The following is a 110,573-nucleotide window of genomic DNA, read 5'->3' as shown; positions in this document are numbered from 1 at the left end:
AGGCGGTCGGGGGTGAGCATCGACGATGACTCGGGAGCGCCTGTCCCCGGGCCGCCGTGCTCGGCGCGGAGGCGGTCGCGGCGGGTCTCGCCCCGGGCTGTCTCCGCCTCGGAGGGCTCGGGCTCGCGACTCTCGCCGCGGCCGCGCGGACGCTCGCCCGTGTCCTCGGGGAGGACCGAGACGTCGTCGCGCGACGGGTACCCGGCCGAGACGGGCCGGATCGCTCCCGGCACGTCCGCCGGAGCCGGCGCATCGACCGGAGCCGGGACGACGTCGACCGAGCGAGTCGTCGGGATGCCCAGCGTGCCGACGTCGATCGACTCGTCCTCGACGGGCGGGGGCGCACTCGAGCGGCGCATCGGCGGCGGATCGAGGCGGATACCGTCCGGGATGCGCGTCGGAGCCGTGTCGCTCGCCCGCGGCACGTACTGCGCCGACTCCCGAGCCGCGTCGAGCGCGGTGCGGGGCGTGGGGCCGGTGTCGGGCTGTTCGTCGTTGCGCTCATCCATGCGAACGAGCCTCCTTCCGCTTGCGGTCAGTCTACCGAGGGCCTCGTGGCGGCCCCCTGGGCTGGAGCCCGGTCGAGAAGTCCTGCTAGGACGGGTCCACGACGACGAGCAGGTCGCCCGCGTCGACCTGCTGCGTGGCGGGGACGGCCAGGCGCCGCACGACTCCGCCGACGGAGGAGGTGATCGCCGCCTCCATCTTCATCGCCTCGATCGTGGCGACCGCCGAGCCCGCCTCGATCCGGTCGCCCACCGCGACCTTGAGGGTCACGACTCCGGCGAACGGCGCCGCGACCTGCCCCGGATCGGAGCGGTCGGCCCGCTCGGCGCTGACGGTGTCGACGGTGATCGTCGCGTCCCGCACGAAGACGGGGCGGAGCTGACCGTTCAGCGTGGTCATCACGGTCCGCATGCCCCGGTCGTCGGCATCGCCGATCGCCTCCAGGCCCACGAACAGCCGCACGCCCCTGGCGATCTCGACGACGTGCTCCTCGCCCTGGCGGAGCCCGTAGAGGTAGTCGGCGGTGTCGAGCGCCGACACGTCGCCGTAGGTCTCGCGCACCTGCTCGAACTGCTTCGCCGGGCCGGGGAAGAGCAGCCGGTTGAGCGTCGCGCGACGGGCGGCGGAGTCGTCTCCGGCGAGCACGGCGGCGTCCTCGGCCGACACCTCTGTCACGCCGATCCGGATGTCGCGACCCTCGAGCACGCGCGAGCGGAACGGCTCGGGCCAGCCGCCGGGCAGCTCGCCCAGCTCGCCCGCCATGAAGCCGACGACGGAGTCGGGGATGTCGTAGTTCTGCGGGTTCTCGGCGAAGTCGGCCGGGTCGGCGTCGACCGCCGCGAGGTGCAGCGCCAGGTCGCCGACGACCTTCGACGACGGAGTGACCTTCGGCACACGACCCAGGATGCGGTCGGCCGCCGCGTAGAGGTCCTCGACGACCTCGAAGCGGTCGGCGAGCCCCAGCGCGATGGCCTGCTGGCGCAGGTTCGAGAGCTGGCCGCCGGGGATCTCGTGCCGGTACACGCGGCCGGTCGGCCCGGGCAGCCCGGACTCGAACGGCCGGTACAGCGCCCGGACGGCCTCCCAGTAGGGCTCGAGGTCGGAGACGGCGGCGAGGCTCAGCCCGGTGTCGCGCGGGGTGTGCGCGAGGGCGGCGACGAGGGCCGACAGCGACGGCTGGCTGGTGGTGCCCGCCATCGGAGCGGAGGCGGCGTCGACCGCGTCGGCGCCGGCCTCGGCCGCGGCGAGGAGCGTCGCCAGCTGACCGCCGGGGGTGTCGTGCGTGTGCACGTGCACCGGGAGGTCGAAGCGCTCGCGCAGCGCCGAGACCAGCCTCGACGCGGCGTACGGCCGCAGCAGCCCCGCCATGTCCTTGACGGCGAGGACGTGCGCTCCCGCCTCGACGATCTGCTCGGCGAGCCGCAGGTAGTAGTCGAGGGTGTACAGGTCCTCGGCGGGATCGAGAAGGTCGCCCGTGTAGCAGACGGCGACCTCGGCGACGGTGCTGCCGGTCGCCAGGACGGCGTCGATGGCCGGCCGCATCTGCGACACGTCGTTGAGCGCGTCGAAGATCCGGAAGACGTCGACACCGGTCGCGTCGGCCTCGCGGACGAAGGCGTCGGTCACCTCCGTCGGGTACGGCGTGTACCCGACCGTGTTGCGGCCGCGCAGCAGCATCTGGATCGCGACGTTCGGCAGCGCCTCGCGCAGGGAGGCCAGCCGCGCCCACGGGTCCTCGCCGAGGAAGCGCAGGGCGACGTCGTAGGTCGCGCCGCCCCAGGCTTCGACCGAGAGCAGCTCCGGAGTCAGGCGCGCGACCGCGGGCGCCACGGCGAGCAGGTCGCGCGAGCGCACCCGCGTCGCGAGCAGCGACTGGTGCGCGTCGCGGAACGTGGTGTCGGTCACCGCCAGAGCGGTCTGGGCGCGCAGCGCCGCGGCGAACCCGACCGGGCCGAGCTCGAGGAGGCGCTGGCGCGACCCCTCCGGAGCCGGCGCCGCCGTGTCGACGCGCGGCAGCTTCTCGACCGGCGGGAGACCGTCTGGCCTCGGGCCGTTCGGCTGGTTGACCGTCACCTCGGCGAGCCAGGTGAGCAGCTTCGTCCCGCGGTCGCGCGACTCCCTGCCCGCGAGGAGCTGGGGGCGCTCGTCGATGAACGAGGTGCTCAGGTCGCCGACGGCGAACGCGGGATCATCGAGCACGGCCTGCAGGAACGGGATGTTGGTCGAGACGCCGCGGATCCGGAACTCGGCCAGTGCGCGCTTGGCACGGCCGACGGCGGCCGGGAAGTCGCGTCCGCGGCAGGTCAGCTTGGCCAGCATCGAGTCGAAGTGCGGGCTGATCTGCGCGCCCGGATTGATCGTGCCGCCGTCGAGGCGGATGCCGCCGCCGCCGGGCGAGCGGTAGGTGGTGATCTTGCCGGTGTCGGGCCGGAAGCCCGCCGACGGGTCCTCGGTGGTGATGCGGCACTGCAGCGCCGCCCCGTGCAGACGCAGCTCGCCCTGCGTCAGCCCGAGCTCGACGAGGGTCTGACCCGAGGCGATGCGCATCTGGCTCGCGACGAGATCGACGTCGGTGACCTCCTCCGTCACGGTGTGCTCGACCTGGATGCGCGGGTTCATCTCGATGAAGACGTGCTCGCCCGCCCGCTCCCCCGCGGTGTCCAGGAGGAACTCCACCGTCCCCGCGTTCTCGTAGCCGATCGAGCGGGCGAAGGCGATGGCGTCGCGGTGCATCGCCTGGCGCGTGGCCTCGTCGAGGTTCGGCGCCGGAGCGATCTCGACCACCTTCTGGTGCCGCCGCTGCACCGAGCAGTCGCGCTCGAAGAGGTGCACGGTCTCGCCGGTCGCATCGGCGAGGATCTGCACCTCGATGTGGCGGGGCCGGACCACGGCCTGCTCGAGGAACATCGTCGGGTCGCCGAAGGCGCTGTCGGCCTCGCGCATGGCCGCCTCGAGCGCGGGACGCAGCTCCTCGGCCGTCGCGACCCTCCGCATGCCGCGACCGCCGCCGCCCGCGACCGCCTTGGCGAAGATCGGGAAGCCGATCGCCTCGGCGCCGGCGATCAGCTCGTCGACGTCGCGCGAGGCGGGGGTGGAGCGGAGGACGGGGACGCCGGCCGCGGTCGCATGCTCCTTCGCGGTGACCTTGTTGCCCGCCATCTCGAGCACCCGAGCGGGCGGACCGATGAAGGCGATGCCGGCCTCGGCGGCGGCGCGCGCGAGCTCGGGGTTCTCGGAGAGGAAGCCGTAGCCCGGGTAGATCGCGTCGGCGCCGCTCTCGCGGGCGACCCGGACGATCTCGGCCACATCGAGGTAGGCGCGCACCGGGTGGCCCCGCTCGCCGATCTGGTACGCCTCGTCGGCCTTCAGCCGGTGCATCGAGTTGCGGTCCTCGTAGGGGTACACCGCCACCGTGCGGGCGCCGAGCTCGTACGCCGCGCGGAACGCCCGGATCGCGATCTCGCCGCGGTTGGCCACAAGGATCTTCGAGAACATGGCAGTCCTTCGGGTGGGTCCTCCGCGAGCGACGAGGGAGCCGGAGTCGCGACCGTGCGATTCCCGCCTCCGCATCCCGGGCCGGGCAGGCGCGCAGGGAACGGTTAGGTTCTCCACCCTAGTGAACGTAAAGTAGTCAGCCATGCATGTACTCAGCGTGAGCTCCCTCAAGGGCGGCGTCGGCAAGACGACGGTGACCCTCGGCCTCGCCTCCGCGGCGTTCTCGAAGGGTCTGCGAACGCTGGTCGTCGACCTCGATCCGCAGTCCGACGTCTCGACCGGCATGGACATCAACGTCGCCGGTCATCTGAACATCGCGGACGTCCTGACGTCGCCCAAGGAGAAGATCGTCCGCTCGGCGATCGCCCCCTCCGGCTGGACGAAGGAGCACCACGGCACGATCGACGTCCTGATCGGCAGCCCCTCGGCGATCAACTTCGACGGCCCGCACCCCAGCATCCGCGACATCTGGAAGCTCGAGGAGGCGCTGGCGAGCGTCGAGGCCGACTACGACCTGGTGCTCATCGACTGCGCCCCGTCGCTCAACGCGCTCACCCGCACGGCCTGGGCCGCCAGCGACCGCGTCGCCGTCGTCACCGAGCCGGGACTCTTCTCGGTCGCCGCCGCCGACCGCGCGCTCCGCGCGATCGAGGAGATCCGCCGCGGACTCAGCCCGCGCCTCCAGCCGCTCGGCATCATCGTCAACCGCGCTCGCGTGCAGTCGCTCGAGCACCAGTTCCGGATCAAGGAGCTGCGCGACATGTTCGGGCCGCTCGTGCTGAGCCCGCAGCTGCCGGAGCGCACCTCGCTGCAGCAGGCGCAGGGCGCTGCGAAGCCGGTGCACGTGTGGCCGGGTGAGAGCGCGCAGGAGATGGCGCACAACTTCGACCTCCTGCTCGACCGCGTCATCCGCACCGGCCGCATCGGCGAGCAGGTCCCGGCGGCGAAGTAGCCGCGGGACGGACCGAGGGAACCGCGGACCGTCGAGGCCGCCCGCAAGGGCTGGATCCCTCGACGGGCCGGGGTTCCCTCGTTGCCCATGAGGGGCTTGTGGGTGCCCGGAGTTCGTAGGGAGACGGGTCTCGATACGCCGCCTGCGGCGGCTACTCGACCAGCATGCTCGGCACGCTCGGGCCCCGCTGCAGAGGGGCTGGAGCATGCTCGGCATGCTCGAGTCCGCTGCAGAGGGGCAGGAGCATGCTCGGGCGCCGCTGCAGAGGGGCGGACGGTGCAGGCCGGACGGGCGGGTCAGCCGACCTTGCGGGAGGCGCGGCGCTGGGCCAGCTCGTCCAGGGGGTCGAGGGTCTGGGGGTCGAGGTCGACGAGGCTGGACTCGACCTCGCGGAGGACCTTGCCGACGGCGATGCCGAAGACGCCCTGGCCGCGGCTGAGGAGGTCGATGACCTCGTCGTTGGAGGTGCAGAGGTAGACGCTCGCTCCGTCGCTCATCAGCGTGGTCTGGGCGAGATCGTCGACGCCGGACTCGCGGAGCTGGTTGACCGCCGTGCGGATCTGCTGGAGCGAGATGCCGGTGTCGAGCAGGCGCTTGACCAGCTTGAGCACGAGGATGTCGCGGAAGCCGTAGAGGCGCTGCGTCCCCGAGCCCGAGGCACCGCGCACGGTCGGAGCGACGAGCTCGGTGCGGGCCCAGTAGTCGAGCTGGCGGTAGGTGATCCCGGCGGCCCGGGCGGCGACGGCGCCGCGGTAGCCGGCGTGCGCATCGAGATCGGGCAGCCCGTCGGTGAACAGGACGAGGTCGCGCTGGCCGCGTGAGTCGCGGCTGACTTCTCTCATTCTGTCGCCTCTCGGTTCCGATCGCCGGATCCTCCGAACGCGCTCCCTACGGTACCGACCGGGGGCTGCCGAGTAAACGACATCCGGCCGAGGGCGCAGGCGTGTCGCGTCCTTCGCGCGCATTCGCCGCTGGGCGACGGCCCGGCGCACGTCACGAGCGCGAGAGTCGACCGAGGGCGCTGCGCACCATGGCGCCGCGGATCGTGCCGAGCTGCGAGGCGAGCGCCATCGCGTTCTCGGCGGCACCGACCGCTCCCGACGCGTCCTGGCGTCGAGCGCTCGAGGCCACGACGCTCTCGATGAGGGACATCTCGCGCTCCACCGCGACACGCAGGGGTCGGAGGTGCCGCGGCTCGATCCCCGAGCGGCCGAGCTCGACGAGCGCCTTGAGCGTCGTCACCGCCTCGTCGCCGAAGAACTCGCCGCCGCGCACGAGACCGACCGCGATCGCCTCCTGCACGAGGGCGCCGCTCGCACCCGACTCGGCCGCCAGCCGGTCGCGGGTGAGACGGGTGGCAGGGGCGAGCAGCGACGCGGGACCACCGCCGACACCGGCGGGCAGAGACGGCTCGCGACCGGCGTCGACGTCGTCGAGATAGCCGCGGATCACCTTGAGCGGCAGGTAGTGGTCGCGCTGCAGCGCGAGGATCATCCGCAGACGCTCGACGTCGGCCGAGGAGAACTTGCGGTAGCCGGAGTCGGTGCGCGCCGGGGAGACGAGGCCCTGCTCCTCGAGGAAGCGGAGCTTGGACGGCGTGACGTCGGGGAACTCGGACGTCAGCCGGGCCAGGACCTGACCGATGCCCAGCAGGGCGGTCGAGCCCGGCGGGACGGCCCGCGCGGTGGAACGACCCACGGTCTACGCGTCCGGAGCGGCGACGAGGTCGGCGCGGGACGCGTAGAAGGTGAGGCGGAACTTGCCGACCTGGACCTCGGAGCCGTCGGTGAGGAGTGCGGACTCGATCCGCACTCCGTCGAAGTAGGTCCCGTTGAGCGAGCCGAGATCGCGGACCTCGAAGGACGTGCCGCGGCGGACGAACTCCGCGTGGCGGCGGGAGACGGTGACGTCGTCGAGGAAGATGCCCGCATCGGGGTGGCGGCCGACGGTCGTGGAGTCGGTGTCGAGAAGGAACCGCGCACCCGTGTTGGGACCGCGGCGGACGACCAGGAGCGCCGATCCCGAGGGCAGGGCGCCCACCGCCTCGGCCTCCTCGCGGGACGCGCGGTTGTCGAGCGCAGCGAGCTGCGCGCCGATGTCGTCGGTGAACGTGAGCGTCGTGTCGGTCGAGAGCTCGACGGACTCGGACTTCAGCGGTTCTGCGGATGACTCTCCGCGCACGGGCTCGACCAAGACGTACCTCCTACCTGTCCAGCGTATCCGAATCGGAGGGGGCGCCGGACGCCGGAATCGCTCGTCCCGCGCCGCGGACCAGATCCCGCGTCTGCACCGCGTAGACGATTCCCGCCCACCAGTAGAGGAACGCTCCCCACAGCGCGAACGCCCAGGCGATCGGCGCCGACGCGGACGCGATGGCGGGGAACGCCTGGCCGAGCATGATCAGCGGGAGGGCGTAGAAGAGGCAGAAGGTCGCGAACTTGCCCAGGTGGTGCACCGGCAGCGGTCCGTAGCCGTGGTTCGCGAGGATCACGGCGAGCACGACGAGCAGGAGGTCGCGCGCCACGAGGACCGCGACGAGCCACCAGGGCACGAGCTCGCGGAACGCCAGGCCGATGACGGTGGCGAAGATGTAGAGCCGATCGGCGGCGGGGTCGAGGATGCGGCCGAGGCGCGTCATCTGGTCGAAGCGGCGCGCGATCCAGCCGTCGAGGTAGTCGGTGAGGCTCGAGACGACGAGCGTCACCAGCGCCAGGGCGTCCTCGCCCTGCACGACGAGCACGAGGAACACCGGCACCAGTGCGAGACGCACCATGCTGAGGATGTTCGGGACCGTCCAGATGCGGTCCTCGCCCGTGCGCACCACGCCGCCTGCCCCGATCAGCGCTTGTCGCGCCAGACTCGCTCGAACGGGAGTCGCCAGGCGTGCGGGGCGATCAGCTGGTGGATGGCGTTCGGGCCCCAGGATCCGGGGGCGTAGAGGCGGACGGGCGGCGGATCCTGCAGCAGCGGCGCCGACACCTCCCAGAGGCGCTCGATGCCCTCGGCGGTGGTGAACAGCGTGTGGTCGCCGCGCATCGCATCGAGGATGAGACGCTCGTACGCCTCGAGCGCGTCGCCGGCCCGATCCGTCTCCTGCAGCGCGAACTGCATGCTCAGCTTGTCGAGGCGCATACCCGGGCCCGGGCGCTTGCCGTAGAACGAGAGCGAGACCTTCGAGGCGTCGGCCAGGTCGAACGTGAGATGGTCGGGGCCGTGGGCGCCGACTCCGGAGCCCTGCGGGAACATGCTCTTCGGCGGCTCGCGGAACGCGATCGAGATGATGCGCTGCCCCTCCGCCATGCGCTTGCCCGTGCGGAGGTAGAACGGCACGCCGGCCCAGCGCCAGTTGTCGATCTCGCACTTGAGCGCGACGAAGGTGTCGGTCTCGGAGTCGGGGGCGACCCCCGGCTCCTCGCGGTAGCCGATGTACTGCCCGCGCACCACGTTCTCGGGGTTGAGCAGCCGCATCGAGCGGAAGACCTTGTTCTTCTCCTCGCTGATCGCCTTGGGCTCGAGGGCCGTCGGCGGCTCCATCGCCATGAAGGCGAGCACCTGGAAGAGGTGGGTGACGACCATGTCCTTGTAGGCGCCGGTCGACTCGTAGAACTCGGCACGGCGGTCGAGGGTGAGCTTCTCGGGGATGTCGATCTGCACGTGGTCGATGAAGTTGCGGTTCCAGATCGGCTCGAAGAGGCCGTTGGCGAAGCGGAAGGCGAGGATGTTCTGCGCCGGCTCCTTGCCGAGGAAGTGGTCGATCCGGAAGATCTGCTGCTCGTCGAAGGTCTCGTGCAGCTCGGCGTTGAGGATCACCGCGCTCTCGAGGTCGACGCCGAAGGGCTTCTCCATGATGATCCGAGAGCGCTCGACCAGGCCGGCCTCGGCGAGCATCCGCACCACGGAGAGCGCGGCCTTGGGCGGGACGCTGAGGTAGTGCAGCCGGCTGACGTCCGGGCCGAGCACCTTCTCGGCCTCGGTGACCGCCTCGGCCAGCGCCGCGGGGCCGGCCGACTGGGGCACGTAGCGCAGCTTCGAGGCGAACTCGTCCCACTGGGCCGGGGTCAGCGAGCGGCTGCCGAACTCGTCGTAGGCGAGCTTGGCGAACGCCCGGAACGACTCGTCGTCGTGCTCCTCGAGCGAGGTGCCGACGATCTGGAGGTCGGGCGCCAGGGACGAGAGCGCCAGATGCGCCATCCCCGGGATGAGCTTGCGCCGGGACAGATCGCCGACCGCGCCGAACAGGACGACCACGTGGGGGGCGGCCTGCTCGGTCTGGACGGTGGGTGCGGGAGGTGCAGGAGTCGCGGTCACCCCTCGATCATTCCAGGTCCGGTCTCGCGGGTGGGCGCTTCGCGGGACGGGGCTGATCATGACGCCCCCGTCATCCGCCCGATACACGGGATCGCTAAAGTCTGTCGGGTGCCTCCGATCTCCGACGCGCCAGACGCGACCGCAGCACCCGCCCCCTCCGCCGACGGAACCGTCGCGCCTGCGATGGACGACCGCATCCGCGGCGACGTCCACCTGCTGGGCGAGCTGCTCGGCCAGGTCCTCCGCGAGTCGGGTGACGCGACGCTCTACGACGACGTCGAGCACCTGCGCGCCCTGACGATCGGCGCGTACGACAGCGCGGCGCCCGAGGACATGGCGACGGCCGAGGAGTTCGTCGCCTCGCTCTCGCTCGAGCGCGCCGAGGAGGTGGCCCGCGCCTTCACCTGCTACTTCCACCTCGTGAACGTGGCCGAGGAGTTCCACCGCGTGCGGGTCCTCCGCCGCCGCGAGGCCGATGCGGGCGCCCAGTCGCCCGAGGACTCGATCACCGCCTCGATGGCGCGGCTCACCGAGGAGCTCGGCGAGGAGGAGGCGTTCGAGCGCCTCTCGCGCCTCGAGTTCCGCCCCGTCCTCACCGCGCACCCCACCGAGGCCCGCCGCCGCGCGGTCGCCTCGACGATCCGGCGCATCAGCGCCCTGCTCGAGCAGCGCGACGACCCGCGGACGGGAGGCGTGGTGCTCGTCGAGAACCGCCGCCGGCTCCTCGCCGAGGTCGACACGCTCTGGCGCACCGCGCCGCTGCGCGAGTCGAAGCCGTCGCCGCTGGACGAGGTGCGCACGGCGATGAGCGTGTTCGACGAGTCGCTCTTCTCGGTGCTGCCGCGGGTCTACCGCCGGCTCGACGACGCCCTGCTGGGCGACGCCTCCGGGACGCGCACGCCGATCGCCCCGGCGTTCGTGCGGCTGGGCACCTGGATCGGCGGCGACCGCGACGGCAACCCCTTCGTGACCGCCGCGACCACGCTCGAGGCCGTCGACATCGCCTCCGAGCACGTGCTGATCGGCCTCGAGCGCGTCGCCCGCCGAGTGGGCCGCGCGCTGACGCTGGACGCCTCGACCACTCCCCCCTCCGCCGACGCCCTGGCGCTGTGGGACGCGTGCACCGCGCTCGACGCCCGGCTCGCCTCCGTCATCGCGGAGCGCTCGCCGAGCGAGACCCACCGGCGCGTGCTGCTCTTCGCCGCCGACCGCCTCGCGGCGACCCGCTCGGGCGGCCCGCTCGCCTACGGATCGGCCGCCGAGCTGCTGGCCGATCTGCGCACGCTGCAGGAGTCGCTGGTCGCGGCGGGCGACGCGCGATCGGCGTTCGGCGATCTGCAGAACTTCATCTGGCAGGTCGAGACCTTCGGCTTCCACCTCGCCGAGATCGAGGTGCGCCAGCACTCGCAGGTGCACCGCGAGACGATCGCGGCCGTGCGAGCCGGGGGCGAGCTCGACGAGCGCAGCATCGAGGTGCTCTCGGTGTACCGCGCGATCGCGACGGTGCAGGAGCGCTTCGGCACGGACGCGGCACGGCGCTACATCGTCTCGTTCACGCAGTCGGCCGACGATCTGCGCACGGTGTTCGAGCTGGCGGAGGCGGCCACGGACGGTCACCCGCCGATCATCGACGCGATCCCGCTCTTCGAGACGTTCGCCGACCTCGACGCCTCGGTCGACATCCTCTCCGAGATGATCCGCCTCCCCCAGGTGCGGGCGCGGCTGGAGGCGACCGGCAACCGCCTCGAGGTGATGCTCGGCTACTCCGACTCGTCGAAGGACGTCGGCCCGGTGTCGGCGACGCTGGCCCTCTACGACGCGCAGGCGCGCATCGCGAAGTGGGCCGATGACGAGGGCATCGTGCTGACGCTCTTCCACGGACGCGGCGGCGCGCTCGGCCGCGGCGGCGGACCGGCGAACCGCGCCGTGCTCGCTCAGCCGCCCGGATCGGTCGACGGCCGCTTCAAGCTCACCGAGCAGGGCGAGGTCATCTTCGCCCGCTACGGCAACCCCGACATCGCGACACGGCACATCGAGCAGGTCGCGGGGGCCACCCTGCTGGCGTCCTCGCCGTCGGTGGGCGAGCGGAACGCCTCGGCCGCCGACCGCTTCAGCGAGGTCGCGGTCACGATGGACCGGGAGTCGCGCCGCCGCTTCTTCGAGCTCGTCAAGGCGCCCGGCTTCGCACCGTGGTTCGCCCGCGTGACGCCGCAGGAGGAGGTGGGCCTGCTCGCGCTGGGCTCCCGTCCCGCCCGCCGCGGCCTCTCGGTCGAGTCGCTCGAGGATCTCCGGGCGATCCCGTGGGTCTTCGCGTGGACGCAGGCCCGGGTCAACCTGACGGGCTGGTTCGGTCTCGGCAGTGCGCTGGACGCCGTCGGCGACCTGGAGGTGCTGCGCGACGCGTACGCCTCGTGGCCGCTGTTCACGACGATGATCGACAACGTCGAGATGTCGCTCGCGAAGACCGACGAGGGCATCGCGCGCCGCTACCTCGCCCTCGACGAGCGTCGCGATCTCGCCGATCTCGTGCTGCAGGAGATGGAGCTCACCCGCCGCTGGGTGCTCTCGATCACCGGCGAGGAGAGCCTGCTGACCGGGCACCGCGTGCTCGGCCGGGCCGTGCGCCTCCGGACTCCGTACGTCAACGCGCTCTCGCTGCTGCAGCTGCGCGCCCTCCGCGCGCTGCGCACCGACCCGGGCGGATCGGGCACCGAGCAGAACCAGCGGCTGCTGCTGCTCGCCGTCAACGGCGTCGCGGCGGGGCTGCAGAACACGGGCTGATCGACGCCCCTCGAACGACGGAACCCCCGGCGGCCACTGCGGCTGCCGGGGGTTCGCTCGTTCGCGGGGCGGTGCGTCAGATCTGGGCGCCGTGGTCGAACGTCTGGGGCTCGCCCGCCTCCTGGGCGGCCTTCGCCTCGTCGTACTGCTTGCGGACCTCGACCATGTCGAGGCCGCGGACCTGCTCGATGAGGCTGTCGAGGGCCGGAGCGGGGAGCGCGCCGGGCTGCGCCATCAGCGGGATGCCGTCGCGGTAGACCACGAGGGTCGGGATCGACGAGATGCCGTAGCTCGCGGCGAGCTGCTGCTGATCCTCCGTGTCGACCTTGGCGAAGGTGACGTCGGCGTTCTTGTCGCTCGACGCCTCGAAGACGGGGGCGAACTGACGACACGGACCGCACCAGGCGGCCCAGAAGTCGATCAGGACGATGCCGTCGGAGACGGTCTGGTCGTGGGTGTCGAGAGTCATCGTGGTCGTGGCCATGGAGGATGCAACCGAGCCGCGACGCGGGCTATTCCCCGCGGTCGAGCAGGTCGAGCAGGGTGCGGGGGCCGATCGCCGAGGCGCCGAGCGCCTCGATCCGCGCGATGAGGCCGCGGTCGGCGGTGACCACCCGGCAGACGGAGCCGAGAGCGGCGACCGCGGCGACGATCGCGTCGTCGCCCGATCCCTCCGCCTGCTCTACGACGAGTCGGGATCGCGGTGCGGACGCCAGCGCCCGGCCGGCGTCGGCCGCGCGGGCCTCGCCCTCGAGGACCACGACGATGCGGGGCCAGGCGGTGTCGGCGCCGAGGCCCACCGCGTCGCCGGGGAGACCCAGGGCGGCGAGGCGGCCGAGGCTCTCGAGGAGGCGCTGCGCGGCTCCGGCACGATCGCGCCACCAGCCGTCGGGCCGGGAGCCGACGACGTTCGCCGCGTCGACGACGAGCACCGGCATCTCGGAGTCGAGGTCGCGGAGCCCGGACCAGGAGGCGCCGAAGCCCGGGTGCAGCGGCAGGGAGTCGACCTCGTCGGGCGCGACCCAGCGCAGCTCGTTGCTCTCGAGGTCCATGATCCGCGGCTCGAAGTGCTCGACGGCCGAGGCGACGACGGTGGTGTAGCTCCACGGGCCGACGGTGACGACGCTGGCCAGGACGGGCAGGACCAGTTCGGGTGGGACGCCGGCCTCCTCCGCCGACTCGCGCAGGGCGGCCTCGAAGGCGGTCTCGTCGGGGTGCCTGGCGCCGCCCGGGAGACCCCAGGTATCGCCGAAGTGGCTCCAGCTGACACGGTGCTGGAGGAGGATCCGGCCGTCGGGATCGCGCAGCAGCAGTCCCGCCGCGCCGAAGCGGCCCCAGAAGCGCCGCCCGTCGCCGATCTCGACCCAGCCGTCGCCGAGGGCGGGGTCGAAGTGCGGGCGCGGAGGCACGGCGTCGCCGCCGATGTCGTCGCCCGTCATGCCCTCCAGCCTCCCACACCGGGCGGCGCGCGCCCGACGGGAGAGGACCGTCCGGATGGCACAATCGGACGATGCGCCGCTCGAGAGTCCTCCCCCTCGCGACGCTCGCCTGGCTCGGCGTCATCGCGCTGATCACGCTGACTCCGAACCCGCGGCCGCCGGGCGAGTCCTCCGATCTGGTCCGCGCGATCATCGCGTTCCTCGGGTCCACTCCGCTGACGGCGTGGTTCGACTACGACGTCGCCGAATTCACGGCGAACGTGCTGATGTTCGTGCCGCTCGGAGCCCTGCTCGCCGCGCAGCTGCCTCCGCGCCGCCGCCTCCTCGCCGCGCTGATCGGCCTCGCCGTCTCGGTGCTGGTCGAGACGGCCCAGCTGCTGTGGCTGCCCTCGCGGGTCGCCGACGTCCGCGACCTCGTCTCGAACGGCACCGGATCGCTCCTCGGGTCACTGCTGATCGTGGTCCTGCTCCCCCGCCGCCCCCTCCGGAAGGACCGCACCGCCCATGCCCGCTGAGACCCTCGTCCGCCTCGCTCGTCCCTCCCTCGAGACCGGCGACGCACGCACCGGTGCCACCCTCGACCCGAGTGGGACCGGTGGCATCGACGCGACCGACCTCGGCTTCACCCGCGGCGACGGGGTCTTCGAGACGATCAACCTCGTCGACGGCCGCCTGCAGGCGCTCGATGCGCACCTCGACCGGTTCGCGCGATCGGCGCGGATGCTGGACCTGCCGACTCCGGACCGCGACGCCTGGCTCGAGGCGATCGCGCTCGCGGTGGCCGAGCACCCGCGGGTCCCGGAGGCGATGGTCAAGACGATCCTCACCCACGGGATCGAGGGCGAGGGGCGGCCGACAGGCCTGGTCTTCGTGCAGACGAGTCCCGACTTCGGGCCTGCTCGCCGCGACGGAGTGCGAGTCGTGCTGCTCGACCGGGGGCTGCGCTCGGACGTGCAGGAGACGTCGCCGTGGCTGCTCGCGGGAGCGAAGACGCTCTCGTACGCGGTCAACCGGGCGGCCTCGCGGGAGGCGGTGCGGCGCAGGGCGGACGACGCGCTCTTCGTCTCGAGCGACGGGCTCCTTCTCGAGGGGCCGACCTCGAACCTGGTGGTTCTGACTGCGGGGACACTGGTGACGCCCCCGCCGACCCTCGGACTGCTGCCCGGCACGACGCAGGCCGACCTGTTCGGCCTCGCCGGCGGCCTCGGGCTCGAGACGGCCTACCGGGCCCTCCGGGCCGAGGACCTCGAGGGCGCCGACGCCGCCTGGCTGGTCTCGAGCGCGCGCAACGCCGCTCCGATCCGTGCCGTCGACGGGAGGGAGCTCCGCATCGACGCGGAGCTCTCCTCCCGGATCAACGCCGCGCTGCTCGCCCGCTGAGAGCGCTGCCGGTCAGGAGAGGCCGTCGACGTCGGCCGGGCCGCGACCGATCAGACCGCCGCGGACGTGCTCGACGGTGGGGTCGAGCTGCACGGGATCGCGCTGATCTGCGGCCTCGTCGTTGATGACGGCCGCGACGATTCCCCGCCAGTCCGTCCCCTCGGCGACGGCGTCGTCGGAGCCGACGCGACGGGTGACGAACACCGCCTCCGACTCCTCGCCCGCGTGCGAGATGACGGCGAGGAGCCCGACGGTGCGTCCGTCGGGGTGCCGGATCTGCCACTCCTCGTGCCCGGACGGCACGAGCGCGTACTCGCGGCCCGAGTGCTCGAAGGCGGTGTCGTGCATCTCGGCCGGGATGCCGCTGTGGGCGGGGGCACCGCGAGTGGGGACTCCGGGGGTGCCGTCGTCGCTCGTGCCGCTGGCGACGCTCATGCCGACGTCACCGCGGGTGCCGCCCGCGGTGCTGCCGGTGCCGTTCGCCGCGAGCATGCGGTCGTCGTCGTCGGCGCCCGTGTAGGAGCTGCCGCTGGTGATGTGGTCGTCGTTCATGGTGGACCTCCGTGCTGGGCGGCCCGGGTCGGACCGCGTGGTGGGCTTCTCGGGACCATGTCGGCGCCGGGAAGGGATTCGTAGACTGAGCGGATGCAGATTCCGGTGACCGGCTCCGTGCGAGTGGACGCGTGGCTGTGGGCGATCCGGATCTACAAGACCCGGTCGGCGGCGACCGCGGCCGCCCGGGCCGGTCACATCCGCGTGAACGGGGAGCGGGCGAAGGCCGCGCAGACCGTCCGGGTCGGTGACGAGGTGCGAGCCCGCATCGGCGGCTTCGACCGCGAGCTGGTGGTCCGCGGACTGGTCGTGAAGCGGGTCGGCGCCCCGGTGGCCGTGGAGTGCTTCGAGGACCGCACACCGCCGCCCCCGCCGCGCGAGGCCGCCCCCGCGGTCATCGTGCGCGACCGCGGGGCCGGCCGGCCGACCAAGCGCGACCGGCGCGACATCGAGCGGCTGCGCGGGTTCTGAGGCCAGGTCAGGGAGCGAGCGCGCGGACCCGCGAGAGCAGATCCTCCGCCACCTCGTCGAGGAAGCGCTGCTGGAGCGCGTCGCCGACCTGCACCAGGGCGATGTCGGTGAACCCCGCCTCGACGAAGGGCAGGACGCTCTCGGCGAGCTCGTCGAGATCGGGGCCGCACGCGATCGAGTCGGCGACGTCCTCCGGCCGGACGAACTGGCTGGCGCCGGCGAACCCGGCGGTGGTCGGGAGATCGGCGTTGACCGACCAGCCGCCGGCGAACCAGCGGAACTGCTCGTGCGCGAGGGCGACGGCCTGCTCCTTGTCGGGAGCCCAGCAGATCGGGATCTGGCCGATCGAGCGCGAGGGGGCGGCACCGGGGCCGCGTGCGTCACTCCACTGCGTGATCAGCTCGGCCTCGGGCTCGGTGGTGATCAGGTGGTCGCCCAGGGGTGCGAAACGCTCGACGGACTTCGCGCCCGAGACGGCGAGGCCGATCTCGAGCGGCTTCCCGGGGAGATCCCAGAGGCGGGCGGAGTCGACGCGGAAGTACGCGCCCTCCCAGGTGACCAGCTCACCGGTGTGCAGTGCGCGGATGATGTGCACCGCCTCCTCGAGCATGTCCTGCCGCACCGAGACGGCCGGCCAGCCCTCGCCGACGGTGTGCTCGTTGAGGTTCTCGCCCGAGCCGAGGCCGAGGACGAAGCGGTCGTCGGACAGGATCGCCAGCGTCGCCGCCTTCTGCGCCACGACGGCGGGGTGATAGCGGATGGTCGGTGCCGTCACGTAGGTCATCAGGTCGATGGTCGAGGTGGCCTGCGCGACCGCTCCGAGCAGCGTCCAGGCGTAGGAGGCGTGACCCTGCTCGGTCAGCCAGGGCGAGTAGTGATCGCTCGAGACGGCGAAGTCGAAGCCGAGCCTCTCGGCGTCGACCGCGTAGCCCACCAGCTGCTTGGGTCCGCTCTGCTCGGTCATCAGGGTGTAGCCGAATCGCACCATGGTCCGTCCTCTGTTCCGCTCGTCGTTGGGGTACGTGCTCCATCGTGAGCTGAGTCCCGGCGGGCGGGTAGCCCCTTGCTCGGTGTGCGGGGGCGGGGTAACGCGGACGTTCCGGGGTCCGAGGCAGGGCGGGAGAGGGCCCGCAGACGTTCGAAATGAGATGGGTCTCTCAGGAGAAGTGACTTCCTGCGTGCGGTCCCCTCCTCGCTGATCGAGCCCGCAGCCCGCGCAGCGGGCGTATCGAGCGGAGGGGCGCCTTCGGCACCAGCGCAGGACGTGGAGGAGACCGCCGTTCGTAGGGAGATGGGTCTCGATACGCCCCTGCGGGGCTACTCGACCAGCATGCTTGCGGATGTCTCTTCCCACTAGATTCACCAGCATCAGAAGTACAGGTCAGAAGCACGATCTGCTGACGCTGGCGGGTCTCGATACGCCCCTGCGGGGCTACTCGACCAGCATGGAGGGGCCGGACGCCGATTTCTCCCTCCCCAGCGAGACGCGAAGCGGCGTCGCCGCTCCCCTCCTCGCTGATCGAGTAGACCGCGCAGCGGGCGTATCGAGATCCACCAGCGTCAGAGTGCACATCAGAAGCCCGACCTGCTGACGCCGGCGGGTCTCGATACGCCCCTCCGGGGCTACTCGACCAGCATGCCGGGGCGACGGGCGCCCTCTTTCCCCCACCACGGAGACGCGAAGCGGCGTCGCCGTCCATCCGCCGCCTGCGGGCTCGACCAGCAGGCCTTGGGGCGGCTGCGCGCCGTGGGTCAGACGAAGCGGACGCGGTTCTGGACGCGGGTGCGGACCTCGAAGGACTCGCCGTAGCCGCCGAGGCGGGGGTCGTCGGTGCCGGAGCGCAGCAGCTGCGGCAGGAGGGAGCGCCGGATGACGACCGCACCCTGGTGGCGGCCCCGCTCGACCTGCTCGAAGGGCTGCTCCAGGGCGTCGTCGGGCACCACGACGACGCTCGCCGAGAAGCGGACGCCGAGCTCGCGGCCGAGACGGCGGGCCGCCTTGGTGAGCGAGGCGAAGGGCTTCTCGTCCTCGGCGATGCCGGCGCCCTCGAGCTCACCCTTGCGCAGGCGGACCGGGTCGCCCCAGTCGGCCGAGGTCAGCGCGAGCAGGCCGGAGGGGCCGAGGACGAGGTGGTCGACCTTAAGCCCGCCGTCGCCCACGGCGACGTCGTTCCAGATCGTGTAGGCGATGCCGAGGGCTCCGACGAGAGAGGCGGTGGCCTCCTCGGCCTGCGCCTTCGCCAGCCACGAGCGCACCTCGCGGGGGGCCGAGCGCACGAGCGCGGGGTCGAACGGGTCGTCGATCTCGACGCCGCGACCCACCCACTCGCGGACGAGCCGCAGGTAGTGCTCGCGGGCGGCGCCTCCGGGGTGCCCGTACGACCTCGCGCGGACGGCGGAGGCGCTCTGCGGGCGCGGCGAGCCGGTGTAGGGCTGCTGGGGCGACGCGTGACCCGTCGCGGGCGCGCCCCGGTCGTAGTCGCTGCGCGCGGAGGCGCTCCCGATGCGCTCCCACGCGAGCTGGACGGCGTGGAACGAGGAGGCGTCGCCTCCGGTGTCGGGATGCGTCTCGCGCAGGAGTCGCCGGTAGGCCCGGCGGAGCTCGTCGTCGGAGGCGGAGGGGGCGACGCCCAGCACCTCGTAGGGGGTGCGGGCGGCGTGGCTGTCGGGCATGGTCTCTCGGAGTGTCGGGGGCGGTGCGGACACCGGGTCCTCGAGCATATCGGCGCCCGCCGAGCGCCCGGTGGGAGCGCGCACGACGAACACTCGGAACGAGCAGGGAGCCGCGACCCGCAGGCCGCGACTCCCGAGCGGCTCAGCGAGCGGCGAGCAGCTCCCGCACGCGCGGGACGACCTGCGTGCCGTACAGCTCGAGGTTGTGCATGATCGCGGAGTGCGGCAGGGTTCCGGCGCTGTACTTCAGGTCGATGCGCTCGAGGCCGAGAGCGTCGACGGTCTTCGCGATCTTCTGCGCGACCGTCTCGGGAGAGCCGAGGTGCAGCGCGCCGTCGGGCGCCACCTCCTCCTCGAAGCGGTCCCGCGTCATCGGCGACCAGCCGCGCTCGCGGCCGATCGCGTCCATCATCGCCTTGTGGTGCGGGAAGAAGAGATCGCGAGCCTCCTCGTCGGTGTCGGCGATGAAGCCCGGCACGTGCACGGCGACGGGCAGGCGGGGCTGCTCGAGCTGGTCGAGGGCGCGGCCGAAGAGATCGACGTAGGGGCGGAAGCGCGAGGGCGAGCCCCCGAGGATCGCCAGGACCAGGGGGAAGCCGAAGCGGGCGGCGCGGACGACGGACTCGGGGCTGCCTCCGACTCCGATCCAGGTGCGCAGCGGGCCGTTCTCGACCGTGGGGAAGACGCTCTGCTGGTTCAGGGCCGGGCGGGTCTTGCCCTGCCATGTCACCGGACCGCCCTGGACGAGGGCGTGGAAGAGCTCGAGCTTCTCCTCGAACAGCAGCTCGTACTGCGTGAGGTCGTAGCCGAAGAGGGGGAACGACTCCGTGAAGGAGCCGCGGCCGAGGATGACCTCGGCGCGACCGCCCGAGATGCCGTCGAGAGTGGCGAAGCGCTGGTAGACGCGCACCGGGTCGTCGGAGGAGAGGACGGTCACGGCAGAGCCGACATGGATGCGCTCGGTGCGCGCGGCGATGGCGGCCAGCACGACGTCGGGGGCGCTCACGGCGAAGTCGGCGCGGTGGTGCTCGCCGACGCCGAAGAAGTCGAGGCCGACCTGGTCGGCGAAGACCCCCTCCTCGACCACGTCGCGCAGGACCTGGCCGTGGGAGAGCGGAGTGCCGTCGGGCCCCGCCGTCACATCTCCGAAGGTGTCGACACCGAACTTGACTTCATGCGTACTCATGGAATTCTGCAACCTCTCGCCTGCGCGGACTATTCCTGGGGCACGAGTCCGGCGGCGACGGCCGGCTCGCGGTAGGCCCGACCGAGCGACTCCACGGTGTCGTGGGCGTTGAGTCCGCTGGGGTTGGGGAGCACCCAGAGCGGGACGCCGGCGATCAGCTCCTCCTGGCGCCCCTGCCTGGCCTTGGCCCGGCCGAAGGCGGCGCGGTAGGCGGTGATGCCGACCATCGCGACGGCGCGGGGGTGGACGCGCTCGACGGTGCGGACCAGGCGGTCGGCACCCGCCCGCAACTCCTCCGGCGTCAGCTCGTCGGCTCGCGCGGTCGCCCGAGCGGCCAGGTTGGTGATGCCGACGCCGCGGTCGACCAGGGTGCGGCGGTCGTCGTCGCTCATCCCCTCGGAGACGCGCATCGGGTGCTCGAGGATGCCCGCGGCGAGGAGGGCCGGGTAGAAGCGGTTGCCCGGGTGCGCGAAGTGCGCGCCGGTCGCCGCCGTCCACAGGCCGGGGTTGATGCCCACGAAGAGGAGGCGGACGTCGTCGCCCAGGAGGTCCTCGACGGTGCGGTCGCGGTACGAGGCGAGCTCGGCGCGGGTGAACGGCATGGCTCCATCCTGCCCGCAAGGTCTCTCGGGCGTGCGGCGCGGGTGTCAGCATGGAGTCATGACGAACGCATCCCAGGACCACCCGATCCAGCACGGCAGCGACGACGCGGTGCTCGACGAGAAGCTGCGCGGCGTGCTGCTGCAGGTCGCCGGCGACTCGCAGCTGCGTCCGGAGGAGGACGTCGAGGCGCTGCTGCGGCAGCGGCTGCGCGACACGCGGATCGAGATCCCGGAGGCGAGCATCCCGGGTCTCGCGAAGCGGATCCCCGGACTGACGCAGCGCGGCGGCGGGGATCTGAGCCCCGGAGCGCACTGAGCCGGGGCGCCGCGGGCGGAGCGACCCGAGGAGGGACCTTCGCCTCTGTCCGGTCGAGGAGGGGTGCCGGAGTCTGGCCCTGAGGCCGCACTCCGTGGTCTCGAACCGAGAGGCTCTCCGATGACCGCACCCACCGACCTCGATCAGCGCCCGAGCACTCTGCGCGGCTCAGAACCACTCGCCACCGGCACCCCGGTCTCCAGCAGCCTCGGGCGACGCGTCCTCGCCGTGCTCCGCCTGGCGACCGGCTTCATCTTCCTCTGGGCTTTCCTCGACAAGACGTTCGGCCTCGGCTTCTCGACGCCCGCCGAGCGCGCGTGGGTCGCCGGCGGCACGCCGAGTCAGGGCTTCCTCCTCGGCGACGGCGTCGTCGGGCCGCTGAAGCCGTTCTTCACGGCGATCGCGAGCCCCGCGACCGACGTGCTCTTCCAGCTGGGCATGCTCGGCGTCGGAGTCGCGGTGATGCTCGGCATCGGCCTGCGCGTCAGCGCCGTGGTCGGAAGCTACATGATGATGCTGATGTACCTCGCGGAGTGGCCGTTCGGCGCGAACGCCGCGTCGACGAATCCGCTGGTCGACTACCACATCGTCTACGCGCTGGCCCTGATCGCGGTCGCTGTGCTCTCGGCCGGCGACACCTGGGGCCTCGGGGACCGCTGGAAGAAGCTGCCCCTCGTCCAGCGCCTCCCCTGGCTCGTCTGATGGCCTCGCTCTCGCTCGCACCCCCTGCCTGGGAGACCGCGGCCCACGCCCGGACCGCCGAGGAGGTGCTGACCGAGCTGGGTGCGAGCGAGGGCGGCCTGAGTGCGACCGACGCCGCGCAGCGGCTGACCGAGCACGGCCCGAACGCGCTGCCCGCCCAGCGCCGCCCGAACGCGGTCCTGACGTTCCTGCGGCAGTTCCACGACATCCTGATCTACGTCCTGCTCGCCTCGGCGATCGTCACCTTCGTCGTCGGCGACGGGATCGACGCGATCGTGATCCTCTCGGTGACGGTGATCAACGCGATCGTCGGAGTCGTTCAGGACGGGCGCACGCAACGGGCGCTCGACGGGATCCGGGCGATGCTCTCGCTCTCGGCGAAGGCGAAACGCCAGGGTGCGTGGGTCAACATCGACGCGGCCGACCTCGTCACCGGTGATGTCGTCCGGGTCGAACCGGGCGACAGGATCCCCGCCGACGCCCGACTGCTGGGTGCGAGCACCCTCCGCGTCGACGAGTCCGCCCTCACCGGGGAATCGCTGCCGACCGAGAAGAGCACCGCGCCCGTCCCAGCGGCCAGCGGGATCGGCGACCGCACCGACATGGTCTTCTCGGGCACCCACGTCACGGCGGGCGACGGCACCGCCGTCATCACCGCCACAGGTCTGGACACCGAGATCGGGCGCATCCACGCCCTCGTCACCGGCACGAAGAGCACCACCACCCCCCTGACCCGCCAGCTCGACTCCTTCAGCAGGCGGATCTCGCTGCTGATCATCGCCGTCGCCGGCGTGATGCTGCTCGTCGGCCGGCTCCTGCACGACCGCGAACTCGCCGAGCTTGTCCCGGCGACCATCGGCTTCGCCGTCGCCGCGATCCCCGAGGGGCTCCCCGCGCTCATCACGATCACCCTCGCGCTGGGCGTGCGGCAGATGGCCTCGCACCACGCGATAGTCCGCAAGCTGACGGCCGTGGAGACCCTCGGCTCCGTGACCACGATCTGCACCGACAAGACCGGCACCCTGACCCGCAACGAGATGACGGTACGCACGGTCGTCACCGGCTCCGGCAGCCACCACGTCGCCGGCACGGGCTACGCGCCCGAGGGCGCGATCACGCCCGCGGGCGAGAGCGAGCTGGACGCCCTGATCGAGGCGTTCGCCCTCTGCAACGACGCGCACCTCGTCGACGGCGAGGGCGGCTGGCAGATCGTCGGCGACCCGACCGAGGGGGCGCTGCGCACCCTCGCCCGCAAGGGCGGATTCGACGACGACGGCGCCGAGCGCCTCGCCGTCGTCCCGTTCGCGGCCGAGACGAAGTACATGGCCACCCGGACACGGGTCGCGGAGGGGACGACCCGCATCCTCCTCAAGGGCGCTCCCGGAGTCGTCCTCGAGCACTGCAGTCACGAGCTGCGGGCCGACGGCGGCACCGCACCGCTCGACCGGGCCCGCTGGGCGCGGATCGTCGACGAGCTCGGCGCCCGGGGCCTGCGCGTCCTCGCCGCCGCCCGCTCGCACGCGACCGCCGAGCCGACCACGCTCGGCGAGTCGGAGTTCGACTCCGGCCTGGTGTTCCTCGGGGTCGCCGGGATCCTCGACCCGCCGCGCCCCGAGGCCGTCGCAGCGATCGCACGCATGCACGCCGCGGGCATCCGCGTGAAGATGATCACCGGCGACCACGCCGGCACCGCGCTCGCCATCGCGCGCGAGATGGGGATCGCCGAGGCCGACTCCGCCGTGCTCACCGGGGACGCCGTCGAGGCGATGACCGACGAGCAGCTCGCCGAGGCGGCACCGATCGTCGACGTGTACGCCCGCACGAGCCCCGAGCACAAGCTGCGCATCGTCGCCGCGCTGCAGTCGCGCGGCGAGGTCGTGGCGATGACCGGCGACGGGGTCAACGACGCACCCGCCCTCCGCCGGGCCGACATCGGCGTCGCGATGGGGATCAAGGGGACCGAGACGACGAAGGAGGCGGCCGACATCGTCCTCGCGGACGACGACTTCGCGACCATCGGGCACGCGGTGAAGGAGGGGCGCCGCATCCGCGACAACCTGCAGAAGTCGATCCTCTTCCTGCTGCCGACGACCTCCGCGCAGGCGCTCGTCCTGCTGCTCGCGGTCCTGATCGGGTTCACCCTGCCGCTCCAGGCGACGCAGATCCTCTGGGTCAACCTGATCACCGCGATCACCCTGTCGCTGGCCCTCGCGACCGAGCCGGCCGAGCCCGGGATCATGCGGCGGCCGCCCACGCGACCCGGTCGCGGGATCCTCGACCGCAGCTACGTCGGACGGATCGTCTGGGTGACCGCGCTGATCACCGCGGCGACCATCGGCGTCTTCTTCTTCGAGATCGGCGCCGGGGCGAGCAGCGCCCAGGCGCAGACCACGGCCGTCACGATGCTCACCCTCGGCCAGCTCGCGTTCCTGTTCAGCTGCCGGTTCCTGCGGGCGTCGAGCCTCCGGCTCGCGGTGCTGCGCGGCAACCGGGCGGTCTGGATCTCGGGTGCGACCCTCCTGCTGCTGCAGCTGGTGTTCGTGTACGCGCCGTTCATGCACCCGTGGTTCCATTCGGCGCCGCTGGGCGTGCGCGAGTGGGCGTACACCGCGGTGATCGCCGCGGCGATCCTCCTCTTGACCGAGGCGGGGAAGGCTGTCGAGCGCGGGCTGCTGGCGCGGCGAGCGGTCGGCCCCGCCTGACGGGAGCCGGCCGTTCGGCGTGCAGAACCGAGGGTGAGAGCGAGGATCCCTGCCTCACGGCGGGGATCGGTCGTCTCACCCTCGGTTGCGAACGACTCGTGTCGCTACTCCGCGGTGCGCAGGCTGGTCGGGCTCGGGCGGCGGGCGCGCATGGTGCGCAGGGCCCGGCGTAGCCGGTACACGGGCCAGCGGTAGAACGACCGGCCGGTGATGGACTCGACGTCGATGCGGACGAAGTTGTTCTTGTCGTCGTCGTGGAACGCCTCGAGCTGCTGGATGCCGGCGTTCTCGATGTCGATGTCGGAGTGCAGACGGTGGGCGTCGCCGTGGACGATGACGCTCCAGTGACGGCGGCCCCGGTGCCCGTCGAACTCGAACGCGACCCTCGGGTGCTGGGTGAGATCGATCATCTTGCTGCCCGACCCGCTGCGGAAGAAGAGCGCTCCGTCGTGCACGAGGAAGTTGACGGGCACGATCGCGGCGCTCGGGCCACGCGTGGAGGGGCGGTGATCGATGACGGCGAGGCGGCCGATGTCGGTGGTGCGCGCCAGCCGCCAGCACTCCTCGGTGGTGATCTCGCGGAGGGTCGTGTTGCCAGCGGTGGGCATGAGGTCCTTCTGACGTGATCGGGTGGGGGCCATCAGGCGGCGGCGGGGACGGGGACGACGATCACGGGGCGGAGGCGCCGCGGAGGGTGTCGGGGGCGACGGAGCCGAGGAGCAGTGTGGGCGGTGCTGATGCTGGTGATCATGAGGTCTCCTGACCGTCCGACGTCGCTCGTATCTCGACCGCCGCGACAGCTACGCTGCCCGACCTGGTGATCCGAATCGAGTGCCGAAGGTCCCGACTACCCGCCTCCGTGCGGAAGCGTCCCCTCCGCTGCCGAACGAATCGATGCCCGCGCAGACGAGTGCGACTGCGATGAAGCCGATGACGGACCGCCGGCTTCCCGTCGAGTTGCGGAGGACGTCGGCAGCGCGTTCTCCGGGTGTGGCTCCGTCGGCCTGCGGGGCGAGCGATGGTCGTCGTCAGAAGAGGTCGAACCCGCTGTCGAAGACGCGCGCGTTCTCCGCGTCCAGCCTCGACTCCTCCGCCGTGGCGGCGAGCACGTTCGGGGGTGAGTTCCGGGCGTCTGTCCGGTGATCGAGGTCCTGCCCGGTCTCGCCGTGCTCGGAGCTGTCGGCGGTGCGTCGGGCGGTCCGGACCGACAGCGGGACCCCAGAGCCCACGACGAGGATCACCTGAGACCTGGGCGCAGGGGTCGCCGCGTCATCGAGCGTGACGGTTCCCATCTCGTGGTGCTGCGCCAGAGTCATCGAGTACCGCACCACGGCGGAAGCGGTCGCGTCCTCGAGCTGGAGCGAGCCGCCGGTGTAAGACAGGGTCATCATGAAGTCGTCCTTCGGTCAGGGCCCCACGAACGTCGTTCAGGGCACCGGGGACCGGAATGCGATCCGTCGACCCTACGTCGCGCTCCTGCACGACCTGCCAGCCGAACGGGATACCACCCGGGCTGAGCAGTCGTCCGTGACGGGCGCCCCTCGTCGAGTGCTCCGAGAGGGGATCTTCCGACCCGCGAGCGAACGAGTCGTACGACGGAGGTGACGCTGCCCTCTGCGCGCCGTTCCCAGCACTCAGAGGACTGCCGGGGGGAAGAGCCGCGGACGGAGCAGGTCGAACCCGTCCGCTCGCGGGAGCATCCACGTGGGCAGGCGTCGGCGCCTGGCGTCAGCGACCGCTGCCTCCGCCGAGCGGAGAAGCTCCGCAGACTCCGCGACGACGTGCGCAGCATGGCCGGGATGGACGTCACCCGGTGGCGAGAGAGCGGCGATCAGATCGCGAAGCACTCGGATGACGTCCTGCTGACTCTGATCCTGGGGGGACATGACGGCTCGACTCGATAGGAGGAGGCCCTCTCGGCCAGCGGTGACAGTCGATCTTGAACGAGAAGGTTCGTGCACCTCCGCGAAGCGGCCGGCGGCAGCCACGGTACGCGCACGCCTCACCTCATGGGGATTCAGCAGCGAACTCCATCCGGACCAGGGAATCAGCGTGTGGTCGCTGCGCTCTCCCCCTGCTGCCCGTCGGACCTTCACGATGCCCGAGACGGCACGACGTCGTCGGAGCAGAGGCTAGTCTCAGAGCCCCATCCGAACCCTTCGCGTGGCGAACAGCACCCTTCTCGGGTGCAGGCATCGGCGGGACGCCCCATGGGCAAGCTGCACTACAACTCCGGCACCAGCGCTGAGTTCAACGACCGTCTGCTCGCGCACCTTCAGCTGGTGATCGGCACCAAGCTCAGCAAGGGCGAGTCCTTCTACCTCTCGTGGAAGAACGGGATCGAGGGAGGAAGCGGACGATGCGCCATATGGCTGCACCCCGCGATTCCCCTGGAGTTCCCCTTCGCGGGCAACCGGTCGCCCAGCATCAACCCCGCATGGATCCATCAGCTCGTGCAGGACTCCTACACCGTCAACGGGCTCCGTGTCAGCCCGGAACCCGAGAACCGCACCGCCGGGCTCGCGACCGCACCGGCACCGACGACACCCCTCCGCTAGCCGCGCCCACCCTGACGACCGCTGCGGGACCGCAGCACCTCTTCGGCGGGTCGGATCAGCCGGCGATCGGAAGCAGGGGAAGAAGTTCCCTGCGAACGCGCCGCGCGTGCGTCGGTCAGACGGCGCCGGAGGTCCCCACCAACGATCCGATGGCGAACGTCGCCGCGAGAGCGAGCGCGCCCCCGACGACCACCCGCACCGTGGGACGCAGCGGCGGGCTGCCGCCGATGCGGGCACTGACGTACCCCGTGAGCGCGAGGGCGAGAAGCACGACGGCGAAGGTGGCGGGGACCCGCCACTCTGCAGGCGGCAGCAGGATCGCGAGGAGCGGGAGCAGTGCGCCGATCGTGAAGGCGAGTGCTGACGCGCCGGCTGCTTGGAGCGGGCTCGCGACGGTCTCCTCGGAGAGCCCGAGCTCGGTCTCGAGATGCGCAGCAAGACCATCGTGCTCGGTCAGCTCCGACGCGACCTGTCGTGCCGTCGTCGCGCTGAGACCCTCGGCTTCGTAGAGCCCGGCGAGTTCCACCAGTTCTGCGACAGGATCCTCCGCGAGCTCGCGGCGCTCCTTCGCGATCAGGGCGCGCTGGCTGTCGCGCTGACTGCTCACGGAGACGTACTCTCCTAGGCCCATGGAGATCGCGCCACCGACGACTCCGGCGACTCTGGCCGTCAGAAGAACAGAGGTCTGCGTGGTCGCTCCGGCGACTCCGACGACGAGCGATGCGACAGACACGATGCCGTCGTTCGCGCCGAGAACGCCGGCGCGCAGCCGGTTCAGCCGCGCCTGGATCGCCCCGCCGTGAGGTTCGTCGCGATGCGCGCCGGGAGTCGGATCCGTGGTGGAGGTCATCCTGGATCCTCTCGACGATTTCAGACCGCTGACGAGACGGCGGGGTCGGGGACGACGATCACGGGACGGGAGGCGCCGCGGAGGATGTCGTGGGCGACGGAGCCGAGGAGCAGGCGCTGGAGGCCGTGACGCGAGGTGGCGCCGACGACGATCTCGAGGGCGTCCTTCCCGAGGCGGGTGAGGACGGTCGCGGGGTCGCCTGTCTCGGAGGTGCTGCGCACCGTGAGCTCGGGGAACTGCTCGCGAGCGGCCGCGACTTCGAGAGCGAGCATGTCGAGGCTGGCGGTGCGGAGCAGGTCGTAGAAGCCCTGGTCCGGCACGAAGCCGGGGACCCACGCCTGCAGCGGTGTCCAGACGTTCACCACAGTGAGCGGCTCGTCGAGCTCCGCTGCGTCGCGGGCGGCGAAGAGGACAGCGGCGTGCGCGGCCGGCGACCCGTCGATGCCGACGAGGACGCCGCCGTGATGACCGGACTCGGGGAGCGGGACGACTGCGACAGGGGCAGTGGAGCGGGCGGCGAGATCCACGGCGGGCGAGTGCCGGGTGCTCGTCTCGGATCCGTCGCGGTGGTCGTGGGTGCCGACGACGATCATCCGGGCACCGCGGGCGTCCTCGGTCAGCACGTCGACCGGGCGGCCGCGTCGGAGGGCGGTGGTGACGGCGATGTCGGGCGCCTTCGACGCGGAGCCGAACGCGTCGCGGGCGAGGACGACCTCGCCGTGCGCGGCCTGGATCGTGGCCGCGCCGGGGTGGCCGGCGGCGGCGTCCGTGTCGGACACGAACACGGCGAGGACGGGGGTGCCGGAGAGCTTCGCGCGGTGCAGCGCCCAGTCGAGGGCGGCGCGGCTGTGGGAGGAGTCGGAGAGCCCGACGACGATGGGCGCGTTCATGACGCTCGATTCCGCCCCGGTGCCGCGCGGTGCGGCGATGGAGCTCCGCGACCGAGTCTGCGCGGGCGGTGGTGCCGGAGGTAGAGGCGAACGTCCCGGGACCTTCGGCCCTGGGACCGCTCCGGCGGGATGCCTAGCGTCGGAGGCAGGAGCGGCGGCACGAGCGCATCGCACGATCGTGAGCCGTCTCCGCGATGCCCGATCGCGGGCGGAGAAGAACCCGACCGCCATGACTTCCGAAGCCCCCGCACGCACCGACCAGATGATCCAGATCGCCGTCCAGGATGAGCTGAACTGGACCTCCGGTGTCCACGCCGCGCAGATCGGCGTCGCCGTGGAGCACGGAGCCGTGACTCTCTCCGGCGAGGTCAGGACCTACGTCGAACGGCTCTCCGCCTGCCGCGCCGCGTTGCGCGTGCACGGCGTCCGCACCCTGGTGGACGAGCTGGCGGTGCGCTCCGAGCGGTCCCTCACGATCAACGAGACCGACTTCGCCGAGAGCGTCCAGGGCGCTCTGACGAGTGAGGTGTTCGTCCCCGAGACGGTGAAGGCCGAGATCCACGGCCGCTCCGTGGTCCTGATGGGTGAGGTGCACTGGGACTACGAACGCGAGAGCGCACGCAAGGCCGTCGCCCGGGTGAACGGCGTCGAGGACGTCACCTCGGTGATCACGCTGCGCGCACGGCCGTCCGCGACCGACGCCCTGCAGCGCATCAGCGAGGCTCTCGTGCGCGACGCGACGGTCGACGCCGGGCGGATCGAAGCCCGTCTCGACGGCACCCGCCTCACCCTCAGCGGGACCGTGAGCAGCTGGCCCGAGCGCCGCGCCGCCGAGCGCGCGGCCTGGTCCTCCCCCAGCATCACCCACCTCCAGAACGACCTCGTCGTCACCTCCTACTGAGCCCGCCTCCACCCCCACGAACCGAATCGAGAACCCCATGAGAGCCGCACGCTTCCACGGCCCGCACGACATCCGCATCGACGACATCGCCGAGCCCGCTCTGCGCCCCGGAGCGGTCGCCATCGACGTCGCCTGGTGCGGCATCTGCGGCACCGACCTGCACGAGTACCTCGAGGGCCCGATCTTCATCCCGCCCGCCGGACACCCCCACCCGCTGACGCACGAGCAGGTGCCTGTTGTGATGGGACACGAGTTCAGCGGCACGATCACCGCGCTCGGCGAGGGCGTCACCGATCTCGAGGTGGGCGCGAACGTCGTGGTCGAGCCGTACTTCGTCTGCGGGCACTGCGCGCCGTGCCTGGCCGGGCACTACAACCTCTGCACGAACATGGGCTTCATCGGGCTCGCAGGAGGCGGCGGCGGACTCAGCGAGAAGGTCGTCGTCGACCGGCGCTGGGTGCACCCGATCGGCGACATCCCCCTCGACCAGGCCGCACTGATCGAGCCGCTCGCCGTCGGGCACCACGCGTTCACCCGCAGCGGCGCCCAGCGCGGCGACACGGCTCTCATCGGAGGAGCGGGGCCGATCGGGCTCCTGCTCGCCGCGGTGCTCACGGCCGAAGGTGTCCGGGTGATCATGTCCGAGCCCGGCGCCGCCCGCCAGGCGAAAGCGCGCGAGACCGGAGTCGCCGACGTCGTCATCGACCCGATGACCGAGGACCTCCTCGCCCGGGTGCACGAGCTGACCGACGGCAACGGCGTCGACGTCGCCTTCGAGTGCTCGAGCATCAACGCCGTCCTCGACCAGCTCATCGACGCCGTCAAGCCGGCGGGCGTGATCGTCAACGTGTCGATCTGGGGCACCAGGGCGAGCATCGACATGCAGAAGCTGGTGCTCAAGGAGATCGACCTGCGGGGCACGATCGCCTACGTGGACGACCACCCCGCGACGATCGCCCTCGTGCAGTCCGGGAAAGTCGACCTCGAGCCCTCCATCACCGCGCGCATCCCGCTCGACCGACTCATCGCCGGAGGCTTCGACACCCTGATCAAGCACAAGGAGACCGCGGTGAAGATCCTCGTGCGGCCGCAGATCGGCGACGCGTCCTGACGGCGGCGTCACTCTCCCGTGGGACGAGACCGATCCGTCACCAACGGTCGATGCATCCGCTTCAGGACGAACTGTTCGTGGCGGATCGATCGCGGCGGGGACGCTCGGACGAGCCGGACGAGGGAGGCCGCAGCTCCGTCTGCAGCACCGCCGCCTGGGTGCGCCGCTCGAGGCCGAGCTTGCTCAGGACGCTCGAGACGTAGTTCTTGATGGTCTTCTCGGCGAGGGAGAGCTCGACTCCGATCTGCCGGTTGGTCAGGCCGTCGGCGATCAGCGCGAGGATCTGCCGCTCGCGCTCGCTGAGGCCCGCGAGGCGCGGGTCGACGGCGTGCTCTCCGCGCAGGCGTGCCGTGACGGCGGCGACGACCGCCGGTTCGAGGAGGATGTCGCCTACGGCGGCGGAACGGACGGCGTCGATGAGCCCCTTGCCGCGGATGTCCTTGAGCACGTAGCCGGAGGCGCCGGCGATGACGGCGGCGTAGAGCGCCTTGTCGTCGTCGTACGCGGTGAGGATCAGGCAGCGGATGCGCGGGTCGCGCGAGCGCACGTCGCGGCACACGTCGATCCCGCTGCCGTCGGGCAGCCGGACGTCGAGCACGGCGACATCGGGCCGCAGCGCGAGGATCTCGCGGAGCCCCGAGGCAGCGGTACCGGTCTGGCCGACGATCTCGAGGTCGGGCTCGGAGCCGAGGAGCTCCGCCAGACCTCGGCGCACGATCTCGTGGTCGTCGAGGAGGAAGACGCGGGTCATGGGGTCTCCGATGAGGGTGTCGGGGGGAAGGGGACGCTCCAGCGCACGCGGGTGTCGCCGGGGACGCTGGTGATCGTGAAGGTGCCTCCGCGCGCCTCCGCTCGCTGCTGGAGGTTGGCGAGGCCACTGCGCCGACCGGTGCCGCCGGTGAACCCGCGACCGTCGTCGCTGATCTCGAGGACGATCACGCCGTCGGCGGCGGTGAGGTGCAGCGTGACGATGTTGGCCTCGGCGTGCCGCGCGATGTTGGTGAGCGCCTCGCGGCCGACGGCGACCACGTCGTCCGCGAGCTCGTCCACGACGAGCAGGTCGACCGCGCCCGCGAAGCTGATGTTCGGGGTGCGCACGAGGACGGAGGAGAGCTCGTTGGCCAGGTCGAGGATCCGGTGCCGGACCGTCGAGGTGTCGTCGCTGCTCGCGTTCAGGGCGAAGATGACCGTGCGGATGTGGGAGATGCTCTCGTCGAGGCTCTCGACGGCGCGCTCGATCCTCGACGCCGCGCGTCCCGGCGGCAGCGCTCCGGCGGCCTGGTGGAGATCGAGGCCGGTGGCGAAGAGCTCCTGGATGACGTGATCGTGCAGGTCGCGGGCGATGCGGCCGCGGTCCTCGAGGAGCGCCATCCGCTGCTGATCGGCGCGCGCCGACGAGAGCTCCATCGCGACGCTGATGTAGGAGGCGAAGTCGGACACCATCTCGAGATCGGCCGTCGTGAAGACGGGACGGCCCGTGCGCCGGGTGACGACGAGCACGCCGAGCGATCGGGAGGCGGCGATCAGGGGCACGGCGAGCACAGGACCGCCGGAGGTCGGCATCCCTCCGCTCGTGGACGTCGACAGGTGGTCGAGCACGCGCGGCTGTCCGCCCGTGAAGACGCTGCCCGAGACGGAGGAGCGTGCCGGGATCAGCCGGCCCTGGAACGCCTCGGCCCCGTCGCCGCGGGCGACGCCGACGCGCAGCTGCTCGGGATCCTCGGTCGGGAAGACGACGCCGACGAGATCGGCGTCGGCGAGGTCGAGGATGCGGGCGGCGACCAGGCCGATGACGTCGTCACCGTCCGAGGCGAGGACCGCCGCGGTCATCTCGGCGGCGGCCTGCGCCCAGCGCTGCCGCATCCGGGTCTCGGCGAAGAGGCGGGCGTTGTCGATCGCGACTCCGGCCGTCGCGGCGAGCGCGATGACGAGGTGCTCGTCGTTCGAGGTGAATGCGCCGGCGCGGGCGTCGGTGAGGTAGAGGTTGCCGAACACCTGGTCACGCACGCGGATCGGCACCCCGAGGAAGGACCGCATCGGGGGGTGCGCCGCCGGGAATCCGTGAGCGCGGGCGTCGGCGCCGAGATCGGCGACCCGGATCGGGTGCGGATCGCTGATGACCGCGCCGAGGAGGCCGTGGCCCTCGGGCAGATGCCCGATCGCCTCCACCCGCTCGGGATCCATGCCGACGTGGATGAACTCGTCCAGGGATCCGTCACTCCCGATGACGCCGATCGCTCCGTAGCGGGCGTCGACGAGCTCGACGGCGGCGTCGACGATGCGGCGCAGGACCGCGGGGAGATCGATGTCCTCGACGACAGCGCGGTTGGCGCGGAGGAGGGCGCGGAGTCGGCCGGAGGTCCCGTCGGCCCACGGGATCCCGTCCTGTCCGGGGAGGGACGAGGGGTCGAGATGGGGCATGACTGCTCCGCTCCGCCTTCGGTCGGCTGACCTGACTCCTCCCCACCCTCCTCGCATCAGGCGCGATCCACTAATGGAAGTGGCACATCGACGGCTGACCGACATCTGGGCGGGACGTTCGGCACTGGGCAGAGCCGCGCGCTCCGTCCAGGCTCGAGGCAGGAGGTGACGCGATGTCACAGACGGTTCTCGTCGGGGTCGACGGGTCTGGGCCGAGCGATGCGGCGACGCACTGGGCGATCGAGCGCGCCGCGCGTCTCGGCCTGCGGATGGAGCTCCTGCACGTGTCGAAGAGTGGCGATGCGTCCCGCGGCGCCTTCCTCCTCGACCGTGCGGTGATGACCGCCCGATCCCACCCCGGCGTCGCGGCGGTGCGCGGGCTCGGGGTCGACGGTGACGCGATGGAGGAGCTGATCACCGCCTCCGCCGGCGCCGCGATCGTCGTCGTCGGCAGCCACAAGACCGGATTCCTCCGCGGGCGCGTGTTCGGGTCGCAGAGCCTGTGCCTCGTCGCCGGTGCGCTCTGCCCGGTCGCCATCATCCCGGAGTCGTCGGGCCGGGCGCGGCACGGCGTGACGGTCGGGGTCGGCGCAGCGCCCTCGAGCGACCGGGCGGTCCGGTTCGCCGCGGCGGAGGCCGAGGCGCTCGATGAGGAGTTGATCCTCGTGCACGGGGACGAGAGCGCGGCGGTGTCCGGCCTCGATGTCGACGCGGCGAATCGCTCGGACCTCCTCCTCTCCGCCGCTCGGGATCTCGCGATCGCGACGGCACCGGGCCTGAGCGTCCGCCTGCGCTCGGTGCGGCTGCCGGCCGCCGTAGCGCTCGCCGACGCCTCCCCCACGAGTGCTCTCGTGGTCCTCGCCGCGTCGAGCGGGCAGGGCGCCGACGGGGCGGTCGGACGGACGACGCACGACGTTCTGATGAACCTCGCCGGGCCGACTGTCGTCGTCCCCGCCTAGGGCCGCGACGGTCGGCGGTCGGGACCTCGTTCCGGGTGCGGGCGCCCGGGCATCACCGGCGATCAGTCACGGGGCCCCGAGGCTCCTCCACAGGCGCTGATCGCGGGCGGGTCGTCCGGTTCCGGCCGTGAGGGCGGTTCCGTGTCGGAGGTCCCTGGTTCAATACTCGTATGAATGACGAAGACAAGAGCTCGCCGGAGGTGGCGGAGCGGCTCGGTGCGATCGAGTCGCTCACCGAGCTCGCAGCACGTGCGGGGTTCACGTCCGCGCAGATGCTGTACGCGCGGGCGGCGGCGCTGCACCTCGCCTACGGTGTGGCGTCGGAGATCCCGGAGGCGTTCGCCCGGGGCGGCTGCCTGTCGCGCAACGAGTCGCACGAGCTGTTCGAGCGGTCGATCCGCGCCGAGCTAGCGGTCGGCCAGGGGATGACGGAGCGCGCCGTGACGCGCACCCTCGAGCTCGCGCAGCTGCTGTTCGAGGACCTGCCCCGCACGCGGGCGGCGCTCGCCGAGGGCCGGCTGCTGTGGGAGGCGGTCGAGGTGATCTGCGACGCCGCGGCCTCTCTTCCGGCCGCATCCCGCGGCGCGCTGGACGAGCGTGCGGTCGAGATGGCGCTCACGAGGACTCCGACCCAGCTGCGCCGCGCGGTGGCGCGGATGAGGGACGCCCTTCACGACGAGCCTCTCGCCGTGCGGCACGTCCGCGCCCGGCAGGATCGAGCGGTGTGGGTAAGCCCGGAGATCGACGGGATGGCGACGCTCTGCGCACTGCTGCCCGCGCCTGAAGCGATGGGCGCGTACAACCGCCTCGACCGGATCGCCCGGTCGCTCCGCGACGGCGAGAGCTCGGGCGATGACCGCACGCTCGCCCAGCTGCGCGCCGACGCGCTCGCCGACCTGCTCTGCGACGGCGACATCGCCGGCACCACCCCGAACGCCGACGGGCCGACGGCCTCGCCGACGTTCGTACCGGGCGTGCGGGCCGAGGTGCGGCTCACGCTCGCCGCGAGCACCGCCTCCGGAGCCGATGACGCCCCGGCCGACCTCGACGGGTACGGCCTCGTTCCCGCAGGCATCGCCCGAGAGCTGGTCGGCGTCGGCGCCTCCTTCACCCGGATCCTGACCGACCCGGACACCGGCACCGTGGCCTCCGTGGGACGGACGCACCGCGTCCCACCGCCGCGGATGCGCCTCCACCTGCAGCTGCGGGACCGGACCTGCCGGTTCCCCGGCTGCACTCGGCCCGCCTCCACCAGCGAGGCCGACCCCACGGTCGAGTGGCGGAACGGGGGCGAGACAGCCCTCGACAACCTGGCTTCCCTCTGCATGGCCCACCATCACGTCCGCCACGGCGACCGCTGGACCTACCGCCTCCATCCCGACGGCACCGCGGAGTGGACCACGCCGACGGGCCGCCGGGTCACCACTCGACCCGCCGTCGTCCTCCCGGGCCCACCGGATCCTCCCCCGCGACCCCGCTTCGTCGACGCACCGCCACCGTTCTGACACTCGAGCGCGCCTTCAGCGAGCCGTACCGCCGACTCCCCGAGCCGCACCCGAGCGAGGAGTCTCGCCGCACCGGATCACTGCAGTTGTGCCGCGCGCTCCGCCGCCTCGTGCTCGTGCGGGAGCACGTCGGCGCGATGGTACGTCGCGCCCTGCGGTCCGCTCCCCGTCCAGCTCCACTGGGCGACGGAGGGGATGTCCTCGCCGTGCGCGCGGGTGTAGGCGCGGGCCTCGAGGCGCGCGTCCTGCATCCGCTGGCGGAACACGGCCTCGCGCGCGGCGAGACCGGGGACGCGGTCGAGCACATCGAGGACGAGTCGATAGCGGTCGAGGTCGTTCAGCATCACCATGTCGAACGGCGTGGTCGTGGTGCCCTCCTCGATGAAGCCGCGCACGTGCAGGTTCGCGTGCCCGTGGCGGCGGTAGGTGAGCCGGTGGATCAGCCACGGATAGCCGTGGTACGCGAAGACCACCGGCTTGTCGGTCGTGAACACGGCGTCGTAGTCGGCGTCGCTCAGCCCGTGCGGGTGCTCGCCCTCGCTCTGCAGGCGCATCAGGTCGACGACGTTCACGACCCGCACCTTCAGCGTCGGCACCTCGGCGCGCAGCAGGGCCACCGCGGCGAGCACCTCGAGGGTCGGGACGTCGCCGGCACAGGCGAGAACCACATCCGGCTCCTCCCCCGCGACCTCGGAGCCGGCCCAGGCGAAGATGCCCAGGCCCCGCGTGCAGTGCTCGATCGCCTCGGGCATCGACAGCCAATTCGCCTCCTGCTGCTTCCCGGCGACGACCACGTTGATGTAGTCGACCGAGCGGAGGCAGTGGTCGTAGGTCGAGAGCAGCGTGTTCGCGTCGAACGGCAGGTAGACCCGCACGATGCCGGACTTCTTGTTCATCACGTGGTCGATGAAGCCCGGGTCCTGGTGCGAGGTGCCGTTGTGATCCTGCCGCCAGACGTGCGAGCTGAGCAGGTAGTTCAGCGACGAGGCGGGCCGCCGCCACGCGATCTCGCGCGAGGACTTCAGCCACTTCGCGTGCTGGTTGACCATCGAGTCGACGATGTGCACGAACGCCTCGTAGGAGTTGATCAGCCCGTGGCGGCCGGTGAGCAGGTAGCCCTCGAGCCAGCCCTGGCACTGGTGCTCGCTCAGCATCTCGACGACCCGGCCGGAGCGGGCGAGGTGGTTGTCGAAGTCGGCGACCCGCACCTCGGCGTCCCACTGCTTGTCGGTGACCTCGAAGACGGCCTGCAGCCGGTTCGACGCGGTCTCGTCCGGTCCGAAGATGCGGAAGTCGTGCGGGTTGGCGACGATGACGTCGCGCAGCCACGTCCCGAGCACGGTGGTCGCCGAGCTGGTCGTCGCTCCGGGCGAGGGCACGTCGACGGCGTAGTCGCGGAAGTCGGGCAGGTGCAGCGGCTTCCGCAGCAGTCCGCCGTTGGCGACGGGGTTCGCGCTCATCCGGCGCTCACCGACCGGCGCGAGGGCGGTGACGAGCGGCATCGGGGCGCCGGCCTCGTCGAAGAGCTCCTCGGGCCGGTAGGAGCGCAGCCACCCCTCGAGAACGGCGATGTGCTCGGGCCGCTCGCGCACGTTCGCCAGCGGCACCTGGTGCGAGCGCCAGCTGTCCTCGGCGGGCAGACCGTCGATCACCGGCGGGCACGTCCAGCCCTTCGGCGTGCGGAGGATGATCATCGGCCACGCGGGCCGACCGTCGAGGCGACCCGACAGGGCATCCGCCTTGATCTCGGCTATCTGGTTGAGCGCCAGGTCCATCGCGGTGGCGAGGCGGCGGTGGACGGCGCGCGGATCCTCGCCGTCGAAGCCTCCGGAGACGAGGTACGGCGTATGGCCGTAACCGCGCATCAGCTGCTCGAGCTCGCGCTCGGGGATGCGGGCGAGGACGGTCGGGTTGGCGATCTTGTACCCGTTGAGGTGCAGGATCGGCAGGACCACGCCGTCGTGCAGCGGGTCGATGAACTTGTTCGAGTGCCAGCTCGTCGCCAGCGGTCCGGTCTCGGCCTCGCCGTCGCCGACGACCGCCGCGACCAGCAGGTCGGGGTTGTCGAACACGGCGCCGTAGGCGTGCGAGAGCGAGTAGCCGAGCTCGCCGCCCTCGTGGATCGAGCCCGGTGTCTCGGGGGCGACGTGGCTGGGGATGCCGCCGGGGAACGAGAACTGCCGGAACAGCTTCCGGACACCGTCGACACTCCGGTCGATGTCGTCGTACACCTCGCTGTAGGTGCCGTCGAGGTAGGTGCTGGCGACCATCCCCGGGCCGCCGTGTCCCGGCCCGGTGACGAAGATCGCGTTCAGATCGCGCTCGCGGATCACCCGGTTGAGGTGCGCGTAGACGAAGGTGAGCCCCGGAGTCGTCCCCCAGTGCCCGAGCAGGCGCGGCTTGATGTGCTCCGCCGCGAGCGGTTCGCGCAGGAGCGGGTTGTCGAGCAGGTAGATCTGCCCGATCGAGAGGTAGTTCGCGGCCCGCCACCACGCGTCCAGCTCATCGAGCGTGCGCTCGGACAGGGGCTCGGGAGTGCGGGACGGCCAGGTGATCGACGGGAGGTCGAGGACGCTCATGCGGACACCGCCCGGTCGCGGACGAGGCTGCTGATCGACCGAGCGGCCTCCGGATGCCGTACCACGATGAGGGGGGCGTCGAGATTCAGGATCAGGTCGCGGCTGACCGATCCGAGCAGGAGGCGGCGCCATCCCGTGAGCCCGCGGGTACCGATCACGATCATCGCCGCTCTGATCTCGGCGAGGGCGTGGGCCGGGTCGCCGCCGACCAGATGGGTCTCGATCCGCACGTCGCTCAGCAGGGCCACCTGCTCCGCCGCGTGCAGGATCGCGCAGTGGTCGGCCTCGAGCGAGCGGATGAACTCGCCGTCGAGGAGGAACGTGCTGTCGTAGAGGGCCGGCTCCGTCCACGCGTGCACCAGGTGCAGGGTCTCGTCGCGGCGCGCGGCCTCGGCGGCCGCCACCACGATCGCCGCGTTCGACGCCGCCGAGCCGTCGACTCCGACCGCGACTCCGCGCAGCGACGAGTCGACCGTGCGCGGGACGATCGCGATCGGTCCTCGGGCGAGAGCGGGCAGGTGCGCGCCGACCGAGAGGCCGAAGCGGAGGCGCGGACCCTCGCGGTCCTCGGTGCCGACGACCAGGAGGGTGTCGGAATCCGTCAGACCGGCGAGGGTGTGCAGCACGGAGCCGCGCACCACGCGGCCGTGCAGGACGACGTCCGTGCTCCCGACCTGCTCGATCAGGCGGTCGACGGCGCGCTCGTCGAGTGCGACGACCTCGGCGGCGGCGGCCGGGTCGGGGACGCCGGCCGACTCGTCTGCGATCATGACCACCTCGACGCTGCCGGAGGCCTGGCGGGCCAGGGCCCACTCGACGGCGGTCCGGGACGGCTCGTCGCCGCCCCACGCGACGATCGTCCTGGTCGGCGCCGTCAGCGGCGCGGGCGCCGCGGCGACGGGCTTCGGCTTCGGAGCGCGGGTCTTCCGCCCGATAATCACGGTGGGAACCGCGAGATTCACGAGGATGTCGTGACCGACGGAGCCGATCAGCATCCGCTCGAGGCGCGAGACTCCTCCGTCGCCGACGACGAGCAGCGCGCGACCGGGAGCGGCCTCGAGGAGCGTGCGGGCGGCGACTCCGTCGACCTCGATGCCCTCGACGACGAGCCCGGGGTGCAGCCTCCGCGCCTCGGCGACCGCGTCGGCGAGGAGCTCGGCGTGCTGCGCCGCCACCTCCTCGACGAGGATCGCGTGCGGGACCCTGTCGTTCCAGAGGAACGGGGTGCGCCAGGCGTGCAGCACGTGCAGCGTCTGCCGGGTGCGCGCGGCCCAGCCGGCCGCGAACTCGAGGGCGGCGCGAGCGTCGTCGGAGTCGTCGATCCCGACGAGGACGCCGGTCCCGTCGCTCGGCGCGTCGTGGGTGATGATCGCGACGGGCCCTGCGGCGCGAGCGGCGAGCCGGGCGCCGACGCTCCAGGCGCCCCGCATCGGGAGCACGGTGCGCCGGCGGTCTCCGACGACGAGGAGGGTGTCCGGTCCGGCGAGACGCGCGAGCTGCTCGACCGGGTCGCCGGTGAGGAGGCGGGTGTCGATCCGCGAGCCGGGATGCGCGCGCTCGGCGTCGGCGGCCGCGGTCTCGAGCGAGACGGCCTCGGCGGCCCGCGGATCAGCGCTGAAGTCGGTGCCGCTGAAGCGATCGAGGCCGTCGACGACCTCGACGAGGAGGAGTCCCCGGGCCTGCGCCTCCTCAGAGGTCTGCGCCAGAGCCCACGCGAGCGCGTGTCGCGCCGAAGCGGAGCCGTCCCATCCGACGACGAGCTGTGCATTCATCAGGCATCCCTTGCTGGCAGCCGGATCCGGCTCACTCCAGCGTCACCCGCGCGGGGTGACGCTGACAGGGCCGAACGTCCCGCGGTCGTGCCGAACCGCGCACCGGAGGCTCGACGCACGTCGGTGCACGGCCCCGGACGGGCTTCGATCTCGGGACCAACGGCCCTGGTCCGGGGGCTGGGACGCGCGCACGGTGGAGTCGACGGCCCTCCCCGCCCCTCCGAGCTCGACCGGGCCCGCGCGCGGGGTGCGCTGCTCGGGCACACTGCGCGCGTCACCGTGGCGATCGACGCGCTCTCCACCGACTGATCCGCCGACCACGAAGGAGACCGCCATGACCACCCTCGTCGCCTGGACCGGCACCGCCGCCGCCCGCACCGCCCTCGACTGGGCCATCATCCGCGAGTACCTGCTCGACCGCCACGTGATCCTCTGCCACGTCGCGGGGCCGTCCGACGAGCGCCCTCTCTCGAAGGCCGCACTCGACGACCTCGCCGCGACGCTCCAGCAGGACCGCTCCGGCATCCGCTTCACCGCCGAGCTGCTGCACGGCGACCCCGTCGAGCAGCTCGAACGACGCGGCCGGGACGGCTCGCTCCTGGTGGTCGGAACCGACACCCGCAACGAGCACCCCGGCCGCTTCGAGCACTCGCTCGGCATGGCGCTGAGCCAGCGCGGCGTCGTCCCGGTCGTCATCGTGCCGATCGACGCTCGTCACGGCGCCCCCGGCTTCGTCATCGGGTTCGACGGGTCGCCCGCGTCGCAGGCCGCGCTCGAGTTCGCCGCCGCCGAGGCCGATCGCCGCTCCGAATCGCTCGTCGTCGCGCGGAGCTGGCGGCTGCACCCGGTCGAGGAGGACGCGGCCGACGCTCCCGCGGGCCGGTTCGACGAGGAGCTCGACGGCAGGCGACTCGAGGCCGCCGGCGTCATCGCGCCCCTCCGAGAGCGGTATCCCGGCCTCGCGGTCACCCTCCGGTTCGCGCACGGTGAGACGGTGCAGGGTCTCCTCGCGACCGCCGGCGGCGCCGGCCTCCTCGTGCTGGGCACGGACGATCTCTCCCGCACCAGCGCCGGTGAGAGCACCGACCACGCGGTGGTGATGCGGATGCACACCGCCGTCGCCATCATCCCGGCGGGCTGTACCGTGCGCGTCGCGGCTCCCGATGCCGTGGTCGGGGCGATCAGGCCGTGAAGCTCGCCTCCGCCGTGATGTTCGTGACCGACCTCGACGCCAGCGTCCACTTCTACGAGCAGCTGCTCACCGCACGGACCTCCGTGCGGACCCCGTCAGCGGCGCTGCTCGTCGGACCGGAGAAGGACCAGCTCTACCTCCGCGCCGTCGGCGATCGCGACCAGCACCCGCTCGGCGCCGTCGGCATCCAGTACCTGATCTGGACCGCATCCGACCCGGCCGAGCTCGATCGCTGCGAGGAGCTGCTGCGCGAGAGGTCGACTCGGGTCTCGCGCCGAGAGCTCGACGGCTTCACCCTGGTCGAGGGCGAAGGACCGGACGGCCTGCCCGTCGTCATCAGCTTCCCGGGGCCGTCTCAGCACCCTCGACCCGAGATCATCTCCCGGATCTACGCCTGGTGACCCGGCCCTACTCCGGGACGGCAGGCCCCTTGCGGTGATGGTCGAACACGATGCTCGTGCGCGTCGAGGCGACCGCCGGGTGCGCCGACAGGTTCGACACGACGAAGTCGCGCACGTCGTTCGAGTCGCGGACGGCCACGTGGATGATGAAGTCCTCGGAGCCGCCCAGGAAGAACAGCTGCACCACCTCGGGGAGGGCCCGGATCTCGTCGGCGAACCGCGTGATCGCCTGTCGCTGACCGACCCGGATGCCGACGCTGATCAGCGCCTGCAGCGTGAGTCCGAGGGCCGCCGGGTCGAGCTCGGCGGTGAAGCCCGTGATGATCCCGCGGTCGACCAGGGAGCGGACGCGCGAGACGCACGTCGACGGGGCGATGCCCGCCTGCTCGGCCAGGCGGCTGTTCGGCGTGCGGGCGTCGGCGCGGAGCAGGCGCACCAGCGCGCGGTCGACCGTGTCGAGGTCGCCGAGGTCGTGCAGATCCTTCGCTCGCACGCGGGTCTCCTGCCTCTGCATCGGCGATCCTGCGGAAGAGGAGACCGAATCGAACGATCCTGCGGAACGTCACCTGCAGGAAACACGATCTTCGCACGATAGGGGCAGTGCCGGCGCAGGATCGGCGCCGACCGCCGACCGGCGGTTCGACTGGACAGGAGTCGTCATGCGCATCGGCATCCCCACCGAGATCAAGAACAACGAGAACCGCGTCGCCGCGACACCGGCCGGCGTGCACGAGCTGGTGCGTCGCGGGCACGAGGTGCTCGTGCAGTCGGGTGCAGGCCTCGGCTCCCGGCTGTCCGACGAGGACTTCGTCGCGGCGGGCGCCCGGATCGCCGCCGACGCCGACGAGGTCTGGAGCGAGGCCGACCTCGTGCTGAAGGTCAAGGAGCCGATCGAGGCCGAGTACCCGCGGATGCGCTCGGGCCAGGTGCTCTTCACCTACCTGCACCTCGCCGCCTCCCGCGCGTGCACGGAGGCGCTGCTCGCCGCCGGCACCACCGCGATCGCCTATGAGACCGTCCAGCTGCCGAACCGCCAGCTCCCCCTCCTCTCGCCGATGAGCGAGGTCGCCGGACGCCTGTCGATCACCGTCGGCGCCTACCACCTCATGCGCGCCGCGGGCGGGCGCGGCACCCTCCTCGGCGGGGTGCCCGGCACGCCCAAGGCGAAGGTCGTCGTCATCGGCGGAGGCGTCGCGGGCGAGCACGCCGCGGCGAACGCGCTCGGGATGGGCGCCGACGTGACGATCGTCGACCTGTCGCTCCCCCGGCTCCGCGAGCTCGAGAACCGCTTCGACGGCCGCATCCAGACCCGCGCCTCCTCGACCTACGAGATCGCCGCGCAGATCAGGGAGGCCGACCTCGTGATCGGCTCCGTCCTCATCCCCGGCGCGAAGGCTCCCAAGCTCGTCACCGACGAGATGGTCGCGACCATGAAGGCCGGCTCGGTGCTGGTCGACATCGCGATCGACCAGGGCGGCTGCTTCGAGGGCTCGCGCCCGACCACGCACGACGACCCGGTCTTCGCCGTGCACGACAGCGTCTACTACTGCGTGGCGAACATGCCCGGCGCGGTGCCGGAGACCTCGACCCGCGCCCTGACCAACGCGACGCTCCCCTACGTCGTCGCGCTCGCGGACCGCGGCTGGAAGGGCGCCCTGGCGGCGGATCCGGCACTGGCGAAGGGGCTCAGCACGCACGACGGACGCGTGGTCAACGAGGCCGTCGCCGCGGCGTTCGACCTGCCGGTCGCCGACCTCGCCGAGCTGCTCGCCTAGGGCCTGTCGAACACGATCCCGCGTGCTCCGCTCGGCCTGATCGCACGATCTGCGGCGTCGCGAATCTCGTCCCATGCCCCGCATGGGCCTTCGATCCGCTCCTTGCATCTCGCACGATCAGACCGTGCTCGCGACGGCGGTCTCGTGTCCAACAGGCCCTAGCGGCGCTCAGCGCAGGCCGAGCGTCTCGACGATCTCGGCGACCTCCTCCTCCGGGGGGCGACCGACGTCGACGGTCAGGTGCCGCTCATCGTCACCGAGCGGCTCGAGGGTGCCGAACTGCGAGTCGAGCAGCGTGCTCGGCATGAAGTGGTCGAGGCGCGAGGCGAGCCGGCCGGCGACGACGTCGCGCGAGCCCGACAGGTGCACGAAGACCAGGTCGGGTCGGCGCAGGACGTCGCGGTACCGCCGGCGCAGCGCCGAGCAGGTGATCACGACAGAGCCGCCCGCCTCGATCCGCTCGTCGACGGTCCGGGCGATCTCGGCGAGCCACGGCGCGCGGTCGTCGTCGGTGAGCGGAGTGCCGGCCGCCATCTTGTCGACGTTGGCCTGGGGGTGCAGGTCGTCGCCCTCGAGGAAGCTCCAGCCGAGCTGCCCCGCGAGGAGCGCGGCGACGGTCGACTTGCCGCTGCCGGAGACGCCCATCACGACGATCGCGCGGACGGTGCCTGCGCTGTCGCGGGCCATCACAGACCCCCCACGAACAGCCCGATGATCAGGACCCCGGCGAGACCGGTCACCGACACGAGGCACTCCATCACGGTCCATGTCTTCAGTGTCTGCCCGATGCTGAGGCCCAGGTACTCCTTGACGAGCCAGAAGCCGGCGTCGTTGACGTGCGAGAGGAACACGGAGCCGGCGCCGATCGCCAGCACCATCAGGGCGACCATCGGGCCGTCCATCGACTCGGTCAGGGGCTGCAGGATGCCCGCGGCGGTCACCGTGGCGACGGTCGCGGAGCCGGTGGCGACGCGGATGACGACCGCGACCAGCCAGGCGAGCAGCAGGGCCGAGGCGCCGCTGCCCTCGGCGAGCTGGGCGACCACGCTGCCGATGCCGGTGTCGACGAGGACCTGCTTGAAGCCTCCGCCCGCACCGACGATCAGCAGGATGCCCGCGATCGGCGGGAGTGCGCTCGAGAGCGAGGTCTGCAGCTCGGCGCGGTCCATCCGCCCGCCGCGGCCGAGCAGGACGAAGCCGGCGAGCAGGGCGATGGCGAGGGCGATGGTCGGGGTGCCGAGGAAGTCGAGGAGCGCCTTCCAGGCGTCGGTCGAGCCGGGCGCCGCGATGTCGGCGACGGCCTTCCCGAGCATCAGCACGACGGGGAGCAGGATGCTCGCGACGGCCGCGACGAAGCCGGGGCGGTGCGCGCGGGCGTCTCCCGCACCCTCGCCGAAGAGCGGAGGAGTCTCGACCGGCGCCCACTTCGCGGCGAGGCGGCCGAAGAGGGGGCCTGCGACGACGACCGTCGGGATCGCGACGAGGACGCCGAACGCGAGCGTCACGCCGAGGTTGGCGCCGAGCGCGTCGATCGCGACCAGCGGGCCCGGGTGCGGCGGCACGAGGCCGTGCATGACCGACAGGCCGGCGAGGGTCGGGATGGCGATCGTCATCAGCGGAAGTCCGCTGCGGCGGGCGACCAGGATGACGACCGGGATGAGGAGGACGAGTCCGACCTCGAAGAACATCGGCAGGCCGATCAGCGCGCCGACGAAGCCCATCATCCAGGGCAGCGCCCGCGTGCTCGCGCGGGCGACCAGGGTGTCGACGATGCGGTCGGCGCCGCCCGAGTCGGCGAGGAGCTTGCCGTACATCGCGCCGAGGCCGATCAGGATGCCGACGCCGCCCATCGTGTTGCCGAAGCCGAGCGCGAAGCTCGCGACGGCGTCGGCGGCCGGCATCGCGGCGACGAGTCCCGTGGTCAGCGCGCCGATCAGCAGGGCGACGAACGGGTGCAGCTTGAGCCAGGTGATCAGCACGACGATCACCGCGATGCCGAGGATCGCGGCGGCGATGAGCTGCCCCTGCGGTGCCGTGGTCGCGGCCTCGGTCTCGCCCGCGGCGCGGAGCAGAGTGGGAAGAGTCGGTGTCATGAGCGTCCTTGGTCGGTCCGACGGTTCGCGGACAATATGTCCGACATAACCAGATTGCTGCTCGATTATGTCGGACGATTAGGCGGATCGCCACCCTCCGTCCGGAATACTGATCGCATGACCGCGCCGTCGCCCTCTCTGCACTCCTCGATCCTCGACGAGCTGGGGTCGCAGATCGTGCGCGGCGAGCTGGCGCCCGGCACCGCGTTCAGCGCCGACGATCGCGCCGAGCGCAGCGGAGTCTCGCGCTCGGTGATGCGCGAGGCGGTCCGCGTCCTCGAGTCGCTCGGGCTGGTCGTCTCGCGGCGGCGGGCCGGGACGTGCGTGCAGCCCCGGGAGTGCTGGAACGCCCTCGACCCGCGGGTGATCGCGTGGAGTCTCGACGGCCCCGACCGGCAGCTGCAGCTGCACCGCCTCAGCGAGCTGCGCCTCGGAGTCGAGCCGCTGGCGGCACGGCTCGCGGCCGTCAACGCCACTCCCGAGCACCGGTCGACGCTGGTCGAGGCGGTCCGCGCGATGGCGGCGGAGGCGCACTCGGCCGACCAGGCCGCCTACCTCGCGGCCGACACGCTCTTCCACCGGACGCTGCTCGGCGCCTCCGGGAACCCGCTGCTCGCGCAGCTCGCCGATCTGGTGTCGGAGGTCCTGGCGGGGCGCACGCGCAATGCGCTCATGCCGCGCGAGGCCGACTCGGAGGCGGTGCGCCTGCACCGCGCGGTCGCGACGGCGGTCGCCGAGGGCGACGCCGCCGCCGCGGAGCGGGCGATGCGGTCGATCGTCGAGGAGGCGGACCGCGCGGTCCAGGAGTCGTGACGGCGGATGCCCCCTCCTCCCGCGCCCCGCACCCCTCGCTGATCGAGCCCGCAGCCGGCTGAGCGGGCGTCTCGAGATCCACGTCCGTCAGAAGACAAGAGCCGAAGCCTGATCTGCTGACGCTGGTGGGTCTCGATACGCCGCCTACGGCGGCTACTCGACCAGCAGGGATGGCGATGGGCGCCCTCTTGTCCCTCCCCACCCTGACGCGAAGCGGCTTCGCCGCTCGATACGCCGCCTGCTCGACCAGCGTGCGGGTTGCTGAACCGGCGACGGAGGCCGACACTGGGTCGATGGCCGAGGGATACTCCTCCGCGCAGGTGCGGGCCGCCGAGGCGCCGCATCTGGCGCGGCGCGAACCGCTGATGCAGAGGGCGGCGGGCGGGCTGGCGCGCGAGCTGCGGGCGGTTCTCGCCGCCCGGCCCGAGAGGCGCGGCGCGGGCAGTGTGCTCGTGCTGGTCGGGCCAGGCAACAACGGCGGGGACGCGCTCTACGCGGCCGCCGAGATCGCCGCCTCCGGGAGCGACGTGACCCTCGTGCTGACCGGCGAGAAGGCCCACCCGCGCGGGTTCGCCATCGCGCTCGACGAGGGCTGCGCCACCGTGAGCGCCGGCGATGCCAACGCGCTCGCCGCCGCGGTCGCCCGGGCCGACGTCATCGTGGACGGGATCCTCGGCATCGGGACGGCCGCTCCGGCCCTCCGCGGTCGGGCTCGCGAGGTCGTCGCCGTCGTCATCGACTACGTCTCCCGGCGCGAGTCACCGCCGACCGTCGTGGCGGTCGACCTGCCGAGCGGGATCGGGCCGGACGACGGGGCGGTGCCCGATCCGACGGTGCTGCGCGCCGACCTGACGGTGACGTTCGGGGCGATCAAGGCGGGCCTGCTGCTGCCGCCCGGCTCGTCCTACGCGGGCCGGATCCACCTTGTCGACATAGGTCTCGGGCCGGACCTCGCCGACGTGGAGCCGATCGTCACGACCTGACGCTCAGGCCGTGGTGCCGCGACTCAGGAGCCCGGACTTCTCGGGGTGCTCGTCGAACCACTGCCCGACGTACCAGCACATCGGCACGACCGAGCGCTCGCCGGAGGACTCGATGTCGTCGACCGCGAAGGCCACGAGCTCGCCCGCCAGCCCGCGCCCGCGGAACGGCGGCGAGGTGAACGAGCGCACCAGCGACACGCTCTCGTCGTTCTCGCGGTAGTCGAGGACGCCCACCAGCGTCCCGTCGAGGTGCAGCTCGTAGCGCGACGCGTCGTCCGCCCTGCGGAACTCCTTGGCCATGACTCCAGGGTAGGACGGTCCTGGCCGCATCACACGCCGTCGAGCAGATCGCCGTCGACGTAGTACCAGCGACCGTCCTCGCGGAGGAAGCGGCTGCGCTCGTGCACGAGACCGGCGCCCTGGGCCGAGCGGTAGGACGCGCGGAACTCGACCAGTCCCTCCTCGTCGTCCTCGCCTCCGAACGACGTGTCGACGATCTGCAGCCGCCGCCAGCGCACGTCGTCGGCGAGGTCGACCCGCGGCGGCCGGGTCGAGGGGTGCCAGCTCGCGAGGAGGTAGGCGGCGCTGCCGAGCACGTTGGCGCTGTAGCGGCTGCGCATCAGGCGCTCCGCGGTCGGCGACGGAGTCTCGCCGAGGTGCGCGGGCCGGCAGCAGTCGGCGTAGTGGCGGCGGCTTCCGCAGGGGCAGGCGTCGGCGGGGTGCATCCGGTCAGTGTGGCAGGCACCGCGGCGCCTTGCAGCGAGGTGTGCATCGCCTCCGCGTCGGGGAAAGCGCCTTGAGATGCGGTCGGGACCTCGGCATCGTGGCTCCCTCATCGATCCCGGACGGAAGGAACGACACGATGCTCACCCTCACCGACAGTGCCAGCTCGATCGTCACGACCATCACCAGCCAGACCGAGGTGCCCGCGGAGGGCGGTCTCCGCATCAGCGGCGACGACCTCGACGCCCGCAACCTCGCCGTCACCGTCGCGGCGGCCCCCGAGACGACCGACGCCGTCGTCGAGCAGGACGGCGCGCGCGTGTTCCTCGACGTCGTCGCCTCGGCCGCGCTCGACGACAAGGTGCTCGACGCCCAGGTCGACGAGTCGGGCTCCGTCAGCTTCGGCGTCGCACCCCAGGCCTGACGCCCGATCGACCACCGAGGCCGCCCTCACCGCCGACGCGGGAGGGCGGCCTCGGTGGTGGAGCCCTCAGGACAGGACGTCGCGCGTCGTGAAGCGCCCGATGGCCAGCGAGCCGAACACCGCGACGTACGCGAGCTGCAGGAGCGCGTTCTCGCCGAGGGAGCCCCAGGCGATCGGGTCGCGCAGCAGATCGGCGAAGTCGAACCAGCGGTCCGTGAACAGGAAGGGGTGCAGCGCGTCGAGCTGCGAGAGCGAGCCGACGATCTGCGCGGCGATCGAGACGACCACGGTGGCCGCCATCGCCCCGACCGGCACATCGGTCAGCGTCGAGATGAAGAGTCCGATCGCGGCGAGGCCGACCAGCGAGAGCGCCGCGTAGACCGCGATGGCGATTGCGCGCCCGATCGCATCGCCGAGCGGGACGGTGCTGCCCGAGAGCAGCGTGACGGGGCCGGCCGGGAACAGGGCGAGGCCGATCACGATGCCCACGACCATGACGGTCAGGGCCGCGGCGAGGCAGAACGCCACCGATGCCGCGAACTTCACCGCGAGCAGTCGGATCCGCCCGACCGGGGTGACGAGCAGATAGCGGAGCGTGCCGAGCGACGCCTCCCCCGCGATCGCGTCGCCGGCGACGACGCCGATGGTCAGCGGGAGGAACAGCGGGACCGCGACGGTGATCGCCGCGAAGCCGACGAAGAGCCCGTTGCCCGCGATCGCGCCGACGAAGGAGGGTCCACCGCCCTCGCTGCCCGACAGGCGCACCGCGACGGCGAGCAGGATGGGGATGGCGGCGAGAGCGGCCAGCAGTGCCCAGGTGCGTCGGCGGCGGAAGAGCAGGGCGAGCTCGGAGACGAGCAGCGAGCCGACGCCACCGCGCCGGCGCGCGACGTCAGCGTTCGACATCGAAGCCCTCCCCCGTCAGCTCGACGAAGCGCTCCTCGAGGGAGGGCCGGCGGACCGCGAAGCCGCGCACGCGGACGTCGGCGGCGACCAGACCGGCGACGAGCGCCTCCGGTGCCGTGCCCGCGGGGAGCCCGGCGACCACGAGCGGCGGATCGGTGGGGTGCGCGGCGGGCGTGACCCGCGGCTGCAGCCCTCGCGCGGCGAGCTCGCCGACAGCGCGCTCGGGGTCGGGAGTGAGCAGCTCGATCGATGCGGCGTCGCCGCGGAGCTCGTCGAGCCCGCCCTGCGCGACGAGGCGACCGGTGCGCATCACGGCGGCGTGCGTGCAGAGCTGCTCGATCTCGGCGAGCAGGTGGCTCGAGACGAGGACCGTGGTGCCGTCCTCGTTCAGTCCGCGCACCAGCGAGCGGACCTCGCGCGTGCCCTGCGGGTCGAGTCCGTTCGTCGGCTCGTCGAGCACGATGAGATCGCGCGGTGACAGCAGGGCGACGGCGATGCCGAGGCGCTGCTTCATGCCGAGCGAGTACGAGCCGACCTTCTTGCGGGCCGCGGCCGAGAGGCCGACGCGGGCGAGCGCCTCCTTCGCGCGGACATCACGGGTGCGCGACGACGTGCCGGGCTCGGCCGCGTCGAAGCGGCGGAGGTTCGCGGCGCCCGAGAGGAACGGGTAGAAGCCCGGGCCCTCGACCAGGGCGCCGACGCGGGGAAGGACGTCGGCCGCGCGTCGCGGCATGGCCGAGCCGAGCACCGTGATGCTCCCCTCCGTCGGCGACGCGAGGGCGAGGAGCATCCGGATCGTCGTGGTCTTGCCCGAGCCGTTCGGGCCGAGGAAGCCGAAGACGGCTCCTCGCGGCACTGCCAGATCGAGACCCGACACCGCCTCCTGTCGCCCGAAGCGCTTGGTGAGACCGCGGGTCTCGACCGCGAGCTCGCCGGTCGTCACCGCCCGGCGGCAGCGTCGAGCAGGGCGTCGGTCGGGACCGCTCCGGCGAGGACGCGGCCGTCGTCGGTGACCAGCACGCTCAGCAGGGCCGAGGAGAGCACCCGGCCGCCGTCGACGGCGGTGGTGACGGAGTCGAGGGCGCCGAGCGACTCGGCGTCGCCGGCGGGGAGCTCGACGACGGTGGCCCAGCCGGTGCCGGTGGTCGTGACATCGGAGTCCGTGGGAGCGCTCGCCTCGGGCGCCGCGGTCTCGGGAGCGGCGGAGGTGTCGTGGCCGGGGGCCGTCTCCTCCGTCACGGTCGCGCCCTCGGGGGCCGAGAAGCTGAACATGGCGGCGTCCGGAGCGTCGAAGTCGATGCTCGAGTACGCGACGCTGAAGGCCGGGGCCGTGCCGCCGACAGCGGTCACCGCGACACCGAGGGGCAGCCCGGTCTCGCCGTCGACCGAGATGGTGACCGAGCCGACCAGGGTGCCGGGCTCGCGCGGGGTGAGCACGAGCTCGTAGGCGTCGCGACCGGCGACGCTGACGTCGGAGCCGACCGCGACGCTCGTCGTCGGGTCGATCGACGCCAGGATCTGCTCAGCGGCACTGGACGGGGTGGGCACCTCGGCGGCGGGCGCCGACTCCTCGGCCGTCGCGTCGCCGGAGGGCAGGATGTGGGTGGCCGTGTTCTCGGCGGAGTCGTAGATCCAGACGCCGTCGCCCTTGGACGCGACGATGTCGCGCTCGGCGAGGCGGTCGAGGATCTGCAGCCGCGCGCCCTGCTCGGCGTCGACGAAGACGCGGGCCTGGTGCGACGCGGTCGCGAGCTCGAGGAGGGAGTCGGTCGGCGATGCGGTGTCGGAACCGGTCGATCCGCCGAGGGCGGAGAGGTCGGGGAGCCCGAGGTCGGAGGTCTGCTCGATCTCGCCCGAGAACGCGGTCACGTCGTTCTCGGCGACGAACGCCAGCAGCTCGGAGGCGGACTTCTCGGGGAGGTCCCCGGCGGCGCTCGCCGACAGGGGAAGGGCGACGGCCGCGGCGACGACGACCAGGGGTACGGCGGCGAACGGGGTCCAGCGCTTCCAGGAGGTGCTCATACCCCCGGAGGGTACGCGCCGAAACGCCGAGACGGCTGCGAGTCGCCGGAACCCGCTCCTCACGGAACGCGCACGGCCGAGACCACCACGTTGTCGACGTAGTGGCCGTAGGAGTCGTCGAAGACGCCTCCGCAGGTGATCAACCGCAGCTGCGCGGTCGGGGTCGGACCGTAGACGTCCTCGGTCGGGAAGTCCTCCTTCGGGACCGTCACCGATCCGGTGACCGAGAAGGTGCGCGTGCTCCCGTCCGAGAGGACGACGTCGACCGTGTCGCCGGGGGCGAGCTCGGACAGGCGCAGGAACACGCCGGGCCCGATCCGCGAGTCGACGTGACCCGCGATGACGGACGGGCCGATGTCGCCCGGCACCACGCCGTCGCGGTACCAGCCGGCCTCGTCGACGAGCTCGGGCGGCTGGATCCAGCCGGTCTCGTCGCGGGTCAGTGATTCGAGGCTCGAGTCGACGCCCAGGGCGGGGATGATCACGCGCTCGGGCACGAGACTCGAGCGCACGGTGGCGGAGCCGGCGACCGGATCCTGCAGACCCCCCGCGTCGGCCGGACCGGGGGTCGCACTCGGAGCGACGGCGGCCGTCGTCTCGCGGGGCTCGGCGGGAGGCGCGGCCGGAGGCGCCGCCGCGCAGCCCGCGAGCAGCAGCATCAGGGCGACGGTCGCGACCGCCGGTGTCCGGCGCATCAGCGTCCGCTCGCTGCGCTCCGCCGCGAGAGGACGACGACGGCGGCGGCGATCAGGGCGAGGACCGCGCCGATGCCGAGGACGCCCGTCATGACCGGGGGCTGGGCGGACGAGACGTGGACGGCCGTGGCGCCGCCTCCGGTCTGGATGCCGCCGGTGGGCAGGTCGCCGACCGCGGCGGAGTCGAGCACCGGCGAGACGACGAGACCGCCGGTGGCGTCGTCGAGGACGAACAGCGAGGCGACCGAGCCGGGCGCGAGGTCGAGATCGGCCTTCGCCGTGGCCGAGGTGGTGCTGAGGTCGAGGCTCCAGGGCCCCGCGGGGACGTTCTTGTACGGCGTCGCCGTGCCCTGCTGCGCATCGCTCGCGAGGATCGCTCCGGTGGTGGTGACGACGTCGACCTGCGAGGCGGTGGTCGAGGCCTGGATGACGCGCACCCGCGCCTGACCGTCGGCCGGCGCGGTCAGGTCGTCGGTGAAGACGGTGGTGCTGAGGACGGCGTTCCGGCCGAGAGCGGCGACGGTGAGCGGGGTGCCGGCCGAGACGTCGACGGACTGCTGGATCACCGGGGCGGACCCGTCGGGAGCGTCGGAGGGGACCATCGACACGACGTAGGTGCCCGGCTGCAGCGTCCAGTAGGGCGAGACCGCGCCGTACGCGACGTTGTCGAGCTCGAAGGCCGCGCCTCCGCCTGCGAGGGCGGTCAGGGTGACGTCGACCGACTTCGTGTCGGGTGACAGATGAGCCACGCGCACCCAGCCCGTGCCCGGCGCCGCCTCCGCCGCGGACGCCGGCGCCGCACCCAGTGCAGCGAGCGCGGCCGCCGCGACCAACCCGACGGCCATCCGCGAGAAGCGGCGGGGCGAGCGGGCGGAGCGGGCGAGCGTGTGCATGGGGTGTCCTTCGGGTGGGGTGGCGCTACGGGGCGTTCGGGAGGAGTCCGGCGGGCTCGCCGACGTCCAGGGTGACGAGCAGTCCCGTTGCACTGGAGTCGACGGAGCGGGGGACGAAGTCGCCGGTCTGGCTGCCGAGCCACGTCGTGGCGTCGGCGGTCGCAGTGGCGTCGGCCGGGATGCCGGCGCCGTTGTAGCCGGAGAGGAGCAGGCGGTGACGGACTCCCTCCGTCTCGTTCGCGCCGGAGGGGAAGTCGGCGACCGAGAGCGGGGAGGCGGCCAGCTGCTGACCGAGGAGCAGGAGCAGCCGGGAGTCGACGCGCCCCTCCTCGAGCAGGGCGCGGGCGGCCGGGGTCGTGGTGAGGGCGGGGTTCGCGGCGAGCTGAGCACCGGCGGACGCCCGCGCCGCGGTCAGGACGGCCGCATCGGCGGCCGCCGCCTCCAGACCCTCGTCGAGGACGCGCCGGACCTCGACGGTGGAGTCTCCGCCGCCGAACTGCGCGACGGGCTCCGAATTCTCGAGGGCGGTCGAGACCTCTCCGGTCGCCGTCGCGGTCAGCGCGGGCGTGGCCAGGACGTAGTCGGCCGCCCGCCACGCCGAGTCGGGCGCCGCGGCGGCGAGGGTGGACTCGGAGACGATCGTGTCGGAGGAGAACCCTCCGTCGCTGACCTGGTCGACGAGGTCGTCCTGGACCAGCAGCACCGCCGACGGGTCGAGCGAGGAGGCGATCCAGTCGACGGCGGCGGCCGTGGTGCCGGGGTCGGCGGCGGGGGCGGGGTCGGCGGAACCGCCCTGCGAGAGCAGCGGAACGGCGACGAGCGCACCTCCGACGACGAGGACCGCGGCTCCGATGCCGATCCCGACCGCGAGCAGACCGCGACGCGAGCGCGGGGCGCGCTCCTCGGCAGCGGGCTCGTCGTTCTGATTGTCCGGAGCGTCGGCGAGGTTCAGCAGATGCTCGGGATACGTCGGCGGCGCGGGAGGTCGGTCGTCGAGGAGGACGGAGTCGAAGGGGTCTTGCGGAGTCTCGGCGAGCGCGGCAGGAGCGGCCGCATCCTTCCGGGACACGAAGGATCGCGAGGGCTCGGAGGGCCGGTGGTGGATGGTCGCCGGCACGAAGGACGCGACGGCCGGGTGGGGGAACTCGATCGCGTCGGGGTCGAGGGCGCAGACCTCGCCGATGGCGGGCGCCACTCCGAACGTCGACACGGCGGCGAGGGAGGGGGCGCTCAGCGGGACGGTCGGGGCGGGGCGCTCGAAGGCGGAGGGGGCGGAGGCGTCGAGTGGCTCGTCGTCTCGGGCGCGCGCGGCTGCGGCGCGCTCGAGCTCGGCTGCGCTCGCGAGGTCGGCGGTGCGCGCGGCCTCGGCGGTGCGCGCGGCCTCGGCGAGACGCGCAGCCTCGGCGGCACGCGCGGCCTCCGCGAGACGCTCGGCCTCGGCGAGACGCGCGGCCTCCGCAAGACGCTCCGCCTCGGCGAGACGCGCGGCCTCCGCAAGACGCTCAGCCTCGGTGACACGCTCGGCCTCGGTGACACGCTCGGCCTCCGCGACACGCTCGGCCTCCGCGGCACGCTCGGCCTCGGCGGCACGCTCGGCCTCCGCGACACGCTCGGCCTCCGCGACACGCTCAGCTTCGGCGAGACGCTCGGCCTCCGCGAGACGCTCAGCCTCGGCGAGACGCTCGGCCTCCGCAAGACGCTCGGCCTCCGCGAGACGCTCGGCCTCCGCGAGACGCTCAGCCTCCGCGAGACGCTCGGCCTCCGCGACACGCTCAGCCTCCGCGGCACGCTCAGCCTCCGCGACACGCTCGGCCTCTGCAGAGCGCTCGGTATCGGCGACGTGCCCTGCCACGGCGAGAGGCTGCGCCTCCCCCGCGCGCTCGGCCTCGGCGGCGCGCTTGGATTCGGCCAGTCGCTCGGCGATGCGCTGCACCACGGCGGCGCGCTCGGCGGCCGCGGCCTCCTCCTGCGCCGACACGGCGGACAGCGCCGACCGGGGCGCGGGCGGCGCTGTGCTCGAGAGCGGCGCGGGCGGCGCGAAGCTCGAGAGCGGTGCGGGAGCGGGCGGCGCCTCCGAGCGAGGAGCGGCATCGGGAGCGGCCACCGGCGCCGCGCCTCCGGACGAGGCATGGCGCGACAGGTCGGGAACGAAGTCGGCGACAGCCGGGTGCGGGAACTCGATGGCGTCGGGGTCGAGCTCGCAGTAGCGGCCGATCGACGGTGCCGACACGTCGAAGGTGAGCAGTCCGGAGGACTGTGCGGACACGGCGCGCGACGGAGGGCGCGGGACGGTCTTCTCCGGGCCGGGCGCCTCGTGGTGCTCGGCGAGGGCGTCGTCCCGGCGGATGCGTCCGAACAGTCGTCGTGCGACGCCGGTGGTCTCGCGCGGCATCAGCGCGAGTCCCGTCCGAGCGCGCGCCGACTGGAGTAGGTCATACCTGCTCTTCGGAGCCCCCCGGCTGTCCGGTCTGGTCCACCCTGCGATCCGGATCGTCGTCCCCACCTGTGCATCGCCCCAGTCTCCCGGGTGTGATGGCGCGAAACGAACCCACTTCACCACTCGATACGGCGTGTCGCCTCCGGCCACGTCGCCCAACAGGGGGGTGCGGGCGTCGCATCCGCCCGCGATGATCGGGAGATGGACCTCCCTCTCGCCCTCCCGATCGCCCCGATGCTGGCGAAGGCGGTGCCCGTGGTCCCCGCCCAGGACAGCGTGCCGGGCGGCTTCTCCTACGAGCCGAAGTGGGACGGGTTCCGGGCGATCGTCTCGCGAGCCGACGGCGGCTGCGAGATCGGCAGCCGCGGCTCGAAGCCGCTGACCCGCTACTTCCCCGAGCTGGTGGCCGCGTTCCTCGACCTCCTGCCCGACGGCTGCGTGCTCGACGGCGAGATCGTGCTCGCGACCGGTGACCGCGGCGCGCAGCGGCTCGACTGGGAGCTGCTCTCGCAGCGCATCCACCCCGCCGCCAGCCGGGTCGCCACCCTCGCGGCAGAGACTCCGGCGATGCTCGTCGCGTTCGACCTGCTCGCCGTCGGCGGCCGGAGCCTGCTCGAGGAGCCCTACTCGGCGCGGCGTGCGGCGCTCGCCGGCCTGCTCGACGGCGTGGCGCCTCCGTTGCACCTCGGACGCACCACCGCCGACGAGGCTCTCGCGCGGGACTGGCTCGACCGCTTCGAGGGGGCGGGGCTCGACGGAGTCGTCGCGAAGGCCCTCGACGCGCCCTACGCCCCCGGCAAGCGGTCGATGCTGAAGGTGAAGCACCACCGCACGGCCGACGTCATCGCGATCGGCTACCGCGAGCACACGTCGAAGCCGGGACTCGGCTCGCTGCTGCTCGGCCTCCACGACGCCGACGGGAACCTCCGGCAGGTGGGCGGCGCCTCCGCCTTCACCGACGCTCGACGGGTGGAGCTGGTGGAGGAGCTCGCGGACGTCGTCGAGCGCGACGAGGCGGGCGATCCGGTGCGCGGCGACGGCGAGCGGAGCCGCTTCTCGGGCAGTCGCGACACGACGTTCGTCAGGCTGCGGCCGACCCGGGTGCTCGAGGTGCGCTACGACCAGATGGAGGGCGAGCGGTTCCGCCACACGGTGCAGTTCGAGCGCTGGCGTCCCGACCGCGAGGCCGCCTCCTGCACCTTCGAGCAGCTCGAGCGGCCGACGGCCTATGACCTCGACGACGTGCTCGGCTGAGCCGACGTTCCGGCGCGTCAGTCGGCCGCGGGCTTCTTCGCGCGGCTCGGCTGGACGCGCGGCGGCTCGCCGGGCATCTTCGGGAAGTCGGGCGGGAAGGGCAGCTCCCCGAAGCCGTTCCCGACATCGCGCTCCCACCATTCGAGCAGTGTCCCGAGCCGGCCGGGAGAGTCGTGCATCCGCGCCCACGGGTCGCCCTGCGACGCGAGGCGCTCGGGGACGGTGCGGACGGTGAACTTCCGCGGGTCGACTCCGTCGAGCTCGTCCCACTCGAGCGGGCAGGACACCGGGGCGTGCGCGAGGGGGCGCGGGCTGTAGGCGCCGGCCATGGTGCGGTCGCGGTTCGCCTGGTTGAAGTCGACGAAGATGCGCTCGCCGCGCTCCTCCTTCCACCACGCCGTGGTGACCTGCTCGGGCATCCGGCGCTCGAGCTCGCGCGCCGCGGCGATGACGGCGTGCCGCACCTCGAGGAACTCGTGCTCGGGCTCGATCGGCGCGAACACGTGCAGGCCGCGGTTGCCCGAGGTCTTGACGAACGGCTCCAGCTCGGCCTCGCGCAGCACCTCGCGGAGGACGTGCGCCGCGCGGACGGCGTCGGCCACATCGGTCCCGGGCTGGGGATCGAGGTCGATGCGGAGCTGATCGGGGTGGTCGGAGTCGCCGGCCTTCGAGGCCCAGGGGTGGAACGTGATCGTGTTCATCTGCGCGGCCCAGACGGCGACGGCCGGCTCGTCGATGACGAGCTGCGGGTGCACGCGGCCGCTCGGGTAGGTGACGGGGACGGAGCGGACGTACTCGGGAGCGCCCTTGGGCGGGTTCTTCGAGAAGAACTGGTCGCCGTCGATCCCGGAGGAGAAGCGCTGCAGCGACACGGGACGATCGCCGTTCGCGGCGAGGAAGGCGTCGCCGACCGCGATCAGGTACTCCGCCACCTCGCGCTTGGTGATGCCGGGCTCGGGGAAGAGGACTCGCCCGAGGCTCGAGAGGCGGACCTCGCGGTCGCCGTGCGGTCCGGGGACGGTGAGGACGACGGCGTCGCTGCTGGGCATCTGCTCACGCTAACCGGCGGAGCCGCCGGGCGACAGGGGCCCGCCGGGGCGGCGGCGGAGGCGGATCGGGCCCTTCGCGCGCGACGGGTCGACGATCTGGCCGCCCTGCACGATGTCGATCTCGCCACGGTCGACGAGCCGGCGGGCGGCGCGGCGGACGGGCTCCATCAGCGGGCGCCAGTCCTCGCCGCCCACCTTGCGCGCGACTTCGGAGGGGCAGGCGGTCGAGGAGGCGGCCCTGGCGAGGAGGAGGTGGCGGATCTCGTCCTCGAGGCGCGCCTCCTCGGGGCCGACGCCGCGGCGACGGCAGGCGTCGGAGCAGTAGCGGACGTTCTCCCAGTCGCGCGCCCACTTCGCGCGCCACTCGATCTCGCGGCCGCAGGAGGCGCAGGTCTTGCTCTCGGGGCGGGCGGAGGACTCGCGGACGCGGTGGGCCATGCCTCGAGTGTGCGCGCGCGGGGTGCGGGGCGCGACGGGTTGCGCTGAGGGCGTGCGTGCGGTGAGACGGAGGTGGTGCGGTCTGCAGGAGAGCGTGCGGTCTGCAGGAGAGCGTGCGGTCTGCAGGAGGTCCGGTCTGAAGTCCGGGCGCGACGCGGCGGAGAGCGCTCTTCGGACCGCGAGTCCTGCAGATCGCACCTCCGCCTCCTGCAGACCGCGCGAACGGCGGCCCGGAGGATCACGGACCACCGGCAGGCTGCGGTGTCATACTCCGCAATGCGGCGAGGGCTCCCCCAGCAGTGCGACAGGCTGGAGGGGCAGTGCTGCGGCGCGAAGGCGAGCCGACCCGCGCCGCATCCCCGATCGATCAGGAGCCTCCGATGAGCCGTGAGAACCTCGCCACCACCGCGGGCGCCGACGAGCCGAGCAAGCGTGCCGCCTTCGCGGGGCTGTCGTCGGACGAGTTCAAGCTCGCGTTCCGCAACCACGCCGCCGGCGTCGCCCTCATCACCGCCGACCCCGGGACCGGTCCCGTCGCGCTGACCGCGACGTCCGTCTTCTCCGTGAGCGCCGAGCCTCCGCTGTTCGTGTTCTCGCTGTCGTCGGCGTCGTCGAGCTCGCCCGCGATCCAGGCGTCCGAGACGCTCGTCGTCCACCTCCTCGGCGCGGGACAGCTGGACCTCGCGCGCCTCGGCTCGACCAGCGGGATCGACCGCTTCGCCGACACCTCGATCTGGTCGCGGCTGCCGACCGGCGAGCCGTACTTCCCGACGGCGGCCGCCTGGATCCGCGGCACCGTCATCAACCGCATGGAGGCGGGATCGTCGACGATCGTGGCCGTGCACGCCCTCGAGGCGCACGTCCCCGAGGACTCGGACACGACCGCTCCCCTCGTCTACCACAACCGCACCTGGCACCACCTCGGCGAGCACTCCCGCCTGGGCTGAGGCGCGCACCTCCTCCGAGCTGCCTCCCTCGCCGGCGCGAGACTCCAGAAGTCGTCGTACTCGAGCGTCGAGTACGACGACTTCTGCGTACTCGAATGCGACGTGAAGGCTGAGGCCGGGCGGGCGGGTCTGAGCGCCCTCGACTCTCCAGAAGTTGCGGTAGTGGCGCGCGACTACCGCAACTTCTGAGGAATGGGCGGGCTGCGGATCGACTCCGCAGGAGTTGTCGTCGTCGAGCGTCGAGTACGACAACTCCTGCGTAATCGATTGCGACGTGGAGGCTGAGGCCGGGCGAGCGGATCCGGGCGCCCCCGACCCTCCAAAAGTTGCGGTAGTGGCGCGCCACTACCGCAACTTCTGAGGAATGAGTGGGCCGTGGATCCACTCCGCAGAAGTTGTCGTACTGGAGCGTCGAGTACGACAATTCCTGCGTACTCGAGCGCGACCCGGAGGCAGAGGCTGGGCGGGCGGATCCGGGAGCCCCCACACTCCAGAAGTTGCGGTAGTCGGACGCGACTACCGCAACTTCTGAGGAATCGGGGGCGTCGCGCCTACGCGGACGGGCCCGTCGCGACCGGGCGGCCGGGGGTGTTCGACCACTGCGACCAGGAGCCGGGGTACAGGCGCGGTGCGAAGCCGGCGAGGGTCAGCGCGACGGCGTCGGCGGCGGCCGTCACTCCGGAGCCGCAGTAGACGCCGACGGGGGCGTCGGACCGCACGCCGATCGCCTCGAAGCGGGCGCGCAGCTCCGACGACGGCAGGAAGCGCCCGTCGGAGTCGACGTTGTCGGTCGCCAGGGCGTTCAGCGCTCCGGGGATGTGCCCGGCTCGCGGGTCGATCGGCTCGACGTCGCCGCGGTAGCGCTCGGGCGCACGGGCGTCGAGCAGCACGCCGTCGGACGGCAGCGCGGCCGCCGCGTCGATGTCGAGCACCGGCAGCGCGCCGTAGGCGAGCTCCGCATCGCCGGGCGCGAGCGGCACCACGGGGCCGGCCTCCAGCGGGCGACCCGAGCCCGTCCACGCCCGCAGCGATCCGTCGAGCAGGCGCACGTCGGCGACTCCGGCGGCGCGCAGCAGCCACCAGGCGCGGGCCGACGAGAGGTTCTTGAGGTCGTCGTAGACCACGACCGCCCGGCCGCGGCGGAGCCCCCAGCGGCGCGCCGCCTCCTGCAGCGCCTCGATCGGAGGCAGCGGGTGCCGCCCGTCGCCGGGCTCGCCGTGCGCCGCGAGCTCGTGGTCGAGGTCGACGTAGACCGCGCCGGGGATGTGACCCTCGAGGTACGCGGGCCGGCCGTCGGGGCGGTCGAGACGCCAGCGCACGTCGAGGACCAGCGGCGGCTCGGGCGACGCGAGGGCCGCCTCCAGCTCGTCGGGCGTCACGAGGACGGCGGTGCGGTCGGGGATGCCGGTGTCGGTCATGGCCGTCCTTTCGAGTGCGCTCACAGCGCGGTTCCGGGATTCAGGATGCCCTGCGGATCGAACAGCCGCCGCACCGCGCGCTGCAGGGCGACGACGTCGGGTCCGAGCTCGCGCCGGGCCCACTCGCGCTTGAGCCCGCCGACGCCGTGCTCGCCGCTCACGGTGCCGCCGAGCTCGAGGGCCAGCGCGAAGACGGCCTCGGCCGCGGCGTCGGCCTGCGCGCGCGCCTCCTCCGACTCGTCGCGCAGGCGGATGATCGGGTGCAGGTTGCCGTCGCCCGCGTGGGCGAAGACGTAGACGTCGGCACCGGTGTCGCCGGCGATCGCGTGGATCCGTCGGATCGCCTCGGCGAGGCGCGAGCGGGGCACCGCGATGTCCTCGATCAGCACCCGGCCGCGCGCCTCGATCGCGGGCAGGGCGTCGCGGCGGGCGGCGGCCAGTGCGAGGCCCTCCTCGGCGTCGAGCGTGGTCTCGACGCCGGTCGCGGTCGGTGCGAGCACGGCGCGCACCGCCTCGATCTCCTCCGCCGCGCCGAAGCCGTCGGTCTGCACGAGGAGGAACGCACCACCGCGCGTGGCGAGAGCGGAGCCGCGCAGCGCGTCGATCGCCTCGAGGGTGCTCGCGTCGACGAGCTCCAGCACGCTCGGTCGGAGGCCCGCGAGGGCGAGGGCGGCGGCCGCCTCGGCTCCGGCGGCGACATCGGTGAAGAACGCGGCGGCGGTCGCGGTCAGCCGTGGGCGCGGCAGGAGGCGGAGGGTCGCGCCGACGACCACGCCGAGACTCCCCTGCGACCCGACCAGCAGGGCGGTCAGGTCGAGGCCGACGACGCCCTTCACCGTGTCGCGGCCGAGGTGCACCAGGGAGCCGTCGGCCAGCACGACGTCGAGGGCGAGGACGGCGTCGCGCGTCACTCCGTACTTGGCACCGCGCAGCCCGCCCGCATTGGTGGCGATGTTGCCGCCGATGGTCGAGATCTCGACGCTGCCCGGATCGGGGGCGTAGAGCAGGCCGTGGCGGGCCGCCGCGCGGTCGAGATCGGCGGTGATCACTCCGGGCTCGACTCGCGCGATGCCGTCGACCGGGTCGATCGAGAGGATGCGGTCGAGGCCGGAGACGTCGAGGACGATCGCGCCCTCCCCCGCGCTCGCGGCGCCCGCGAGTCCGGAGGCGGCGCCACGGGTCACCACGGGGATCCCGTGGGCGGAGGCGTGGGCGAGCGTCGCGCGGACCTCGTCGACGTCGCGGGCGCGGACGACCCCGACGGGATCGCCGGGGGGCGACCAGCCCGAGCGGTCGGCGCGGGCGACGGACGGGTCGAAGACCGGCGCAGCGATGCTCACGCGTCCACCCGCGTGATGATCTCCGCCGTGGCCGCGGAGGCCTTCACCCGCTCGAGGAACAGCACCACGGTCGCGGCGGCGGAGCGGTGGGTCGCGTCGTTCAGCGCATCGTGCCGGCCGCCCGCGAGGAGGTGGACCTCGGCGCGCGGGGCGGTGCGGTACACGGCCACCGCCTCCTCGGCGGGACTGATCGCATCGGCCTCGCCGTGCAGCGCGAGCAGTGGGGCTCGCACGGCGCTCGCCGCGACGGCCAGCAGCTCGGGAGGCAGCACCGCGTCGCGCGCACCGGCGTCGGCCTCGCGCTCGAGCACCCCGGCGTGGTTGGGGCAGGAGGTCCGCTCGGCGATGCCCTCGCCGCCCTCGGCCCGGACCGGCAGACCGGCGACGATCACCGCGTCGACCGCGTCGGGAAGGGTGGCGGCGATCTCGAGGGCGACCGCGGCTCCCGCATCGGAGCCGACGAGCACCACGGGCGAGACCGCCGCGGGGTCGCCCAGGAGGGCGAGCGCCTCCTCGCGGACGCCCGGTGCCGTGGCGTCGCCGAGGGCGCGCACGCGGTAGGCGTCGCGGGCGATCCGTGTGCCGAACCTCTCGTAGACGGCGGGGGTCTCGCCGCGACCGCCGAGGACGATCAGCGTGCCGCGGGCGGCGATCCCCTCCGGCTCGTCGAAGTGCCGGGCGGTGCGCGTGGAGGTGGGGACGGTGAGGGTCATGCGGGGACTCCTTCGGAGAGGGGGACGAGGAGCTCGGCGAGCGGGAGCGGCGCGACGGCCGCCTCCCGCCCGCGGAGCCCGAGGAGGGACTGCAGCCGCTCGCTCACGGGCACGGCGACGCCCGCCCGGCGGGCGAGCAGCACGACTTCGCCGGTCAGGTGGTCGACCTCGCTCCCGGCGCCGCGGGCGAAGCTCTGCCAGGTCGAGAGGCGGCCGGGGGTGTGACCGGGCACGGGGTCGACGCGGAGGCGGGTGCCGTCGTCCTCCGCGATCGCGCGGCCGCTCGCGGTGAGCGCGAGGCGCGCCTCCGCCACGAGGGCCTCGCGGGCGGCGGCGTGCTCGCTGTCGGAGCCGGTGAAGAGGTCGAGGCCGTTCACGGCGTTGGCGAGCAGCTTGCGAGCCTTCCACGCGCCGATGTCGGCCACCGCGCGGGCCGCGAAGCCCGCGTCGCGGAAGGTCGCGGCGAGCGCCTCGGCCCGGACGTCGTCGGCGTCGGGGTGGCGCCCGATCCACAGCACGCCGACGGTCGGGAACGACGGCGACACGACCTCTCCGGGAGTCAGGAAGCTGGCCGCGATGCCGATCGAGACGCCGAGCACGCTGGAGAAGCGGCGGAGCGCCAGGTCCTCGGCGGCGAGCCCGTTCTGGAAGGTGAGCACCGGCAGGGTGCCGCCCGCTCCCCCGCCGATCAGCGGCGTCCACGCCCACTCGGCGAGCGCCGCCTCGGCGTCCTGCGCCTTGACGGTGAGCAGGAGCACATCGCCACGACGAGGTGCCGCCTCCGCCGGCCCACTCGCGACCGGCACGCGCACGGTCTCGTCGCCCGCCGGCCGTCGGAGGCGCAGCCCGCGCTCGCGGACCACGCGGAGGTGCTCACCGCGCGCTATCAGGACGACGTCCTGCCCCGCCAAGTGCAGCTGCGCCGCGACCACCGAGCCGACGGCGCCTCCGCCGATCACGAGGAAGCGCGCGCTCACGAGACCACCGCCGCAGCCCCGGGGATGGCCGCGAGCAGCGTCCTGGTGTACTCCGCCTCGGGCGAGCCGAAGACGCGGGAGGTGCTGCCCGCCTCCTCGACCCGGCCGCGGTTCAGCACCACGATCTCGTGGGAGACCTCGGCGACCACGGCGAGGTCGTGCGAGATGAAGAGGTAGGCGACGCCGAGGTCGCGCTGCAGCTCGACCAGCAGCTCGAGGATCTGCGCCTGCACCGACACGTCGAGCGCCGACACCGGCTCGTCGAGCAGCACGAGGTCGGGGCCGAGCGCGAGGGCCCGGGCGATCGCCACCCGCTGCCGCTGACCGCCCGAGAGCTCGGCGGGCAGGCGGGACAGGAAGGAGTCGGGCAACCCGACCCGGTCGAGCAGCTCGTGCGCGCGGGCGAGGCGGGTGACGCGGTCGCCCACTCCGAAGGACACGAGCGGCTCGATCACCGACTCGAGCACTGTGAAGCGCGGGTCGAGCGCCGCGAACGGATTCTGGTGCACCAGCTGGATGCGGCGCCGGAGCGGCCGCCACTGCTTCTCGCGGGCAGTGGTCAGGTCGGCGCCCTCGACGAGGACCCGACCGCTCGACGCGCGCTCGAGTCCGAGGGCGATCCGCAGCGCCGTCGTCTTGCCCGATCCCGACTCCCCCACCAGAGCGAGCGTCTGCCCGGCGCGCACCGAGAACGACACGTCGTCGAGCGCGCGGAAGCCGCCGCGCCTCCCCGGGAGCGGGAAGTCCTTCACCACGTTCTCGATCCGCAGGATCTCGGGAGCCGGCTCCACCTGCTCGAAGCGCGGCACGATCCTCCCGCCGTGCCCGAGACCGGGAGCGGCGGCGATCAGGGCGCGCGTGTACTCCTCCCGCGGCGCCACGAGGATCTCAGCGGGCGGCCCCTGCTCGATGACCCGGCCTCCGCGCATCACGAGCACGCGGTCGGCCCGATCGGCCGCGACGGCGAGATCGTGCGTGATGATCAGCAGCGCGATGCCCTGCTCGCGGACGAGCGACTGCAGATGGTCGAGGATCCGCTTCTGCACCGTGACGTCGAGGGCGGAGGTGGGCTCGTCGGCGATGATCAGCCGCGGCTTCCCCGCGAGGGCGATCGCGATCAGCGCACGCTGGCGCAGGCCCCCGGAGAGCTCGTGCGGGTACTGCCTCGCCCGCAGCTCGGGATCGTCGATCCCCGCCTGCCCGAGCGCCTCGAGCACCTCGGCATCGACGGATCGGCGGTCGACACCGCGCAGGCGCACGGCCTCGGCGACCTGCGCGCCGATCCGGAGGGTCGGATCGAGCCCGACCATCGGGTCCTGCGGCACGAGCCCCACGACCCGGCCGCGGAGGCGGCGCAGCTCCTTCTCGGAGGCGTGCGTCACGTCGTCCCCCGCGATCTCGATCGAGCCGCCGGTGATCCGGCCGTTCGCCGGCAGCAGCCCGAGCACGGCGTTCGCGGTCGTCGACTTGCCCGACCCCGACTCGCCGACCACGGCCACGATCTCGCCCGGTGCGATCTCGAGCGAGACCTCGTGCACGACGGTCTGCTCGCCGTAGGCGACCGAGAGGCCCTCGAGCCGCACGAGCGCGCTCACGACCGCACCTCCTCGACGGTCTTCGCCACGTGATTCAGCGAGAAGACCAGGAGTCCGACGAACAGTCCCGGGAGCAGCGAGAGCCACGGACTGGTCACGAGGTAGTTGCGGCCGCTCGAGATGAGCGTGCCCCACTCCGCCGCGGGAGGCGCCGCGCCGAAGCCGAGGAAGCTCAGCGCGGCCACCGCGATGATCGCGGTGCCGAGATCGAGCACCGCCAGCACGGCGACCGGACCCCACGAGTTCGGCAGCACGTGCCGCACGAGGATGCGGAGCCGGGTGGCGCCTCCGGTGCGCGCGGCCTCGACGTAGGGCAGCGTCTTCACCCGCAGCACCTCGGCGCGGGTGGTCCGCGCGAATCCCGGGAGGATCCCGATGCCCACGGCGAGCGCCACGGGCAGCGTGCCGAAGCCGATCGCGGTGACGATGGCGAGCGCCAGCAGCAGACCGGGGATGGCGAGCAGCACGTCGACGATCCGCATGATGACGGCGTCGACGACTCCGCCCGCGTAGCCAGAGACGACGCCGAGTGCGAGACCGCCGACCAGGGCGATCGCGATAGCGATCACCGTGGCCTGGATGGTCAGCGCCCCGCCGTGCAGGACCCGCGCGAACAGATCGCGGCCGAGCTCATCGGTGCCGAAGAGGTGCGCGGCGCTCGGCGCCTGCAGCTTGTCGACCGGAGCCGTCGCGTACGGGTCGTAGCCGGTGAAGAGCGCCGGGGCGATCGCCGACGCCAGCACGAAGACGACGAAGGCGAGCGCGATGACGAATCCGGGGCGGCGGAGGAGGAGCCGGAGCGTCCGGAGGCGCCGGGCGCTCCTCCCGTGGGCGGCGCGCTCGCGGGGCTCGGAGGCGACCTGGACGGCGGTCTCGGGTCGGGTCAGTTCGAGCGTCATGGCCGGCTCGCCTTCGCTGTCGTGGTGATGCGCGGATCGAGGAGGGGGTAGAGCAGGTCGACGAGGAGGTTGATCCCGACGAAGACGGCCGCGGCCAGCACCACGATCGCCTGGACCACCGGCACGTCCTGGGTGAGCACCGACTCCTGGGCGAGCGTGCCGATGCCCTGCCGGGCGAAGATCGTCTCGGCGACGATCGCGCCGGTGACGGTGTTGCCGGCCAGGATGCCGAGGATCGTCAGCGTCGGCAGCGAGGCGTTGCGGAACGCGTGCCGCCACTGCACCGCCGCGCGGGAGAGCCCGGTGGCGCGCGCGGTCGTGATGTACGCCTCCCGCTCGACGTCGGCGAAGCTGCGGGTCAGCACCTGGGCGAGCATCGCCGAGGTGGGGATCGCCATCGTCACTGCCGGGAGGATCAGGGACGCCGGAGTCGCGCTGCCCGTGGAGGGCAGCAGGTGCAGGGTGAAGGCGAAGAACTGGATGAGCAGCAGGCCGATCCAGAACCCGGGGAACGCGACTCCGGCGGACGGCAGGCGGCTGAGCACCACCTTGAGCGGCTTCCACTGGACGTAGGCCGCCAGGTAGGCGAGCGCCGTGCCGCCGACCAGCGCGAGCCCGATGGCGAGGGCGCTGAGCTGCAGCGTGCCGGGCAGCTTCTCGCCGATCAGCTGCGTGACCGGGATCCCCTTCGTGATGGAGGTGCCGAAGTCGCCGCGGAGCGCGTCGCCGAGCATGCGCAGGTACTGCTGCCAGACCGGCTGGTCGAGTCCGTAGCGCGCCTGCGCCTCGGCGAGCTGCTGCGGAGTGAGGGAGTCGAGCTCGACGTTGTTGGCCGAGAGGAGCAGCGCCAGCGGGTCGCTCGGCAGCAGCCACAGCACCGCGAAGGTCACGGTGTAGGCGGCCCACAGCACGAGGACCGCCTGGCCGAGCCGGCCTGCGAGGTAGCGGCCGAGGCCCGAGGGGGTCGAGCGGGTGCCCGACCTCCCCGGTGCGGCGGAAGCGATGACGGTGGTCACGGCTGGATCCAGGTCCCGGCGAAGTCGCCGAACGCCTCCGAGGTGAAGCGGAAGCCGTGCACCGCCGACGAGACTCCGGCGAGCTGCACCCGCTCGGCGAAGGGGAACACCAGGGCGTTCTCGAGCAGGTAGTCCTGGAGCTCGGCGTAGACGGCGGCCCGGGCCGCGGTGTCGACGGTCTGCACACCGCGGTCGAGCAGCGCCTGGACCTCGGTCGCCTGCTCTGCGGTGAAGTTGTTCACCGCCTGGGCCTTCGATCCGGCGTAGCGGGAGTCGATGATCCACTGGATCACTCCCGGGTCGGCGCGGGTGTAGTAGGTCGAGATCAGGTCGTAGTCACCGCTGTTCAGCACGTCGGCGCGCTGCGCGTTCGTGATCACGTTCAGCTCGAGATCGATGCCGACCTGCTTGAGCTGGTCCTGGATCAGCTGATCGCCCGCTCCGAACTGCGTCACGATCGGCACCGAGAGGGTGAGCTTCTGCCCGTCCTTGTAGCGGTAGCCGTCGTCGCCGAGAGCCCAGCCGGCCTCGTCGAGGAGCTCGCCCGCGCCGTCGGCGTCGAAGGCCAGCTCCGACGACTCGTCCTGATGGAACGGCGTGGTCGTGTTGTAGACGCTCGTGACGGCCGGATAGTCGGCACCGAAGATCGTCGACGCGTACGTCTCGCGGTCGATCGCCTTCTGCACGGCCTGCCGCACCTTCTCGTCCGAGAGGATCCTCCCCTCCGCGACGTTGGGGTAGTAGTTGCTCGCGGGGCCAGGCAGCGATCGGCTCTCGACGGTGTCGCCGTTGCCGGTGATCACCGCCTGGTCGTTCTCCGAGATCGGGTTCCGCGGCCAGGCGATGTCGATCTCGTCGCTCGTGAGCTGGCCGACGCGCACGCTGTCCTCGGCGACGTAGCTGACGTCGATCCCGTCGAGGTACGCCTCGCCGGTGTTCTCACGGAGCGACGAGCCCCAGGCGTAGCCGGCGCGCTTGTCGAGGGTGATGCCGGTGCCCGGCGTGTAGTCGGAGAGGGTGAAGGGCCCGGAGCCGACCACGGCTCCGAGGCAGCGCTCCTCGGGCGTCCGCTCGTACGACGAGGCGGCGAGGATCGCGAGGTTCGTGGTCGAGGTGCCCTGCAGGAACGCGGCGTTGGGAGTCGCGAAGGCGACCTTCACGGTGTCGGCGTCGACCACCTCCGTGCCCGAGTAGCCGGCGAGGTAGACGCCGCCGTAGGCCCCTGGCAGCTGCGCGAGGGTCGCCGCGTCGCTGTCGAAGGCCGTCTTCACGCTGTCGGCGCTGAACACGGTGCCGTCCGAGAAGGTGACGTCGGTGCGCAGGTCGAAGGTGTACTCCGTGCCGGCGTCGTTCACGCTCCAGCCGGTCGCGAGCCACGGCTCGATCTCGCCCGTCTCCGGGTCCTGGTCGGTGAGGGAGTCGGCGACGTTGCGGATGACGGTGCGGTGCTCGATCCAGTAGGTCTGGAACGGGTCGACGCACGAGAACGCGGCGTTGTCGGGGAAGAACGCGAGCGAGAGGCGGCCCCCGGAGACGGGAGTCGCGTCGTCGGAGGCGGTGCCGGCCTCGGAGGAGCCGGAGCAGGCGGTCAGGGCGAGGGCGGCGGCGAGGGTGAGCGCGGCAGCGCCGGCCCAGCGGGATCGTCGGTGAGTCATGGCTGTGGGGGTCCTAAGGAGAGAGGGTCAGCGCGCCGCGAGGGTGCGCGTGCCGGCGATCAGGAGGGCGGCGTCGTCCTGCGGGGGGTGCACCCGCGAGGCCAGGACGTCGCGGAGGTGGCGCTCGAGCGGGTGGTGCCGCGTGAGCCCCGGGTTGCCGAGGGCGGCGACGGCGGTCTCGACGGCGGTGATCGCCGAGCGGGTGGCGAGCAGCTTCCCGACGACGACGCGGTCGGCGGCCCTCGGATCACCCGCGTCGACGCGGGCGGCGAGGGAGAGCAGCACCTCCTCGGCCTGGACGAGCTGCGCCTCGATCTCGCCGGCGACCGAGCGGATCCGCTCCGTCGTCGCGATCGGGCGACCGAGCGAGGTCGGGACCCGCTCGTTCGCGAACCGGACGAAGAAGCTCTGCGCCGCCCGCCCGATGCCCACGTAGAGCGCGGCGACCGCGAGGCCGAAGCCTCCGCCCGCCCCCGCCTCGGGAGCGAGCTGCGAGCTCGGGGTGCCGCGGAAGTGCTCGAGCGGCAGGCGGACCTGCTCGTACACGACGTCGTGCGTGCTCGAGGCGCGCTGGCCGAGGTGATCCCAGGTCTTCTCGATCCGCACGCCCGGAGCATCGCCGGGCACGATCGCGTGGCCGAGCTCGGGCTCGCCCGAGGCGCCCTGCAGGTCGACCGCCCAGACGAGGTGGTAGGCCAGGCCCTCGGAGCCGGTCGCGAAGCCCTTGCGCCCCTCCAGCACCCACTCGTCGCCGTCGCGGCGGATCGTGGTGGCGGGCAGGCCCCCGCGCGCGGGGGCGCCCCACTCCGGCTCGGCCCGCACGGCGTTCAGCAGCACCGGGCGCTCGGCGGAGTCGGCGAGGACGGAGCGGTAGAGCTCCTCCGGCCAGGCCGCCCCGCGGTCCTGCGCGGCGTGCTGCAGCACGGTCATCGCCGAGATCAGCGCGACCGCCGGATCGCCCTGGCCGAGCGCCCCGAAGATCCGCACGAGATCGACCGTCGAGGGCGGAGTGCCGCCGTAGCGGGAGCCGACCGCGACGGTGAGCAGCCCCGACTCGTGCACGGCGCGGATCCCCTCCCACGGGAACTCTGCGGTGCGGTCGTAGTGCTCGGCGGTCTCGGCGAGACGGGCGGTCACCCGGGCCAGTGCCCGGTCGGACAGATCGGGGACGAGGCGGGCGGGGGCGTCGAGGAGCGTCACGCGATCGCTCCGACCAGCTCGGTGCTCTCGAGCGGAGGCTGCGCGACGATCTCGCCGCGGCGCCCGGTGGCCTCGCGGTGCGCGAGCTCCTCCCGGACGAGCGGGATCACGTAGCGCCCGTAGTCGACCGCGTCGTCGAGGTTGTCGTAGCCGCGGATCGAGATCAGGTCGGCGCCGAGGTCGACGTAGTCGAGGATCGCGGCGGCCACGGTCTCGGGCGTGCCGACGAGAGCGGTGGAGGCGCCCTGCGCGCCGGTCGCGGTCGCGGTCGGCGTCCAGAGGGCTCGGTCGTGCAGATCCTTGCGGCTCGCGATGTCGAGCAGGCGCTGCGAACCGACGTTCGCGGGTCCCTTCGCGTCGGGGGTCTGCACCCACAGGCCCTTCTCGCCCTTGCGCGGGTTCGCGGCCGCGGCGGAGCGTCCCTGCAGGATGCCGAGGATCCGGTGCGCCTTCTCCCACGCCAGCTCCTCGGTCGGCGCGATGATCGGGCGGAAGGTGACCCACGTGCGCGGGGTGTCGGCGCGGCCGGCCGCGAGGGCGGCGTCGGCGATCCGGTCGATCTGCTGCTGCGTGTCGGCGAGCGGCTCTCCCCACAGCCCGAAGATGTCGGCGAGCGCGCCGCCCTGGCGGTAGGCCTCGTCGCTCGAGCCGCCGACCGAGACGGGGATGCTCCCGCGCACCGGCCGGACCCGCGAGACGAAGTCCTCGAAGCGGTAGTAGGTGCCCTCGTGATCGAAGGGCTCCGTGGCCGACCACACCCGGCGCAGGATCCGGATGTACTCCTCCTGGCGGGCGTAGCGCTCGAGCTTGCCGAGGCGGTCGCCCTCCCGCGCCTGCTCGTGGTCGTTCCCTCCGGCGATGAAGTGGACGACGGCGCGGCCGTTCGAGAGCTGGTCGAGCGTGGCGAGAGCCTTCGCGGCGACGGTCGGGTAGACCGTGTTCGGCCGCAGCGCCACGATCGGCTTCAGGTGCTCGGTGTACTGGGTGACCGCGGCGGCGATCGTGAAGGGGTCGTGCCCGGCCGAGCCGTAGGGCACGAGCGTGTAGTCGAAGCCGCCGTCCTCGAGGATGCGCGAGTACCGGCGCAGGTGGGCGACGTCGATGCTCGAGTCGGCGAGGCCGTTGACCTCGTTGGAGCGGTTGACGTTGATGGCGGAGATGAACTCGACGGCCATGAGGGTGGTCCTTTCGAAGGAGGCGCGCGGAGGCGCGGAGAAGTGCTCGCGGGCACGGCGGAGCGGCCCGGAGTGGGAGAGGGTCGACGGCGCTCATCGAGGAGCGCGGGTCGCGTGCGGCGGAGTCCGCCGCGTCAGCGCGGGCGACGCGGAGGCGTCAGCGCCGGGCCGTCAGCGAGAGGCCGGACAGGAACATCCGCGCACCGACGCGAAGGGGTTCCCGCCCACGAGCATTCGGCGCATCCGCACGTCGGCCGTCGCATCGACGCGCGCCACTCGAACCGCGCCGGAGGGCACGATCGAGGCGAGGGCACGCGGGGAGGTCATGTCATCGACGCTACGCGCGGTGCGCTCCCGGCGTCCAACGATGATTCCGGATGCGTTCCGATCGGCGAACCCGATCGTTGGTAAGAAATCGTCATGTTCACGCGGGCACCTCGCGGAGCGGCGTGCGGAGGCGCGACGGGCCGAACAGCTCGGCCAGGCCGGCGAGCGCCGTGTCCTCGACGTCGGGCGCGAGTCCGCGGCGCGAGACCAGGCGGAGGTTGACCGAGCCCAGGGCGGGCAGGTCGCGCCGCGCCTCGAGGCCGTCGGCGACACGGCCCTGGTGCGAGGTCGGCAGCGCCGCGACTCCGATCCCCGCTCTCGCCGCGGCGATCACCCCCTCGAGACTCGCGGACTCGGCGACGACCCGCACCTCGTGCCCGAACGCGCCGAGCTGCTGCAGGGCGCGCTGGCGCATGCCGCACGGCTCGGAGTAGGCGACGAGCGGGATCGGCGCACCCTCCGGCGCCTGCCAGCCGGGCGCCGCGTACCAGTCGAGCGGCAGCGTGGCCACCTGGCGGCCGGGCAGATCGCCGCCGACACCGAGGATGACCGCGAGGTCGACGACTCCGCGGGCCACCGCCTCCGCGAGCTGGGTGGAGCGATCGAGGGTGAAGGTGAGCGGCCGGTCGTCGAAGGCGCGGCGGAGCGTCTCGAGCAGCCGGGGCAGCAGCTGCTCGGCGGCCGGCTCGGTCAGTCCGAGGGCGAGCGGGTTCTCACTGGCGGCGTCGAGGGTCTCGAGGGCGTCGTCGTGCACCGCGAGGATGCGGCGCGCCTGCACGAGGAGGCGCTCGCCGGCCGGAGTGAAGCGGGCCCGGCGCCCCACCTTCTCGATGAAGGTGCGCTCGAGCCGGCGCTCCAGGGTGCGGACGTGCTGCGAGACCGTCGGCTGGCTGATGTGCAGTGCCACGGCCGCGCGCCCGAAGCCGCCGCAGTCGGCGATCGCCACGAGCGTGCGCAGGTGGACGATGTCGAGGGTCTCTGGCATCCCTCGACGGTACGCAGGCGCCCGGGGCGTCTCGACCGCCGCCGCAACACGCCGACATGTCGCGGGAGACGACGGAGCGGACGGGACCCCGGAAGGTCCCGTCCGCTCCCGAGGCCTCAGTGCGCGATCACCGGCTCCGCTCCGTTCGTGGGAGCGACCGCGTCCGACTTCCGGCGGAACAGCAGCACCGACAGCACCGCGCCGAGGGCGAAGAAGCCCGCGCCCCAGCCGTAGGCCACCGCGTAGCTCTGCACGGCCGCCTCCGCCGCCGTGGCCGCCGTGGCAGGTGTGTGCGAGGCGAGGTAGTCGGTCACCGCGGTCGCCGCGAGAGTGTTCAGCAGCGCGGTGCCGATCGATCCGCCGACCTGCTGGCTGGTGTTCACCATCGCCGAGGCGACTCCGGCGAAGCGCATGTCGACTCCGCGGGTCGCCGTCTGCATCGACCCGGGCATGATCGAGCCCATCGCGAAGCCGAGCACCATCAGCGCGGGCAGCACATCCGCCGCGTAGGCGCTGTCGAGGTCGAGGCGGGTGAGCAGCAGCATGCCGATCACGCCGAGCACCATGCCGAACGGCACCATGATCTTCGGACCGAAGCGCGGCAGCAGGAGGTTCGTCGACAGCTGAGCGGCCAGCACCAGCATGCCGATCATCGGGAGGAAGGAGAGACCGGTCTGGATCGGCGAGTAGCCCAGCGACACCTGCAGGAAGTAGGTGACGAACAGGAAGATGCCGAACATCCCCGCTCCCGCGATCAGCACAGACAGGTAGGCGGCGCCCCGGTCGCGGTCGAGCACGATCTGCAGCGGCAGCAGCGGGTGCTCGGTCGTGCGCTGGCGGAGGACGAAGCCGACCAGCAGGACCACGGCCGCGGCGAGCGGCACCCAGGTCATCGGCGAGTCCCAGCCGTCGGTCTCGGCGTTGGCGAAGCCGAACACCAGGCCGAACAGCGCGGCCGAGACGAGGATCGTGCCGGGCACGTCGAGCTGGGGCCGGGGACCGGTGCGGTCGATGGTCGGCACGAAGACGATCGCGCCGATCACGGCGACGACCGCGATGATCACGTTGATGTAGAGGTTCCAGCGCCAGTCGAAGCTCTCGGTGAGCACGCCGCCGAGGAGGAGGCCCACGGCGCCGCCGGCACCGGCGATCGCGCCGAAGACGCCGAACGCGCGCGCCCGCTCCTTCGGGACGGTGAAGGTCGTGGTGAGGACCGCGAGCGCGGTGGGGGCGAGCAGGGCACCGAAGACGCCCTGCAGCGCGCGGGCCGCGATGAGCAGCTCGAAGTTCGGCGCGGCGCCGCCCAGCGCGGAGGCGATGGCGAAGCCGATCAGGCCGATGATGAAGGTGCGCTTGCGGCCGAGGAGGTCGGAGAGGCGGCCGCCGAGCAGCAGGAGGCTGCCGAAGGCGAGGGAGTAGGCGGTGACCACCCACTGGCGGTCGCCGTCCGAGAAGCCGAGATCGGCCTGGGCGGCGGGGAGGGCGATGTTCACGACGGTCGAGTCGAGCACGACCATGAGCTGGGCGAGTCCGACGGCGACGAGCGTCCACCAGCGGCGGTTCGAGGGCACCGGGACCGCGGGGGCGGTGACGACCGGCAGGGAGGAGGTCTGCGACATGGAGGAGACCATATACGAGACTCGAGAGTTTCGGAACTACTCGGTTCAGTAATCATCGTAGAATTCACGTGGCCGTCACACGGGCGGCCTCCGACCGACAGGAGACGCCGCGATGATGCCGCCCCCTCCCCCGACCATCGACTCCGGCGCCCCGGCCCGACCCGGCCGCCGCCGCGATCCGAACCGCGACCTCGAGATCCTCACCGCGGCGCTCGACGTCCTGGCGGAGACGGGCTACGACGGCATGACGATCGACATGGTCGCCGCCCGGGCCCGCGCCGGCAAGGCCACGCTCTACCGCCGCTGGGACTCGAAGGCCGAGCTCGTGGTCGAGGCGCTCGCCTGCATGAAGGGCGCCGATCTGACCGAGGCGGCGCTCCCCGACACGGGGACGCTCCGCGGCGACCTCGTCGCGATGATCAAGCCCCGGACGATGGAGGACGCCGAGCGCAAGCTCCAGATCATGGCCGGAGTCGTCGCCATGATCTCGAAGGCGCCCGACCTCTCCGACGCGGTCCGGGCCGCGATCGTCGAGCCGCGCGCCCGGGCGAACAGCTTCCTCCTGCGCCGAGCGATCGCCCGCGGCGAGATCGCTCCGGACATCGACGTCGAGCTGATCGCGCTCATCTCGCCGTCGATGGTCGCCTACCGGGTGCTCCTGCTGCGCGAGCCGATCGACCGCGACTACCTGGTGTCGCTGATCGACGAGATCGTGATGCCCGCGGTGGGGCTGCGCGGCGGGTCCTGAGAGCCGGTTCGCCGCCCCGGGAGACCGCTGCGTCGAGGCACGCCCGCAGAGTCTCCTAAAATCGGAGCCATGTCGAAAGTGTTGAGCAGTCTGCCCGTGGGCGAGCGTGTCGGAATCGCATTCTCGGGAGGCCTCGACACATCCGTCGCCGTCGCCTGGATGCGCGAGAAGGGTGCCGTCCCGTGCACCTACACGGCCGACATCGGCCAAGCCGATGAGCCCGACATCGAGAGCGTCCCCTCGCGCGCCGCACAGTACGGCGCCGAGATCTCACGCCTCGTCGACGCGAAGAGCGCGCTGGTCGAGGAGGGCCTCGTCGCCCTGCAGTGCGGCGCCTTCCACATCCGCTCGGGCGGCAAGACCTACTTCAACACCACCCCGCTCGGCCGCGCGGTCACCGGCACACTGCTGGTGCGCGCGATGCGCGAGGACGGCGTCGACATCTGGGGCGACGGCTCCACCTACAAGGGCAACGACATCGAGCGGTTCTACCGCTACGGCCTGCTCGCGAACCCGCGCCTGCGCATCTACAAGCCCTGGCTCGACGTGCAGTTCGTCAACGAGCTCGGCGGCCGCACCGAGATGTCCGAGTGGCTCGTCGCCCGAGGCTTCCCCTACCGCGACGCGACCGAGAAGGCCTACTCGACCGACGCCAACATCTGGGGCGCGACCCACGAGGCCAAGCGCCTCGAGGAGCTCTCGAGCGGCATGGAGCTCGTCGAGCCGATCATGGGAGTCGCCGCCTGGCGCGAGGACGTCGAGATCGCCGCCGAGACGGTGTCGGTCCGCTTCGAGGCCGGCCGCCCCGTCGCGATCAACGGCGTCGAGTACTCCGACCCGGTCGCCCTCGTCCTCGAGGCGAACACGATCGGCGGACGCCACGGCCTGGGCAACTCCGACCAGATCGAGAACCGCATCATCGAGGCCAAGAGCCGCGGCATCTACGAGGCGCCGGGCATGGCCCTTCTGCACCTGACCTACGAGCGCCTCCTCAACGCGATCCACAACGAGGACACGATCGCGCAGTACCACTCCGAGGGCCGCCGCCTCGGCCGCCTGATGTACGAGGGCCGCTGGCTCGACCCTCAGTCGCTGATGCTGCGCGAGTCGATCCAGCGCTGGGTCGGCTCGGCCGTCTCGGGCGAGGTCACCGTGCGCCTGCGCCGCGGAGACGACTACACGATCCTCGACACGTCGGGGCCGGCACTGAGCTACCACCCCGACAAGCTCTCGATGGAGCGCGTCGGCGACGCCGCCTTCGGCCCCGAGGACCGCATCGGGCAGCTCACCATGCGCAACCTCGACATCGCCGACTCGCGCTCGCGCCTCGAGCAGTACGCGGCCGCCGGACTCGTCGGCGGCCCGACCGCCGAGCTGGTCGGTCACCTCGAGATCGGCGAGGGCGAGGCGATCACCGAGGGCGGAGGCACTGCCGCGGCCGACGCGCTCGGCCGCGCGACCGACCTCGCGTCGGAGGGCGCGGCGTTCGACGCCGGCACCGACTGACACCCTGCACCACTGGAGCCCCCGTGCACGCCCTTCCTCTGGTCGGGTGTGCACGGGGGCTTCTGTCGTGCGCGCGGGCGTGCTGACGCACCTCCGGCTCGTGAGAACCGGTTCGGCTCGCCGAATCCGCTGATCGCCGCGAGCCGAACCCGTTCTCACGAGCCGAACCTCCGCGCCCGCAGACCTCCGGCTCGCAGAAACCGGTTCGGCTCGCCGAATTCGCCGCCATGAGCGAGCCCAACGAGGTTTGACGAGCCGGACCTCCGCGCCAGCAGACCTCCGGCTCGCAGAAAGCCGTTCGGCTCGCAGGAATCGCCGAATCACGCGAGCCGAACGCGGTTTCACGAGCCGAAGGTGCGTCAGGAGGCGAGCGGCGCCCGAACCAGAGTCAGCGCCGCGTCCACCGTCGCCACCGCTTGCACGGAGTCGACGCGCGCCAGCACCAGCGCCGCGACCAGCAGCGACACCAGAACGTCGGCCTGCTGCGCCAGGCGGTCGGCGGAGGCGCGGGGCCATCGCGCCTCCGCCCCCGCCCGCATCGCGGCCAGCAGCTCGGCGCGGTAGTCGGCGATCACCTCGCGCACGGCCTCGTCGCGCGCGATCGGCGCCCCGGCGGCGTTCAGGAGGAGGCACCCGCTCCGCGCCGAGATCGACGCCGCGTCGGCGAGGGCGCCGCGCAGCCCCGCGAAGTAGGTCTCGAGCGCACCGGAGGCGACGACTCCCGTCACGAGCGGCGCCAGCCGAGGCCGCACCACCTCGTCGAGGTAGCTCTGCACCGCGACGTCGAACAGTCCGCGCTTGCTGCCGAACGCGTGATACAGGCTCGAGCGGCCGACTCCCGTCGCCGACTCGAGCTCGGGGAGCGACGCCTCCTCGAAGCCGCGCTCCCAGAACACGGCGCGCGCGGCGCGGACGACCGCATCGGTCTCGAAGCTCTGCAGCCGGCCCATCGCACCTCCCTGGTTGTGTAACGCTCGATCCAGTATATTGTGGAACAGCCGGTACACAAACAGCAGCCGGTCCACCACCAGGAGGCCCCGTGATCGTCATCGGACTCGTGCTCGCGGCGATCGCCGCCCTGCTGCACGTCTACATCTTCGTGCTCGAGTCGTTGCTCTGGACGACTCCGCGTGCCCGCTCGACCTTCGGCACGACTCCGGGCGAGGCCGAGGCCACTAAGGAGCTCGCGTTCAACCAGGGCTTCTACAACCTGTTCCTCGCGATCGTGACGATCATCGGAGTCTCGGCCCTCGCCTCCGGGGCGACCGCCGTCGGTGCCGCACTGGTCTTCACCGGCACCGGCTCGATGGTCGGGGCCGCGCTGGTCCTCCTGCTCTCCTCCCCTGCGAAGCGCCGGGCCGCGCTGACCCAGATGACCCCGGGTCTGCTCGCGGCGATCGCCCTCGCGATCGGCATCCTCGCCTCCTGACCCGCCACCCACCCCGAAAGGCCCCATGATCACCAGCACTCAGATCCAGCTCGTCCGCCGTCCCGACGGCTGGCCCGTCGCCGACGACTTCCGCACCGCCGAGGTCCACTACGACGAGCCCGCCGACGGCGAGATCCGCGTCGCGAACGAGTTCGTCTCGGTCGACCCCTACATGCGCGGCCGCATGAACGACGTGAAGAGCTACAGCCCGCCCTACGCTCTCGGCGAGACGATGACCGGCGGCGCGATCGGCCGGGTGACCGCCTCGGCCGTCCCCTCGATCCCGGTCGGCAGCGTCGTGCTGCACCAGCTCGGCTGGCGCGACATCGCGCAGGCGCCCGCGTCGCAGTTCCGGGTCGTCGACGAGATCCCGGGCGCTCCGCTGTCGCTCCGGCTCGGCGTCCTCGGCATGACCGGGCTCACCGCCTACGTCGGCCTCACCGCGATCGCGGGGATGAAGGAGGGCGACACCGTCTTCGTCTCGGGCGCCGCGGGAGCGGTCGGCTCGGCCGCCGGGCAGATCGCGCGCCTCCTGGGGGCCTCCCGCGTGATCGGATCCGCGGGCTCCGCGGAGAAGGTCGCGCTGCTCACCGAGAAGTACGGCTACGACTCCGCGTTCGACTACCACGCGGCTCCGGTGCGCGAGCAGCTCGCCGCGGCGGCACCCGACGGCATCGACGTCTACTTCGACAACGTCGGAGGCGACCACCTCGAGGCCGCGCTCGACGCGTTCCGCGACGGTGGGCGCGCGGCGCTCTGCGGCGCCATCGCCGGCTACAACAGCACCGACAGGCCGGCCGGCCCCGACAACATGTCGAACGTCATCACCCGCGGCCTCACCCTCCGCGGCTTCACGCTGGGCGGCTACCTCGACCACGCGCCCGAGTTCGACCGGCTGATGGCCGACTGGTTCGCCGAGGGCCGGATCGCCTACGACGAGACGATCGTGGACGGCATCGAGAACGCGGTCGATGCGCTCCTCTCGATGATGCGCGGCGGCAACACCGGCAAGATGCTCGTCCGCCTCTAGCCGCGATGCGGGGAGCGCCCCGACATGCTGGTCGAGCCCGCAGCCCCGAAGGGGCGCATCGAGACCCACCAGCGTCGGAGAGCGGGTCTGCGGACCCTCTTCCGAAGCATGTGGATCTCGATACGCCCGCTCCGCGGGCTGCGGGCTCGATCAGCAGGGTCAGCTCGCGCGTCTCCACACGAGCCGTCCCGGGATCAGCGCTTGACGGCGTCGATCTTCAGCATCTTCGCGATGACCGAGTCGAGCTCGGAGTCGTCGAAGATCTTCTTCCAGTCGTCCTTGATCAGCGCCTCGCGGCCGTAGCCCATCGCGATGTGGCACGCCTCCGAGAACGGGTTCGACCCGCGCAGGCCGTTGGTCAGCGCGATCCAGGTGTGGCCGTAGAGCATCGCGCGAGCGGCCTCGTAGGGCACGCCGACGCCGTTGACGGTCTCGTCGAGCGCCTCCTTGAGGAACTCGCCCACCATGCAGGCGATGGTCTCGACCAGCGTCGGCTCGAGCACGGCGAGCTGCTTGACGGTGACCCAGTGCACGGCGATGACGGGCGCGTAGATCGTCGAGATGACGCCCTCGGCGATCGCGCGCACGTCGTCGTCCGCCTCCTCGAGGGCCGCGACGACCTCCTGCGGCGCCGCGATGCCGCCGAACGTGTCGGCCCACTCCTCCGGAGTGGTGCGCTCGAGGAACACCGACGGGTGGCACGGGTGCGCCACCGCGTAGTGGATGTCCTCGCGCTTCGCGAGGAGCCCCGCGTAGGCCGCGGCGGGGTCGAGCGTCAGGATGATGGCGCCCGACTTCATCTGCGGGATGACGTCCTCCGAGACCGCGCCGAGCACGACGTCGGGGACGGCGAGGATGACGACGTCGGCGTTCGCGACGGCGTCGGGCGTCGAGGTGATCTCGCGGCCGGCCTCGCGGGTGCGCTCCTGGCCGGCGGGCGAGGCCTCGGAGTAGAGGGCGGTGTAGGCGGACTTCTGCAGGTTGTTCGAGACCCGCATGCCCATCTTGCCGCCGGCGCCGATCACGGCGACGGTCAGGGCGGGGGCGGCGGTGCCCGAAAGGGTGGTGTCGGTCATGGGTTCCTTCTCCTCAGGTGGTCGAGAGTGCGAGTGGTCCACTCGGCTTCGAGCCGGGTGGTGACGAGTGCCTGCTCCGCGGCGGGGACGGTGTCCTGCCAGGGGAGCCAGAACTCGATGATCTGGTGGATGCCGCGGGCGTCGGGGTCGAGCAGCGCGAGCATGCCGTCGTAGTCGAGGCGGCCGTCGCCGAGCGCCGTGCCGGTGTACACGAAACCCACCCAGCCGGGGTTGCGGCTGAAGTCGAAGTCCTTGACGTGCCAGTTGGCGACGTAGGGGGCGCAGAGCTCGGTCACGTCGGCCGGCAGCTCGAGGTTCGCGACGGTGTTCGCGGGGTCGAGGCAGATGCGGATCCGCGGGTCATCGAGCGTCGCGATGACGTCGACCAGGGCGGCCGTGCTCACCTGCTCGTAGGTCTCGAGGGCCAGGGTCACCCCGGCCGCCTCGAGCTCCGGGCCGATCTCGCGGAGGCGGCGCAGCGTCTCCTCGCGGTCAGGCCGGTCCTCCCCCGACGTCCACATGCTGCGCAGCAGCGTCACGTCGAGAGCCGCCGCCAGGCGGAGGTAGCGCCGCAGGTGCTCCGGATCCGTGCCGCGGGTGCCGAGCTCGAGGGCGACGCCCTCGGCGGCGGCGAGCGCGCGCAGCGCTTCGAGGCGCTCGGCGTCGAAGTCCTCGATCACCGGGACGTCGCAGAGCTGCAGCAGCTCGACGCCGAGCGCGGCGGTCTCGCGCACCATGTCCTCGATGCCCAGCGGCTCGGGCACGCGGTCGGAGGAGCGCCAGAAGAACGCGTAGCTGCTCAGCCCGATCATGGCCTGGCCTCCGCGAGCGCGTGCGCCTCGTCGAGGATGCTGCGCACCGCCTCCGGGTCGTGCGCGAAGCGGCCGAGGAAGAGGCCGGGCACGCGCCCCTCGAGCGCGGTCAGCAGGCCGGGCCCGGCGCTGCCGCCGTAGATCACGCGGCTGCCGGCGCGGCCCGGGAGCGCGGTGAGCGCCTCCTCGAGAGCCGTGACCACTCCCGCGATGAACGCCGGCTCGGCGGGCTCGGGAGCGCCGATCGCCCAGACCGGCTCGTAGGCCGCGAGCACCGGGCCGAGGGCTCCCGCCCCGTCGGCCGTCTCGAGCGCGGAGGTGATCTGCGCGAGCACGAGCGCGACCGCGTCCTCGACGCTCCCGCGCTCGGTCTCGCCGACGCAGAGCAGCGGGACGAGGTCGTTGCGGAACGCCGCGGCGACCTTGAGGCGGATCCGCTCCTCGTCGTCGCCGAAGAGGGCGCGGCGCTCGGCGTGGCCGATCTCGACCAGCCGGCAGCCGACCTCGCGCAGCTCGGCTCCGCTGACCTCGCCGGTGAACGCTCCCGCGTCCTCCCAGAACAGGTCCTGGGCGCCGAGGGCGATGCCCGCCTCGTCCGCGAGGGCGCTGACCGGCACGAGCGAGGGGAACGTCGGCACGACGAACAGCTCGACCGTGCCGGAGGTGATCGCCGGATGCGTCCGCGCCAGCTCGGCGACGGTGCGCGCCCAGTCGAGCGTGCGCGCGTGCCCGAAGTACATCTTCAGGCTCACGCCGATCGTGAAGGCGGGCGCCGGTCCCGCCGCCGTGGTCAGCACGACGAGGGCGATGCGGCGGCGGCGTCGACCGGGTGTCCCGCCTCGTACGCCTCGATGACGCGGACCTTCTCGGCGGAGGCGCTCGACGTGTCGAACTCGTAGCCCAGCCACTCCTTCGCGAGGCGGCGGGCGAGCTCGATGCCGACGACGCGCTGGCCCATGCAGAGCACCTGCGCGTCGTTCGAGAGGATCGAGCGCTCGACCGAGAACGAGTCGTGCGCCGTGACGGCGCGGATGCCCGCCACCTTGTTCGCGGCGATCGCGACTCCGAGCCCGGTGCCGCAGATCAGGATCGCACGGTCGGCCTCGCCCCGCGCGACCATCTCGGCCGCCGCGATGGCGACGCTCGGGTAGGGCGTGTGCGACTCCGCGTCGACCCCGACGTCGACGACGCTCGCGACGCGGGAGTCCTTCTCGAGGTCGGACTTGATGATCTGCTTGTAGTCGAAGCCGGCGTCGTCGGAGCCGACGACCAGGCGGAACGGTGCGCTCATGGGTGTTCTCCTCGTGCTGTCAGAAAGGGTTCGGTGTCGACGCTACGCGCCGGTGCGGGAGTCGTTCTCGGCCAGCACCGCGCCGATGGCGGTGACGATCAGCGCGAGCGAGTGGGCTCCGGCGTCCGGTGTCCCGAGGCTCTTCTCGGCGTGGGGGCGCGCGCGGCCCATCTTCGGCAGCAGCTGCGCGGTGGCGGCGGCGGCTCCGGTGCAGGCGAGGGCGGCGTCACGCCAGGCCTCCGCGAGCGGTGCACCGGCATCGACCTGGGCACCGAGCACGTCGGCGAACGGCACGAGCGAGTCGACCATCGTCTTGTCCCCCGGAGTCGCGCCGAAGGCGAGGATCGCCGTGCGCGCCCCCTCGACTCCCGCGAGCACCGACTCCGCGGTGGGCCGCTCGATGTCGCCGAGGGCCGCGCCGACGGCGTCGAGGGCCGCGCCCCAGAGGGCTCCGGAGGTGCCGCCGGCCCGGTCCGACCAGGCGTCGCCCGCGTGGGCGAGCACCGTGCCCGACCCCGCGCCCGCCTCGAGGGCCGAGCGGGCGGCGGCGACGGCCGCACGCACACCGCGCTGCATGCCGATGCCGTGATCGCCGTCTCCGGCGACCGCGTCGATCCGGCCGAGCTCGTCGGCGTTCTCGTCGATCACGCGCTCCGTCGCCTCGAGCGCGGCGAGCACGGTGGCAGCGGCCTCGCGGGAGTCAGCGGACGCCGCGCCGATCGCGACCGGGCCGGCCGACACCTCCGCCGACTCGTCGACCGACGCCGCGGCGCGCACGGCGCCCTTGCGGTAGGCGGGCGTCTCCGCCGGAGCCGCCCAGAGCCGCTCGAGCTCGTCGTCGACCCAGAAGAAGGTGAGCGAGACGCCCGCCATGTCGAAGCTCGTGACGAGCTCGCCGACCTCGGGCTCGAGCACCTCGATGCCGAGGGCGCGCAGGCGGCGCTCGACTCCGGAGTAGACGACGAACAGCTCCTCGTACTTGACCGAGCCGAGCCCGTTGAGGATCACCACGAGCCGGGCGCCCTCGAGCACCTCGATCCCCTCGGGCCGCTCGGCGAGCAGCGACTCGACCAGCAGCTCGGCGAGACCGTCGGCCGAGGGCACGTCGTCCTCGCGGATGCCGGGCTCGCCGTGGATGCCCATGCCGACCGCCATGCGGCCCTCCGGCACCTCGAAGAGCGGCTCGGCGGCGCCGGGCAGCGAGCAGCCCGAGAACGCGACGCCGAACGAGCGGGTGCGCTCGTTGGCGAGGGCGGCGATCCGCTCGACCTCGTCGAGCGACGCGCCCTCCTCGGCCGCGGCGCCGGCGACCTTGAAGACGGTGAGATCGCCCGCGATGCCACGGCGCTTGTGCTTCTCGTGCGGCGCGGCGCTCGAGATGTCGTCGGTCACCGTCACGGTGCGCACGTCGATCCCCTCGTCGCGGAGGCGCCGCTCGGCCGCGTCGAAGTGGAGCACGTCGCCCGCGTAGTTGCCGTAGCTCAGCAGCACACCGCCGCCGTGCTCGGCCGCCTTCGCGACCGAGTGCACCTGCTGGGCCGACGGCGAGGCGAACAGGTTCCCCATCGCCGCACCGTGGGCGAGTCCCTGTCCCACCAGCCCGCCGAAGGCCGGGTAGTGGCCGGAGCCGCCGCCGACCACCAGCGCGACCGAGCCGGGTGCGCTCACGGTCGAGCGCACCACGCCTCCCTGCACGCGCCGCACGAAGCGGCGGTTCGCGGCGACGAAGCCGTCGATCATCTCGTCGGCGAAGTCGGACGGGTCGTTGTAGAGCCGGGTCATGGGTTCAGTCCTGTTCGGTGCGGTGCAGTGTCGGCGGAGGGGACGGCGCTAGTGCGCGATGACCTCGACGGTGGGCGCGTCGAGCGGCGCGTCCTTGTACCGGCGGGCCAGCAGCGCCATCAGCACCGCCGAGAGCAGCAGGAAGAAGCCGACGATGAACATCGGCACCTCGTAGCCGCCGGTCGCGTCCCTCAGGGCACCGGTGATGTACGGGGCCGAGAAGCCGGCGAGGTTGCCGACGGTGTTGATGAGGGCGATGCCCGCGGCTGCCGCGGCGCCGGTGAGGAAGCGCGTCGGGAAGGTCCAGAAGTTGGGCAGCGCCGAGAAGACCGCCATCGCCGTGACGGTGATGACCGCGATGGTCGCGGCGGGCGAGCCGGCGAACAGGGCGAGCGGGATGCTCAGGCCGCCGGCGATCGCCGGGATGACGATGTGCCAGGTGCGGACCCCGCGGCGGGTGGCGTCGCGCGACCAGAGGTAGAGCGCGATGGCGGCGGGCACGTACGGGATCGCCGTGATCAGGCCCTTCTCGAAGATGCCGAAGGTCGTGCCGTACTGCTCCTGGAAGCCCTCGATGATCGTGGGGAGGAAGAAGGCAAGCGCGTAGAGGCCGTAGATGAAGCCGAAGTAGACGAAGCTCAGCATCCAGACGCGGCCGCTCTTGAACGCCGACGACATCTTGGGGTGCGTCGCGACGCCCTTGGTCTTGACGTCCTCCTCGCGCTGCAGCGCGGCCGTGAGCCAGACCTGCTCCTCGCGGGTCAGCCACTTGGCGTCGGAGGGCTTGTCCTTGAGGTAGAACCAGGCGATGAGGCCGACGATGATCGCCGGGATCGAGACGCCGAGGAACATGAAGCGCCAGCCCTCGAGGCCGAAGACCCCGTCCTGCTCGATCAGGATGCCCGCGAGCGGGGCGCCGATGACCGTGGTGAGCGGCTGCGCCAGGTAGAAGAGCGCGAGGATCTTCGAGCGGTGCTTCGCCGGCACCCAGAGGCTGAGGAAGAGGATGGCGCCGGGGAAGAAGCCGGCCTCGGCGACTCCGAGCAGGAAGCGCAGGACGACGAGCTGCTCGAAGTTCTGCACCCAGGTGAACAGGAGCGCGACGATGCCCCAGCTGACCATGATGCGGGCGAGCCAGCGGCGAGCGCCGAAGCGGTGCAGCGCGAGGTTGCTCGGCACCTCCAGCAGGATGTAGCCGATGAAGAAGACGCCCGAGGCGAAGCCGAACTGAGCGGCCGACAGGGCCAGGTCGGCCTCCATGCCGTTCGGCGCGGCGAAGCCGATGGCCGTGCGGTCGAGGTAGTTGATGAAGAACATCAGGGCGACGAACGGCACGAGGCGCACCGAGATCTTCCTGATCGTGCTCTTCTCGACGGCGGCGTCGGCGTTCGGCCGTCCGGTCTGAGGGGGAAGGTCCACGTCGATCTCCTGATCCGTGTCAACGACTGTGTTGGGGTCTCGGCGCGAATTCGGTGGAATTGGCTGACCGGTTGACCAATTAGATGATGCTCCCTCCGCCGATCTCCTGTCAACCGGTTCGTGGCTCGCGTCGCTGCCGTCCGTCCGTGCCCGCGATTGCTAGCGTCGGAGCATGCCGGCGTACCCCGAAGACGATCCGTCCCTCGTGCGCCTCGAGCTGCAGACCCTGCCCCGCGGGACGGCGGTCGCCGAGGTCGCCAAGCAGCTCACCTCGCTCCTGACCCGCGGCGATCTCGTGCCCGGGTCGCGACTGCCTCCCGAGCGCCAGCTCGCCGAGAGCCTCGGAGTCGGCCGGTCGGCCGTGCGGGAGGCGCTCGCCGCGCTCGAGATCCTCGGCATCGTCTCGGTGCGCCCCGGCTCGGGCACCTACCTCCGCGACAGCACCTCCGAGCTCCTGCCCACGACGCTGAGCTGGGGCCTCATGCTCTCGGCCGGCCGGACCGCCGAGCTCATCGAGGTGCGGAGCGGCCTCGAAATCCAGGCCGCCATGCTCGCCGCGATCCGGATCGACGAGGAGGGTCTCGAGAAGCTGCGCGCGCACCTCGCCGCGATGGAGTCGCACCTCGACGACATCAGCGCGTTCGTCGACGCCGACGTGCGCTTCCACCTCCAGATCGCGCTCAGCGCCGGGAACGTCGTGCTGCGCGATCTGCTGCAGACGATCCGCTCGCTGCTGAGGCTGTGGGTCGAGCGTGCGCTGAGCAGCCCGGAGCAGGCCGTCGACGCGTTCACCGAGCACCGCGCGGTGCTCGAGGCGCTGGAGGCGGGCGACCCCGCCGCTGCCGCCCGCGCGATGGAGGCGCACATGAGCACCGCGTCCCGACGCCTGGCCGACACCGGGAGCTGACGCGCGGTGGCAGGATCGGGGCATGAGCACGATCCTGCGCCGCGTCACCGCCGCCGTCGCCGTCGCCGCCGTGACCGCCCTCCTCGTCACGGGCTGCGCGGGGCGGACGGACGTGGCGTCGTCGCGGACGCCGCTGCCGACTCCGACCGTCTCGGCGACGCCCTCCGCGACTCCGCAGTCGACCGTGACTCCGGGGCCGACCGCCGCACCGGAGCCCCCTGTCGCGCCGGAGCCGACGATCGCCCCCGAGCCCACCGTTGCACCGGAGCCGCCCGTCGCACCGGAGCCGCCCGCAGCGCCGGAGGTCGCGCGCTGCGTCGGCAGTGACCTGGTGCTCGAGTACCGCCCCGATCCCGAGGCCTCCGGTGCCGGCAGCAGCGCCTTCGACCTGGTCTTCACGAACGCCACCGCCGCGACCTGCACCCTTGCGGGGATCCCGGGCGTCTACGCGACCGACGCCGACGGCGTCCGCCTCGGAGCGGTCGCGGCCGCCACGGGACCGAACCCGTACGGACTCGTCCCCCTGGTCCCCGGCGGGCAGGCCGACGTCCGCGTGGCGTGGCACTCCCCCGGCGCTCACGGCTGCCCCACCGCGACCTCCGCGTACCTCGTGGCCGAGGTCGTCGACGCGGTGGACGCCGCCGTCCGCGCTCCCGCCTCGATCGAGGTCTGCACCGACGGCACCGTCTTCATGGAGGCGTCGACCTACACTCTGCTGGGCTGAGAGGCCGCGAGCACGATCCTGACCGCGTCTCCCGGCGCCAGGCGGATCGGGCCGGTGTCGTCGCCGGCGCCGCCCGCTCGTCGCCACCGGACGACTCCTGGCGCGGCGACCTCGACCGCCTCGCCCCCGAGGTTGCCGAGCAGGACGACGATCTCGTCCCCGCGGGCCGCGCCCAGTGCGGCGAGGCCCGATGCCTCGACGGCGAGGCGCGCGGCTCCTGTCAGCTCGGCGGCCCACTCGAGGACGCGGCCCGCGGGCGTCGGCCCGTCGTCGCCGGCGATCCCCCGCGGCCCCCACTGCTCGAAGAAGGCGAGGGAGTCGACGCCCTCCTGGGCGAGAGCGTCGAGACTCCCGACCACCCAGGCCGCGAGCGCCGGCGACAGCTGCCGCTCCTCGGTCGCGCCGGGGAGGCGGTGCGGGCCGTAGCCGGCCAGATCGATGTCGGAGTCGCCGGGGTCGAACGGCGAGGTCGAGACGGCGTTCATCCGCGAGCCCAGCGTGACCGGCCCGATGTGCAGGCGACGTCCGCCGGCGATCCGCGTCGCGTCGCGGACCACGGTGCGCTGCTGCTCGAGCGACTCGACGAGCTGGTGACCCGAGCGGTCGTGCATGAACGGGGTGAGGCTGAAGGCGAGCGGAGCGTCGACTCCGGCCAGCGCCACCGCGCCCCGGTTCAGCTCGGTGAAGTGCGAGCGGACACCGCCGATCACCTCGGCACCGCGCTCGTCCGCGGCCCGCCGCGCCCGGTCGAGGAGCTCCGGCTCGCTCCGGTGACCGACGGCCGCGAAGACCCCCAGGCGCGCGACCGCCGCGGCACCGAGCTCGTCGAGGACGGTGTCGACGTCGTCGACCGTCGCGGCCACGATCCGCAGATCGATGGAGCCGGGAGCGTCCTCGATCGCGCGGTGGAGTGCTCGCCGCCAGCCCGCCCACCGCGGGTCGATCTCGACCAGCAGGCCGAGGATGGCGCGGTACGGCGAGCGCTCCGAGGCGGGAGCGCTGGACGCGGCGGTGCGGATCTCGGGGAGCGGGTGCGACTCCCCTCCGGTGCGCAGCGTCACGACCTCGGCGCTCTCGGGGGCCGGCTCGCGCTGGGGGGCGGGCGGCGGGGTGGCGGCGCAGGCGATCCGGATGCTCTGGCGCACGATGTCGCCCGCGCTGACCGGCACGGGGAAGGGCAGATCGAGCGGAGTGGAGTAGGTCTTGAAGGAGGAGTCGGTCCAGTTGCGCTGGTCCTCCATCTCGAACACGTCGCCCTCGAACGAGAGGTCGACCGGCAGGTCGCCCACGCGGAACGCGAGCCCCGCCAGGTCTCGCGCCGGCTGGTGCGGGGCGATCCGCTCGGGGAAGACCAGCGACTCGCGGGCGCCGTCGGGACGGCGGGCCTCGAACGGCGCGCCCGATTCCCGGGGGGAGTGCAGGACGACCAGCCCGAGCCGGTTGCGGAGGAACGAGGAGGCGGCGACCGCCTCAAGGGCGATCGTGAGCGCCGCGCCCTCGACGCCGACCCGCAGGGTCCAGTGCACCCGCGCCGCCCCGTCCGAGCTCTCGCCCTCGATCAGCAGACCGCCGTCCGCCGCGACGGCGGAGGCCCGCGTCGTCGGCAGCGTGCCCCAGTCGCGGTCGCGGACCACGAAGCGGACACCGCGGAGGATCAGCGCCGTGCCGTAGCGGAGGTCGTCGAGTCGTCCGTCCGAGAGGCGGAAGGACCACTCGCCCGCGCGGATCAGCTGCTCGTCGCGCTCGACGGGGAGCAGGAGGTCGACGGGGAGCGCGGGCTCCGTCGGCAGGATCCGGATCGCGACCATCCTCAGAGCGTCGTCATGCCGCCGTCGACGCGGAACAGGGCTCCGGTCGCGTAGCTCGACTCGTCGCTGGCGAGGTAGACCATGATCCCCTCGACGTCCTCCGCCGAGCCCGGGCGGCCGAGCGGGATGCGGGAGGTGATGGCGGCGCGGGCGGCGGCGTCTCCCGAGATCGCGGTGACGAGCGGAGTCTCGGTGTACCCGGGCACGACCGTGTTGACGCGGATCCCCTCGCCGGCGTACGCGGCGGCGACGGTGCGGGCGAGACCGTGGATGCCGGCCTTCGAGCTGCTGTAGGCGGTGAAGTCCTGGCCCTCGCCGTTGAGCCCGGTCGGGCTGCCCGTGAGGATGATCGAGCCGCCGCGTCTCCGGAGGGCGCGCACCGCGTGCTTCACCGTGAGGAAGGTGCCGGTGAGGTTGATGTCGAGGGTGCGGCGCCAGACGTCGAGCTCGAGGTCGGCGATCTTCGCGTCCTGCCCGAACAGCTGGACACCGGCGTTCGCGACGATCACGTCGGGGCTGCGGCCCTCGTCGGCGAGACGGGCGAAGGCCTGCTCGACACTCGACTCGTCCGAGATGTCGAGAGCGACGGCGATCGCCTCGGGGAACGCGGAGGCGGCACTCTCGGCCGCGGCCAGGTCGCGATCGGAGAAGGCGACGCGGGCCCCCTCCCGAGCGAAGCGCTCGGCGACGGCCCTGCCGATCCCGGAGCCGGCTCCGGTGACGAGGGCGTTCTTGCCGATGAGGCGACCGGTCATGCGTTCTCTCCTTCGAGGTGCGTTCTGATCTGATCATAGGAGTCCAACCGGTTGACCGCATCACTAGCGTCGCCTCTGCGAGCGAGCACCACGCGGATCCCGGGCGCGCGACCCCTTGACCGGGGTCGGGCAGGGGGTCACGCTCGATTCGTCCTGCTCGCCCCAGTCTCCGGAGGTCACCATGAAGGTCGGCTCGCTCATTCTCCGTCTCGCCGTCGGCGGTCTCTTCGTCGGCCACGGCCTGCAGAAGCTCCGCGGCTCGTTCGGCGGCCCCGGCCTCGAGGGCACCGAGCAGATGATGGAGAGCCTCGAGATGCACCCGCCCCGGCGCAACGCGCTCGCCGCGGCCGTGACCGAGACGGCCGGCGGTGCCGCCCTCGCTCTCGGAGCAGCCACGCCCCTCGCCGCGGCGGGTCTGATCGCGACCATGGTCACCGCGGTCCGCAAGGTGCACTGGAGCAACGGCCTCTGGAACGCGGGCGGCGGGTGGGAGTTCAACGGCCTGCTGGCCGTTGCGGCGGCCGCGATCGTCGCCGACGGTCCGGGTCCTCTCTCGTTCGACGCGCTCCTCGGCAAGAAGAAGTGGGGCGCGGGCTGGGCGCTCGTCGCCGTGGTCGCCGGAGCGGTCGCCTCGACGGCCGCCATCGAGGCCGGCCGCCGCGCCGCAGTCGGCTCCACGCCCGACTCCGCCGCCTCGTCCGACTCCCCCGCGTCGACGGACTCTCCCACGTCGCCCGACTCGCCGACCTCGGCCGCCGACGGCACCGCCTGATCCCGCGCCGAGCGGCGCGGCCGCTACCGTCGGAGCATGAGCTCCGACTCCACCGCCGCCTGGCAGGACTCCGTCGACCGGCTGTGGCAGCACGATGATCCCGAGCACGTCCTCGCCCGGATGCGCGACCTCGCTACGGAGTTCCCGGGCTCCGACGGCTCCGCCCACTTCGAGCTCGGCGGGGCCCTCGACAGCGCCGGGCACGAGGCGGAGGCGGCCGTGGAGTACGAGCGCGCCCTCGCGGCCGGGCTCGATGACGAGCGTCGCGCGCGGCTGAGCATCCAGTACGCCTCCACCCTGCGGAATCTCGGTCGCGCCGAGGAGGCGGTGGAGCTCCTCAGCGCCTCGCCCTCGCATCCCGCGATCGGCGCGGCCCGGGAGATGTTCCTCGCCCTCGCCCTGCACAGCGCGGGGCGCCCCGACGAGGCGCTGCGGATCGCGCTCGAAGCGCTGGTTCCGGTTCTTCCCCGCTATCAGCGCTCCGTGACCGCCTACGCCGCCGACCTCGCGCCGGAGGCACCCCGACACACTCGATGAGCTGATCACGGATGCTCGGAGGCGGCGACGAGCGACTCCGAGGCCGCGCCGACGACCCAGTCCGGCAGCGAACGGGACGCGAAGACCGTGCGGTAGAGCTGAGCCATCGAGTAGCCCGGATCGATCCGGAGCGCCGACTCCAGATGGATCGCCGCCAGCGACGCCACGCCGAGCGCCCACCAGCACCACGCGAGGACCGTCAGCACCGGAGGGCGCGCCTCCCTCGGCGCCAGTGCGGCGAGGCGGGCGAGCGAGGCGGTCGCCCGCTCCACCCGGTGCCGATCCGGACCGGCGCCGGTCCCCATCATCAGGGCCGCCGACGCGAGGGCGTGCTCGTCGACGTCGCTCGCGGCGGTCTCGCGCTCGACGATCTCGTCCATCGACTCGCCGGTCGTCGCCTGCACGGCCTCGAGACGGTGCTGCAGGCGGCGCGACTGCTCTGCCGCCCCGCGCCCGAGCGCGATCTGGATGGTGATCCGGTCGCGCAGCGCCGGCGACTGCATCACGCGGATGATCCGCGCATCCTGCCCGGCCGTCGGCGGCGAGGCGAGCCAGCGCTCGACCATCGAGATCGCGTCGAGCGCCACTCCCGGCCCCCGGTCGAGGACCGCCGCGACGATCGCGCGGTCGGCCGCGGACACGTCGGGCAGCCCGGCGAGCGCCCGGACGTCGAGCGGATCCGGTGTCGCCGCCCTCGCGAGTATCCCTGCCTCGCTCCCCTCGAGCTCGGACAGCGGCCGCGGGCTCCGGCTCTCGGCCGGAATGGTGTACCGGCCCCAGCCGTCCGCCGCGACGCAGGCCACTCCGACGATCCCGAGATCGGTCCGCTCCAGCCGGCGGAGCACCGCCCGACCGAGATCGAGCAGAGGGATGCCGCGCGACTGCTCGAAGGTGCCGCTCGTGTAGACGACGGCCAGCGCGGCGTCGGCGTCCCGCACCGCCGCCATCAGTCCGGTGCAGCCCCGAGCCAGAGCCTGGATCTCGGATCGGCGCAGTCTGTCGGGCAGCGGGAGCCGGAACCCGCCGCCCGCCCGCCTTCCCAGGAACGGCACGACGACGAGGGAGTCCTCGGCTCTCATCCCGATCATCGAGGGGACGATGGCGAGCAGATCGGCGAACTCACGGGCGCGGAGCAGCTCCGGTTCGCGAGCGGGGGCGGTCGAGGGCGAGCGATCGGTTGCGGTCATGCGGCCACAGTCGTCGTTCCGCGCCGACCGCGGAGGCCGCACAGCCCGATCGGTGGAGAGGGGCCGTCAGGAGCGGCCTGGGGAGGACGGTCACTGACCGTCGCCGGCGGACGCGACCGCCTCCCGCAGCCTCTCGAGCGCCGTCGCGACGACCGAGATCGTCTCGGGACTCCCCTCCAACCGGAACCCGACGTGCGCCGGGATCCAGACGAGTGCCGAGAGCAGGCCCTCGGACGTCTCGGCATCGATCGGCCATCTCGTCAGCCTCTCGCCCTCGGCGACCGCACCGGCCGACCACCTGCCGAGCAGGGCCGTCGCCTCACCGAGGGGCAGCGGCAGCAGGACGTCCAGGCGGAACTCGCCCCGCCCCGCCGTGTCCGCCACGGCGTCCGGGCCGATCCTCGCCTCGAAGCGGACGCGCGTCCCGGTCAGCCGGCGCGTCCTGTCCAGCCGGAAGGTCCGCCATCCCTCCCGGCGCAGGTCCCAGCCGATGAGCACCCAGGTGCGCCGGGTCGAGACCACGGCGTGCGGGTCCACGAGCCGATCCGACTCCGCGCCGTCCGCCGCGGTGTAGTGGAAGCGGATGCGCTCCTGGTCGCGACAGGCGAGCGCCAGCCGACCGAGCAGCTCCTGCGGAACCGCCGCCTCGCGCGGCAGCCGCCACCGCTGCAGGCGACTCACGGCGTTCACCCGCTCGCGCAGCGCCGACGGCAGCACCTGCTCGAACTTCGCCAGCGCGCTCAGCGTGGTCCGGGCGCCGTCCTCGAGCCCCTCGTCCGCCGCCAGGCGCAGCCCGACCGCGACGGTCACCGCCTCGTCGTCGGTGAGGAGGAGGGGCGGCACGCGCGTGCCGGCCTCGAGACGATAGCCGCCGGTGGCACCGCGGGCCGCCACGACCGCGTAGCCGAGCTCGCGGAGGCGCTCGACATCGCGCCGCAGGGTCCGTTCGGTGACCCCCAGGCGCGCCGCGAGCACCGGCCCGCTCCACTGCTGATGGGTCTGCAGCAGGTCGAGCAGCGCGAGAACGCGGGAGGTCGTCTGGGACATGCGGCGATTCTGCTCCCGAATCAGGACAGGAAACGACCTGATCGGGCTCTAGCGTCGATCTCGCGACGGCCCGACCGGCCGCCGCCCCGCGAAGGAGCAGAGGAGAACCCCATGGACATGAAGCTCGAACTGATCCCCGTCCCGGTCACGGACGTCGACCGGGCGAAGGACTTCTACGTGAACACCATCGGCTTCATCGCCGACCACGACCACGTGGTGCACGAGGGCCTGCGCTTCGTGCAGCTCACCCCTCCCGGCTCGGCGTGCTCCATCGTCCTCGGCATCGGCATCACCGAGATGGAGCCGGGCTCGCAGAAGGGGCTGCAGATGGTCGTCGCGAGTGCAAAGGAGGCGCACGCAGAGCTCCGGGCGCGGGGCGCCGAGGTCTCCGAGATCGACTCGCAGCCCTGGGGCGAGTTCGTCTACTTCGCCGATCCCGACGGCAACACCTGGGCGCTCCAGCAGATCGTCCACCCGAGCTGACGATCCGGACGACCTCATCCTGAGACGATCGCCCCCTCCCCGACACTGTCAGAGTGAGGGCGAGAAGAGTGGGGTCGTGATGACGGTGCAGGAGACGGATGCGGAGCTCGTGCGCCGCGCTGCCGCCGGCAGCGAGCTCGCCTTCCGGAGCCTGTACCGGGCCTACATCCGGCCGGTCTACTGGCTCGCGCACGGCGTTCTGCGCGATGCGGGCGAGGCAGAGGACATCGCGCAGGAGACCTTCGTCATCGCGTGGAGCAAGCTCGGCGGGCTCGAGCTCGCGAGCGACTCCCTCCTCCCCTGGCTCGCGACGATCTGCCGATTCCAGGCGGCGAACCGGGTCCGCTCGCGTCGGCGTGATCGCGAGCAGACCGTCGAGGCCGAGGACGACCTCGCGTCGCCGCACGACCTCGAGCAGCAGATGGTGACGGCGGCGCTCACCGAGGCGATCCTGCGCGAGACCGAGGGGCTCGGCGAGCTCGACCGGGCGATCTTCCGGCTCTGCGCCACCGAGGGCCGCGGGTACGACGAGGCCGCCGCGACCCTCGGCGTCTCGCACGCCACCGTCCGCAACCGCCTGTCCCGGGTGCGCCGCCGCCTGCGCCTCGTGGTCGACGACTTCCGAGGAGCGGAGCAGCCGTGACCGACCCCATCACCCTCGCCCCCCTTGCCGACGAGAGGGTCTCCGCCCTCGAGGCCCGGGTCTTCCGCTCCATCGGCGCCTCCCGAACGGCTCGGGCGTCACGCCGTCGCCGAACGGCGACCCTCGGAGGCGCCGCCGCAGGCCTGCTCGTCCTCGCGGTGGTCATCGGTCCCCTGGTCGGCACCATCGGCACGGGCTCTTCCTCGAGCGCCGGATCCTCGGCCGCCGACGAGGCGCCGGCGTTCGCGGGTTCCGGCAACGAGTCGAACCCGCAGACGGCCCCCGACTCCCCGGAGTCGGCCGCAGGCGATGCATCGACGCGCGAGATCGTGTCGAGCGCCTCCGCCACCCTCGAGGTCGACTCCGTCAGCGACGCCCTCGACGCGCTCGGCAGCACCGCGACGGCCCTCGGCGGCTACGTCGAGAGCTCGACCACGTCCGCCCTCGAGGCGACGACCGACGCGATGGCCGTCGATCCGTACGTCTCCGCACCCGTGCCCGAGGGCTCGGGCGTGATCACGATCCGAGTCCCGGCCGACCGACTTGCCGAGGCGCGCGACTCCCTCACCGCCCTCGGCACCGTGACGGAGAGCTCGATCAGCCGCGCCGACGTCACGATGCAGGCCATCGATCTGCGCGCCCGCGTCGACTCGGCGCAGGCCTCCGTCGACCGGCTCACCGAGCTCATCGCCCAGGCCGGCAGCCTTCCCGATCTGCTCGCGGCCGAATCCGCTCTCGCCGATCGCCAGGCCTCGCTCGAGTCCGCCCAGCAGCAGCTCACGGCCCTCGAGAGCCAGGTGTCCCTCGCCTCCCTCACGGTCACCGCTGTTCCGGAGTCGTCTCCCACCTCGGCGCAGCCGACCGGCTTCCTCGACGGCCTCCTCGCCGGCTGGAACGGCCTGATCGTCGCGGCGAACGGCGCTCTGGTCGGCATCGGCTTCCTCCTCCCCTGGCTCGCGGTGGTCGGAGTCGTCGCCCTGATCGTCGTCGCCGTCCGTCGGCGCCGAGGTCCACCCGCGACGCGCCGACCCGATAGCGCCGGAAGCGGGGACGGCGATGGGTGAGGACTCCGCCTCCGCGGCGATCGAGATCGAGGCGAGCCCGCAGGCCGTCTGGCAGGCGCTCGTCGACCGGGCCGCATGGTGGCCCGAGCTCCGGTTCGAGCCCGTCGCAGGGTCACCCTTGCGCGAGACCTGGTCCGACGGCGGGGAGTCGTTCGAAGCGAACGGCCACGTCGTCGAGGCGGCGGCTCCTGAACGGCTCGAGTTCGACTGGAGGGAACCCGGCTGGAAGGGGCCGCTCACCGTCCGGATCCTGCTGTCGCGCAGCGTCCGCGGCACCCGAGTCGAGATCACCGAGGAGGGCTTCACCGGGATCGGCGTCTCCGGCGAGCTGCGGCACGCTCATGAGCGCGGCTGGCGGTACCACCTGGGCCGTCTTCGCGAGGCCTGCACTCCGCCACCGGTCGAGGCGGGGCCGATCGTCGGTCCCTGACCCGCTGACGGATCGTCACGAGGTCCGATCGCCGATCAGCTTCGCAGCACCTTCGCCATCGGCCTGCTCGTGCGCAGTTCGTCGATGAGCTTGTCGAGCCGGCGGATCTTCTGCATCAGCGGATCCTCCACCTCCTCCACGCGCACACCGCAGACCACGCCGGTCACCAAATCGGTGTTCGGGTTCATGGTCGCCCGGGCGAAGAACTCCTCGAAGGTCGTGCCGTTCTCGAGGTGCCCCAGCAGCTCGGCGTCGGAGTAGCCGGTCAGCCACTCGATGACCGCGTCGACGTCGGCCTTCGTCCGCCCTCTGCGCTCGGCCTTCGCGACGTAGTGCGGATACACCGAGGCCACGCTGGTCGTGAAGATCCTGTGCATGCCCGCCAGGGTACGCGCGGGTCCGACGGGAGCACCACAGCCGGCCTGCCCGCGGGGGCACGGACCTGAGCCGTCGCGACGTCTGGCCGGAAAACGCGCCTCCGGGCGGCACCCTCGTACTCTCTCAGCGAAGGGGCGCCCGAGCCGACGTCGCACGCGACTCCGAGTCCGGAGTTCCGTCCCGGACATGACGAAGCCCCGATGAGAACGACGTCTCATCAGGGCTTTCTGTCGGGCTGACAGGATTTGAACCTGCGACCCCTTGACCCCCAGTCAAGTGCGCTACCAAGCTGCGCCACAGCCCGTGGCAGTCCGGACGAGGCCCGGGCAACTCGACTACCCTAGCGGATCGCACCGCGGGAAGTGAAAACGAGAGCGGCACTCGGCGTTGCGTAGACTCGCCGGGGCGCCGAGTTCGACGCCGCGAGACCCCGGGAGGCAGCAGCAGTGGACGCACGGCAGAAGCGGTCGCAGGTGGCCCTGCACAGGGCCATCATCGACCTGGCGACTGCCACGGAGGTCTCGAGTCTGACGGTGTCGGACATCACCGATCTCGCCGGCGTGAACCGCTCGACGTTCTACGCGCACTCCGCCTCCGCCGCCGATCTCCTCTGCGCCGCTCTCCGCGGTGAGCTCGACGTCGTCCGGGACGAGTACCTCGCCGCTCTCCGCGAGGGAGTCGCGACCGATGCGGCCATCCGCCGGGGGACGGCCGGGATCCTGGCGCACCTGGAGGCGCACCGCGATCTCTACCTGCGCGCCTTCGACTCCGCAGGGGGTGACTCGGGACTCCGGGCGATGCTCGCCCGTCACTTCCGCTCGTCGGTCATCGAAACACTCGCGACGGGCACACTCGAGCTGCCCGACGCCGATGGGCTCGGGGGGTTCCTGGCCGAGGGCACGGCGTCGTTCCTGGCCGCGGGATCGACCGGCCTGATGGAGGAGTGGCTCCGCCTTCCGGCGCCGCGCACGCCCGACAGCTACCTCGCCGCGTACCGCCGCCTGCTCCCGTCGTGGTGGCCCTTCGCCACCAGCGACTGAGACGCCTCCCCGGCGCTTCGACGCGCAACGAGCTCCGGCTCGCGGAGACACGTCCGGCTCGCAGAATCCGAGGATTCCTGCGAGCCGAACGCGGAACGACGAGCCGAAGCAGCCTGAGGCAGGACCTCAGCGCGCCCGCTTCTCGCGGACGCGCATGTTGACGTTCACCGGCGACCCCTCGAACCCGTAGATCTCGCGGAGTCGGCGCTGGATGTAGCGGCGGTAGCCCGGGTCGAGGAACCCGGTCGTGAAGAGCACGAATGTCGGCGGACGCGACGACGCCTGCGTGCCGAACAGCACACGCGGCTGCTTGCCGCCGCGCAGCGGGTGCGGGTGCGCCGCCGTGAGCTCGGCGAGGAACGCGTTGAACTTGCCGGTCGGGATGCGGGTGTCCCACGACTCGAGGGCGAGCTCGAGGGCGGGAACCAGCTTCTCGAGGTGGCGGCCGGTCTTGGCCGAGATGTTGACGCGCGGCGCCCACGCCACGTGGTGGAGGTCCTTCTCGATCTCGCGCTCGAGGTAGCGGCGGCGCTCGTCGTCGAGGAGGTCCCACTTGTTGAAGGCGAGGACCAGGGCGCGGCCCGACTCGAGGACGAGGTCGATGATCCGAACGTCCTGCTCCGAGATCGGCTCCGAGACGTCGATCACGACGACCGCGACCTCGGCCTTCTCGAGAGCGGTCGAGGTGCGCAGCGACGCGTAGAAGTCGGCGCCCTGCTGCAGGTGCACGCGGCGGCGGATGCCGGCGGTGTCGACGAAGCGCCACACCTTGCCGGCGATCTCGACCTGCTCGTCGACCGGGTCGCGGGTGGTGCCGGCGAGCTCGTTGACGACGACCCGCTCCTCACCCGCGGCCTTGTTCAGGAGGCTCGACTTGCCGACGTTCGGTCGGCCGAGGATCGCGACCCGGCGGGGCCCGCCGATCTCGCGCTTGGCGACGGCCGACTCGAGGGGCAGCTTCTTCAGCACCGTGTCGAGCAGATCCGCGACGCCGCGACCGTGCACGGCCGAGACGGGGTACGGCTCGCCGAGGCCGAGCGACCACAGTGAGGCGGCGTTCGGCTCCTGGCGCACGTCGTCGACCTTGTTGGCCGCGAGGAACACGGGCTTCTTCGTCTTGCGCAGCAGGCGAACGACGTGCTCGTCGGTCGCGGTCGCACCGACGTTGGCGTCGACCACGAAGATCACGGCGTCGGCCAGGTCGATCGCGATCTCGGCCTGCATCGCGACGGACGCGTCGATGCCGCGGGCGTCGGGCTCCCATCCGCCGGTGTCGACGATGGTGAAGGCGCGGTCGAGCCACTCGGCCTTGTACGAGACGCGGTCGCGCGTGACACCGGGGGTGTCCTCGACGACGGCCTCGCGGCGGCCGAGGATGCGGTTCACGAGCGCGGACTTGCCCACGTTCGGACGGCCGACGATCGCCACGACCGGCAGTGCCGGGAGGTAGATCACCTCGTCGGAGTCGCCGCTCGCGTACTCGAGGAGTGTCAGGTCCTCCTCGTCGAGGTCGTAGTCCTCGAGTCCGCTGCGCAGCGCCTGGGCGCGGGAGGCGGCGAGCTGCTCGTCGAGGTCGCCGAGGCGATCGACGAGATCGTCGTCCGGGAAGTTCAGCTCGTCGTCACCGACGTGAGTGTCCTGTGCCATGATCGGCCCTTGCTCTCGAAGTTCGGACCTCGGCGACGACCGCGTCGACGGTCTGCTCGAAGTCGAGATGAGTGGAGTCGAGAAGAGTGACTCCTTCTGCAGCGTTCATGAAGTCGACCACCTGGGAGTCGGCGCGGTCCCTCGACCGCAGTGCCAGACCCGTCGCCTCAGCGGATTCCGTGGTGACTTCGCGCGAACGCCTCGCCATCCTAGCCTCTTCGCTCGCGGTGAGGAGGATCCGCACGGGAGCGGTCGGCGCCACCACCGTGGTGATGTCGCGTCCCTCGACGATGATGCCCGCCTTGCGGGTCTCGCCGATGATGCGGCGGAAGAGCAGCGTGATCCTCCGTCGCACCTCCGGCACCTTCGCCACGGCCGACACCTGCGCGGTGACGCGCGGCTCGCGGATCGCCGCCGTCACCTCCGTCCGCCCCACCCAGACCGAGTAGGTCTCGGGATCGGTGCCGATCGAGTAGTCGAAGCCGTCGAGCGCGTCGACGATGGCGATCTCGTCCGAGAAGTCCAGCCCGATGTCGAGTCCGTGCCAGGCGAGCGCGCGATAGGCGGCGCCCGTGTCGAGGAACTCGAAGTCGAGCCGGCGCGCGGCCTCGCGCGAGACGCTCGACTTGCCGCTGCCGGCCGGTCCGTCGACGGCGACGACGGTCGCCTCGCCGAAGTCGGCCGACTCGTCGACCGCCGCGCGACGCGACTGCTCGACCGCGTCGCCGCCGTCCTCGGGAATGCTCTGCTGGGCGCGGCGGGCCGGGGTCATCCGGTTCAGTCCGCCGTCCTGCCTGTTCTGCTCGGTGCTCATACGCTCTCGGTGCTCATCTGCTCGGTGCTCATCAACTCGGCGCTCATCTGCTCGGCGCTCATCCACTGGGCGCGCCCGCTCAGCGCCCGCTCCGTCCTCGTCGGCCCGCCGCGCGCCCGCTCGGCGCTCATCCGGCGATCCGCCAGCCGCGCGCCGTCAGCTCGTCGGTCAGCGGGCCGACCGCCTCGGGCACCACCGAGATCTCGGCGAGTCCGACCCGGCGCCCCTCCGCGTGCTCGAGGCGCACGTCCTCGAGGTTCACGCCCGCCTCGCCGATCTCGACCAGGAGGCGCGCGAGGGTGCCGGGCAGATCGTCGATCAGCACGATCAGGGTCGCGAAGCGCTGGGCCTGCCCGTGCTTGCCCGGCAGCCGGGCGACTCCGGCGTTGCCCGCGGCGAGGTGCTCGGCGAGGAGGCGGCGAGTGCCGGGGGCGTCGAGCTCGCGCAGCGCGTCGGCCACCTCGGCCACGTCGTCGCGGAAGCTGTCGAGGACCGCCACGATGTGGTCGCGATTCGCTCCGAGGATCTGCACCCAGAGCTCGGGGGCGGACGCCGCGAGGCGGGTGACGTCGCGGACCCCCTGGCCGGCGAGCCGCAGGGCGTCGTCGGGTGCGTCGAGGAGGCGCTGCCCCAGCAGCGACGAGACGATCTGCGGCACGTGCGAGACGAGGCCGACCGAGAGGTCGTGCTGCTCCGGATCCATCTCGACGATCGTCGCGCCCAGGTCGAGAGCCAGCGCCTCGACCCGCGCGAGGGCGTCCGGAGTCGTCTCGCCGTCGCGGCAGACCACCCACGGCCGCCCGACGAACAGGTCCCCGCGCGCGGCGACGGGGCCTCCGCGCTCGCGGCCGGCCATCGGGTGCGAGCCGATGTAGCGGACCAGGTCGACCCCGCGGGCCCGCAGCTCGCGCAGGGGCTGCATCTTCACGCTGGCGACGTCGGTGACGACAGCGGAGGGATGCGCGGCGAGCTCGCGCTCGACGACGCTCGCGACGACGTCGGGCGGCACGCAGACCACGACCAGCACGGGGTCGTCATCGTCGGAGGCGGCGCGGCCGGCGCCGTAGTCGATGGCGAGCGCGAGGCTCGCGGGCGAGGCGTCGTCGAGCACCACATCGACCCCGCGCGAGGCGAGGCCGAGGCCGATGGACGCGCCGAGGAGTCCCGAGCCGACCACGCGCACCGTCCCCGTCGTCCGCATCGCGGGCGGGGCGGGGTGCAGCAGCTCGTTCACCCCGACAGCCTACCGATCAGCCCGTCGCTGCTTGTCGCGACCGGTGCGGCGGGGGGACGCGTCCGGAGTCCGAGCTCCTGGGGAGGAGCGTCGACCGCGCTCGGCCGGCTCCGGCTTCTCCGCCCCTAGCGTCGAGCGACGAGCGGGCTCGGGCGTCTCACCGCCCTGCCGCGAGATGGTCAGCAGCGCGCCCAGCTCGTCGCGGGTGAGGTCGCGCAGGTCTCCCGAGCGCAGCGTGCCGAGGTGCAGCGGTCCGAACTGGCGTCGCACCAGCTCGATGACCGGGTGCCCCACCTCGGCCATCATGCGCCGGACGACGCGGTTGCGCCCCGAGTGCAGGGTGATCTCGACGAGCGAGGCGTTCGAGCGCCCCTCCGGCCGGCCGAGCAGTCGCGCCTTGTCGGCGACGACCGGCCCGTCGTCCAGCTCGATCCCCGCCGTCAGCGCGGCGATCGTCTGCGGCAGCACCTGGCCGTGCACCTTCGCGATGTAGGTCTTGGTCACTCCGAACGACGGATGCGCGAGCACGTGCGCCAGCTCGCCGTCGTTGGTGAGCACCAGGAGCCCGGAGGTCTCGGCGTCGAGGCGGCCGACGTTGAACAGCCGCTCCTCGAAGTTCTGCGTGTAGGTCCGCAGGTCGGGGCGGCCGTTCTCGTCCGCCAGCGAGCTGACGACTCCGACCGGCTTGTTCAGCATCACGTAGCGGCGCGACGTGTCGAGCTGCACCGCGACTCCGTCGACCTCGATGAGATCGGTCGCGGGGTCGATGCGGCGGCCGAGCTCGTCCGCCACCTCGCCGTTCACGCGGATCCGCCGGGCGACGATCATGTCCTCGACGACGCGGCGGGAGGCGACCCCCGCCGCGGCGAGGACCTTCTGCAGTCGTTCGCCCTCAGTGCTAGGCGTGCTGCCCATCGAATCCGTCCCGTCCGTCGCTCAGAAGTGGTGAGATCTTCGGCAGCTCATCGAGCGACGTGAGGCCGAGGTGCACGAGCAGCTGCTCGGTGGTTCCGTAGAGGATCGCGCCCGTCTCCGGGTCGTTGCCGACCTCGGCGATGAGTCCGCGACCGAGGAGGGTGCGGGCCACGGAGTCGACGTTGACCGCGCGGATCTGTGCGACCTGCCCGCGCGAGATGGGCTGCTTGTAGGCGATCACCGCGAGGGTCTCGAGCGCCGCCTGCGACAGCTTCGTCGGGTTCTGGGTGAGCACGAAGTCCGAGACGACCGAGTCGTACTCGCGGCGGACGTAGACGCGCCAGCCGCCGCCGACCTCGCGCAGCTCGAAGCCGCGCCGGACGCCGCCGCCCTCGCCGTCGAAGTCGGCGGCGAGCCGCTCGATCGACTGGCGCACCACGGCGATCGGCCGCGACAGCGCGGTCGCGAGCGCGACGAGCGACTGCGGTTCGTCGGCGACCATGAGGATCGCCTCGATCGCCCGGTCGATCTCGAACGCCACGGTCCCGACGGAGGCGTCGGTCGGTCCAGCCGCAGAAGTCTCCACGGAGGCGGCGGTCTCAGCCGTCATAGTCGGCCCCCAGGTGGGCGAGGTTGGCATCCGACCACGACTCGGCGACCCACTGCAGCGTGAGCTCGCCGAGCGGCTCGGGCTGCTCGAAGGCGATGGCCGCGTGCCGGTAGAGCTCGAGCACGGCGATGAAGCGCGCCACGATCACGCCCTTCTCCCCCGCGTCCGCGATGAGCTCGCGGAACGTCGCGGTCGTGCGCTCGCGGAGCATCCGGACGAGGTGGGCGGCCTGCTCGCGGATGCTGATCAGCGGCGCGTGCAGGTGGTCGAGCCCGACCGTCGGGATCTCCCGCGGGGCGAGCGCGAAGGCGGCGAGGGCCGCGAAGTCCTCGGCCGAGAGCGTCCAGACCAGCTCCGGCTTCTTCGCGCGGAACTCCTCCTCGAGCGGCACCTGGCGCACGTGCCGGGTCGTCTCGATCTCGATCCGACCGGCGAACCACGCCGAGACCTGCTTGAACGCGCGGTACTGCAGCAGGCGGGCGAAGAGCAGGTCGCGCGCCTCGAGCAGGGCCGCGTCCTCCGCGTCGACGAGCTCGCCCTGCGGCAGCAGTCCGGCGATCTTGAGGTCGAGGAGGGTCGCGGCGACCACCAGGAACTCCGACGCGCGGTCGAGGCCCTCGAGCGTGTCGATGCCGTGCAGGTACGACAGGAACTCGTCGGTCACCGCGCTCAGCGCGATCTCGGTGATGTCGACCTGCTGCTTCGCGATCAGGCTCAGGAGCAGGTCGAAGGGGCCCTCGAAGTTGGTCAGCGCGACCCGGAACCCGCTGGGCGTCTCCGGCGCCTCGAGGACGACCTCAGGCGACCGCGCCACGCGAGATCAGCTCCCTGGCGAGCTTGCGGTACGCCTTGGCGGCGTTGTGCTCCGGCGCGAACTGCGTGATCGGAACACCCGAGACGCTCGCGTCCGGGAACTTGACCGTGCGTCCGATGACGGTCTCGAGGACGCTGTCGCCGAACGCGTGCACGACCCGGTCGAGGACCTCGCGCGAGTGCAGGGTCCGCGAGTCGTACATCGTCGGCAGGATGCCGTCCAGCTCGATCACCGGATTGAGGCGGTCGCGCACCTTGTCGATCGTCTCGACCAGCAGCGCCACCCCGCGCAGGGCGAAGAACTCGCACTCGAGCGGGATGAGCACGCCGTGGCTCGCGGTGAGCGCGTTCACGGTGAGCAGGCCGAGCGACGGCTGGCAGTCGATCAGGATGACGTCGTAGTCGGCGCTGACCTTGCGCAGCACGCGGGCGAGGATCTGCTCGCGCGCGACCTCGTTGACGAGGTGCACCTCGGCCGCCGACAGGTCGATGTTGGCCGGGATGATGTCGAGCCCGGGCACGTTCGTCGACTGGATCGCCTCGGCCGGGTCCTTCACCGTGCCGAGGAGGAGGTCGTAGATCGTGATCGCGTCGTAGGTCGCCACTCCGAGGCCGGCGGACAGCGCGCCCTGGGGGTCGAAGTCGATCGCCAGCACACGGCGGCCGTACTCCGCCAGCGTCGCGCCCAGGTTGATGGTCGTCGTGGTCTTGCCGACGCCGCCCTTCTGGTTGCAGAGCGAGATGATGCGCGCGGGCCCGTGACCGGTGAGCTCGACCGGCAGCGGGAAGTCGCGCAGGGGGCGGCCGGTCGGGCCGAGCGTCGGAGCTTCGAGACCGGTGAGCTCGGTCCTGTCGTCCGTGTTGCGTGTCACCTGCGTCGCCTCGCTTCCGTGTCGGCGTGCGCTCCCGCGCGGCCTGGATCGAGTGTACCGGCGCCCCTGCCGCTCCCCTGCCCGCCCCGCCGAGCCCCGCCCGCGCTGTCCTGCCACTGCCCGCGCCGGCGGCCGCCGCTCTGCATGCTGGTCGAGCAGCCCTCAGCGCCGCGCCCGCGGGTGCGCCGTCGTGTACACGTCGCGCAGGGAGTCCGCCGTCACCAGCGTGTAGATCTGCGTCGTCGCGACGGAGGCGTGCCCCAGCAGCTCCTGCACCACGCGCACATCGGCGCCGCCCGCGAGCAGGTGCGTGGCGAACGAGTGCCGGAAGGTGTGCGGCGAGATCTCGCGGTCGAGCCCGGCCTTCTCGGCGACCGCGCGGATCACGAGCCACGCGCTCTGGCGCGAGAGCCGGCTCCCCCGCACCCCGAGGAAGAGCGCCGGAGTCGCGTGGCCGCGCCGCGACAGCTCGGGTCGCGCGCGCACGAGGTAGTCGTCGACGGCCTCCCGCGCGTACCGGCCGAGCGGCACCATGCGCTGCTTCGAGCCCTTGCCGGTCAGTCGCACCACCTCGGCGTCGAACACATCGTCGACGTTCAGATCGACGGCCTCCGAGATGCGGGCGCCCGTGGCGTAGAGGAGCTCCAGCAGCGCCCGGTCGCGCAGGTCGGCGAGCTCCTCGCCGCGCGCCGCTTCGAGCAGCGTCGCCATCTGCTCGACCGTGATCGCCTTCGGAAGCGTCATCGGGAGCTTGGGCGGCACGACGTCGTGGGCCACGTCGTCGGCGACGAGCCCCTCCTCGAGCGCGAAACGGTGCAGCCCGCGCACGCTCGAGAGGATCCGTGCCCGCGACGATGCCGCGAGCGGCCTGTCGGTCCGCGCGGCGAGCCAGGAGGCGAAGGCGCCGACATCCGCGCGGCGCAGCGTCGCCAGATCCTCGACCCCCTGCTCCCCGAGCCAGCCCAGGTAGAGCTCGAGGTCGCGGCGGTAGGCGGCGATCGTGTGGGCCGACAGCCCGCGCTCGACGCTCGACTGCCGGAGGTAGGCGTCGGCCGTGGCCCGGGGGGTCACCCCCGGCGGGCGTGCGGGTGCCGCGTCCACGGCGAGGAGGCGTCGCCGAGTCCGGCCCAGCCGCGGGCGCGGAAGGCGTGGGCGGCGAGGACGGCGATCGTCAGCGACGGGTTCTGCACCCGGCGCGCGAGCACGGCGTCGACCGCCTCGTCCAGGTCGACCCAGCGCAGCTCCATGTCGGCCTCCTCCGCCTCGCGCTCGAAGACGGAGTCGGTGGCCGAGAGGTCGCGCGCCAGGTAGATGCGGATCGCCTCGTCGCTCCCGCCGGGCGAGGTCGCGAACTCCGCCAGCAGGTCCCAGCGCGAGGCCTGCAGATCCGTCTCCTCGGCCAGCTCGCGCTGCGCGGCGAGGAGGGCGTCCTCCCCCTCGATGTCGAGGAGCCCCGCGGGGATCTCCCACTCGCGCGCCCTGACCGGGTGGCGGTACTGCTTGATCAGCGCGACGCGGTCCTCGTCGTCCAGGGCGAGGACGGCCACCGCGCCGGTGTGATCGAGGAACTCGCGGCGCAGCTCGCCGTCGCCGTAGCGGAACGTCTCGGCGCGGACGCCCCAGACCATCCCGTCGAAGACGCGCTCGCTGGTGAGGATCTCGGGCTCGACGAGCTCGTCGACCAGCGGCTCACTCATCGGCGCCGGCCTCCGACGCCGGGAACAGGCGCGACGACTCCTGGCGCTCGAGCGCCGCCGTGACGAGACCGGTGAAGAGCGGGTGCGCGTTGTTGGGGCGCGAGCGCAGCTCCGGGTGCGCCTGCGTGCCGACGTAGTAGGGGTGCTTGTCGCGCGGCAGCTCGACGTACTCGACGAGGCTCCCGTCGGGCGACGTGCCCGAGAACCAGAGCCCGGCCTCGGCGATGCGGTCGCGGTAGCGGTTGTTGACCTCGTAGCGGTGGCGGTGGCGCTCGGCCGCCTCCGGGGCGCCGTAGACCTCAGCGACGATCGAGCCCTCGGCGAGAGCGGCCGTGTACAGGCCGAGCCGCATCGTGCCGCCCATGTCGCCGGCGGCGAGGATCTCGACCTGCTCCGCCATCGTCGCGATGACGGGGAACTCGGTGCCCGGGTCGAACTCCGACGAGGAGGCGCCCTCGAGGCCCGCCTCGTGGCGCGCGTACTCGATCACCATGCACTGCAGCCCGAGGCACAGACCCAGGGTGGGGACGCCGTTCTCGCGGGCGAACCGCAACGCGCCGAGCTTGCCCTCGATGCCGCGGATGCCGAATCCGCCGGGGACGCAGATGCCGTCGACCTCCGACAGTGCCTTCGCCGCCGTCTCCGGGTCCTCGAGTCCGTCCGAGGCGATCCAGCGGATGGCGACCTTCGTCTGCTGGGCGAAGCCTCCGGCCCGCAGCGCCTCGGTCACCGAGAGGTAGGCGTCGGGCAGGTCGATGTACTTGCCGACCAGGCCGATGGTCACCTCGTGCTTGGGTTCGTGCACGGCCTCGAGCAGCTTCTTCCAGCCGTCCCAGACGACCTCGCCGGCCGGCAGTCCGAGCTGGTCGATGATGTAGGAGTCGAGGCCCTGCTCGTTGAGCATCTCGGGGATCTCGTAGATGGAGGCGACGTCCTTCGCGTTCACGACGGCCTGCTCGTCGACATCGCACATCAGCGCGATCTTGCGCTTGTTCGACTCCGAGACGGGGCGGTCGCTGCGCAGCACGAGGGCGTCGGGCTGGATGCCGATCGAGCGCAGGGCGGCGACCGAGTGCTGCGTCGGCTTGGTCTTCTGCTCGCCGGACGCGCCCATGAACGGCACGAGCGAGACGTGCACGAAGAACACGTTGCGGCGACCGAGCTCGTGGCGCACCTGGCGTGCCGACTCGATGAACGGCTGGCTCTCGATGTCGCCGACGGTGCCGCCGATCTCGGTGATGATCACGTCGGGCTGGGGGTCGTCCTCAGCCTGGAGGCGCATGCGGCGCTTGATCTCGTCGGTGATGTGCGGGATGACCTGCACGGTGTCGCCGAGGTACTCGCCGGCCCGCTCGCGCGCGATGACGCGGGAGTAGATCTGCCCGGTCGTGACGTTCGCCGCCTGGTTGAGGTTGATGTCCAGGAACCGCTCGTAGTGGCCGATGTCGAGGTCGGTCTCGGCGCCGTCGTCGGTCACGAAGACCTCGCCGTGCTGGAACGGGTTCATCGTCCCGGGATCCACATTGAGGTACGGGTCGAGCTTCTGCATGACCACGCGGAGTCCGCGAGCGGTGAGCAGGTTGCCGAGGCTGGCGGCCGTGAGCCCCTTGCCGAGCGACGAGACGACGCCGCCGGTGACGAAGATGTGCTTCGTGACCTTCGCGCCGGGCCCGGAGGAACCGGCTCGAGAGGTCTCGGAGACGTCACGAGAAGAAGAGGAAGGGCCCGAGTTCGAAATGTCCACCACGGGCTTCCACCCTAACAGCGAATCGCGAGCCGGTCGCCGGCCGCCTCCGAATCAGCGCCGCCGGCTCGTCTCGAGCAGCTCCCTGGCGTGGGCGAGGGCGTTCTCGGAGTCGGTCAGCCCCGAGAGCAGCCGGGCCATCTCGGACACCCGCTCCTCGGCCGCCAGCTGCGTCACCGCGCTCGAGGTGACGGAGCCGTCCGAGCCCTTCTCGACCCGGAGGTGATTGGTCGCGAACGCCGCGACCTGGGCGAGGTGGGTGACCACGATGACCTGCGACGTCTCGGCGAGGCGCGCGAGCCGCCGCCCGATCTCGATCGCCGCGGCACCGCCCACTCCGGCGTCGACCTCGTCGAAGACGAACGTCGGCACCGGATCGTTCGCCGCGACGACGACCTCGATGGCGAGCATCACCCGCGAGAGCTCGCCGCCCGAGGCGCCGCGCGCGAGCGGTCGGGGGGTCGCTCCGCTGTGCGGCTGCAGCAGCATCTCGACCACGTCGCGGCCGTGCACGGTGGGCTCGTTCGCGCTGGTCACCTGCACGCGGAGGTGCGCGTCGGCCATCGCGAGCGCGGTCAGCTCGACGCTCACCCGCTCCCCCAGCTCGAGCGCCGCGGCCGTGCGCAGCTCGGTGACCCGATCGGCGAGGCGCTCCACGAGATCCGCGTCGGCGGCGGTGTCCGACTCGAGTGCGGCGATCCGCTCGTCGTCGCCGTCGAGCTCGAGCAGGCGCAGACCGGAGGAGTCGACCAGGGCGAGCACGTCGTCGAGCGTCGGGCCGTACGTGCGCGCCAGCGCCGAGAGCTCGGCCCGCCGGTTCTCGATCAGCTCGAGATCGTGCGCCCCGTCGAGGTCGAGCTCGGCCAGGTAGGACGAGAGGCTGCCCACGGCGTCGACGAGAAGGACGGAGGCCTCGTCGAGCGTCTGGACCACGGGGAGCAGGGCGGCATCGTGCTCGGCGGCGCGCTCGAGCACCCGGCGGGCGGCGTCGAGCAGTCCGACCGCGTCGCGGCCGTCGAGCTCCTCCGACGAGATCGCCTCGCGGGCCTCGCCCGCTGAGCGCCTCAGCTGCTCGATGCTGCCGAGGCGCTCCGACTGGGCGGCGAGCTCCGCGTCCTCGCCGCGCTGCGGGGCGACGACCTCGATCTCGGCCAGGGCGTTCCGGAGGCGCTCCGCCTCCCGGGCGCGCGCCTCGCGCGCCGTCGTCAGCTCGTCCAGCTCCTCGCGGTTGGCGCGCCAGCGCTCGAAGGCGCTCGCGTAGTCGCGGAGCGCCCCCGCCAGCTCCGGGCCGCCGAAGCGGTCGAGAGCGTCGCGCTGAGCAGCCGCCGAGCGGAGCCTGATCTGGTCGGACTGCCCGTGCACCACGACGAGCTGGTCCGCGAGCTCGCTCAGCACGCTGACGGGAGCGCTCCGGCCGCCGACCACGGCCCGGCCGCGGCCCTCCGCCGATACGGATCGCGCCAGCAGCAGCTCCGGTCCGTCGAGGTCGCCTCCGGCGTCGCGCACGCGGTCGGCGACGGCACCGTCCTCGGGTACGAGCCAGCGGCCGGAGACCCAGGCCTGAGCGCTTCCCGCCCGGACGGCCGAGGCGTCCGAGCGTGCGCCGAGCACGAGGCCGAGCGCCGTCACGACCATCGTCTTGCCCGCACCGGTCTCGCCGGTCACGGCCGTGAAGCCGGGACCGAGCGGGAGGGTCGCCTCGGCGATGACGCCGAGATCGCGGATCTGCAGCTCTTCGAGCATGGGCTACTCCGTCTCGGCCGACCCCCGCCATCCGCGGATGGGGAGACCGAACTTGTGGACGAGGCGATCCGTGAACGGCGCGTCGTGCAGGCGGGCGAAGCGCACGGGCTCGAGCGACCGTCGGAAGACGACGCGAGCGCCCGGCGGGAGCTCGTACGTCCGCCGGCCGTCGGCCCAGAGCACGCCGACGCCATCGGTGCGCTCCTTCACCTCGACCGCGAGGCTGGAGTCCGGTCCGACGACGAGCGGACGAGCGAAGAGGGCGTGCGCGCTGAGCGGCACGAGGAGCATCGCCTCGAGCGTGGGCCACACCACGGGGCCGCCGCCGGAGAACGCGTAGGCGGTCGAGCCCGTCGGAGTCGACACGACGATCCCGTCGCAGCCGAAGCTCGAGAGCGGCCGGCCGTCGACGCCGACCATCACCTCGAGCATCCGCTCGCGGCTGCCCTTCTCGACGGTCGCCTCGTTGAGCGCCCAGGTCTCGTAGACGACGACGTCGTCGATCTTCACCCTGACCTGCAGGGCGAGCCGCTCCTCGACCCGGTAGTCGCCGTCGAGCGCCCGGGCGACGGCGTCGTCGAGATCGTCGCGCTCGCTCTCGGCGAGGAATCCGACGTGGCCGAGGTTCACCCCCAGCAGTGGAGCGGTACCGGAGCGGGCGATCTCCGCGGCACGCAGGATCGTCCCGTCACCGCCGAGGACGAAGACGAGCTCGACCGACGCGAGCTGGACGTCGACTCCCAGCACGGCGACGTCCGACAGGTCGGGAGACGCGGCGACGATGTCGTCCTTGTCACCTCCGCAGAGGACCGGATGCGCTCCGGAGTCCCGGAGTCGTCGCACGACGAGCACCGCCGCTTCGAGGGAGTCCGCCCGACCGGTGTGGGCGACGACGAGGATGTGGCGCTCGTCAGGAGGGGACTGCATCGAGAGGGTGTCCTTCGGTACTGGTCGACCGGGAGAGGTCGACGGCGGCGGACACGGTCGCGTCATCCGGTGGTGAGCGCGGTGACCGCGTCCCTCCATTCTGTCGGAATCGTTCCGCGGTCGCGGTGGAGGTGCGCGAGATACTCGTGATTCCCAGCGCTTCCCAGCAGCGGCGACGCGGCCAGCCCGACGACGCCCAGTCCCGTGTCCCAGGCCGACCAGAGCACATCCGACAGCGCTTCGCGTCGCAGCTCGGGATCGCGGACGATGCCCTCCTTGATCCCGGTCCGCCCCACTTCGAACTGCGGCTTGATCAGCACGACGAAGTCGGCGTCCGGGGCGACGGAGGAGACGATCGCCGGCAGGACCATCGTCAGGGAGATGAACGAGACGTCCGAGACCACCAGATCCGGCGGCACGGCCGTTCCGGAGGCGGCGGCGAGGGAGTCGGCCGTCAGATCGCGAGCGTTGAAGCCCTCGACCACATGCACGCGGTCGTCCGAGCGGATCCGCGGAGCGAGCTGCGCGTGACCGACGTCGAGCGCGATGACGGAGGCGGCGCCCCGCTCCAGGAGAACCTGCGAGAACCCACCGGTCGAGGCCCCGACGTCGAGCGCGTTCGCGCCGGCCACCCGGACGGTGGGGAAGCTCTCGAGCGCGCCGAGCAGCTTGTGAGCCGCTCGACTGACGTAGTGGTCGAGCCCGGCGACAGCGACCTCCTGCTCAGCGCGCACCCGGAGGGACGCCTTGAGGGCAGGGGAACCGTCGACCGTGACGAGGCCGTCCGCGATCAGTCGGGCCGCATGCGTCCTCGACCTCGCTATCCCGCGCTCAGCGAGAGCGGTGTCGAGACGCGCGTCATCGAGATCGGTCATCGCCTCGGGTCACTGCCCTCGAGGCGGGCGCGGAGCTGCTCGTGCAGTTCTCCATAGGCAGCAGCGCGTGTGACCAATGGCTGATCCTCGATGAGCTCGAGACGATCGACCATGCCGCCGATCGCCGGTTCCGTGGTCTCGCGCTCGTCGCTCATCGATCCTCATTCCCGAACGCCGCGGTTGCGACGTCTCCAGCCTCTCGTACTCGTCATCGAGCGCGTCGGCCGTCCGTCGATCT

At 72.4% G+C, this 110,573-nt stretch carries 108 protein-coding genes and 1 tRNA gene (1 of these 109 running past the window's edge); 34 read left to right on the top strand and 75 right to left on the bottom strand.

Annotated features, from left to right (window positions below):
* Both GRS92_RS13260 and GRS92_RS13255 read right to left on the bottom strand, forming a co-directional pair.
* Positions 1-509, bottom strand: partial view of a MinD/ParA family ATP-binding protein gene (locus tag GRS92_RS13260; protein ID WP_235022021.1) — the 5' portion only. Its footprint begins 907 nt before the window's first position; only the first 509 of its 1,416 coding nucleotides appear in the window; it begins with the start codon at positions 507-509; its stop codon lies off the left edge, out of view.
* Between the two features lie 85 nt (positions 510-594).
* Positions 595-4,002, bottom strand: a complete 3,408-nt coding sequence (locus GRS92_RS13255; protein WP_159857131.1) for a pyruvate carboxylase — start codon at positions 4,000-4,002, stop codon at positions 595-597.
* 142 nt (positions 4,003-4,144) lie between these two features.
* On the opposite strand from GRS92_RS13255, the gene GRS92_RS13250 reads away from it, so the two are divergent.
* The gene (locus tag GRS92_RS13250) at positions 4,145-4,954 is read left to right on the top strand and encodes a ParA family protein (RefSeq protein ID WP_097166986.1); all 810 of its coding nucleotides are present in this window, start codon (positions 4,145-4,147) and stop codon (positions 4,952-4,954) included.
* A 296-nt stretch (positions 4,955-5,250) separates the two neighbouring features.
* Here the strand turns inward: GRS92_RS13250 and GRS92_RS13245 are convergent, their stop codons facing one another.
* The 5 genes from GRS92_RS13245 to zwf form a co-directional block, all read right to left on the bottom strand.
* A complete protein-coding gene (locus GRS92_RS13245) occupies positions 5,251-5,796 on the bottom strand; it encodes a MerR family transcriptional regulator (protein ID WP_159857129.1) in 546 nt (181 codons plus the stop codon).
* 151 nt (positions 5,797-5,947) lie between these two features.
* The gene (gene ftsR / locus GRS92_RS13240) at positions 5,948-6,652 is read right to left on the bottom strand and encodes a transcriptional regulator FtsR (protein ID WP_159857127.1); all 705 of its coding nucleotides are present in this window, start codon (positions 6,650-6,652) and stop codon (positions 5,948-5,950) included.
* A 3-nt stretch (positions 6,653-6,655) separates the two neighbouring features.
* Entirely contained in the window at positions 6,656-7,135 is a 480-nt protein-coding gene (locus GRS92_RS13235) for an FHA domain-containing protein (RefSeq protein ID WP_159857291.1), read from the bottom strand.
* Between the two features lie 22 nt (positions 7,136-7,157).
* A complete protein-coding gene (locus GRS92_RS13230) occupies positions 7,158-7,775 on the bottom strand; it encodes a CDP-alcohol phosphatidyltransferase family protein (protein WP_268817148.1) in 618 nt (205 codons plus the stop codon).
* A gap of 17 nt (positions 7,776-7,792) precedes the next feature.
* Positions 7,793-9,262 carry a glucose-6-phosphate dehydrogenase gene (gene zwf, locus GRS92_RS13225; RefSeq protein WP_235022020.1) on the bottom strand — a complete coding sequence of 490 codons (1,470 nt, stop codon included), beginning with the start codon at positions 9,260-9,262 and terminating at the stop codon, positions 7,793-7,795.
* A gap of 183 nt (positions 9,263-9,445) precedes the next feature.
* On the opposite strand from zwf, the gene GRS92_RS13220 reads away from it, so the two are divergent.
* On the top strand, positions 9,446-12,043 hold the full coding sequence (locus tag GRS92_RS13220) for a phosphoenolpyruvate carboxylase (protein ID WP_159857287.1): 2,598 nt from the start codon (positions 9,446-9,448) through the stop codon (positions 12,041-12,043).
* 76 nt (positions 12,044-12,119) lie between these two features.
* On the opposite strand, the gene trxA is transcribed toward GRS92_RS13220, so the two are convergent.
* A complete protein-coding gene (gene trxA / locus GRS92_RS13215; RefSeq protein ID WP_159857123.1) occupies positions 12,120-12,527 on the bottom strand; it encodes a thioredoxin in 408 nt (135 codons plus the stop codon).
* Positions 12,528-12,555: 28 nt separating this feature from the next.
* Positions 12,556-13,482: an NUDIX domain-containing protein gene (locus GRS92_RS13210; RefSeq protein WP_159857121.1), complete on the bottom strand. Its 927-nt coding sequence runs from the start codon at positions 13,480-13,482 to the stop codon at positions 12,556-12,558.
* Between the two features lie 71 nt (positions 13,483-13,553).
* On the opposite strand from GRS92_RS13210, the gene GRS92_RS13205 reads away from it, so the two are divergent.
* Both GRS92_RS13205 and GRS92_RS13200 read left to right on the top strand, forming a co-directional pair.
* Positions 13,554-13,997 (top strand): VanZ family protein, encoded by a 444-nt coding sequence (locus GRS92_RS13205; RefSeq protein ID WP_159857119.1) that lies wholly within the window; start codon positions 13,554-13,556, stop codon positions 13,995-13,997.
* Positions 13,987-14,862 (top strand): aminotransferase class IV, encoded by an 876-nt coding sequence (locus GRS92_RS13200; protein ID WP_159857117.1) that lies wholly within the window; start codon positions 13,987-13,989, stop codon positions 14,860-14,862. Before GRS92_RS13205 ends, GRS92_RS13200 begins: the two co-directional genes overlap by 11 nt.
* 12 nt (positions 14,863-14,874) lie before the next feature.
* Here GRS92_RS13200 and GRS92_RS13195 read toward each other — a convergent pair whose 3' ends face one another.
* Positions 14,875-15,414, bottom strand: coding sequence for a hypothetical protein (locus GRS92_RS13195; RefSeq protein WP_159857115.1), 540 nt, complete (start codon positions 15,412-15,414; stop codon positions 14,875-14,877).
* 93 nt (positions 15,415-15,507) lie between these two features.
* Here GRS92_RS13195 and GRS92_RS13190 point away from each other — a divergent pair, with 93 nt between their 5' ends.
* Positions 15,508-15,885, top strand: coding sequence for an RNA-binding S4 domain-containing protein (locus GRS92_RS13190; protein ID WP_159857114.1), 378 nt, complete (start codon positions 15,508-15,510; stop codon positions 15,883-15,885).
* A 7-nt stretch (positions 15,886-15,892) separates the two neighbouring features.
* Here the strand turns inward: GRS92_RS13190 and GRS92_RS13185 are convergent, their stop codons facing one another.
* From GRS92_RS13185 to GRS92_RS13170, 4 genes are all read right to left on the bottom strand, one after another.
* Entirely contained in the window at positions 15,893-16,873 is a 981-nt protein-coding gene (locus GRS92_RS13185) for a TIGR03557 family F420-dependent LLM class oxidoreductase (protein WP_159857112.1), read from the bottom strand.
* 764 nt (positions 16,874-17,637) lie between these two features.
* A complete protein-coding gene (locus tag GRS92_RS13180) occupies positions 17,638-18,558 on the bottom strand; it encodes a J domain-containing protein (RefSeq protein WP_159857110.1) in 921 nt (306 codons plus the stop codon).
* Between the two features lie 142 nt (positions 18,559-18,700).
* The gene (locus GRS92_RS13175; protein WP_159857108.1) at positions 18,701-19,744 is read right to left on the bottom strand and encodes an LLM class flavin-dependent oxidoreductase; all 1,044 of its coding nucleotides are present in this window, start codon (positions 19,742-19,744) and stop codon (positions 18,701-18,703) included.
* Between the two features lie 29 nt (positions 19,745-19,773).
* Complete coding sequence (locus tag GRS92_RS13170; protein ID WP_159857106.1) at positions 19,774-20,346, bottom strand: mismatch-specific DNA-glycosylase; 573 nt, start codon at positions 20,344-20,346, stop codon at positions 19,774-19,776.
* Between the two features lie 58 nt (positions 20,347-20,404).
* Between GRS92_RS13170 and GRS92_RS13165 the strand changes: the two genes are divergently transcribed.
* From GRS92_RS13165 to GRS92_RS13155, 3 genes are all read left to right on the top strand, one after another.
* Positions 20,405-20,662 (top strand): hypothetical protein, encoded by a 258-nt coding sequence (locus GRS92_RS13165; protein ID WP_159857104.1) that lies wholly within the window; start codon positions 20,405-20,407, stop codon positions 20,660-20,662.
* Between the two features lie 120 nt (positions 20,663-20,782).
* Positions 20,783-21,364, top strand: a complete 582-nt coding sequence (locus GRS92_RS13160) for a DoxX family protein (protein ID WP_235022019.1) — start codon at positions 20,783-20,785, stop codon at positions 21,362-21,364.
* Entirely contained in the window at positions 21,364-24,066 is a 2,703-nt protein-coding gene (locus GRS92_RS13155) for a cation-translocating P-type ATPase (RefSeq protein WP_159857102.1), read from the top strand. The genes GRS92_RS13160 and GRS92_RS13155 overlap by 1 nt, the downstream gene beginning before the upstream one ends.
* Before the next feature lie 104 nt (positions 24,067-24,170).
* On the opposite strand, the gene GRS92_RS13150 is transcribed toward GRS92_RS13155, so the two are convergent.
* Together GRS92_RS13150 and GRS92_RS13145 are read right to left on the bottom strand one after the other, a co-directional pair.
* The gene (locus tag GRS92_RS13150; RefSeq protein ID WP_159857100.1) at positions 24,171-24,674 is read right to left on the bottom strand and encodes a pyridoxamine 5'-phosphate oxidase family protein; all 504 of its coding nucleotides are present in this window, start codon (positions 24,672-24,674) and stop codon (positions 24,171-24,173) included.
* A 420-nt stretch (positions 24,675-25,094) separates the two neighbouring features.
* Positions 25,095-25,457 carry a hypothetical protein gene (locus GRS92_RS13145; protein WP_159857098.1) on the bottom strand — a complete coding sequence of 121 codons (363 nt, stop codon included), beginning with the start codon at positions 25,455-25,457 and terminating at the stop codon, positions 25,095-25,097.
* A 795-nt stretch (positions 25,458-26,252) separates the two neighbouring features.
* On the opposite strand from GRS92_RS13145, the gene GRS92_RS13140 reads away from it, so the two are divergent.
* Positions 26,253-26,624, top strand: a complete 372-nt coding sequence (locus GRS92_RS13140) for a DUF7882 family protein (RefSeq protein WP_235022018.1) — start codon at positions 26,253-26,255, stop codon at positions 26,622-26,624.
* 115 nt (positions 26,625-26,739) lie between these two features.
* Here the strand turns inward: GRS92_RS13140 and GRS92_RS13135 are convergent, their stop codons facing one another.
* Both GRS92_RS13135 and GRS92_RS13130 read right to left on the bottom strand, forming a co-directional pair.
* Positions 26,740-27,474, bottom strand: coding sequence for a VIT1/CCC1 transporter family protein (locus GRS92_RS13135; protein ID WP_159857094.1), 735 nt, complete (start codon positions 27,472-27,474; stop codon positions 26,740-26,742).
* Positions 27,475-27,494: 20 nt separating this feature from the next.
* Positions 27,495-28,364 carry a universal stress protein gene (locus GRS92_RS13130; protein WP_159857092.1) on the bottom strand — a complete coding sequence of 290 codons (870 nt, stop codon included), beginning with the start codon at positions 28,362-28,364 and terminating at the stop codon, positions 27,495-27,497.
* Between the two features lie 229 nt (positions 28,365-28,593).
* Between GRS92_RS13130 and GRS92_RS13125 the strand changes: the two genes are divergently transcribed.
* Both GRS92_RS13125 and GRS92_RS13120 read left to right on the top strand, forming a co-directional pair.
* Positions 28,594-29,265 carry a BON domain-containing protein gene (locus GRS92_RS13125; RefSeq protein ID WP_159857090.1) on the top strand — a complete coding sequence of 224 codons (672 nt, stop codon included), beginning with the start codon at positions 28,594-28,596 and terminating at the stop codon, positions 29,263-29,265.
* A 37-nt stretch (positions 29,266-29,302) separates the two neighbouring features.
* On the top strand, positions 29,303-30,376 hold the full coding sequence (locus GRS92_RS13120) for a 2,3-butanediol dehydrogenase (protein ID WP_159857089.1): 1,074 nt from the start codon (positions 29,303-29,305) through the stop codon (positions 30,374-30,376).
* Positions 30,377-30,437: 61 nt separating this feature from the next.
* On the opposite strand, the gene GRS92_RS13115 is transcribed toward GRS92_RS13120, so the two are convergent.
* Entirely contained in the window at positions 30,438-31,127 is a 690-nt protein-coding gene (locus tag GRS92_RS13115) for a response regulator (RefSeq protein ID WP_159857088.1), read from the bottom strand.
* On the bottom strand, positions 31,124-32,797 hold the full coding sequence (locus GRS92_RS13110; RefSeq protein WP_159857087.1) for a sensor histidine kinase: 1,674 nt from the start codon (positions 32,795-32,797) through the stop codon (positions 31,124-31,126). The genes GRS92_RS13115 and GRS92_RS13110 overlap by 4 nt, the downstream gene beginning before the upstream one ends.
* A 173-nt stretch (positions 32,798-32,970) precedes the next feature.
* On the opposite strand from GRS92_RS13110, the gene GRS92_RS13105 reads away from it, so the two are divergent.
* Positions 32,971-33,756 (top strand): universal stress protein, encoded by a 786-nt coding sequence (locus tag GRS92_RS13105; protein WP_159857086.1) that lies wholly within the window; start codon positions 32,971-32,973, stop codon positions 33,754-33,756.
* A gap of 170 nt (positions 33,757-33,926) precedes the next feature.
* Positions 33,927-35,261 carry an HNH endonuclease signature motif containing protein gene (locus GRS92_RS13100; RefSeq protein WP_159857085.1) on the top strand — a complete coding sequence of 445 codons (1,335 nt, stop codon included), beginning with the start codon at positions 33,927-33,929 and terminating at the stop codon, positions 35,259-35,261.
* Between the two features lie 77 nt (positions 35,262-35,338).
* Here the strand turns inward: GRS92_RS13100 and GRS92_RS13095 are convergent, their stop codons facing one another.
* Both GRS92_RS13095 and GRS92_RS13090 read right to left on the bottom strand, forming a co-directional pair.
* Positions 35,339-37,840, bottom strand: a complete 2,502-nt coding sequence (locus GRS92_RS13095) for a phosphoketolase family protein (RefSeq protein WP_159857084.1) — start codon at positions 37,838-37,840, stop codon at positions 35,339-35,341.
* Positions 37,837-39,612, bottom strand: coding sequence for a universal stress protein (locus GRS92_RS13090; protein ID WP_159857083.1), 1,776 nt, complete (start codon positions 39,610-39,612; stop codon positions 37,837-37,839). Before GRS92_RS13090 ends, GRS92_RS13095 begins: the two co-directional genes overlap by 4 nt.
* Positions 39,613-39,946: 334 nt before the next feature.
* Between GRS92_RS13090 and GRS92_RS13085 the strand changes: the two genes are divergently transcribed.
* Both GRS92_RS13085 and GRS92_RS13080 read left to right on the top strand, forming a co-directional pair.
* Positions 39,947-40,804: a universal stress protein gene (locus tag GRS92_RS13085; protein ID WP_159857082.1), complete on the top strand. Its 858-nt coding sequence runs from the start codon at positions 39,947-39,949 to the stop codon at positions 40,802-40,804.
* On the top strand, positions 40,801-41,205 hold the full coding sequence (locus GRS92_RS13080; protein WP_159857081.1) for a VOC family protein: 405 nt from the start codon (positions 40,801-40,803) through the stop codon (positions 41,203-41,205). Before GRS92_RS13085 ends, GRS92_RS13080 begins: the two co-directional genes overlap by 4 nt.
* Before the next feature lie 7 nt (positions 41,206-41,212).
* On the opposite strand, the gene GRS92_RS13075 is transcribed toward GRS92_RS13080, so the two are convergent.
* Positions 41,213-41,719, bottom strand: a complete 507-nt coding sequence (locus tag GRS92_RS13075; RefSeq protein WP_159857080.1) for an Lrp/AsnC family transcriptional regulator — start codon at positions 41,717-41,719, stop codon at positions 41,213-41,215.
* Between the two features lie 145 nt (positions 41,720-41,864).
* Here GRS92_RS13075 and ald point away from each other — a divergent pair, with 145 nt between their 5' ends.
* Complete coding sequence (gene ald, locus GRS92_RS13070; RefSeq protein WP_159857079.1) at positions 41,865-42,980, top strand: alanine dehydrogenase; 1,116 nt, start codon at positions 41,865-41,867, stop codon at positions 42,978-42,980.
* Between the two features lie 168 nt (positions 42,981-43,148).
* On the opposite strand, the gene GRS92_RS13065 is transcribed toward ald, so the two are convergent.
* Together GRS92_RS13065 and GRS92_RS13060 are read right to left on the bottom strand one after the other, a co-directional pair.
* The gene (locus GRS92_RS13065; protein ID WP_159857078.1) at positions 43,149-43,667 is read right to left on the bottom strand and encodes a gluconokinase; all 519 of its coding nucleotides are present in this window, start codon (positions 43,665-43,667) and stop codon (positions 43,149-43,151) included.
* Complete coding sequence (locus GRS92_RS13060; RefSeq protein ID WP_159857077.1) at positions 43,667-45,073, bottom strand: GntP family permease; 1,407 nt, start codon at positions 45,071-45,073, stop codon at positions 43,667-43,669. Before GRS92_RS13060 ends, GRS92_RS13065 begins: the two co-directional genes overlap by 1 nt.
* A 117-nt stretch (positions 45,074-45,190) precedes the next feature.
* Here GRS92_RS13060 and GRS92_RS13055 point away from each other — a divergent pair, with 117 nt between their 5' ends.
* Together GRS92_RS13055 and GRS92_RS13050 are read left to right on the top strand one after the other, a co-directional pair.
* Positions 45,191-45,886, top strand: coding sequence for a FadR/GntR family transcriptional regulator (locus GRS92_RS13055; RefSeq protein WP_159857076.1), 696 nt, complete (start codon positions 45,191-45,193; stop codon positions 45,884-45,886).
* Between the two features lie 293 nt (positions 45,887-46,179).
* A complete protein-coding gene (locus tag GRS92_RS13050) occupies positions 46,180-46,869 on the top strand; it encodes an NAD(P)H-hydrate epimerase (RefSeq protein ID WP_159857075.1) in 690 nt (229 codons plus the stop codon).
* 3 nt (positions 46,870-46,872) lie between these two features.
* Here the strand turns inward: GRS92_RS13050 and GRS92_RS13045 are convergent, their stop codons facing one another.
* Positions 46,873-47,169 carry a GNAT family N-acetyltransferase gene (locus GRS92_RS13045; RefSeq protein WP_159857074.1) on the bottom strand — a complete coding sequence of 99 codons (297 nt, stop codon included), beginning with the start codon at positions 47,167-47,169 and terminating at the stop codon, positions 46,873-46,875.
* A 29-nt stretch (positions 47,170-47,198) separates the two neighbouring features.
* Positions 47,199-47,594, bottom strand: a complete 396-nt coding sequence (locus GRS92_RS13040; RefSeq protein WP_159857073.1) for a YchJ family protein — start codon at positions 47,592-47,594, stop codon at positions 47,199-47,201.
* Positions 47,595-47,731: 137 nt separating this feature from the next.
* Between GRS92_RS13040 and GRS92_RS13035 the strand changes: the two genes are divergently transcribed.
* Positions 47,732-48,016: a hypothetical protein gene (locus GRS92_RS13035; RefSeq protein ID WP_159857072.1), complete on the top strand. Its 285-nt coding sequence runs from the start codon at positions 47,732-47,734 to the stop codon at positions 48,014-48,016.
* A 66-nt stretch (positions 48,017-48,082) separates the two neighbouring features.
* Here the strand turns inward: GRS92_RS13035 and GRS92_RS13030 are convergent, their stop codons facing one another.
* The 6 genes from GRS92_RS13030 to GRS92_RS18885 are packed head-to-tail and all read right to left on the bottom strand — an operon-like array spanning position 48,083 to position 54,924.
* Positions 48,083-48,922, bottom strand: coding sequence for an ABC transporter permease (locus GRS92_RS13030; protein WP_159857071.1), 840 nt, complete (start codon positions 48,920-48,922; stop codon positions 48,083-48,085).
* Entirely contained in the window at positions 48,909-49,865 is a 957-nt protein-coding gene (locus GRS92_RS13025; RefSeq protein WP_159857070.1) for an ABC transporter ATP-binding protein, read from the bottom strand. The genes GRS92_RS13030 and GRS92_RS13025 overlap by 14 nt, the downstream gene beginning before the upstream one ends.
* Entirely contained in the window at positions 49,862-50,944 is a 1,083-nt protein-coding gene (locus GRS92_RS13020) for a LolA family protein (protein ID WP_159857069.1), read from the bottom strand. Before GRS92_RS13020 ends, GRS92_RS13025 begins: the two co-directional genes overlap by 4 nt.
* 59 nt (positions 50,945-51,003) lie before the next feature.
* Positions 51,004-51,639 (bottom strand): class F sortase, encoded by a 636-nt coding sequence (locus GRS92_RS13015; protein WP_159857068.1) that lies wholly within the window; start codon positions 51,637-51,639, stop codon positions 51,004-51,006.
* Complete coding sequence (locus GRS92_RS13010) at positions 51,639-52,532, bottom strand: DUF4397 domain-containing protein (protein ID WP_159857067.1); 894 nt, start codon at positions 52,530-52,532, stop codon at positions 51,639-51,641. The genes GRS92_RS13015 and GRS92_RS13010 overlap by 1 nt, the downstream gene beginning before the upstream one ends.
* A 25-nt stretch (positions 52,533-52,557) precedes the next feature.
* Positions 52,558-54,924 (bottom strand): hypothetical protein, encoded by a 2,367-nt coding sequence (locus GRS92_RS18885; RefSeq protein WP_204162400.1) that lies wholly within the window; start codon positions 54,922-54,924, stop codon positions 52,558-52,560.
* 246 nt (positions 54,925-55,170) lie between these two features.
* Between GRS92_RS18885 and GRS92_RS13000 the strand changes: the two genes are divergently transcribed.
* Positions 55,171-56,223, top strand: a complete 1,053-nt coding sequence (locus GRS92_RS13000; RefSeq protein WP_159857066.1) for an ATP-dependent DNA ligase — start codon at positions 55,171-55,173, stop codon at positions 56,221-56,223.
* 17 nt (positions 56,224-56,240) lie between these two features.
* Here GRS92_RS13000 and ligD read toward each other — a convergent pair whose 3' ends face one another.
* Positions 56,241-57,272: a non-homologous end-joining DNA ligase gene (ligD, locus tag GRS92_RS12995; RefSeq protein ID WP_159857065.1), complete on the bottom strand. Its 1,032-nt coding sequence runs from the start codon at positions 57,270-57,272 to the stop codon at positions 56,241-56,243.
* Positions 57,273-57,281: 9 nt separating this feature from the next.
* Entirely contained in the window at positions 57,282-57,710 is a 429-nt protein-coding gene (locus GRS92_RS12990) for a DUF2256 and DUF3253 domain-containing protein (RefSeq protein ID WP_159857064.1), read from the bottom strand.
* Positions 57,711-58,090: 380 nt separating this feature from the next.
* Between GRS92_RS12990 and GRS92_RS12985 the strand changes: the two genes are divergently transcribed.
* On the top strand, positions 58,091-58,657 hold the full coding sequence (locus GRS92_RS12985; protein WP_159857063.1) for a flavin reductase family protein: 567 nt from the start codon (positions 58,091-58,093) through the stop codon (positions 58,655-58,657).
* Between the two features lie 551 nt (positions 58,658-59,208).
* Here GRS92_RS12985 and GRS92_RS12980 read toward each other — a convergent pair.
* From GRS92_RS12980 to GRS92_RS12925, 12 genes are all read right to left on the bottom strand, one after another.
* On the bottom strand, positions 59,209-60,075 hold the full coding sequence (locus GRS92_RS12980) for a sulfurtransferase (protein WP_159857062.1): 867 nt from the start codon (positions 60,073-60,075) through the stop codon (positions 59,209-59,211).
* A 20-nt stretch (positions 60,076-60,095) separates the two neighbouring features.
* The gene (locus GRS92_RS12975; protein WP_159857061.1) at positions 60,096-61,415 is read right to left on the bottom strand and encodes an FAD-binding oxidoreductase; all 1,320 of its coding nucleotides are present in this window, start codon (positions 61,413-61,415) and stop codon (positions 60,096-60,098) included.
* Positions 61,412-62,128, bottom strand: coding sequence for an alpha/beta hydrolase (locus tag GRS92_RS12970; RefSeq protein WP_159857060.1), 717 nt, complete (start codon positions 62,126-62,128; stop codon positions 61,412-61,414). The genes GRS92_RS12975 and GRS92_RS12970 overlap by 4 nt, the downstream gene beginning before the upstream one ends.
* Positions 62,125-63,105 carry a ketopantoate reductase family protein gene (locus tag GRS92_RS12965; RefSeq protein ID WP_159857059.1) on the bottom strand — a complete coding sequence of 327 codons (981 nt, stop codon included), beginning with the start codon at positions 63,103-63,105 and terminating at the stop codon, positions 62,125-62,127. Before GRS92_RS12965 ends, GRS92_RS12970 begins: the two co-directional genes overlap by 4 nt.
* Complete coding sequence (locus GRS92_RS12960) at positions 63,102-64,700, bottom strand: dipeptide ABC transporter ATP-binding protein (protein ID WP_159857058.1); 1,599 nt, start codon at positions 64,698-64,700, stop codon at positions 63,102-63,104. The genes GRS92_RS12965 and GRS92_RS12960 overlap by 4 nt, the downstream gene beginning before the upstream one ends.
* A complete protein-coding gene (locus GRS92_RS12955) occupies positions 64,697-65,599 on the bottom strand; it encodes an ABC transporter permease (protein WP_159857057.1) in 903 nt (300 codons plus the stop codon). Before GRS92_RS12955 ends, GRS92_RS12960 begins: the two co-directional genes overlap by 4 nt.
* The gene (locus GRS92_RS12950; RefSeq protein ID WP_235022017.1) at positions 65,596-66,615 is read right to left on the bottom strand and encodes an ABC transporter permease; all 1,020 of its coding nucleotides are present in this window, start codon (positions 66,613-66,615) and stop codon (positions 65,596-65,598) included. Before GRS92_RS12950 ends, GRS92_RS12955 begins: the two co-directional genes overlap by 4 nt.
* A complete protein-coding gene (locus GRS92_RS12945) occupies positions 66,612-68,270 on the bottom strand; it encodes an ABC transporter substrate-binding protein (RefSeq protein WP_159857056.1) in 1,659 nt (552 codons plus the stop codon). The genes GRS92_RS12950 and GRS92_RS12945 overlap by 4 nt, the downstream gene beginning before the upstream one ends.
* A 27-nt stretch (positions 68,271-68,297) precedes the next feature.
* Positions 68,298-69,470, bottom strand: coding sequence for an acyl-CoA dehydrogenase family protein (locus GRS92_RS12940; RefSeq protein WP_159857055.1), 1,173 nt, complete (start codon positions 69,468-69,470; stop codon positions 68,298-68,300).
* The gene (locus GRS92_RS12935; RefSeq protein ID WP_159857054.1) at positions 69,467-70,645 is read right to left on the bottom strand and encodes an LLM class flavin-dependent oxidoreductase; all 1,179 of its coding nucleotides are present in this window, start codon (positions 70,643-70,645) and stop codon (positions 69,467-69,469) included. The genes GRS92_RS12940 and GRS92_RS12935 overlap by 4 nt, the downstream gene beginning before the upstream one ends.
* Positions 70,646-71,069: 424 nt before the next feature.
* Positions 71,070-71,957, bottom strand: coding sequence for a LysR family transcriptional regulator (locus GRS92_RS12930; protein WP_159857053.1), 888 nt, complete (start codon positions 71,955-71,957; stop codon positions 71,070-71,072).
* Positions 71,958-72,073: 116 nt separating this feature from the next.
* Entirely contained in the window at positions 72,074-73,576 is a 1,503-nt protein-coding gene (locus GRS92_RS12925; RefSeq protein WP_204162399.1) for an MFS transporter, read from the bottom strand.
* 112 nt (positions 73,577-73,688) lie between these two features.
* On the opposite strand from GRS92_RS12925, the gene GRS92_RS12920 reads away from it, so the two are divergent.
* Both GRS92_RS12920 and argG read left to right on the top strand, forming a co-directional pair.
* Positions 73,689-74,324 carry a TetR/AcrR family transcriptional regulator gene (locus GRS92_RS12920; RefSeq protein WP_159857051.1) on the top strand — a complete coding sequence of 212 codons (636 nt, stop codon included), beginning with the start codon at positions 73,689-73,691 and terminating at the stop codon, positions 74,322-74,324.
* Between the two features lie 69 nt (positions 74,325-74,393).
* On the top strand, positions 74,394-75,830 hold the full coding sequence (gene argG, locus GRS92_RS12915; protein ID WP_159857050.1) for an argininosuccinate synthase: 1,437 nt from the start codon (positions 74,394-74,396) through the stop codon (positions 75,828-75,830).
* A gap of 359 nt (positions 75,831-76,189) precedes the next feature.
* Here argG and GRS92_RS12910 read toward each other — a convergent pair whose 3' ends face one another.
* A complete protein-coding gene (locus GRS92_RS12910; RefSeq protein WP_159857048.1) occupies positions 76,190-76,780 on the bottom strand; it encodes a TetR/AcrR family transcriptional regulator in 591 nt (196 codons plus the stop codon).
* Between the two features lie 89 nt (positions 76,781-76,869).
* Between GRS92_RS12910 and GRS92_RS12905 the strand changes: the two genes are divergently transcribed.
* Together GRS92_RS12905 and GRS92_RS12900 are read left to right on the top strand one after the other, a co-directional pair.
* Complete coding sequence (locus GRS92_RS12905) at positions 76,870-77,259, top strand: DUF1304 domain-containing protein (RefSeq protein ID WP_159857046.1); 390 nt, start codon at positions 76,870-76,872, stop codon at positions 77,257-77,259.
* A gap of 25 nt (positions 77,260-77,284) precedes the next feature.
* Complete coding sequence (locus tag GRS92_RS12900) at positions 77,285-78,289, top strand: NADP-dependent oxidoreductase (RefSeq protein ID WP_159857044.1); 1,005 nt, start codon at positions 77,285-77,287, stop codon at positions 78,287-78,289.
* 194 nt (positions 78,290-78,483) lie between these two features.
* Here the strand turns inward: GRS92_RS12900 and GRS92_RS12895 are convergent, their stop codons facing one another.
* Genes GRS92_RS12895 through GRS92_RS12870 form a run of 6 tightly spaced genes read right to left on the bottom strand, consistent with a single transcriptional unit; the run spans position 78,484 to position 84,669 of the window.
* On the bottom strand, positions 78,484-79,365 hold the full coding sequence (locus GRS92_RS12895; protein ID WP_159857042.1) for a phosphogluconate dehydrogenase C-terminal domain-containing protein: 882 nt from the start codon (positions 79,363-79,365) through the stop codon (positions 78,484-78,486).
* Positions 79,362-80,177: a sugar phosphate isomerase/epimerase family protein gene (locus GRS92_RS12890; protein ID WP_159857040.1), complete on the bottom strand. Its 816-nt coding sequence runs from the start codon at positions 80,175-80,177 to the stop codon at positions 79,362-79,364. The genes GRS92_RS12895 and GRS92_RS12890 overlap by 4 nt, the downstream gene beginning before the upstream one ends.
* Positions 80,174-80,929, bottom strand: coding sequence for a triose-phosphate isomerase family protein (locus tag GRS92_RS12885; protein WP_235022016.1), 756 nt, complete (start codon positions 80,927-80,929; stop codon positions 80,174-80,176). The genes GRS92_RS12890 and GRS92_RS12885 overlap by 4 nt, the downstream gene beginning before the upstream one ends.
* 38 nt (positions 80,930-80,967) lie before the next feature.
* Positions 80,968-81,468, bottom strand: a complete 501-nt coding sequence (locus GRS92_RS12880) for a ribose-5-phosphate isomerase (RefSeq protein ID WP_159857038.1) — start codon at positions 81,466-81,468, stop codon at positions 80,968-80,970.
* Positions 81,469-81,510: 42 nt separating this feature from the next.
* On the bottom strand, positions 81,511-83,250 hold the full coding sequence (locus GRS92_RS12875) for a dihydroxyacetone kinase family protein (protein ID WP_159857037.1): 1,740 nt from the start codon (positions 83,248-83,250) through the stop codon (positions 81,511-81,513).
* Between the two features lie 48 nt (positions 83,251-83,298).
* Positions 83,299-84,669 carry an MFS transporter gene (locus GRS92_RS12870; protein ID WP_159857035.1) on the bottom strand — a complete coding sequence of 457 codons (1,371 nt, stop codon included), beginning with the start codon at positions 84,667-84,669 and terminating at the stop codon, positions 83,299-83,301.
* 172 nt (positions 84,670-84,841) lie between these two features.
* On the opposite strand from GRS92_RS12870, the gene GRS92_RS12865 reads away from it, so the two are divergent.
* Positions 84,842-85,576: a FadR/GntR family transcriptional regulator gene (locus tag GRS92_RS12865; protein WP_159857033.1), complete on the top strand. Its 735-nt coding sequence runs from the start codon at positions 84,842-84,844 to the stop codon at positions 85,574-85,576.
* A gap of 22 nt (positions 85,577-85,598) precedes the next feature.
* On the top strand, positions 85,599-86,300 hold the full coding sequence (locus GRS92_RS12860) for a DUF4232 domain-containing protein (protein ID WP_159857031.1): 702 nt from the start codon (positions 85,599-85,601) through the stop codon (positions 86,298-86,300).
* Here GRS92_RS12860 and GRS92_RS12855 read toward each other — a convergent pair.
* Together GRS92_RS12855 and GRS92_RS12850 are read right to left on the bottom strand one after the other, a co-directional pair.
* Positions 86,282-88,108: a hypothetical protein gene (locus GRS92_RS12855; RefSeq protein ID WP_159857029.1), complete on the bottom strand. Its 1,827-nt coding sequence runs from the start codon at positions 88,106-88,108 to the stop codon at positions 86,282-86,284. The two genes, GRS92_RS12860 and GRS92_RS12855, sit on opposite strands and share 19 nt — an antisense overlap.
* A 2-nt stretch (positions 88,109-88,110) precedes the next feature.
* Positions 88,111-88,863, bottom strand: coding sequence for an SDR family NAD(P)-dependent oxidoreductase (locus tag GRS92_RS12850; protein ID WP_159857027.1), 753 nt, complete (start codon positions 88,861-88,863; stop codon positions 88,111-88,113).
* Positions 88,864-89,044: 181 nt separating this feature from the next.
* Here GRS92_RS12850 and GRS92_RS12845 point away from each other — a divergent pair, with 181 nt between their 5' ends.
* Positions 89,045-89,635: a DoxX family protein gene (locus GRS92_RS12845; protein ID WP_159857025.1), complete on the top strand. Its 591-nt coding sequence runs from the start codon at positions 89,045-89,047 to the stop codon at positions 89,633-89,635.
* A 36-nt stretch (positions 89,636-89,671) separates the two neighbouring features.
* Positions 89,672-90,172, top strand: a complete 501-nt coding sequence (locus GRS92_RS12840) for a tetratricopeptide repeat protein (protein ID WP_159857023.1) — start codon at positions 89,672-89,674, stop codon at positions 90,170-90,172.
* A 5-nt stretch (positions 90,173-90,177) separates the two neighbouring features.
* Here the strand turns inward: GRS92_RS12840 and GRS92_RS12835 are convergent, their stop codons facing one another.
* Together GRS92_RS12835 and GRS92_RS12830 are read right to left on the bottom strand one after the other, a co-directional pair.
* On the bottom strand, positions 90,178-91,359 hold the full coding sequence (locus GRS92_RS12835; protein WP_159857021.1) for a DUF4192 family protein: 1,182 nt from the start codon (positions 91,357-91,359) through the stop codon (positions 90,178-90,180).
* A 90-nt stretch (positions 91,360-91,449) separates the two neighbouring features.
* The gene (locus GRS92_RS12830; protein WP_159857019.1) at positions 91,450-92,406 is read right to left on the bottom strand and encodes a helix-turn-helix transcriptional regulator; all 957 of its coding nucleotides are present in this window, start codon (positions 92,404-92,406) and stop codon (positions 91,450-91,452) included.
* Positions 92,407-92,517: 111 nt separating this feature from the next.
* Between GRS92_RS12830 and GRS92_RS12825 the strand changes: the two genes are divergently transcribed.
* From GRS92_RS12825 to GRS92_RS12810, 4 genes are all read left to right on the top strand, one after another.
* On the top strand, positions 92,518-92,889 hold the full coding sequence (locus GRS92_RS12825) for a VOC family protein (protein WP_159857017.1): 372 nt from the start codon (positions 92,518-92,520) through the stop codon (positions 92,887-92,889).
* 79 nt (positions 92,890-92,968) lie between these two features.
* Positions 92,969-93,532: an RNA polymerase sigma factor gene (locus GRS92_RS12820; protein ID WP_159857272.1), complete on the top strand. Its 564-nt coding sequence runs from the start codon at positions 92,969-92,971 to the stop codon at positions 93,530-93,532.
* Positions 93,529-94,596 (top strand): DUF4349 domain-containing protein, encoded by a 1,068-nt coding sequence (locus GRS92_RS12815; RefSeq protein ID WP_159857015.1) that lies wholly within the window; start codon positions 93,529-93,531, stop codon positions 94,594-94,596. The genes GRS92_RS12820 and GRS92_RS12815 overlap by 4 nt, the downstream gene beginning before the upstream one ends.
* Complete coding sequence (locus tag GRS92_RS12810) at positions 94,589-95,026, top strand: SRPBCC family protein (protein WP_159857013.1); 438 nt, start codon at positions 94,589-94,591, stop codon at positions 95,024-95,026. The genes GRS92_RS12815 and GRS92_RS12810 overlap by 8 nt, the downstream gene beginning before the upstream one ends.
* A gap of 35 nt (positions 95,027-95,061) precedes the next feature.
* Here the strand turns inward: GRS92_RS12810 and GRS92_RS12805 are convergent, their stop codons facing one another.
* On the bottom strand, positions 95,062-95,403 hold the full coding sequence (locus GRS92_RS12805; RefSeq protein ID WP_159857011.1) for a DUF2200 domain-containing protein: 342 nt from the start codon (positions 95,401-95,403) through the stop codon (positions 95,062-95,064).
* Between the two features lie 231 nt (positions 95,404-95,634).
* A tRNA-Pro gene (locus tag GRS92_RS12800) sits at positions 95,635-95,708 on the bottom strand.
* A 142-nt stretch (positions 95,709-95,850) separates the two neighbouring features.
* On the opposite strand from GRS92_RS12800, the gene GRS92_RS12795 reads away from it, so the two are divergent.
* Complete coding sequence (locus GRS92_RS12795; RefSeq protein ID WP_159857009.1) at positions 95,851-96,444, top strand: TetR/AcrR family transcriptional regulator; 594 nt, start codon at positions 95,851-95,853, stop codon at positions 96,442-96,444.
* Between the two features lie 126 nt (positions 96,445-96,570).
* Here the strand turns inward: GRS92_RS12795 and der are convergent, their stop codons facing one another.
* From der to GRS92_RS18880, 15 genes are all read right to left on the bottom strand, one after another.
* On the bottom strand, positions 96,571-98,091 hold the full coding sequence (gene der, locus GRS92_RS12790; protein ID WP_159857007.1) for a ribosome biogenesis GTPase Der: 1,521 nt from the start codon (positions 98,089-98,091) through the stop codon (positions 96,571-96,573).
* Positions 98,066-98,905 carry a (d)CMP kinase gene (gene cmk, locus GRS92_RS12785; RefSeq protein ID WP_235022015.1) on the bottom strand — a complete coding sequence of 280 codons (840 nt, stop codon included), beginning with the start codon at positions 98,903-98,905 and terminating at the stop codon, positions 98,066-98,068. Before cmk ends, der begins: the two co-directional genes overlap by 26 nt.
* The gene (locus GRS92_RS19130) at positions 98,902-99,036 is read right to left on the bottom strand and encodes a hypothetical protein (RefSeq protein WP_268817147.1); all 135 of its coding nucleotides are present in this window, start codon (positions 99,034-99,036) and stop codon (positions 98,902-98,904) included. Before GRS92_RS19130 ends, cmk begins: the two co-directional genes overlap by 4 nt.
* Positions 99,033-100,106 carry a prephenate dehydrogenase gene (locus GRS92_RS12780; RefSeq protein WP_159857268.1) on the bottom strand — a complete coding sequence of 358 codons (1,074 nt, stop codon included), beginning with the start codon at positions 100,104-100,106 and terminating at the stop codon, positions 99,033-99,035. Before GRS92_RS12780 ends, GRS92_RS19130 begins: the two co-directional genes overlap by 4 nt.
* Positions 100,107-100,148: 42 nt before the next feature.
* Positions 100,149-101,054, bottom strand: coding sequence for a pseudouridine synthase (locus GRS92_RS12775; protein ID WP_159857005.1), 906 nt, complete (start codon positions 101,052-101,054; stop codon positions 100,149-100,151).
* Complete coding sequence (gene scpB / locus GRS92_RS12770; protein ID WP_159857003.1) at positions 101,038-101,664, bottom strand: SMC-Scp complex subunit ScpB; 627 nt, start codon at positions 101,662-101,664, stop codon at positions 101,038-101,040. Before scpB ends, GRS92_RS12775 begins: the two co-directional genes overlap by 17 nt.
* Positions 101,654-102,478 carry a segregation and condensation protein A gene (locus tag GRS92_RS12765; protein WP_159857001.1) on the bottom strand — a complete coding sequence of 275 codons (825 nt, stop codon included), beginning with the start codon at positions 102,476-102,478 and terminating at the stop codon, positions 101,654-101,656. Before GRS92_RS12765 ends, scpB begins: the two co-directional genes overlap by 11 nt.
* Complete coding sequence (locus GRS92_RS12760) at positions 102,462-103,349, bottom strand: ParA family protein (RefSeq protein WP_159856999.1); 888 nt, start codon at positions 103,347-103,349, stop codon at positions 102,462-102,464. Before GRS92_RS12760 ends, GRS92_RS12765 begins: the two co-directional genes overlap by 17 nt.
* Before the next feature lie 162 nt (positions 103,350-103,511).
* Positions 103,512-104,450 carry a site-specific tyrosine recombinase XerD gene (gene xerD, locus GRS92_RS12755; RefSeq protein WP_204162070.1) on the bottom strand — a complete coding sequence of 313 codons (939 nt, stop codon included), beginning with the start codon at positions 104,448-104,450 and terminating at the stop codon, positions 103,512-103,514.
* Positions 104,417-105,046, bottom strand: a complete 630-nt coding sequence (locus tag GRS92_RS12750; protein WP_159856997.1) for an NUDIX domain-containing protein — start codon at positions 105,044-105,046, stop codon at positions 104,417-104,419. The genes xerD and GRS92_RS12750 overlap by 34 nt, the downstream gene beginning before the upstream one ends.
* Positions 105,039-106,691, bottom strand: a complete 1,653-nt coding sequence (locus GRS92_RS12745) for a CTP synthase (protein ID WP_235022028.1) — start codon at positions 106,689-106,691, stop codon at positions 105,039-105,041. The genes GRS92_RS12750 and GRS92_RS12745 overlap by 8 nt, the downstream gene beginning before the upstream one ends.
* 153 nt (positions 106,692-106,844) lie before the next feature.
* On the bottom strand, positions 106,845-108,533 hold the full coding sequence (gene recN / locus GRS92_RS12740) for a DNA repair protein RecN (protein WP_159856993.1): 1,689 nt from the start codon (positions 108,531-108,533) through the stop codon (positions 106,845-106,847).
* Between the two features lie 3 nt (positions 108,534-108,536).
* Complete coding sequence (locus tag GRS92_RS12735) at positions 108,537-109,460, bottom strand: NAD kinase (RefSeq protein WP_159856991.1); 924 nt, start codon at positions 109,458-109,460, stop codon at positions 108,537-108,539.
* Positions 109,461-109,522: 62 nt separating this feature from the next.
* The gene (locus GRS92_RS12730; RefSeq protein ID WP_159856989.1) at positions 109,523-110,335 is read right to left on the bottom strand and encodes a TlyA family RNA methyltransferase; all 813 of its coding nucleotides are present in this window, start codon (positions 110,333-110,335) and stop codon (positions 109,523-109,525) included.
* Positions 110,332-110,490 carry a hypothetical protein gene (locus tag GRS92_RS18880; RefSeq protein ID WP_204162398.1) on the bottom strand — a complete coding sequence of 53 codons (159 nt, stop codon included), beginning with the start codon at positions 110,488-110,490 and terminating at the stop codon, positions 110,332-110,334. Before GRS92_RS18880 ends, GRS92_RS12730 begins: the two co-directional genes overlap by 4 nt.
* Positions 110,491-110,573: the final 83 nt, after the last annotated feature.

The organism is Rathayibacter sp. VKM Ac-2754 (assembly GCF_009807095.1).
GTDB lineage: Bacteria > Actinomycetota > Actinomycetes > Actinomycetales > Microbacteriaceae > Rathayibacter.
The sequence above is the reverse complement of the archived record's forward strand: the minus strand, read 5'-3'. Positions and strand labels throughout refer to the sequence as shown.

What these genes read in the sequence shown, in the direction of transcription:
- GRS92_RS18885 (WP_204162400.1), bottom strand. Translation starts at nt 54,924, where the DNA reads ATGCCGCGCGAGACCACCGGCGTCGCACGACGACTGTTCGGACGCATC.
- GRS92_RS13050 (WP_159857075.1), top strand. Translation starts at nt 46,180, where the DNA reads ATGGCCGAGGGATACTCCTCCGCGCAGGTGCGGGCCGCCGAGGCGCCG.
- GRS92_RS13035 (WP_159857072.1), top strand. Translation starts at nt 47,732, where the DNA reads ATGCTCACCCTCACCGACAGTGCCAGCTCGATCGTCACGACCATCACC.
- GRS92_RS13195 (WP_159857115.1), bottom strand. Translation starts at nt 15,414, where the DNA reads ATGAACGACGACCACATCACCAGCGGCAGCTCCTACACGGGCGCCGAC.
- GRS92_RS13200 (WP_159857117.1), top strand. Translation starts at nt 13,987, where the DNA reads ATGCCCGCTGAGACCCTCGTCCGCCTCGCTCGTCCCTCCCTCGAGACC.
- GRS92_RS12895 (WP_159857042.1), bottom strand. Translation starts at nt 79,365, where the DNA reads ATGACCGACACCACCCTTTCGGGCACCGCCGCCCCCGCCCTGACCGTC.
- GRS92_RS12855 (WP_159857029.1), bottom strand. Translation starts at nt 88,108, where the DNA reads ATGGTCGCGATCCGGATCCTGCCGACGGAGCCCGCGCTCCCCGTCGAC.
- GRS92_RS13095 (WP_159857084.1), bottom strand. Translation starts at nt 37,840, where the DNA reads ATGAGCGTCCTCGACCTCCCGTCGATCACCTGGCCGTCCCGCACTCCC.
- recN (WP_159856993.1), bottom strand. Translation starts at nt 108,533, where the DNA reads ATGCTCGAAGAGCTGCAGATCCGCGATCTCGGCGTCATCGCCGAGGCG.
- GRS92_RS13170 (WP_159857106.1), bottom strand. Translation starts at nt 20,346, where the DNA reads ATGCCGTTCACCCGCGCCGAGCTCGCCTCGTACCGCGACCGCACCGTC.
- GRS92_RS12860 (WP_159857031.1), top strand. Translation starts at nt 85,599, where the DNA reads ATGAGCACGATCCTGCGCCGCGTCACCGCCGCCGTCGCCGTCGCCGCC.
- trxA (WP_159857123.1), bottom strand. Translation starts at nt 12,527, where the DNA reads ATGGCCACGACCACGATGACTCTCGACACCCACGACCAGACCGTCTCC.
- GRS92_RS13115 (WP_159857088.1), bottom strand. Translation starts at nt 31,127, where the DNA reads ATGACCCGCGTCTTCCTCCTCGACGACCACGAGATCGTGCGCCGAGGT.
- GRS92_RS13085 (WP_159857082.1), top strand. Translation starts at nt 39,947, where the DNA reads ATGACCACCCTCGTCGCCTGGACCGGCACCGCCGCCGCCCGCACCGCC.
- GRS92_RS12880 (WP_159857038.1), bottom strand. Translation starts at nt 81,468, where the DNA reads ATGAGCGCACCGTTCCGCCTGGTCGTCGGCTCCGACGACGCCGGCTTC.
- GRS92_RS12945 (WP_159857056.1), bottom strand. Translation starts at nt 68,270, where the DNA reads ATGACTCACCGACGATCCCGCTGGGCCGGCGCTGCCGCGCTCACCCTC.
- GRS92_RS12910 (WP_159857048.1), bottom strand. Translation starts at nt 76,780, where the DNA reads ATGGGCCGGCTGCAGAGCTTCGAGACCGATGCGGTCGTCCGCGCCGCG.
- GRS92_RS18880 (WP_204162398.1), bottom strand. Translation starts at nt 110,490, where the DNA reads ATGAGCGACGAGCGCGAGACCACGGAACCGGCGATCGGCGGCATGGTC.
- GRS92_RS13145 (WP_159857098.1), bottom strand. Translation starts at nt 25,457, where the DNA reads ATGATGACCCTGTCTTACACCGGCGGCTCGCTCCAGCTCGAGGACGCG.
- GRS92_RS13205 (WP_159857119.1), top strand. Translation starts at nt 13,554, where the DNA reads ATGCGCCGCTCGAGAGTCCTCCCCCTCGCGACGCTCGCCTGGCTCGGC.
- GRS92_RS13100 (WP_159857085.1), top strand. Translation starts at nt 33,927, where the DNA reads ATGAATGACGAAGACAAGAGCTCGCCGGAGGTGGCGGAGCGGCTCGGT.
- GRS92_RS13110 (WP_159857087.1), bottom strand. Translation starts at nt 32,797, where the DNA reads ATGCCCCATCTCGACCCCTCGTCCCTCCCCGGACAGGACGGGATCCCG.
- GRS92_RS13155 (WP_159857102.1), top strand. Translation starts at nt 21,364, where the DNA reads ATGGCCTCGCTCTCGCTCGCACCCCCTGCCTGGGAGACCGCGGCCCAC.
- GRS92_RS12955 (WP_159857057.1), bottom strand. Translation starts at nt 65,599, where the DNA reads ATGACGCTCGAACTGACCCGACCCGAGACCGCCGTCCAGGTCGCCTCC.
- GRS92_RS12875 (WP_159857037.1), bottom strand. Translation starts at nt 83,250, where the DNA reads ATGACCCGGCTCTACAACGACCCGTCCGACTTCGCCGACGAGATGATC.
- GRS92_RS13065 (WP_159857078.1), bottom strand. Translation starts at nt 43,667, where the DNA reads ATGGCCCGCGACAGCGCAGGCACCGTCCGCGCGATCGTCGTGATGGGC.
- GRS92_RS12775 (WP_159857005.1), bottom strand. Translation starts at nt 101,054, where the DNA reads ATGGGCAGCACGCCTAGCACTGAGGGCGAACGACTGCAGAAGGTCCTC.
- GRS92_RS12840 (WP_159857023.1), top strand. Translation starts at nt 89,672, where the DNA reads ATGAGCTCCGACTCCACCGCCGCCTGGCAGGACTCCGTCGACCGGCTG.
- GRS92_RS13060 (WP_159857077.1), bottom strand. Translation starts at nt 45,073, where the DNA reads ATGACACCGACTCTTCCCACTCTGCTCCGCGCCGCGGGCGAGACCGAG.
- GRS92_RS13150 (WP_159857100.1), bottom strand. Translation starts at nt 24,674, where the DNA reads ATGCCCACCGCTGGCAACACGACCCTCCGCGAGATCACCACCGAGGAG.
- GRS92_RS12890 (WP_159857040.1), bottom strand. Translation starts at nt 80,177, where the DNA reads ATGATCGGGCTGAGCAGCTACGCGTTCTTCTGGCGCTCCTCCGACCGC.
- GRS92_RS13055 (WP_159857076.1), top strand. Translation starts at nt 45,191, where the DNA reads ATGACCGCGCCGTCGCCCTCTCTGCACTCCTCGATCCTCGACGAGCTG.
- GRS92_RS13090 (WP_159857083.1), bottom strand. Translation starts at nt 39,612, where the DNA reads ATGAATGCACAGCTCGTCGTCGGATGGGACGGCTCCGCTTCGGCGCGA.
- GRS92_RS13160 (WP_235022019.1), top strand. Translation starts at nt 20,783, where the DNA reads ATGACCGCACCCACCGACCTCGATCAGCGCCCGAGCACTCTGCGCGGC.
- GRS92_RS12970 (WP_159857060.1), bottom strand. Translation starts at nt 62,128, where the DNA reads ATGACCCTCACCGTCCCCACCTCCACGCGCACCGCCCGGCACTTCGAC.
- GRS92_RS13220 (WP_159857287.1), top strand. Translation starts at nt 9,446, where the DNA reads ATGGACGACCGCATCCGCGGCGACGTCCACCTGCTGGGCGAGCTGCTC.
- GRS92_RS12920 (WP_159857051.1), top strand. Translation starts at nt 73,689, where the DNA reads ATGATGCCGCCCCCTCCCCCGACCATCGACTCCGGCGCCCCGGCCCGA.
- GRS92_RS13015 (WP_159857068.1), bottom strand. Translation starts at nt 51,639, where the DNA reads ATGCGCCGGACACCGGCGGTCGCGACCGTCGCCCTGATGCTGCTGCTC.
- GRS92_RS12845 (WP_159857025.1), top strand. Translation starts at nt 89,045, where the DNA reads ATGAAGGTCGGCTCGCTCATTCTCCGTCTCGCCGTCGGCGGTCTCTTC.
- GRS92_RS12935 (WP_159857054.1), bottom strand. Translation starts at nt 70,645, where the DNA reads ATGGCCGTCGAGTTCATCTCCGCCATCAACGTCAACCGCTCCAACGAG.
- GRS92_RS13040 (WP_159857073.1), bottom strand. Translation starts at nt 47,594, where the DNA reads ATGCACCCCGCCGACGCCTGCCCCTGCGGAAGCCGCCGCCACTACGCC.
- GRS92_RS12730 (WP_159856989.1), bottom strand. Translation starts at nt 110,335, where the DNA reads ATGACCGATCTCGATGACGCGCGTCTCGACACCGCTCTCGCTGAGCGC.
- GRS92_RS12805 (WP_159857011.1), bottom strand. Translation starts at nt 95,403, where the DNA reads ATGCACAGGATCTTCACGACCAGCGTGGCCTCGGTGTATCCGCACTAC.
- GRS92_RS13030 (WP_159857071.1), bottom strand. Translation starts at nt 48,922, where the DNA reads ATGTCGAACGCTGACGTCGCGCGCCGGCGCGGTGGCGTCGGCTCGCTG.
- cmk (WP_235022015.1), bottom strand. Translation starts at nt 98,905, where the DNA reads ATGAGCACCGAGCAGAACAGGCAGGACGGCGGACTGAACCGGATGACC.
- GRS92_RS13020 (WP_159857069.1), bottom strand. Translation starts at nt 50,944, where the DNA reads ATGAGCACCTCCTGGAAGCGCTGGACCCCGTTCGCCGCCGTACCCCTG.
- GRS92_RS12930 (WP_159857053.1), bottom strand. Translation starts at nt 71,957, where the DNA reads ATGCCAGAGACCCTCGACATCGTCCACCTGCGCACGCTCGTGGCGATC.
- GRS92_RS13105 (WP_159857086.1), top strand. Translation starts at nt 32,971, where the DNA reads ATGTCACAGACGGTTCTCGTCGGGGTCGACGGGTCTGGGCCGAGCGAT.
- GRS92_RS13000 (WP_159857066.1), top strand. Translation starts at nt 55,171, where the DNA reads ATGGACCTCCCTCTCGCCCTCCCGATCGCCCCGATGCTGGCGAAGGCG.
- GRS92_RS12830 (WP_159857019.1), bottom strand. Translation starts at nt 92,406, where the DNA reads ATGTCCCAGACGACCTCCCGCGTTCTCGCGCTGCTCGACCTGCTGCAG.
- GRS92_RS12900 (WP_159857044.1), top strand. Translation starts at nt 77,285, where the DNA reads ATGATCACCAGCACTCAGATCCAGCTCGTCCGCCGTCCCGACGGCTGG.
- GRS92_RS13255 (WP_159857131.1), bottom strand. Translation starts at nt 4,002, where the DNA reads ATGTTCTCGAAGATCCTTGTGGCCAACCGCGGCGAGATCGCGATCCGG.
- GRS92_RS13250 (WP_097166986.1), top strand. Translation starts at nt 4,145, where the DNA reads ATGCATGTACTCAGCGTGAGCTCCCTCAAGGGCGGCGTCGGCAAGACG.
- GRS92_RS13045 (WP_159857074.1), bottom strand. Translation starts at nt 47,169, where the DNA reads ATGGCCAAGGAGTTCCGCAGGGCGGACGACGCGTCGCGCTACGAGCTG.
- GRS92_RS13075 (WP_159857080.1), bottom strand. Translation starts at nt 41,719, where the DNA reads ATGCAGAGGCAGGAGACCCGCGTGCGAGCGAAGGATCTGCACGACCTC.
- GRS92_RS13175 (WP_159857108.1), bottom strand. Translation starts at nt 19,744, where the DNA reads ATGAGTACGCATGAAGTCAAGTTCGGTGTCGACACCTTCGGAGATGTG.
- GRS92_RS13245 (WP_159857129.1), bottom strand. Translation starts at nt 5,796, where the DNA reads ATGAGAGAAGTCAGCCGCGACTCACGCGGCCAGCGCGACCTCGTCCTG.
- GRS92_RS13185 (WP_159857112.1), bottom strand. Translation starts at nt 16,873, where the DNA reads ATGGTGCGATTCGGCTACACCCTGATGACCGAGCAGAGCGGACCCAAG.
- ligD (WP_159857065.1), bottom strand. Translation starts at nt 57,272, where the DNA reads ATGCCCAGCAGCGACGCCGTCGTCCTCACCGTCCCCGGACCGCACGGC.
- der (WP_159857007.1), bottom strand. Translation starts at nt 98,091, where the DNA reads ATGGCACAGGACACTCACGTCGGTGACGACGAGCTGAACTTCCCGGAC.
- GRS92_RS12750 (WP_159856997.1), bottom strand. Translation starts at nt 105,046, where the DNA reads ATGAGTGAGCCGCTGGTCGACGAGCTCGTCGAGCCCGAGATCCTCACC.
- GRS92_RS12985 (WP_159857063.1), top strand. Translation starts at nt 58,091, where the DNA reads ATGAGCCGTGAGAACCTCGCCACCACCGCGGGCGCCGACGAGCCGAGC.
- GRS92_RS12980 (WP_159857062.1), bottom strand. Translation starts at nt 60,075, where the DNA reads ATGACCGACACCGGCATCCCCGACCGCACCGCCGTCCTCGTGACGCCC.
- GRS92_RS12865 (WP_159857033.1), top strand. Translation starts at nt 84,842, where the DNA reads ATGCCGGCGTACCCCGAAGACGATCCGTCCCTCGTGCGCCTCGAGCTG.
- GRS92_RS13125 (WP_159857090.1), top strand. Translation starts at nt 28,594, where the DNA reads ATGACTTCCGAAGCCCCCGCACGCACCGACCAGATGATCCAGATCGCC.
- GRS92_RS13010 (WP_159857067.1), bottom strand. Translation starts at nt 52,532, where the DNA reads ATGCACACGCTCGCCCGCTCCGCCCGCTCGCCCCGCCGCTTCTCGCGG.
- ald (WP_159857079.1), top strand. Translation starts at nt 41,865, where the DNA reads ATGCGCATCGGCATCCCCACCGAGATCAAGAACAACGAGAACCGCGTC.
- GRS92_RS13135 (WP_159857094.1), bottom strand. Translation starts at nt 27,474, where the DNA reads ATGACCTCCACCACGGATCCGACTCCCGGCGCGCATCGCGACGAACCT.
- scpB (WP_159857003.1), bottom strand. Translation starts at nt 101,664, where the DNA reads ATGACGGCTGAGACCGCCGCCTCCGTGGAGACTTCTGCGGCTGGACCG.
- GRS92_RS12835 (WP_159857021.1), bottom strand. Translation starts at nt 91,359, where the DNA reads ATGACCGCAACCGATCGCTCGCCCTCGACCGCCCCCGCTCGCGAACCG.
- GRS92_RS12990 (WP_159857064.1), bottom strand. Translation starts at nt 57,710, where the DNA reads ATGGCCCACCGCGTCCGCGAGTCCTCCGCCCGCCCCGAGAGCAAGACC.
- GRS92_RS12850 (WP_159857027.1), bottom strand. Translation starts at nt 88,863, where the DNA reads ATGACCGGTCGCCTCATCGGCAAGAACGCCCTCGTCACCGGAGCCGGC.
- GRS92_RS12825 (WP_159857017.1), top strand. Translation starts at nt 92,518, where the DNA reads ATGGACATGAAGCTCGAACTGATCCCCGTCCCGGTCACGGACGTCGAC.
- GRS92_RS12780 (WP_159857268.1), bottom strand. Translation starts at nt 100,106, where the DNA reads ATGCGGACGACGGGGACGGTGCGCGTGGTCGGCTCGGGACTCCTCGGC.
- GRS92_RS12820 (WP_159857272.1), top strand. Translation starts at nt 92,969, where the DNA reads ATGACGGTGCAGGAGACGGATGCGGAGCTCGTGCGCCGCGCTGCCGCC.
- GRS92_RS12810 (WP_159857013.1), top strand. Translation starts at nt 94,589, where the DNA reads ATGGGTGAGGACTCCGCCTCCGCGGCGATCGAGATCGAGGCGAGCCCG.
- argG (WP_159857050.1), top strand. Translation starts at nt 74,394, where the DNA reads ATGTCGAAAGTGTTGAGCAGTCTGCCCGTGGGCGAGCGTGTCGGAATC.
- GRS92_RS13190 (WP_159857114.1), top strand. Translation starts at nt 15,508, where the DNA reads ATGCAGATTCCGGTGACCGGCTCCGTGCGAGTGGACGCGTGGCTGTGG.
- GRS92_RS13130 (WP_159857092.1), bottom strand. Translation starts at nt 28,364, where the DNA reads ATGAACGCGCCCATCGTCGTCGGGCTCTCCGACTCCTCCCACAGCCGC.
- GRS92_RS13210 (WP_159857121.1), bottom strand. Translation starts at nt 13,482, where the DNA reads ATGACGGGCGACGACATCGGCGGCGACGCCGTGCCTCCGCGCCCGCAC.
- GRS92_RS19130 (WP_268817147.1), bottom strand. Translation starts at nt 99,036, where the DNA reads ATGAGCGCCGAGCGGGCGCGCGGCGGGCCGACGAGGACGGAGCGGGCG.
- GRS92_RS13165 (WP_159857104.1), top strand. Translation starts at nt 20,405, where the DNA reads ATGACGAACGCATCCCAGGACCACCCGATCCAGCACGGCAGCGACGAC.
- GRS92_RS12735 (WP_159856991.1), bottom strand. Translation starts at nt 109,460, where the DNA reads ATGCAGTCCCCTCCTGACGAGCGCCACATCCTCGTCGTCGCCCACACC.
- GRS92_RS13120 (WP_159857089.1), top strand. Translation starts at nt 29,303, where the DNA reads ATGAGAGCCGCACGCTTCCACGGCCCGCACGACATCCGCATCGACGAC.
- GRS92_RS12925 (WP_204162399.1), bottom strand. Translation starts at nt 73,576, where the DNA reads ATGTCGCAGACCTCCTCCCTGCCGGTCGTCACCGCCCCCGCGGTCCCG.
- GRS92_RS13180 (WP_159857110.1), bottom strand. Translation starts at nt 18,558, where the DNA reads ATGCCCGACAGCCACGCCGCCCGCACCCCCTACGAGGTGCTGGGCGTC.